The sequence below is a fragment of the Flavobacterium xylosi genome (genome assembly GCF_042787345.1).
GTDB lineage: Bacteria > Bacteroidota > Bacteroidia > Flavobacteriales > Flavobacteriaceae > Flavobacterium > Flavobacterium xylosi.
Genome location: NZ_JBHZPZ010000003.1, coordinates 173,015 through 279,952, shown reverse-complemented (window position 1 = coordinate 279,952; position 106,938 = coordinate 173,015). Strand labels below are relative to the sequence as shown.

The window sequence follows — 106,938 nt, the reverse complement described above, 5'->3', positions numbered from 1 at the left end:
ATGAGAAAATTATAGAAATACAAGAGAAATTAAACAATAGACCAAGAAAAAGATTTAATTTTGAAACACCTAATTATATGTTTAATCAAAAAGTTGCATTTATAACTTGAATCCTGCTACTATAAACAATGAAAAAGAAAGTAAACATCCCGAAACCGCATACAAAGGAAATAAACAAAGACGATAACGAGAATTTTCCTGATTATCAAATTTATCCTTCCAGCGAAGACATTTATAATACAGATAAAGAAGAAAGTGATATCGATCCAGAGAATATTTCTAAAATGAAAGATGTTATTGAAATAGATAAAATTGGTACAGCTAATGAAAAAGATTTTGATGACGATATGACTGGAGAAGATTTGGATATTCCTGGTTCAGAATTAGATAATCTGCAAGAAAGTATAGGCAGTGAAGACGAGGAAAATAATTATTACAGTACAGGTGGCGACAATCATATTGATTTAGAAGAAGATAACGGGTAACAAATTTAAAATGTAATCATGAAGATAGCCGTATTCAGCACAAAACCTCATGATCGTGAATTTTTGGATAAATTCAATACTAATAACAGGCACGAACTGATTTATTTTGAAGCTGCTTTAAATACGGATACTACTAATTTAGCAGTAGGATTTGAGGCTGTTTGTGTATTTGTAAATGATAAAATTGATGCAAAAACGATTGACAAACTTTCTAAAATAGGTATTAAACTCATTGATTTAAGATGTGCCGGTTTTAATAATGTAGATCTTGCAGCCGCAAAAAATAAAAACATAAAAGTAACGAGAGTTCCTGCTTATTCCCCACAAGCAGTTGCAGAGCATGCTGTAGCGTTAATTCTAACCTTAAATAGAAAAACGCATAAAGTATACAATAGAGTTCGAGAAAGCAATTTTTCACTGGAAAATCTTATTGGGTTCAATCTATACCGAAAGACTGTTGGCGTTATAGGAACCGGAAAAATTGGAACTGCGTTTTGCCAAATAATGTTAGGTTTTGGATGCAAAGTTATTGCCTATGATGTTAATGAATCTGAGACGCTCAAAGAGAAAGGTGTTGTATATAAAACCTTGAATGAGTTATTTAAAAACTCCGATATTATCTCCCTCCATTGCCCCTTGAATCCTAAAACAAAATATCTCTTTGACAGCAAAACTTTTTCCAAAATAAAAAATGGAGCCATGCTTATCAACACAAGCCGCGGAGCATTAATCAAAACTTCCGATGCTATTGATGCGTTAAAAAACGGACACTTAGGGTATTTAGGAATTGACGTTTACGAACAAGAAGAACAATTATTCTTTAAAGACCTGTCTGAAAGCATCATACAAGATGATTTGATAGAACGATTAATGGCATTTCATAATGTTTTAATTACACCTCATCAAGGATTTTTCACCAAAGAAGCACTAGATCAAATTGCAATTACCACCTTAAAAAACTTCACAGATTTTGAAGAAGGATTACCATTGGAAAATGAAGTTAAATTATGAGAATTAATTAGGAATTTATACGAAAAGCTAAAAATATTTTATTTGTACAAATTCATTTTTAAATTATAATCACTTAAATAACAATATTTTATGTCGTTTTTAACTAAAATTATTGCGGAAATACTTAATTTTAAGTTACCGCTTCAGTTATGATTTAAAATCAAAAATCTAAACCTTGCAGTATTCTTTAAATTCTACTATTTTATTGGTCGTTGAAATGAATCTTTTTTAGTCAATTTTTATTCTAAAGAGAAAAGTGTGAAAGTTGTAACTCATTTATAAAATTGTGTAAAGCATCAAAGAGTAATAAACCTCAAATTTGCAATATTAAGATTTACTATATAATTAAACAAAAACTTATGAAAAGTACCGCCACCAAAACTGATAAAAAAAGAGGTCCACAAGAAGGTAAAGGAAATTCAGAGTTAGCTGCACCTGAAAGAAATGAAGGTTGTCGCAATATTTTTGTCGATGAACTTAAAGAAATTTATTTTGCAGAAAAAGCATTAATTATATCCATACCTATAATGATTAAAAAGGCTGCAACTAAAGAATTAGTTGATTCACTTAAGACACATTATGAATTTACAAAGGAACACATCAAACGTTTAGAAGCTATTTTTTCTTCAATAGGTGAATCCGAAATAGTTTCAAAATATGAAGCGATGTATGGATTGATTAAACCTTTAAAATAAATAATCTGAAAAATTAATTACTTAAAAATCACAAAGTATGTCCATTCAAACTGTTAATCCATATACTAATAAAGTTATCAAATCATTTGAAGAAATGACAGATAAAGCTGTTAATACATTAATTGAAAAATCTGAAGAAACATTTAAAGAATGGAAAGAGACAAGCTATATAGAACGTGCAAAATTATTGCATAAAGTGGCTAAATTAATGCGGAATAAAAAAGAATCACTTGCCAAAATTATTACTTTGGAAATGGGAAAACTAATTGCTCAAGCTGAAGGTGAAATTTTATTAAGTGCTGATATTTTTGATTATTATGCAACTAATGCTCCTGATTTTTTAGCTGATAAGCATTTGAAACCAGAATTTGGGAGTGCTTTTATACGGTTCAGTCCAATAGGAATAATTTTAGGTGTAGAGCCTTGGAATTTCCCGTTTTATCAAGTGGCCCGTTTTGCAGCTCCAAATATAATGGTAGGAAATACGGTTTTAGTAAAACATGCCTCGTCGGTTCCACAATGTGCCATTGCCATTGAAGAATTGTTTAATGAAGCGGGCGCCCCGGCTGGCCTTTATACAAACCTTTTAATTTCAGGTAAAAGAGCTACCGCTTTAGTAGCTGATCAAAGAATAAAAGGAATATCTCTAACCGGTAGTGAAGAAGCAGGCGCAAGTATAGCAGCAGAAGCAGGGAAAAATTTAAAAAAATCAATTCTGGAATTAGGAGGCAGCGATGCTTTTATCATTTTAGATGATGCTGATATTGATAAAACTGTTGAATGGGCTGTCGTTGGTAGAATTAATAACAATGGAGAGTCGTGCGTGGCTTCCAAAAGATTTATAGCCGTTGAAGCTGTTGCTGATGAATTTATTAAAAAATTCAAAGAAAAATTATCAACCTTAGTTATAGGTGATCCAATGGATTCTAAAACAGAACTAGGTCCATTAAGTAGCGAGGCGGCAGCTGTGCATATAGCAGATCAGGTAAAACGATCCGTGGATGCAGGTGCAAAAGTTTTATTGGGTGGTGCACGATCTGATCGTGAAGGTGCTTTTATGCAACCTACAATTCTAACAGATTTAAATCCTAAAATACCAGCCTATTACGAAGAATTATTTGGCCCGGTAGCTTCTTTTTATCGAGTAAAAGATGAAGAGGAAGCAATAGATTTAGCAAATGATTCCAGTTTTGGGTTAGGTTGTTCGGTATTTACTCACGATATAGAACGAGGACAACGTGTTGCTGACAAAATTGATGCCGGAATGGTGTTCATTAATCATCCAACCGGGACTAAAGCAAATCTACCTTTTGGAGGAACTAAAGGCTCCGGTTATGGCAGAGAATTGTCGGAATTGGGAATTCAAGAATTTGTAAATAAGAAACTCATTCGCGTAAGCGGTCTTTCTGACCCTTTTTAGAATTTAATAGTTTAATAAAAAAGTAATGAAAACAAAGCAAATAGTGTTGGCATCAAGGCCAAAAGGTTCTCCTACTCTTGACAATTTTAGGTTAGAAACGGTCGATGTGAGTGAACTTAAAAATGGTGAAGTTTTATTGGAAGGAATGTATTATTCCGTTGATCCCTATATGCGAGGCCGGATGAATGATGCCAAATCTTACACTCCTCCTTTTGATATCGATCAGCCTATTCAGGGTGGTGTCATTGCAAAAGTATTGGGCAGTAAATCTGATAATTTAAAAACGGGTGATATTGTCTTAGGAACGTTACCCTGGAAAGAAAAATGCATCGCTTCAGAAAAAGATTTGAAAAAAATTGATACTTCTATTGCACCAGCGAGTTATTATTTAGGTGTTTTAGGAATGACAGGACTTACCGCTTATTTTGGTTTAATGAATATTTGCAAACCAAAATCAGGAGAAACAGTGATCGTATCAGGAGCTGCCGGAGCTGTAGGAGTTGTGGTAGGACAAATAGCAAAAATTCAAGGATGCAGGGTTATTGGAATAGCCGGTTCTGATGAGAAAACTCAATTATTGAAAACTGAATTCGGTTTTGATGAAACCATTAATTACAAAACCACTAAAGACATGAAAAAAGCAATTGCAGATTTATGTCCAAACGGAGTAGACATTTATTTCGATAATGTAGGTGGTGAAATCTCTGATGCGGTTATTGCAAATATAAATTTTAATGCCAGAATCGCATTATGCGGACAGATTGCGTTATACAACAGTACTGAAACACCTGTGGGACCTCGTTTACAACCAATGTTACTAACCAGAAGTGTGCTGATGCAAGGCTTTATCGTAAGTAATTTTCAGGACGAGTTTCCCCAAGGAATTAAGCATTTAGCCGAGTGGGTGAAAGATGGAAAAATAAAATTTACTGAAACAATTGAAAATGGCTTTGATCAATTGCCTAAAGCATTGCTGGGATTATTTAAAGGCGAAAACACTGGTAAAATGATTGTTAAAGGCTAATATATTTTAAAAAAAATAACAAAATAAAAACAAAGAATTATGAAACCACAAATAGGAATTACAGAAAGTCACTTACAAAAAAGCAACGCATTTCTTTCCTCTATTTTAGCCAATGAAATGACATTGTATATTAAATTAAGAAAATTTCATTGGAATGTTGCCGGCGAGAATTTTATGGAACTTCACAAATTATTTGAAGGTCAATACAGACAATTGGAAGAATCAATTGATGAAATTGCGGAACGCATCAGCAAACTTGGTGGAAAAACTATTGGTACAATGAAAGAGTTCTCTGAACTGACCATCCTTAAAGAATCTCCAAATCATTATCCTTCTCCAAAAGAAATGAAAAAAGAATTGTTAGATGATCATGAGACCGTGATTGTCCAATTGCGAAAAGATATTGATTTATGTGCTAATGAAAATAAAGATTCTGGAACTGCCGATTTTATGACCGGATTAATGGAGCAACATGAGACAATGGCATGGGTTCTAAGGAGATATCTAAGCTAATTAAAAATCCTATTAAATTTACTACAAAATGGAAATATTAGAAAAAAAATTGGAAACCAGATCTCCAAGCAATTGTAGAGTTGGTAAAGTAAGCTCCTCAAGGCCAATCGAAGAAGATAACTTATCAGCCGAAATTGGCTTAGAAAAAGTAGATTTTGAAAAATTAAATGAAACCGTAGATTCTGAAATTTTCTAAATACAAGGTTATGTATACAAATTTCTTAAAAACAGAAGTATAAGGATTGAAGCTTCTTATAAAATAATAATTAAGTTGAGTTTTTTTGGGTTTAGGTTTGAAAGGCTGTTGATATCAACAGCCTTTTTTTATCTAAAAAAAACATTAGTATCCAAAATGGTGAAAATTACTTTCATCAGTGTCTGTGAAGTATTTAACTAATTATAAAAGTTTTGTAATTCCTTTATTTATCCAAAATCGATATTTACACTTTTTTAATCAGACGTTTTTTAATTGGAAACAAGAAAAAGATTATGTTGATTTTTTTGGATGAGGGCTGTTGGTGACAACAGCCTTTTTTTGTACCAGTAATTCAAATCTTAATTTTTCGTGAAGGCAAAACAGCCTTTCTATTTAAAACTGTAAATAGTATAACTAATTTAAAAATTTATATAACACATCCGGAGTATAAGAAATCGACCTTTATATCCTTAGTATTTATCATTCAAAATTAAATTTTCGCTTAAAAAAAATTAAATTTTTCTCACAACATTTGTCATGATAGCAGTTAAAAAAGAAGGAATTATAATTCAAAAAACACTACTCGATTTTGAAAATGAAGGCGTCCTAAATCCTGCATCGATAAAAGAAGGTAATAATGTACATCTCTTTTATAGAGCGGTAAGCAACGGGAATTTTTCGAGTATTGGCTACAGTAAATTAGACGGGCCACTTACCGTTGAAAATCGAAATAACACTCCTATTATCATTTCTGAATTTGATTATGAATCGCATGGCGTTGAAGATCCGCGTATTGTGAAAATCGATGATTTATATTATCTTAGTTATACCGCTTATGATGGTATAAATGCTTTAGGTGCTTTGGCTTTATCAAAAAATTTAATCGAATGGGAAAAACAAGGAATCATCGTGGCACAAATAACGTATAAAAAGTTTGTTGATCTCACTGAATCTGATGAACCAAAAAGTGAAAAATACTTTCGTTATAATCGGCAGAGAGGCGTTCAAAAAAAAGACGGTGGAAAAGTACTGCTTTGGGATAAAAATTTAATTTTTTTTCCAAGAAGAATTAATGGAATGCTTTATTTTTTGCATCGAATAAAACCTGACATACAAATCGTTGTTGCAGTAAATGAAATTGTGGAACTCACACCTGAATTCTGGGAAAATTATTTTATTGGTTTTGAAGATACAATTGTTTTAGCACCACAATACAACCATGAGTCCAGCTATACAGGCGGAGGCTGCCCTCCTATTGAAACGGAATTTGGTTGGCTATTGATATATCACGGCGTAGAGGATACCATAAAGGGTTTTGTTTATTCCGCCTGCGCATCGTTACTCGACTTACACGATCCACAGAAAGAAATTGCGCGATTGCCCTATCCACTGTTTAAACCTGAACTAAGTTGGGAATTAAATGGAGAAGTAAATAATGTATGCTTCCCATCCGGTACGGCTTTATTTGGTGATACGCTCTATATCTATTATGGTGCCGCAGATGAGCGTGTTGGCTGTGCCTCTCTTAATCAATCAGAATTACTAAAAGAATTAATGCTAAACACCATAGATCATGCTAAATAAAATAATCGTTAAACGTCAAAATTTACAATCTATAAGTATTTCAAAGAAAACTTATGGGAATAAGTTAAATAATTTACTGTATCCAGACACAAAAAAGGAGTTGCCTGAAATTTTATTTGTGACAACCTATCCTCCTCGCGAGTGCGGTATTGCAACTTATTCTCAAGATTTAATTAAAGCATTGCACAATAAATTCAAGAATTCTTTTAAAATAAAAATTTGTCCTTTGGAATCTGATCATGAGCAGCATACTTATAATGATGCGATAAAGTACATCCTTAATACAGACCATCCGAATGCCTTTGTCAGTTTAGCAAATCAAATTAATACTAATATCAAGTTGCAAATGGTTTTGATACAGCATGAATTTGGATTATTTAAAAACAATGAAGCTGATTTAAAACAATTTATAAAAACACTTCAAAAACCTGTTATCATTGTTTTTCATACCGTACTACCAAGGCCTAATCCATCATTGCAAGCAAATGTTCAAGAAATAGCACGAGAAGCACATTCTTTAATTGTAATGACGAATTCAGCTGCGGAGCTATTAGTCAGAGATTATGGTGTAACAAAAGATAAAATTACAATAATTCAGCACGGAACCCATTTAGTTCCTCATTCTGATAAGGAGGAATTAAAAATCAAATACAAATTAGAAGGAAAAAAAATACTTTCGACATTTGGATTATTAAGCTCTGGAAAAAGTATTGAAACTACTTTAGAAGCATTGCCTGAAATAGTAAAAAAGAATAAAGAGGTACTATTTCTAATTATAGGGAAAACGCATCCTTCAGTAGCAAAAGAAGAAGGAGAAAAATACCGTTTAATGTTAGAAGCCAAAATCGAAAACTTACAGCTTCAGGAAAATGTTCGTTTTATAAACTGTTTTTTACCGCTATCGGAATTATTAGAATTTTTACAACTTACTGATATTTACTTATTTACTTCAAACGATCCAAATCAAGCTGTAAGCGGAACCTTTTCGTATGCTATTAGTTGCGGTTGCCCAATTATTTCAACGCCTATTCCCCATGCCTGTGAAATATTAAAAAATAATGCAGGAATTATTATTGATTTTAACAATTCGAAACAATTAGCTAAAGAAACAAATAGGCTATTACTTGATGAGCAGTCGAGAAAAAACATGGGTTCAAACGGTTTGCATAGAATTGCTCCTACCGCTTGGGAGAATTCAGCAATTGCTCATGCCATGTTATTTGAGAAAGTTGGAGAAGAAAAGATCTCCTTACAATATAAAATTCCTATTGTTAATCTGGATCACATTATAAAGCTAACAACTCATTTTGGAATGATTCAATTTTCAATCATCAATCAACCGGATATTGATTCCGGATATACTTTAGATGACAATGCCAGAGCCATGGTAGCAATGTGTCAGCAATATGAATTGACAAAGGATTATAATGATTTAAAATACATCCAAATCTATTTCGATTTTATAAAATATTGTTTGCAACCCCATGGATATTTTCTAAATTATATAAATGAAGAATATAATTTCACAAAACAAAACTACAAAACAAACTTAGAAGATTCAAATGGAAGAGCTATTTGGGCTTTGGGCTATCTAAATTCAATAAGCAGCATTCTTCCCGAAGAGTTAGCTAAAGATGCGGCTCTTACCATGGAAAGTGCACTAGTAAATGTTTTTGAATTTCACTCCACACGAGCAATGGCTTTCATAATCAAAGGAGTATATTACTACAATACAAAAAGCGTGTCACAACAAAACATTTCTATAATTAAAACACTTGCCAACAGGTTGGTACAAATGTACAAACACGAAGCAGATGAGGAATGGAATTGGTTTGAAAGTTATCTTACTTATGGCAACAGTATTTTACCAGAAGCGATGCTTTGTGCTTGGTTAGCCACAGGTGAGCTAATTTATAAGAAAATTGCAAAAACATCCTTTGACTTTCTTCTTTCTAAAATTTTTATAGAAAACAGAATTCAAGTAATTTCTAATAAAGGATGGCTGAAAAAAGAAAATATATTAGCTCCAAGTCCTATAGGTGGTGAGCAACCCATCGATGTGGCGTATACAATTCTTGCATTACATAAATTTGATGCTGTCTTTAAAAACGAAGAATATTTTGAAAAAATGGTAACAGCATTTAATTGGTTTTTGGGAAACAATCATTTACACCAGATTATTTATAATCCTTGTACTGGGGGGTGCTATGACGGATTAGAAGAGGATTATGTAAATCTAAATCAGGGTGCCGAATCAACGGTAAGTTATTTGATGGCAAGATTAGTATTGGAAAAATCTTTAAAAAGAATAGAAAAAAACATTCCGATCGCTATTATAAATCAAAATACATCTATAAAATTTCCTTCATTAAATGTAAAACATATTAATTGATTTTAACCCGTCAGTAGCACTTATTGAAAACGTAAGATCGCTTATGATTTTTGGTGTATTATGGAATAAAATGAAAAATGTATCTGGACCGTTTCTAATGCTAAATTTTCTTGGTTCTGCTGCATTTTCTGAAGAAAATTATTTGTTAAGAATTGTGATTATAAATTTAAAAACCTGTGAATTATATAAATTTAACAGAAAGTTTTATAACATTTTTAGATTCAAATGCCTGAACTTTAGACTATTGCAATTAAACGATTATAAATAGTTTATTTATGATTTAATATTTTAGAAAATCATCATGAAAAGGAGAAAAAGATTAGGTATATGGATGGATCACTCCATTGCCCATTTAATGGAATTTACGAATAAGCATTTTGAAATAAAAACCATTGAATCAAAACTGACAAATGAAGTGAAAGACGAAAATTTGTCTAAAAGTGAAAGTCAAATACGTAATAAAAAGAAGAAAATTCTTTTAGATTATTATATGAAACTGAGTGAAGCGATAAAAGATTATGAACAAGTAATACTTTTTGGTCCTGCTGATGCAAAAATCGAGTTTTTTGACCTTTTAAGTGAAGATATTCGTTTTCTTAAAATAAAATTCGAAATAAAAAACACCGATAAAATGAACGAGAATCAACAGCACGCTTTTGTACAAGAATATTTTTCGCATGCTTAATTTTTTTAAAAAAATTTCTCTTAAAAACAATAAAATATGCAATTAAAAAATTTAGGAATAGGAATGGTCGTAATAGGAATAATTATGATGGCGTACACTGGATTCAACTATGTAACTACTGAAAAAGTGGTAGACTTTGGTCCAATTCAAGTAAATAAAGAGGTAAATCATCCGATAAATTGGTCTCCAATTGTTGGAATAGTATTAGCTGTTGGGGGTATTGTTCTCATTGTATCAAGCAATAAAAAATGATTAATAGCTATTTAATTGTTAGAAATGATGCTTTAACTCTGTGAATAATGAAACATTTAACAAAAATTATGTAAATCATAAGTTTGTAATCATAATGATATTTGCCTGTTGAAATTTTAGATTTCGTAAACATCTTTACAGCGCAAATATATGAATACAGAAAAATCAATTAAAGGCAGCCTTAACGAGCTAAGAAAGCGATACACGATTTGCTTTACTATTTGTTTTCTGGTGATTAATTTTATTTTTCAAAATACACTCTTCCTTCCCCTTTTACTGGATGTGTTATTAACATTAATTACCTTTTATCTAATTAATCTTTTATCTATTCCGATTACCCCTAAAGGAGCTAATTTAATAATTATCAATAAATTAGTACTATTTCAATACAGTTAAATTACAAGTTGTAGTCAGGTTTAAAAGACTTTCCGCATATACAAATGGGAATACTTTCTTTCATACTTTTATAAGATAACGTATTAATAATTTATAATTCACTAACCAATAAATATACTATTTTGATTATTTATTTAAAGAATATTTTTGACGATGTTGGTAAAGTTTCGCTGTTTACGGCTCGCTTTTTCAAAGAAGTTTTTAAGCCACCTTATGAATTCAAAGAGTTCGTTAAGCAGTGTTATATAATTGGATATAAATCACTACCATTAGTGGCAATTACGGGCTTTATAATGGGATTGGTACTTACATTACAATCCAGACCAACATTGGCAAAATTTGGAGCTGAATCCTGGTTGCCGGGAATGGTTGCACTTTCTCTAATAAGAGAGATTGCTCCGGTTATTACAGCCCTAATTTGCGCAGGGAAAGTTTCTTCCGGTATTGGGGCCGAATTAGGCTCCATGAAAGTAACCGAACAAATTGATGCTATGGAAGTAGCAGCTATTAATCCTTTTAAATACCTAGTAGTTACAAGAATTTTAGCCACTACACTTATGATTCCTATTTTAGTAATATTTGCAGATGCTATTGGGATCTTTGGAGGATTTATTGGCGTGAATATGCACAATGACATTAACCTGACCCGTTATATTTCTCAAGTTTTTGAATCGCTGGCGTTTTTAGATATTGTACCAGCAACAATTAAAACATTTTTCTTTGGTTTTTTTATTGGAATGATTGGCTGCTATAAAGGATTTACTGCCGCAAATGGCACTGAAAGTGTTGGTTTAGCAGCAAACTCCGCCGTAGTAACTGCTTCATTGACTATATTCATTATTGATATGTTGGCGGTACAAATAACTGATTTATTCTTTTAAAATGATACAGGAGAAAAAAAATATAGATGCCCCTGCCCTGCCCGATAGCAAAACTTCAATAATAGAAATTGTAGGCTTGCATAAATCGTTCGGGAAAAACGAAGTGCTGAAAGGAGTCAACTTAGTTGTAAATAAAGGAGAAAACTTAGTAATCCTAGGAAAATCAGGATCAGGAAAATCAATAACTATAAAATGTATAGTGGGATTGGTGATTGCGGATAAAGGCGAAATAAAAGTTTTTGATACGGATATAACCAAACTGGATAATACTCAGCTTAATGAAATTAGGGTGAGAATTGGGTTTCTTTTTCAAAATGCAGCTTTATATGACTCGATGAGCGTTAGGGAGAACCTTGGTTTTACTTTAAAACGACATGTACCTGATCTATCTCCAGAAGATTTAGAATCTCAAATCCTAGAAGTGTTAGAAAGTGTTGGCTTGGCTGAGGCTATAGATAAAATGCCTTCGGAATTATCCGGCGGAATGCGTAAAAGGATTGGACTTGCACGCACGCTTATTCTTAAACCTGAAATACTATTGTATGACGAACCTACTACAGGATTAGACACGATAACATCAAGGGAAATAAGCGAACTAATATTGGAAATACAGAAAAAAAATAAAACGTCTTCTATCATTATTACTCATGATATGGCGTGTGCAAAACATACTGCCGACCGATTGATGATTTTGAAAGACGGAATAATTCATGCTGAAGGCAGTTATGAAGAATTAGAGAAAAGTGACGACGAATGGGTGCGTTCTTTTTTTATTTAAAAATTAAAATAACACTAAAAATATAAAATTATGAATAAAGAATCTGGGTTCCAATGGAAATTGGGAATGTTTGTAATAATTGGGTTAGTCCTGTTTGTTAGTACTATATATTTTATTGGAAAGCAGCAAAATCTTTTCGGTTCAACATTTCATTTAAAATCTAATTTCAAAAGCGTAAGTGGTCTTGAAATAGGAAATAATGTGCGTTTTGCCGGAATTAATATTGGTACAGTAAGTGACATTCAGCTAATAACCGACTCCTCTGTGGTGGTGGTCTTTGTAATAAAAGATGAAGTACGAAAATTTATAAAAACTGACGCAACTGCAAGTATTGGTTCTGACGGATTAATGGGCGATAAGGTATTGACGATCTCTCCTGGAATTGCATCGAATAAAATTGTTAATGATAATGATGTAATTGCGTCCAAAATACCAATAGACATGCAAGATATAATGGGTAGCGTTAAAAAAAGCGTCGACAATGCAGGAATTATAACTGCACAGCTTGCTCAATTTACGTACGACATGAACAATGGAAACGGAACTTTATCAAAATTAATGACGGATAAAGAAATGGCCGGCAGTATAAAAAAATCACTGTTGAACCTGGAAAGCAGCTCCAATGAATTCGCTTCATTCACCACTAAAATGAATAAAGGAAATGGCGCTTTATCTAAATTAGTGACGGATCAGAAAATGGGAAAAATGGTAGACTCTACGATGAAAAACATTCAGGAAACTACCAAAGGATTTACCGAAATTACGGAAGCTGCAAAACATAATTTTTTATTGAGAGGTTATTTTAAGAAAAAGGAAAAAGCCGAAGATAAAAAACAGGAAGAATTAGACAATCAAGAAGAAGAAGAACTGAAAAAGGCTATGAAGATGGCTGAAGATAGCGCAGCTGCAGTTAAAAAATAATTTATTAAATAAAAGGTTGCCAAAATGTAACATTAAAATTAATCGGTCATGGAAAAACATATCGTAAAAATAAAATCTATAAAAAACGTCACACATGATGTATTGCAAATTGTAACCAACAAACCAGAATTTTACACCTTTTCATCAGGACAAGCCACAGAGTTATCAATTAATAAAGTTGGGTGGAAAAGTAAAAAAAGACCTTTTACCTTCACTTGTCTACCACAGGATGACTATCTTGAATTCACTATAAAAACATACCCATCGCATAAAGGAGTTACGAACGAACTTTTAAAATTAAAAAAAGATGATGAGTTAATTTTACATGAGGTCTTTGGTTATATTTCATACAAAGGGGAAGGTATATTTATAGCAGGCGGAGCGGGCGTTACCCCTTTTATATCAATTTTCAGACATCTAAAATCGATAAACAAAATTGGGAATAACAAACTTATTTTTTCCAATAAAACCAAAGATGATATAATATTAGAAGATGAATTTAAAGCGTTATTAGGCCATAATTTCATTAACATTCTATCAGAAGAGAAACGTGTTGGATATGAGCATGGTCAAATCAATGAAAATTTCATTAAAACCAATCAAAAAGGAACTGATGAATTATTTTATCTCTGCGGACCTCCGGCAATGATGGAAGCAGTAGAAAAACAATTAACAGCTTTGCATGTCAAAAAAGACCGCATGGTAAAGGAAAAATTTTGAGATAAGGAAAAGGCATAATATACGGTATTTTCTGGGTGTGAATCCTATAACATTATACTAAAGTTATGTAACAAATCCTTTCCCGTTACTATTATCTTTACTAAATACTATAAAGTATTTTATAACTATTAAAAAACAAATGAAAATGAAAAAAATGAAAATTATCCTATCTTTCTTCGTATTGGGAATTATTATGACTTCATGTAATAACAACGATGAAACAGCTTCAAGTTATCCTTATGCTGTGAGATTGACTGATGCTCCGGGACCATATCAAAAAGTGAATATTGACTTAATTGGTGTAGAAGTAACTGGTGATGGTGGAGAAACGCTAACGTTGAATGTAAAGAAGGGAATTTATAACCTACTTGATTTTACTAACGGCGCAAGTACACTTATTGCCACTGATACCTTACAAATTTCTAAGGTAGCGCAAATCAGACTTATACTTGGATCAAACAATACAGTAGTGGTTGACAATGTAAGTTATCCTTTGAGTACTCCAAGTGCTGAACAATCAGGATTGAAACTTCAAGTACACCAAACACTTGAACAAGGCATTTTGTATAGTGTTTTACTTGATTTTGATGCGAACAAATCGATTGTGAATACAGGAAATGGAACTTATAAATTAAAACCTGTCGTTAGAACAATTCAAGCGGCCATAAGTGGTAACATAAAAGGTAAAATTACTCCAGTAGGTAGTTTAGCTGTAGTAACAGCTGTTGATGTTCTTACAAATTTATCATATTCAACAAACGTAAGTTTAACTGGAGAATTTTTAGTTATGGGACTTCCTTCAGGAACCTATAACGTAACTATTACTCCGGTATTACCTTTGTTGCCTGTTACCAAAAGTACTATTGTAGTGACCACGGGTAATACAACTGATTTAGGAACTACTGCTTTTTAAAAAAAGCATTAATAGTTCTGTTTAAAAACACTTAATTTTTTTTATAAATTGAGTGTTTTTTTTTTACAAATATAAATTCATAATTATAAAAAAAGTAGTCGGAAGCGTTTGCTCACTTTTAAAACACACTATCGCTTTATTATTAAATAGTTACATTTAAAAACAAAAAATTAATTATCATGAAAACAGAAAAGGAAATCGAAGAAGCAATTCTAAAAATTACAATGAAAATTAATACGGAATATCCTGAATTATCCAAGTATTTAGAAGAAATGCCTGTAACTATTCCTGATATCAAAAATCCTGAAATAAATATTAAAATCTTACAGGATTATTATAATTCTTTGGATTCAATATTAAAAAAATATAGTCCAAAATAATACAATTATAAAAGATAAAAAGTTAATTTTATTTTAAGAAGCAAGCAAATTATAAAAGTCAATCTATAAATTTGCCGAACTAATAAAATCGATTATTATACGATACTTGGTTTTATAATTTTAAAATTAAACACCTAAACTTATAATTCATGGTTAAAATATACAGTCATTTAGAAAGTGTTTTTGAAAAACTCACTTCTGTAGCAACAAGTATTCTTGGCAATCCGATCACATTTCTAATTGCATTGTGTTTAGTATTATTCTGGTGGACAAATAGTTTTTTCTCTACACAAGATCAGCATCAAATAATTGGGGATATTATTTTTGGAACCACTTTTTTAAGTTTATTCATTATTCAAAAATCATTTAATAAATTTTCAGCCTCATTGCATCTAAAAATTAATGAACTCGTATCATCTCACGATACAGCTAGCAATGCGGTAATGAACGTTGAAGCAAAAACTGAACGAGAAATAACCGAACTTTCTAAAGAATATAGTGAACTTGCTGAAAAAATTAAAGAAGTGAATGAGGAAATTGAAGGAATAGATGAAGAAATTGAAGGTAAATAATTTATTTTTTTCCTACATAAAATTTTTTTTTCATTACTAATGTGTGAATGATATAAATTTTGAGTTAAATTCTATAAGCCATTTTACTGGTGTTTCAGCGAAATTTGTAAAATCATGAATATTTTTTCGTGATATAAATATATCAAAATGAACACGGAAGAATCAAAAGGGAATTGGGATGAACAAAAAAATAAATTAAAACAAAAATTCGCTGCTTTGACTGATAATGATATGTTGTTTAAGGATGGAACAAAAGAAGAAATGATTGCAAAACTTCAAAAGAAACTGGGTAAAACCAGAGAAGAATTAATTAAAATCATTGAAGGACTTTAAAAAATATCATAATGATAGTTTGACTGTTTAATAACTCTTTTATTATATGACAGTTTATCATTATTCAACAATTTAACTACCTAAAATATCTTGGTTCGAATTAACACCTGTTAGAACGAAATCAATTCTTACTTAATAACCTCATAAAAACAAATCTTTAAATTTTAGAAAATGAAAAAAACAATTTACACACTAGCCATAACAACCTTACTGACTGCAACAGTATTAACAGGATGCCAAACTTCTACTAAAAAAGAAGAAATGGCTAAAGATAAAGTGGCGGATGCTCGAGAAGACATGGCGGATGCCGCAGAAGAATTAATGGTGGCAAAAAAAGAAGCAACTGCAGAAGAGTGGAAAAAATTCAAAGCGGAAACTAATGTAAGAATAACTGAAAATGAAAGCCGAATAGCTGAATTGAAAGTTAAAATGAAAAACACAGGAAATTCAATGGATGCTATGTATGCTAAAAAAATTGATGAACTGGAACAAAAAAACAAACAGATCAAAATTAAGGTTGATAGTTATAAAAATGACACCAGTGATGACTGGGAATCATTCAAAAAAGAATACAATCATGATATGGATCAACTTAGTCAAGCTCTGAAAGACATGGCAGTTGACAATAAAAAGTAATTTACAGCATTATTTTTAAAGGCGAGTTTTTTAACTCGCCTTTTTTATGCTTAAGAATTAAAAAAAAATAAATCTTGCTTTTTAAACCTACAAAAAATTGATTAAGTAATGGACAAAATTTAATGTCGTATTTTAATAAAGCTCTAAATTTCTTTGCCACAGATTTCACAGATTAGCACAGATTAATTCGTCACGTAGCTTTAAAAATCTTTTTAATTCTTCTAATCTGTGGCAAAAACTCTTTTTAATACTTGCGACACGATATTTTTCTTGATCCTTAGGTGTGAATAATATAAGTTTTACAAAAAGTTTTGTAACTCTTTTCTCCTTAATCGTAACCACCTTTGTATCATAACAAAAACACATTAAAAATAAATTAAATGAAAAATTCAAAAATTATTTTAGCGTCATTAGTATTGACTTTTATGGGTTACACAAATGCTACCGCACAAAGTAACGTTACAAAATTTGGTTTAAAAGGAGGCGTTAACTTCTCTAATTTATATACAGACAATGCAGATGACGAAAATGTATTAACTGGTTTTAATATTGGTTTATATGCTAAGGTACCTGTAACGAATTCCATTTCTATTCAACCGGAAATTTATTACACAGGAAAAGGTGCTGAAGTTGCTTATAGTACTCCAGTTAATGGAACTGCAAAATTCAAATTGAATTATATTGAAGTACCGGTTATGTTAGTTGCCAATGTTACAAAAAACTTTAATGTACAAGTAGGTCCTTATGCCGGTTATTTAATTAGTGGCAAAACTACAAACGAATCTGGAACTTATAATTTCCAAGACAATATAGACACGGATGATTTCAATAAAATTGATGCTGGGGTTGCAGCTGGTCTTGGGATAGATTTAGAAACGGTTAGTTTTGGTGTAAGATACAATTACGGACTTACAAAAGTTGGAAAAGAAAATTCGACAACAAACCAGACTTATCCTGACGCTAAAAATAGTGTGTTGAGTATTTATGGTGCTTTCTCATTTAACTAGGACAAAATCATAAATAAATTTAAAAAATATATAAAATACTGCAATACAGTCAATTAAATTTTTTAAATTTAAGTAATAATTAAAATTAACAATTAAAAAATAGAAATCATGAGCAATCTTCTTTACACAATCGCAGTAATTTTAATCATTTTTTGGGCAATTGGATTCTTTGCATACAGTGCGGGATCAATTATACATATCCTACTCGTTATTGCAGTTATAGCAATAATATTGAGACTTATTCAAGGAAGGAGCTTATAAAAAAAAGCATACAAACATTAAAAAAATTAATTATGAAAACAGATAAAGTAGTATTAGGTATTTTAGGTGGTGTTGCCGCCGGAGCATTATTAGGAATCTTATTTGCACCTGAAAAAGGAGACAAAACAAGAAAAAGAATTATGGATAAAAGCAATGATTATGCTGATGAGTTGAAAGACAAATTAGATACATTATTAGGAACCATGACAAACAAATATGAGAAAATTTGGAAAGAAGGAGAAAATTTAATATCACAAGGAAAATCAATGTTTGATGAAGCTAAAGCGGATGGGAAATCAAAATTTGACGATGCTAAAGCGGAAGGAAAAACAAAATTTGATGATTTTAAAAATGAAATAAAAAATTCGAATATTTAATTCTATTTGATTACCAAAATTTCATAATGCAAATAAGCTTAAAATTAAAATCATGGACAACCAGGCAACAACAATAGAAATGCTTTTTGAAAAAGCAGAGGATTACACCAGAACAACTGTAGAATTAACAAAACTAAATGTTATTGATAAATCTGCCGATGTTTTATCCTCCCTATTATCAAGATTAACCGTTTTTATTGTTGCTGCCATGATTGCCCTATTGGTCAATATTGGACTTTCTATATGGATAGGCGAATTACTCGGTAAAACCTATTATGGTTATTTTGTAGTTGCCAGCGCTTATTTTATTTTAGCTATTTTGATAAATAACTTTAAAGATCAATGGATTAAAGTACCCGTGAGTAATTTCATAATTACAAAAATGTTGAAAAAAAGTTAATATGAAAAAGAGGAACGAAACTGATACTTTAAAGGAGACCATCGCTTTATTAGAATACAGACAGAGACAAGAATTAAGGATACTCAAAGAACAATTTGAAGTAACTTATGATAGTTTAAAGCCTTTAAACATTATAAAAAGAGTCTTCTCAGAAATGACAACATCGCCTGACTTAAAAGGAAATTTACTCAGTAATGTTATTGGCATGGCAACAGGCTACATTACCAAAAAAGTAATCGTAAGATCAAGTCACAATCCATTCAAAATAATATTAGGTAACGTGTTACAATTTGCCATCACAAACTTAGTTTCTAAGCGCACCGATCCTTTAAAATCGAACGAATTGCCGGAATAGCATATCATGCTAAATAGTTCAATTCTTCTGATTATTTTTTAAAAATCTTACGAATTGTTTATTAAATAGGTTACCGTTAAAAAATTGCAACAACCAAGATTCAAAAATTGTCTCTCTAAGTTTTATTTAATTAAAAATTTTGAATAGAAAGTGATGATTCCCCCAAAAAAAATTGATTTAATTTATTACAATAAAAGCCTTTCTTTTCAAAATAAAGAGAAAGAAAAACAGGCAATACAATTAGATAACTTCAATAATGAACTCGGGCATAAAAACCAAGAAATAGCAAAACTTACAGCTGAATTGGTTAATTCAAAAAAAGAACTTGACTTTCAGAACCTGGAGAAAGAAAAGAGAGCTTCCGAAATAATACTTCTTAATAAAAAACTATCCTTCAAAAATTGTGAAATAGCGATTCAAATCGCGGAGTTAAATATTGCAAGTAGACAGTTTATTTTTCAAAATGAAGAAAAAGAAAAAAGAGCTGCAGAATTTATTGTTGCAAATAAAGAACTCAGTTTTCAAAACATCGAAAAGGAAAAAAGAGCTGGTGAGCTAATAATTGCAAATAAAAAACTTGCTTTTAAAAACAGAGAAAGAGCGATTCAAACAGCAGAGCTGAATATCGCAAACAGACAGCTTGCAATTCAAAATGACGAAAAAGAAAAACGAGCTGAGGAATTAATAATTGCAAATAAAGAACTTGTTTTTCAAAATGACGAGAAGGAAAAACGAGCTGAGGAATTAATAATTGCCAATGTTGAGCTGGCGTATCAAAATCAAGAAAAAGAAAAAAGAGCCGAAGAATACCTCTTTGCAAATAAGGAACTCGAGAAAGCGCAAGGATATCAAAAAGAATACATAATAGGACTTGAAAAAATGATGTTTATGACCTCACATCGAGTTCGACAACCCATTACAAATATTATAGGGCTGTCTCAACTCCTCGATCAAAATACAAATTCTCCAGCAGAACTAATCGAATACTTAGATTATATTAAACAATCTGCTTTAGCTTTAGATGGCTTCACAAAAGAACTTACCTCATTTATTTCCGAATTAGGAAAAAAGGGTAAAATCAATTCATAGAATAACTTCAATTATATTTAAGGTCTGAAATATAATCCCAAATGAGGAATTATAATTTCATTTTTTGTGCAGTATTATTTGTATTACTTCATTTTACTCACTTTATTTTTACTTCCGGATTACAAATTTACAATGATAAATACCGCTGCTTTTTTAATATTATTCTTTCTATTTGAAGATTATTATTGTTTTTACACGCTCCGTATGACAATTAAAAACAATACCCCAATTACGTTCTTTACTATTACAGATCTCTTTTTCCAGAAAAAAACAAACGAATTTTGAACTAAATTTTAAGTTTTTTTTTAGATTTTTTTTAGATTTCTTAATACCCAATTGTCTATAAAAACAATAAATAAATATAAAACACTTATTAACAGTGCTTTAGTGGATTTATGTGGATTTTAAATAAGTGAATTTTACAAGGTGTTTTTTTTATTGTATAATAGATTTAGACTACAACTAATCAATCTTTGTTGTAGAAAATTTCTTAACCTAAAATTAATTATAATGAAAACAAAAAATTTACTTTTAACCCTTGCAATTGTGTTTATTGCATTCTTTTCTGGCTGCGCCGGTGATGATTTCGTAGAAACTGTTGGAGTATGTCCAGTTGTAGAATCAACAATTCCTACTTCTGGAGCTACTGCTGTTCCTTTGAACCAAAAAATTTCAGCTACCTTTAATGAGGAAATGGATCCAGAAACCTTTATTGTTCCAGCTACGACATCATTCACAGTAGAAACGGGCGGTACAAAAATAAACGGTCTTGTTACTTATTCAGGTCTTGTTGCTACATTTTCCCCAAACACTCTACTTCTGGCTAATACAGAATACACGGGAAGAATCAAAACCACAGCTAAAGATTTAGCGGGTAATGCTTTGCAATCAGAATATGTATGGAAATTCACAACTGGTGTAGCGCCTAATGTTGTTAGCACTAACCCTGCACCGCTTGCAACTAATGTTCCATTAAATAAAATAATTACTGCACTATTTAACATGGCTATGGATCCGGCAACCTTAGTTGATCCTGCTACAACATTTACAGTAAAAGATGATTTAAATAATAATATTGCTGGTGTAGTTACCTATTCTGGATTAACTGCTTCATTCAAGCCTAATTCTTTATTACTAGCTGGAAAAACATATACTGCTACTATATCTATAGCAGCTAAAAATGAGGTAGGTGTGCCAATGGCAATTGCCAAGGTATGGAGCTTTTCTACAGGTGTTACAACTTCTATACCAGTTGGTGGTTCAACTTTAGGAGTTTTCGGAGGAAGTGCCGGAATAACTAATCAAGGATTATTTACAAGAATTAACGGTGGAAGTATTAGTACAACCGCTGCTGCAACTAAAGTAACAGGATTTCACGATGTTCCAAATAACATCGATTACACCGTTACACCTCTTAATGAAGGGCTTGCAAATGGAGGAATTATAGTTGGTACAGCTGCAAATCCTGATTATAATACAGCACTAGCACTTTTTAATAGTATTTCTCCAGCTTCAAAACCAGGAGGTGCAGTCCTTGGTACTGCGGATCTTGGTGGACAGATTTTAGCTCCAGGTATTTACACTTCTGCTAGCACAATTAAGATTACAAGTGGGGATTTAACACTTAACGGTAATGCAACTGATGTTTGGATTTTCCAAGCAGGATCATCGTTAACAGTGGGAGGAGTAGCGCCGGTAAGTGTAAAATTGACAGGTGGAGCTTTAGCTAAAAACGTATATTGGTATGTAAAAGAAACGGCAGTAATTAACTACGCAGGTGGTGGAGTTATGGTTGGAACTATCGCAGCTGAATCTGGAATAACATTATCTAATCCTGCAAATAGTACAAATGCTGCTGTAACTACATTAAATGGTAAAGCCATTTCAATAGTTGCTTCAGTTACGATGGTAAATACTGTTATTAACATCCAGTAATTAGATACAAGATAGCTTGGTTTAAAACCAAATAATTATATCCCGTCTTCGGGCGGGATTCATTTAAATAAAATCTAATAATAAAATATACAAAAATGAAATCAAAAAATATTTATAATGAGACATCATGTATTTCATTGTCTCCTAATAAGCTAACTATCAAAAGCGTTGCGCTAATTGCTTTGTCGTTGTTAAGCTTTCAAACAGCAGTTCAAGCACAAGAAACGCTGCCAGTTAAATACACAAAACCATCTTGGTTTTTTGGAGTAGCAGGTGGAGCAAACTTCAATTTCTACCGTGGTTCTACGCAACAAATGAATGCTAGTTTCACTTCTCCAAAAACATTTCATGATGGATTTGGCGCTGGACTATTCATTGCACCACTTTTAGAATATCGTCCCGCTGATTCAAGATGGGGAGTTATGTTACAAGCGGGTTATGATAGCCGCAAAGGTGAATTTGACCAAGTGGTTACTGCATGTGACTGCCCGGCAGATTTATCTACAAAACTTAGCTACATTACCGTAGAACCTAGTTTACGTTTTGCACCGTTTAAAAATGACTTTTATTTATATGGAGGTCCACGTTTGGCTTTTAACATGGATAAATCATTTACTTACCAGTTAGGTGTTAACCCAGCTTTTCCTGACCAAGCGGTAAGTCCAGCAGTGAAAGGTGATTTTGATAATATCAATAAAACGATTATTTCAATGCAAATTGGGGCAGGATACGATATCCCACTTTCATCAGACAGCAACAAGACACAATTTGTATTGTCTCCTTTTGTTTCTTTCCAACCTTATTTTGGTCAAAACCCACGTTCAACTGAAACATGGAATAACACTACTGTAAGAGCTGGTGTAGCATTAAAATTTGGACAAGGACAAAATATCCAAGAGTCTACTGATCTGGTAAAAGATGGTGAAGTTCAATTTTCTGTAAACTCTCCTAGCAATGTTCCGGGAGAAAGAAGAATGACTGAAATTTTCCCACTTAGAAACTATGTATTCTTCAATACTGGATCTACTGAAATACCAAATCGTTATGTTTTATTAAACAAAGATCAGGTTAAAGATTTCAAAGAAGACCAATTGGAAGTATTTGCGCCAAAAACTTTATCGGATCGTTCAAAACGTCAGATGATTGTTTATTATAACGTTCTAAACATTCTTGGAGACCGTATGCAAAAAAATCCTTCAGCAACAATTACTTTGGTGGGTTCATCAGAAAAAGGTCCTGAAGACGGAGTTGCAATGGCAGAATCAATCAAAACTTATTTGGTAAATGTATTTGCTATTAGTTCTTCTAGAATTACAACTAAAGGTCAAAACAAACCAAATATCCCATCTGAACAACCAGGAGGAACATTAGAACTTGAACTTCTTCGTGAAGGAGATCGTAGAGTTTCTATAGAAAGTAGCTCTCCTGATTTATTGATGGAATTTCAAAGCGGACCTGATGCACAAATGAAACCTGTAGTGATTAATGCATTACAAGTAGCACCATTAGAAAGTTATGTTACTATAGAAAACAAAGGAGCTAAAGAATCTTTATCTTCATGGTCCGTACAAATGACGGATGAACAAGGAAAAGTACAATCTTTTGGACCTTATAGTGAAGATGTAGCAAGTATTTCTGGAAAATCAATTTTAGGAGACAAACCAGAAGGAGACTTTAAAGTGAAAATGGTTGGTCAAACTAAAAGTGGTAAAATTATAGAAAAAGAAACCACTATGCATGTTGTACTTTGGACACCTGCAAAAATTGAAGAAGGTATCAGATATAGCATTATTTATGAATTTAATAAATCTAAAGCGATCGCTATCTATGAAAAATACCTGACTGATATTGTAACTCCTAAAATTCCAGTTGGAGCAACTGTTATCATTCATGGTCACACTGATATTATTGGTGAGGAAGCTCATAATATAGATTTATCTTTAGCTCGTGCTAATGATGTTAAAGGTATTCTTGCAAGTGCTTTATCTAAAGCCGGTAGAAATGATGTGAAATTTGAAGTTAACGGATTTGGAGAAGATGAAAATAAATCTCCTTTTGAAAACAAAACTCCAGAGGAACGTTTTTATAACCGAACAGTTATAATTGATATCATTCCTGTAAAGTAATTTAGTTGATTATTTAGTTAATATTTGTATTGATTACCTGAAAGGATAGAAACTTAAAAGTCTATCCTTTTTTTATGCAAAATTTTAAATTAGATCTAATTTCTAATGAAAAATTAAATCTTTTGCATCCATTACTATTTAAAATTCTACAAATTAAACCTTTAAAATTAACTGCATAAAATAAAAAAAGGTGAATTTTAACAAAAATATTACTATTTTTACTACTCATTATTATGTTAATATGGACGAAAACGAGAAAACCTTAATCAAATTTTATACTGCTTTTGCAAATGCCGATGCCGCAACAATGTGCGAATGCTATCATGCTGACATACAGTTTCGTGACCCTGCCTTTGGTTTATTGAAAGGAAATGATGTTTGCAATATGTGGAAAATGTTGATTAAAAAAACTAAAGGAGAACTAAAAATTGAATTTTCCGAAGTAAAAGCGACTGAATATATTGGTTCATTAATATGGATTGCTACTTATAACTTTAGCAAAACTAATAGAAAAGTGGTTAATGCTATTAATGCCCAATTCCAGTTTAAAGATGGATTAATTATTAAACATACTGATGATTTTGATATTTGGAAATGGTCCAAGCAGGCTTTCGGAATTAAAGGTTATTTACTTGGATGGACTGGCTTTTTTCATAAAAAAGTTAATGAACAAGCATTGTTTGCGTTGAAAAAATATAAAGAGAATAAAGATGCTAATTGAAGTTTTAAAAACACTTTTTAACAGAGACTTGAATAGACTTACACAGGAAATTGAGTTATATGAAAATGAAAATGACATTTGGCACATCGAAAAAGGCATTGCTAATTCAGCTGGAAATCTTTGTTTACATTTGATAGGAAATCTTAATGCCTATATTGGAGCTGAACTTGGAAATACAAACTATGTGAGAAACAGAGCGCTTGAATTTTCAACGAAAGATGTTCCCAAATCTGAATTATTAAATAAAATTGAAGAAACCAAATCTGTTGTCGACATCACACTTAGTTCTTTAACAGATAAAATGTTACAAAACGAATATCCGCTTTTGGTTTTTGAAACAAAAATGACAACTGAATTCTTTTTGATTCATTTAACAACGCACCTAGCCTATCATTTAGGTCAAATCAATTACCACAGAAGGCTATTAGCCTTATAATAAATATTTTAGACATATAAGTATCGTTAAAAACACCTAATCGGTTTAAAAATTGTACTTTTATTACTCCTATTGCTTACAGGAACCTTTATTAAATTTAGGGCAGAAATAGAAGTTATAATACGATAAAAGTATGGTGCCATTTCCAAATATACCCAACCCAATTACTTCCAAAAGAACGTTTTCGGTTCTTGAAATTCTTCAGTTAATCGTATTTACTTCATTAATACTTTACTTCGGAAAAACGCTTTTTATTCCTTTAAGTTTTTCATTGCTCATTAGTTTTATTCTGTATCCAATATGCAAATGGATGGAGAAAAAAGGAACAAATAAAGGAACGGCAATTATTATTTCCCTTTTTTTTGTCACACTATTGGCAGGAGCAGTTATTTATTTGCTCATAACACAATTGATGGAATTTTTACATGAATGGCATTTGCTACAAACAAAACTTATGGATGCAGCCACTCAAATGAGTGTTTTTATCACAGAACGCTTCAACATAAGCAATGAAAAACAATTAGAATTTATTAGAAAAACCATCGATAACTCCGGCTCTGAGGCTTTTTCATTGTTACGAAATACAGCCTATTCGATATCTGAATCCTTTTTTATCCTTTTAATAATACCTGTTTTTTCAGCGCTTATACTGTACAATCGCCAACTTTTATCAAATGCATTATATGATATTTTTCCAGCTGAAAGAAAAAATACCATACATGAAATCCTTGTCGAAACGATTCATGCTTATTATGATTTCATTAAGGGAATGTTGGTGGTATATCTTATTGTTGGTATTTTAAACAGTATTGGACTGTTGATCATTGGGGTGCCACATCCTTTTCTTTTCGGTTTTATCGCTTCTATACTGACATTTATACCTTACGTAGGCATAATGATATCCTCGCTCCTGCCAATTGCAGTTTCGTGGATAACCTACAATTCCATTTGGTATCCTTTAGGAGTTGTACTTGTATTTTCTATTGTACAAATACTGGAAGCTTATGTTATATTTCCTTTTGCCGTTGGAAGCCGTTTAAAAATAAACACACTTGTCATTATTGTAATGGTAATTGTAGGCGGCATTTTGTGGGGTGCTGCGGGAATGATTCTATTCATACCTTTCATCAGCATCGTAAAACTGATTGCAGATCGAACACATAGTTTAAAATCACTATCCATATTATTGGGCGATGGGGAACAAAAAGAAGCTAAGAAATAATCACATCAACAACTCAAAATCAAACTTCCAATCCAACTCTTTTTTATAACATAATTGTCCTTGTGAAACTTGTAACGGGCAATCAAAATTATTAGTATAAAGTGCTCCTGTCCCCAAACCTTGAGGCATCGAATTGTGTTGCAAAAAAGTCCATTGTGCGATTGCATTCAGACCAATATTACTCTCCAAAGCAGAGGTAATCCACCACCCGATTTTGTGCTTTTCAGCCAATGAAATCCATTCCTGTGTTCCTCGAAAACCACCTACAAAGCTAGGCTTCAAAATGATGTATTGTGGCTTGATTTTCTCTAATAATTGTTCTTTTTTTTCCAAAGTAAACACACCAATCAGCTCTTCGTCTATTGCAATTGGAAAAGGAGTGATTTTACACAGTTCTGCCATCCTGTCAGTATGATTTTTTTGTATTGGTTGCTCTATACTATGTAATTTAAATTCAGTAAGTTGTAATAATTTATCTAAAGCTTTATTTTTATCAAAAGCACCGTTCGCATCGACCCGTATTTCGACCTGTTCCGGAGTGAAATGCTCCCGAATAAAACGCAATAACTGCAATTCTTTGTTGAAATCAATAGCTCCAATTTTAAGTTTAATGCATCGGAAACCCTGAGCCAGTTTTTCCTCTATTTGCTCCTTCATAAACGACTCCTTGCCCATCCAAACTAAGCCGTTTATCAGTATCGATTTTATACCATTTGTAAAGTCCGAAGGAAAGAGTAAAAAAGGGGTTTCACTCACTAAAGACCGGAACGCCATTTCGACTCCAAACTGTATCGAAGGAAACTCCAGTAAAGCCTCCCAAAGCAAGTCTTTTCCTAAGTGAATATTGTCGCAGGTCCATTGCAATTTTTCTTCATAATCCGGCCGATCATCAACACTCAATCCACGAAGAATTCCGCACTCGCCTATCCCTTTTTTACCATCTTGCTCCAAGACAATAAACCAAGTTTCTTTTTCGGTCATAACGCCACGGGAAGTTCCTGACGGTCGTTTGAAATTTAGAATGTATTTGTGGTAAGTTGCTTTCAAGAAATTATGAATTATGAGTTATTTTTAATTTACACAATGGAATACATTTGAGATTATAAGGCTAATTGTCATGCCGACGAAGGAGGAATCTCATTAAATAGAGTAATCAATGAGATTCCTCCTTCGTCGGAATGACAAAACAGTGTATTTTACTTAATCTAATTATGTTCGTTTAACTTTACTATATAGATTGACAATACAAATCTATTTATCAATCAACTTCAAAACTCTTTCAAAGTCATTGGAAATTATTCCTGCCTTTTTAAAAGCAGCGAAATCTTGCCTTACTCTTTCATTCCAACCCAAACTATCGGTAACATTTTGAGATTGATATTCCTTATAAATGGCTTTGGCTGAAGAATAATTATTATTCAATAAATAGGCATGCGCCAAATTCAGTTTTATCAATAATTCCGAATCATCAAGCTTCTCGCCTTCTCTTAGGAATTTAATCGCTTTACCGTATTGTTTGGTTAGAAGATAATTATTCCCTATCGCATTGTAATCTAAGGCTGTTGCTTTTCCGTCATTGATTATGGTGGCCAATTTCGCGATTGCTTCCCCTTTTTTTCCTTGTTTTAGCAATAAAGCAGCTTGTTTACGTAAATCTTCATAAACTCCTTTAGAAAGACTTGTTTCGCCAAAACAACTGGTCCCAAAATCTTTAAAAGCTTTAGATCGCTCCATTGGCAACAGTTTTTGAAATTCATTGAATTTATATTTTGCCTGTATTTTATCCAGAATGCAAACACAAAAATCATCTGAATTGGTCATTTTTTGAGCCAAATTTGATGTTTTACATTGATCAATGATTTGTTTCTTGTTTCCTGTAGTCCATCCGCGACTAAGTTTGCTATCGACCCACGGCACGACTTCAAGGATAATTTTTTGATTCATAATCCAGTTCTTACTTTCAAAACCAAACCATAAATTTCCTGGATTCAATTTCATACAACCCGATTTCTCTGCAGAAAGTCGCTTGGCATCTTTGCTTACTGGAGTATCTTGAACCAAACAAGCGTCATCCGTTTTTCCGTCTGTTTTGTATTTTGTAGCTAAGCCTGCACTAGAAAAAACTGCATATTTACACTTATCATCCCCCGAAATTTTAGACAAGATAAAAACGGCTCCGGCAGAACCTTGACTAATTCCTGTTGGATCTGGAATAGCTTTTAAAACCGATACTAAACTGCCCGCCATTTGCTGGTTTTTATCCAAAAGTGTAATTCTGTAGACTACTTCGGTAGTTCCAATGGGGAAATCTTGGGTTTTAATAATAATTCTATCTCTCGCAGAAACGGTAATTTCTTCGGTTGTAGCACGTGCTTTATCCCAATAGCCGTCTTTTTGAGAAAAAACGGTACTTGTTGAAATTAGAAACAGTATAAAAAAAATGAAATATTTATTTTGCATGATTGATCTAAAATTTAAACAAAAGACTCACAATCCCGAAGCATCGGGATTCGCAAAGTTCAGAAGGTATCGAGTCAACGAAAGCCCTAGCCCTGATAGAAGCGGCATCCTTTACTTGCGTTCTTTAGCAAGTAAAGATACAAGCGGATAGCAGGAGATTGCTTCGAAAAATTCGCAATGACATTACAAGTCTATAGAACTCCCTATTTCCAGTAACATCAAATCTTTTCCTTTATCGAAAAATTTGCGAATGGCGGCTTCATGATCGATTTCAATATAACCGAAAGTGTCATGATGATAGCCTAAAATTTTATCGCAGTCCACAAAATCAGAAGCAATAATAGCATCTTCGACGTCCATCGTGAAGTTATCACCTATTGGCAAAATTGCTAAGTCAAGCTTGGTACGCATGGGAATGAGTTTCATATCCATAGAAAGCGCGGTATCTCCAGCGATATAGATGTTTTTATGTTCGCCTTCGATTACAAAACCGCCGGGATTTCCGCCGTAGCTGCCGTCAGGAAATGAACTGGAATGAATCGCATTTACATATTTCAGTTTCCCAAAATCGAAATTCCAGCTTCCACCATGATTCATTGGGTGAGATTGAAACCCTTTTTGACCATAATGACCTGCAATCTCAGCATTAGAAACGATTACTGCATTGGTTCTTTTAGCAATTGCTTCCACGTCCAGAATATGATCTCCGTGTGCATGCGTTACCAAAATATAATCCGCTTTCAGGGTATTAATGTCGATATGGGCAGCTTTAGGATTTGCGGATATATAAGGATCAACTAAAATGTGCTTGCCGCTCACTTCGATTCCCAAAGAGGCATGACCGTAAAATGTTATTTTCATTTGAAAAATTTTATTTGAAAAATTGAAATTTATTTTTGATATTATTTGCTTTATGAATTATTCACTAACAAATCTGAAAAAAAGAAAATCATACACAAGGCTAATAATATAGAAAGTGCAAAAGTGCTTAATGCCAGTTTTTTTAATTCAGGATCTAATGCCTTAGGAAATTGATTCTTATATACATTAATTAAATGTTTAGTTAAAGGGATATAAGCCAATAAAAACAAATATTGATCAAAGTGAAAATGACTTATTAATGCAAAAACAACTACCAAAACCATTGCCGTAATCACCAAAAAATAATGATATTTTTTGGCTTTGGCTGCACCAATTTTTACTACGATTGTGTTTTTATTTGATTTTCTGTCCGAAGCTTCATCTCGCATATTATTCAAATTCAAGACTCCCACACTCAATAATCCAATGGCACTTGCAGGTAAAAGCAAGACAAAATCAAATTGTTTTGAATAAAGAAAATTAACTCCCAAGGTACTTACTAAACCAAAAAATACGAAGACAAATATGTCACCATATCCACGGTATCCATAGGCTGTATTTCCTACTGTATAACGAATTGCCGAAACAATAGATAAAAGTCCCAATGCTAAAAAGAATAAAGAATACCAGATATTCGTATCTGCAAATGCATAATAAATCAATAATATTGCGGAGAGCAATGTCAGCAATGAAGTTATTATTATAGCACGTTTCATGGCTTGAGGAGAAATTACACCGCTTTGTATGGCGCGTTTTGGCCCAACTCGATCTTCATTATCCGTTCCTTTCATGCCATCGCCGTAATCATTGGCAAAATTAGATAGTATTTGCAATCCTAATGTAGTTAATATGGCAAAGCCAAACAATCTCCAGTTAAATACCTCTGTTGGCGTAAGCACGTTATCGGTCGGGTTTGCTAATGCATACATGCTACCTACAATAATCCCGGATACTGATAATGGCAATGTTCTTAATCGTGCGGCTTGAATCCAGTGTTTCATATCTTCTTTTTAAAGTTTAAGAGTTAAAGTCTAAGGGTTGTCGTAACAACAACTAGAAACCTTAAACTTCAAACTATTTTATTTACATCCAATTACTATTGGAAGTTTCTATTTCGTACAACCAAAGGTTGACATATTGTCTTATTGTTGTAAAATTACCCAATTGGAAAGAGATTTCACCACCTGCAGTATGTAAAGTTACCGAACCTATATCCAAATTTTTATGCCAAAAAAGCTGTGATGTTGTAATTGCCTGAATTTTAGTCGGTTCAATTATTTCATTGCTAATATCCCAAGCGCCACTTTGCTTGATTATAAAATGATCATCAATAAAGAGTCTGTTATTTTTGAATTTAAAAAACTGAACTAACCCAACTAAAATAATGTAAATCGGCACTAAATAACTATAATTAAAAACTATAGGCATAACCCAATATCCAAATGCAGCAAATCCAGACAAAGGTAATCCTATTGATACGAAAAGAGAAAAGCCAAGCTTACGAAAATTAGGTTTTAACATCACCCCTTTCTTGGGAATTTTTCGAAACAACAACTTTAATATCGCATCACTTTCTGATGCACTGCAACCCGGAATTTCGATTGCTGATTTGCGCTCTTCTTTTTCGCCGCTTGTGGCTTGCCTGATTTTCAGTTCCAGAATACTCATTTTCTTTTGAAAATAATTACTGGTAACGGTTGTAATTTGGACCTTCTCTGGCTTTATAATAGTGCTTTTTGTATTTAATAATCCAAAAGAAAGCAATAAAGAACCTTTCTGTCTTGTAATTTTATAATCATAATATTTGAAAACAATTCGGACCAAATTGATTGCTAAAACAGTCGCCAATAACAATAAAATAAAGATAAAAAAGGTTTGAATAACAAAATTCTTATCAACATAATTTTCAATGTTTTTATCATTCAAAACATCTCTTCCTGTGATTTTTTTAATGTAATCTGAAACCGTGATGAAAAATACCAACAATAGCGAAATGCTTCTCCCGTAGTTAGAGGTGATTCCTATTTTCAACAAGCTCAAGAAACTTATTTTTATAAAAGGATGTTCTTCTTCAGTTGGTTTTTCAATTGATTTTTGAAAGGGAAATTCCTCGGTTTCGCTGATACTTTTTTTAACTTCATTTTCTAACAAACGAGATTTCAATTCCAATGCCAATTCATGCGAAATCGCTTTAATAGCACCTTCTTTTTTATTGGATCCGGCTGTATCTACATCCAATTCGTAAACGCCAATTAATCTTTGAACAAAAGACTGGTTTATATTTACTTGTTGGATTTTATGGAGTTGAATCGCCGTTTTAGTTTTATTAAATACTCCTTCGGTGATTACAAATTCTTCATTTTCGTTATCTAAAAAGAAAGTGAAATTCAAATATCTCAAATACGAAACTACGCCAATAACAACAACCGTAAGAATCGTTCCGAGCAAAAGGTATGTTTTATTAACTTGATCAAACTTGAAAATCCAAATTACAATAATAGGCCATAACGCTCTTGCATATTGCTGCAGCGTATAAAAAAATAGTACGAAAATCCCAACCACAGACTGACGTTGCGGTTGACTGAAATCAGTACTCATTAAAGTTGTTTTTGTATTTTACCCATCAACAACTGCTTGATGTTTTCGGCTTGTTCTTTTTCGATACCGGGAATTTCGATATCGCTTGAACTTCCTCCAGCCGTGAAAATTTCAATTTTGGCCAAACCAAAATAACGTGAAACAAATCCTTCATGCAAAGCCACATGTTGTATTCTATTATAAGGGATTACAATTGTATTTGTAGCAATTATTCCATGTCTGAAAAGCACATCGTGGTTCCTGAAAGCAAATCTTTTTTTGCGGAAAGCAATACGGGAAAACAACAAAATCAAAACTATTAATACAAGAGTTAAACTGATCAGTTGGGATTCGAACCCCGACAATTCATCGATAAAAGTCAATGCTAACAGTACACCAAAACATAAAAAAAGAATGGAAATAAAACAATTTATCAAAGTTACTTTCCAATAATTAGGATGCAAAGCCGTAAACTGTACTTCCTCAAATTTTGGAAGCTGACTCGTATCTATAGTTTCGTTTGTAAAATTCTCCATTTAGACTATTTTTTTTGCCACAAAGGCGCTATATTTTTTTGCCACAAAGCCACAAAGGCGCTAAGTTATAATGCTTTCTGTTATCTGAATATTGCGACTGAAAACTGAATACTGAACATTGAGACTGAAAACTGATCATTAAACTATGGCAACCATTTTTTTTCAAAATTTGGTTTTCTTTTCTCCAAAAATGCATTTCTACCTTCTTTCGCTTCTTCCGTCATATAAGCAAGACGTGTAGCTTCGCCGGCAAAAACCTGCTGCCCAACCATACCATCATCGGTAAGGTTCATAGCGAATTTCAGCATTTTGATAGCCATTGGTGATTTTTGCAAAATTTCCTGTGCCCATTCGAAAGCCGTATCTTCTAATTCGTCATGCGGAATAACGGCATTTACCATTCCCATATCCATAGCTTCCTGAGCAGAATAATTGCGTCCAAGGAAGAAAATCTCTCTTGCTTTTTTCTGTCCCACCATTTTTGCTAAATAGGCAGATCCGTAACCTCCGTCAAAACTGGTAACATCAGCATCAGTTTGCTTGAAAATAGCGTGTTCCTTACTGGCCAAAGTCAGATCGCAAACCACATGCAAACTATGTCCACCACCTACAGCCCAACCAGGAACTACAGCAATGACCACTTTTGGCATAAAACGGATTAATCGTTGTACTTCTAAAATATTCAAACGATGCTGTCCATCTTCACCCACATATCCTTGATGACCGCGCGCGTTTTGGTCGCCTCCACTACAAAAAGAATAAATGCCGTCCTTAGACGATGGCCCTTCGGCAGACAATAGAACTACTCCTATTGAAGTATCTTCTTGCGCATCGTAAAAAGCATTATACAATTCAGCAGTCGTCTTAGGACGAAAAGCATTGCGTACATCCGGTCTGTTGAAAGCGATTCTGGCAACACCATTGCATTTCTTATAAGTGATATCTTCGTATTCTTTGGCAGTAATCCAATCCATGTCAATCCGTTTAAATTATTTACTGTAAAATTAAATTATTTTTCGCATACTATCTATTCTATTTCAAATAAGGTCACGGTAATCATTCTCTGATAAAATAAGCAAAAAATGTTAAAAAACCAAAATAAAAACAGGAAACATTAGCCCTTAATCAAAATAATCATTAATTTTAATGATTGCTAATCAATGTTGTACGTATTATTTTAATCTGATTTAGCATTTTTTTCACTGAATTATTAACCTAAAAAAAGAATGTATTGAACACAATTAAAAATGTTGTCGCTCCTTTTTCTACGGTAATAACTTATAAAAATATTTTTAAAGCCCCGATTAAAGAGTTAATGGTACAACCATTTGCCCCAATACCAGGAAAATAAAATTTACACCTACGGTTAAATTACAGATTACCTTTCTCGCTCATCACCTATGTTGAGCAAAACAAAATTGTTAAGAGAAATAATCTTCTGAAAAATACAAAACCAACGGCTTTTATGTAAAATTGAATAGATGCTACGAAGCAAATGTTTGGACATTTAAAGACAAACCCTCATTTATTAAAGCAAATGGAACTTTATTCAACATGCCAATAGTTTTATACTATTAAATTTTCAAGTGGATAAAAATACTTTAATAATGAATTTTAGATTATTTTACTACTGTTTTAAATTTATGAAACACTAGTAAAAAGAGAAAGACTAACCGTTACGATTAGTCTTTCTTTTTTTTTAATACGCTGAAAATTTTATAACCTTTCTGTCTTTTTATAAAACCATTAAGAAATTAAGTTGCATTAAGGATTTACTTTAGAACTTAATTTTCTTAATCTCTTAATTTGAAAAATAATTAATATTAAAAAGTGTATTAGTACTCCTTTATTCCTTAACCAAGTAAATTCCGTCCTCTTTGATTTCTATTAATTTCTCTCGATACAAAGCGCCAATTGCTTTCTTGAAAGTTTTCTTACTCATCTTCAAAACCGTTTTAATGTCTTCCGGATGCGAATTATCAGTCAAACGCAAGAATCCTCTGCTGGCTCTTAGCTCGTCCAGAATTATCTCTGCATTGGGTTCGATACTTTGATATCCTTGAACTTGCAATGACACATCAATTTTGTTATCGGGACGAATCATTTTGATATACCCTCGCATGCGGTCTCCCGTACGAATCGCATCATCATACACCTCATCTTTGTACATTAAACCTTTGTACTTTTCGTTGATGATAACGTTAATTCCTAATTCAGTGATATGGGAAACGATTAAATCTACCTCTTCCCCTTTTTCAACTGTTAGGTGGTCATTTTTTAAAAACTGATTTAATTTACTTGAAGCAACCAAACGATTGGTTTTTTCGTCCATATAGAGGTACACCAAGTAACGTTTCCCTTTTTCCATAGGACGCGCCTGCTCTTTAAACGGAACCAAAATATCCTTTTCCATTCCCCAATCCATAAAAGCACCAATCTGATTAGTATAATTCACACGCAAAAGTGCAAATTCATTCAATAATATATACGGTTCTAATGTGGTGGCAACGGGTCTTTCTTCGTGGTCCAAATACACAAAAACGATAAGTTCCTCCCCTATTTCAAATTCGTTTGGCACGTATTTGTTAGGCAAAAGAATATCATGTATTCCTTCCGGATCTTTTTCTGGATTCCCCAGAAACAAACCCACTTTGGTATCTCGTAAAATGGTAAGCGTATTGTATTTTCCTATTTCAATCATTTTCTTTCAATTTCTAAAGCGCAAAGGTACGAAGTTTGAAAATAGTAAATTAAGAAACGTTCCACAAAAAAATTAAACCAAAATCCTACTGTTTTTCATTTTTAAGGAGCAGGACTTTCCGTTTTTTCATCACGAGTTGTCCCGCTGTCCGCAGTATCTTTCCAGTCCTAAACTTGTTTCAGGATCCTGAAACAAGTTCAGGACTGGAAAGGATACTTGCTCCCATCAGGGCTAGAAGAGAAATTTTGCATTTATAAATTGAGTAAACCAAAAAAATATTAAATTCGCATCATTAAATAAACAAAATGTGTTGATCAAATTTTGGGAAAATAATACCAAAATCAACGCACTTTCTAAAACAATCAAAATGGCATCAGGTTTTTTCGCACTATTAGATGATATAGCAGCAATTATGGATGATGTTGCGGTAATGAGTAAAATTGCAGCCAAAAAAACGGCTGGGATTTTAGGCGATGATTTAGCCGTAAATGCCGAAAAAGCTTCCGGATTTATTTCATCAAGAGAACTTCCCGTATTATGGGCAATTACTAAAGGTTCTTTCCTAAATAAATTAATCATTTTACCCATAGCTTTTCTGTTGAGTGCTTTTTTACCGGTAGCCGTTATTATAATTTTAGTCCTTGGCGGACTTTATTTGGCCTACGAAGGCGCCGAAAAAATTTACGAATACTTCTTTCCTCATGAACATGCAAAGCACGAAATTTCATTGGAACCGTTGACTGAAGAAAAAATTTTAGCCTATGAAAAAGAAAAAATAAAATCAGCCATCGTAACCGATTTTATTTTATCAGTAGAAATCGTAATTATTGCGCTGGGCACCGTAATAGGGAAACCCATTACATCACAAATTATTGTTGTTTCCATCATTGCAATAATAGCAACGGTGGGTGTTTACGGTATTGTAGCCCTAATTGTCCGCATGGATGAAGTCGGTTTAAAACTGATTAAGCTTAGTACTAAAGAACGAAGTTTTACAAAAACGGTAGGTAATATTCTGGTTCAAGCGCTGCCAAAAGTCATCAAAAGTTTATCCGTAATAGGAACTATTGCCTTGATATTAGTGGCAGGAGGCATATTTGTACACAACATCGATTTTTTACACGGTATTTTACCCCAATTACCCTCCATCGTAACCGAATTTTTAATCGGACTTCTAATCGGTGGAATTGTTTTAGGATTGGTAAACCTGTTCAAAAAGATAATTGGCAAAAAGTAAGCAACAATTCAATACACTTTAGCTGTAACATATTTTAAAATATTTTGAACATCAGTCGAAAGGCTGGTGTTTTTTTGTGCCATTCTTTTTTAGGAGCAGGCGACTTTGTTTTTTCAAGACGAATTGTCCCGCGGTCCGTTATATTTTTTTATAAACGCAACCCTCTCGAGTTGCATTTATAAAAAGGATACTTGCTCCCATCGCGGCTAAAAAATTGCGTATTGTTTTAATAACAACTATTCTAGGGCCTAAAAAAAGAGACTCTTATTCTTACTAATTTAATGTAAATATGTATATCTTAGCTAAAAAAAATAAGATTTCTATAGCACAATAATAAACCGTTATGGGTGTGAATTTGATATTGCATAGTAATAGTATTTAGGAGTTAACCACAATCTTACCAAACGAATATCTAATGAAAAAACATACAGCAAAAATAACGACCAAAAGCATTGAGCAAAGTGGATTACCATCAGATTTCAAAAAGGCAATAGCCGAATATGTTTGGAATGGATTTGATGCTAATGCTACAATGATTGAAATAAACTATGATTCTAATGCTGTAGGTTATATTAATTCGTTTTCTATTTCCGATAATGGTTCTGGAATTAATCTCATCAAAATAGAAGATACTTTTGGTCAGTTTATGGATTCTCAGAAAACTAAAACATTCGACCAAAATGGTTTTGTAAAAGGAAAAGCTGGTAAAGGACGATTTTCATTTACTAACTTTTGTAATAAAGCAATTTGGGAAACCACATTTAAAAGTGAAAATTCAGATTTTTTGAAGTATAATATCACTATTTCAAAAGAAAAATTACAAGATTTCCAAACTTCCGAAAATATAGTTTCAATAAGCAAAAAAACAGGAACAAAAGTTCATTTTGAGTCATTTCATTCATTGACTGGCGATTTATTAGGAAGTGAAGATTTTATAAATTATTTAGCAAGTGAATTTGGATGGTTTCTCTTCTTAAATAAGGAGTGTGATTATAAAATAAAAATTAATGGAGTTGACCTCGACTACTGGGATACGATTGGAGATTTTAGAGAATTTGAGGAAATAATAAATGGGCAAATATTCTATATTAGTTATATAAGATGGAATAAAAACATAGGAGATAAATACTATTACTATTTTTTGAACAAGGAACAAAAAGAGGTTGAAAGAAAACACACTTCTTTTAACAATAAAGCAGTCGATTTTCATCACTCGGTATATATAAAATCTGAGTACTTTGATAATTTTAAATTTACCAAATCTGACCAACCAACTCTTGGTTTAAACGGTAACAACCAAAGCGATATTACTTTTAGACATCTTATCGAATTTCTCAACGATTTTATCTCTCAAGAAGAGAGACTGTTTATTAGAGACAAAAAAGCTGAAAAATTAATTGATGATTATAACACAAATAAAATTTTCCCGCTCTTTAAAAATAATTCTTACGATCAGATTAGAAAGAAGGATTTAGAAAATGTTGTAAAAGAAATTTATTGTATTCAGCCAAAAATTTTCCTAGGTTTAAGGCAAGCACAAAGTAAAACGCTGGTTGGATTTTTAAACTTACTTCTAGATACAGAACAGCGAGAAAATATTTTGGACATTTTAGAAAATATAACCGACTTATCGGATGAAGAAAGAAAAGAACTTTCTAACACTCTCAAAAAAACTAAGATTTCAAGTATTGTCGAACTAGTTAACTTATTAGAAGGACGTTTTAATGTTGTAAACGTTATAAAACAAATGGTTTTTGAGCTAGAAAAATTCACTAATGAAAGAGACCATATTCAAAAAGTCATTGAAAATAATTATTGGCTTTTTGGAGAACAATATCATTTAGTTTCTGCTGACAAAAATTTTGAAACTTCTCTAAATAATTATTTAGATTTTATAGAATCCGGCAAGAAAAATAAAGAGAAGTTAAAATCAAAAGATAAACTTAAAAGACCTGATATATTTATAGCAAGACAAGTTGAAAAAGCTGACCCAAATAGTGACCAATATACAATCGAAGAAAATATTATTGTTGAACTCAAAAGACCAAGCGTTGAAATTGGAAAAGCACAGTTTGACCAAATAGAGGAATATATTAGGTTCATAATAAATGAACCTAAATTCATAAGTGAGTTAAGAACCTGGAAATTAATACTTGTTGGGAAAAATGTTGATGATTGGATTAAAGACAAATACGAATCTAACAAAGGAAAAGGCAAACGGTTTTTAGTTGAGGCTGTTAGGAATTACGAAATTTATGCAATGACCTGGGATGACTTATTTAAAATATTTGACATTAGACACAAACACCTAATTAATAAACTTGAATTCAAAAATTCGGTAATTGAAGATTTGGAGAGTAAAGGTATTTATTTGAACAAAGACAAACCAACGGAATTACTTAGAAAAGTTGTAAACCAATAAAAATCAAAACGCTGATATACCTCTATCGTTACGGAGTTTTTTAAACTGTGCCCCTGCTAGTGCGAGCGTCCCGCTCGTGAACACTAACAAACACAAACCAACAATAAATTTTAACCACCAAACCACTGTCCCTCTCTACGAAGCCTCCCCCCGCTCTCGAAAGCCTCCCGCCTTCGGAGTCGTCAAGAGGAACTCCATACAAGAAATATCCGCAGACTATTTAAAACTAACCAAAAAAACAAAATAATACATGAAAAAAATAATGCTTCTCCTTGCCTACTTTACTGTTTGTAATTCTACTTATTCTCAAGCTGAAAAAGTGGATAGTGCAATAAAAGACCTGATGCAAAAAAATAGAATTGTTGGTTTGCAATTAGCAGTTATCAAAGATAATGTGATTGTTAAAACAGGTTATTACGGCTTAGCATCAGTTGAAGATTCAATTGCAGTTGATAGCCATACTATTTTTAGCATAAATTCTATTACTAAAGCATTTACAGGAGTTGCTATTATGCAATTAGTCGAAAATGGCAAATTAAATCTTGACGAACCTATTTCAAAATATTTGAATAAGCTGCCCAAAACATGGCAAAATATTACCGTAAAACAAATCGTGACTCATCAATCGGGACTACCTGAAATTTGGGATTCACAAGGAAATATGTTATCCGAAAATAGTGAAACTTTATTGCAAAAAATAAAAGAATTGCCTCTTATTTTTAAACCTGGTAAAGAATTCAGAGACAGTCAAGCCAATTACCTGCTACTTGGAATGCTAATTGAAAAAATAAGCGGACAATCATTTGAAAAATTCATTTCAGAAAACCAGTATAAAAAAGCGGAGATGAAGAATTCCATCAAAGCTGGAATAGGCGATTTTTACAACATAATTAAGCACTCCGCAAAGCCCTATTCTTATTTTAGAAATAATATTCTAACCAATGTCTATCAACCAATGCCTTCAAATTTGTTTCCAGCCGGCGGAATATATTCAACGGCAACTGAAATGGCACAGTGGGTAATCGCATTACAAAGTAATCAATTAATTAATGCCGAAAATCTAAATACGCTTTGGACTCCAATACGATTAGATAATGGAGAAATATACCAAGAAAACGGTTTTCTGGATCAAAGTTCGATTGGTTTTTATTCCTCTTCAAGAGTTAAAAACCCTGTAATTGCTTCGTTAGGCGGTAATAGAAATGCCTTATACATTTATCCAAAAGATAATGTTTCAGTAATTATTTTGACAAATTTAGTAGGCTCGCATCCACAAAATTTCATAGAAGAAATAGCGAATTTATACATAACGATAGAAAATTAAAATCTTTGTTCAACAGTCCAGCTCGTGAACTCTAACAAAAAACAACTGTAAATTTGTAATAGACTACGAGCAGGACTCGCGCGCAAGCAAAGAGTAAAAAGACGTTTTTTCTTGTTTAAATCATAGTAATCATAGTGAATGATTAAAATAACCGTTCCAAATAATTAATGTATACCATATGCTAAAACAGCTTATATATTCTGTGAATTGGAATCATCACACCTTGCTTTAACATCACTTTTTTGTCTGTAACACCCCAAACGGTGGTGTCTACCATTTTTTTGGATTCGCTATCTTCGAAGAAAATTTTAATTTTTGAATGCTCTAAATTACCCAAGGCTAGTGCCCTATTGATCTCACTTATTCTGGTTTTTATTTCGTCAACATCGTCAAGAACATCTGTTATCGGAAATTTAAGAAGAGCAATTTCTTCTTTATCAATGGTTTGAAATTCTTCTGTCATAATTGTGAAAATTTAATGAATTATAAATTACTGTATCGTAGCAAAACTTAACAAATTTTATTAGCTATAATACAATATGCAAAAATAAAGCCTCCTGATTTTGTTAATGCCAATTTTATACTAATTTTTCTCTAGCTCAAAGTCTTGATCCAACTTTAAATGTTCTTTATATCCGCTAGACAAATTCTCTTAACTTCAGTGTAATTCCTAAAAATCCAATACAATAAGCCTACAGACAATTTAAAACCTAAAAAACGCATTACCCCTATTTTCTACTCTTTATAAAATTCACTATTTTTGCAGTCTAAAATTTTAGTCATGCCAAACAAGAAATACAAAATAGCGGTCATTCAATTGAATCTTAATGACATTGCCGAAAACAACCTGAAAAAATGTATCAGTTGGGTTCGTGATGCCGCAAACCTTGGTGCCGAAGTGATTTCGTTGCCGGAATTATACAGCAGTCATTATTTTTGTCAGAGCGAAGATGTAGATAATTTTGCTTTGGCAGAACCATTGTACAGCACTTCGTTTATTGCTTTTAGCGCTTTGGCAAAAGAGTTAGGCGTAGTCATTATTGTTCCTTTCTTCGAAAAAAGAATGGCAGGAATTTACCATAACAGTGCATACATAATTGACACAGATGGTACAGAAGCAGGATTGTACCGCAAAATGCATATTCCGGATGATCCACATTTTTATGAAAAATTCTATTTTACGCCTGGTGATTTGGGTTTTAAAACTATTCCGACTCAAAAAGGAAAAATAGGAACCTTAATTTGTTGGGATCAATGGTATCCTGAAGCGGCTCGCTTAACGGCTTTACAAGGTGCTGAAGTGTTGTTTTACCCAACAGCAATTGGTTGGCATCCAGCAGAAAAAGATGAATATGGTGTAAACCAACATGGTGCATGGATGAGTGTTATGAAAGGTCATGCGGTTGCAAATGGCGTTTACGTTGCTGCAGCAAATCGAATCGGTTTGGAGCAATACTTGCCAGATACGGCGGGAATTCAGTTTTGGGGATCTTCGTTTATTGCGGGACCACAAGGCGAAATTTTGGCGCAAGCCTCACACGATAAAGAAGAAATCCTGATTGCCGAAGTAGATTTAGATTTACAGGAAAATGTACGTCAGAACTGGCCATTTTTCAGAGACAGAAGAATAGACGCTTTTGGAGATATTACAAAAAGAGCGATTGATTAAGTCGTCTTTCCATATTTAAGAAATCCCTGCTAAGAAATCATTCTAAGCAGGGATTTTTATTTAAAGTAAACGTCAAAATCTAATTCAAATCGGGTTGAAATATTTTAACGACACCATCGCCTTCAAATCATTCTAAGCAGGAATTTTTATTTAAAGTAAACGTCAAAATCTAATTCAAATCGGGTTGAAATATTTTAACGACACCATCGCCTTCGCTACTTACCACCACTAAACTTCTTTTGGTAGGACTTTTCGAAGCCGGAATAAAAAGTAATCCTTCAGGCGCATCACCCGTTTTAAAAGTCTGTAAAAATTTTGGAGAAGCCGGATTCGTAACATCATACACCATAACCGCATCCACTCGTTCCAAGCCAACAAAAAGAATCGTTTTATCGCCCATTTTAGTCACCACAACTGATTCTGGCTCTACTGACTTATCATCACTTCTGGTATCATCATAAATACCCAATTCTTGTGCTTTCTTGTCTAATTCATTTTTACTGTCGAATACTATTTCTCCTGTGTTTCCATTCCAAATTGAGAAAGAACGGGCGCCAAAAGAAACTAATTCATCAAAATCGCCATCGCCGTCCGTATCACCCATTTTGGTATTAATATTCAACCTTCCCATACTTGCCTCGGCTTTTAAAGCTGCAGCATTAGGAAATACAATTGGATCCAGAACAACCGAAGAACTGCTGATTCTTTTTACATCTACAAAAGCAGAATATTCTCTGGCATCTCCTTCATTTGCGGTAACAAAATAAGGAATTTTATTGATTTCAAAATTAGTTATTGCATCCGGTTGAAACATTCCTTTGGCTTTCCATGTATTAGCTAAAACACCTCCATCTTTATCGTTGATATCGATAGCATTTTCGGCAAGATTGTAGTCTTTATAACCTAACGGAAAAATATTCTTAATTGTTTTAGTTGCCAAATCAATTTTAGCCACTCCGTTATTTTCCTGTAAAGTCACCCAAGCCGTTTTAGAATCAGCAGAAATCGTGATGTATTCCGGTTCAATATCAGAGGCAAAATTATTAGTTGGGCTTGCAATTCTGAATCCTTTAGTTTTCAACGTACTCAATTGATTGCTAAAACTTCCGAAATTTAAAGTCGTAACCGCATAATTAGTAGCAACGGCAATAATAGATACAGAACCGTCCGGATCGATCGAATACGTATCATTTGGCTCTCCTTCATTAGCAGTCATGATAAAATTTCCATCTGGAGAAAATGTAATCATATCCGGTAAAGCACCAACCGTAATTTCTTTGATCAAACTGTAATTAGCCGTATCAAAAACGACCACTTTTCCGGCATCTTGCTTGTTAGGTTTTGCTTCCAATGCCACCGCTAATTTGCCATTATAAGTTGCTACACTATTTGAAGTTCCATTAAACGTTGTCAAATCGATACTTGCCAGAAAAACCGGGCTTGACGGATTAGATAAATCAATAACATCGATCCTGTTTGTATTACTGTTGTTAACCGTAAATAACTTTTTCGAAACATCATCATACGCACTTATTTCAGCAGCTCCAGCGCCGCCAATAGTAATGGAACCAATTTCTTTGAAAGTGGCAGCGTTTTCATTTACAACCAACTCAGGAGATTCCTCCTTATTAGAGTCATTTTCACAACTTGACAATACCATAATTGCCGCTAGTATTGTAACACCATATTTTTTCATAACTGTTCTTGATTTTAGTTTTATCAAAAATAGTTAGCGTTATATCAATGGTAATTAACTTAATATTATATAATCATTACCAAAACTATTCTTATAAATTTATGAAATGTCCGAAAATGAATGGTTGCCAACTATTTTAAAATCCTGCTGAATGTTTATATTTGCAGTCTTTATAATTAGAAACGCTGTATGACTACAAATAATAGAAGGTTTCCTGCCGAATGGGAAAAGCAACAAGGAATTTTACTGTGTTTTCCACACAATGGAAAGGATTGGCCGGGAAAATACGAAGCGGTTCAATGGGCTTTTGTCGAATTTATTAAAAAAGTAGCCACTTTCGAAAAAGTCTTTTTGGTGGTTGCCGATGAAAACCAAAAAGAAAAAGTCAATACGATGCTGGAAACAGCTCATGTTGAACTAACTAACGTTTCGTACATCATTCACAAAACCAATAGAAGTTGGATGCGTGATTCGGGTCCAATAATCGTTAAAAACGGAAACGAAAGAGAAGCTTTAAACTTTAATTTTAATGGTTGGGCCAAATATAAGAACACTCAATTAGACAAATTTGTTCCTGCAAAAGTGGGCGAATTCTTGAATATTCCTGTGACTCAAGTCATGTATAAAGGAAAACCAGTAATTGTAGAAGGTGGGGCAATTGATACTAACGGAAGAGGAACTTTACTAACTTCAGAAGAGTGCTTGATGCATCCGGATATTCAGGTTCGGAACCCAAATTTCACCAAAGCAGATTACGAAGCCGTTTTCAACGAATACCTTGGAATTACTAATGTGATTTGGTTAGGTGACGGAATTGAAGGTGACGATACACACGGTCATATTGATGATTTATGCCGATTTGTAAATGAAGATACCATTGTGACAATTGTAGAAACAGATCCAACGGATAACAACTACAAACCGTTACAAGACAATTTAAAACGCTTGCAAAATGCCAAACTAGAAAACGGAAAATCACCAGTAATTGTGGTTTTACCAATGCCAAAACGTTTGGAATTTGATGGGCTGCGATTGCCTGCCAGTTATGCCAATTTCCTGATTTTGAACAATTGCGTTTTGGTTCCTACTTTTAACGACAGTAATGACCGAAAAGCGTTAAACATACTTGCAGAATGTTTTCCTGATAGAGAAATCATCGGGATAAGCGCTATCGATTTTATTTGGGGCTTTGGAACTTTACATTGTCTAAGTCAACAAATTCCAGAATAATAGTTACACATTTACTTTTAAACACGAAAGCAAAAAAAAACGCCAACTTCTCAGTTGGCGTTTTTTATAAATACTCTATAATACTATTTATCTCTTGTGAACAAGAAACTTTGACCGGGTACTTCTAAAGTAAATTCACTTTTATTTTCATTAAACTGAATGGTAAGTCCGGCTTGAGTAGCCAAGAATTTATCCTTTCCGGTAGGCGTAAAAGTTAAATTTGATTGACCTTCAGATTTCCCTGTTAGAGTACCGTTCTCTTCAGAAAAAACAATTTTTACAGGAATTTGTTTACTTGAAAATGATCCTAAGTAAGCATCTAATATAACATCTTTTTCTAATTCCCCTTTTCCTGAAGTCCAAGTATCATTATCTGTATTTACATCCGGGAATACGTGATTTGGATCTAATGTTATAGATTCAATTTCTTCATTTATAGTAGTTTTGAATGACCAGCTTTTATTGCGTTCCCAAATTTCTACAGGAAGAGTCACTCTAGTCACTTTACCAGATTTAGACTTAATATCTAAAATAGAAGGAAAAGGCATTTTTTCTAAATTTTCAATAGTAATAACAGCTCCTTTAGTTGGATCATTTTTTACATATTTCACTTTAGAAACTGCTTGATCAAAACGCCAGTTATTAATAATCCAACCTCTCCAAAACCAGTTTAAATCTTCTCCGGCTACATTTTCCATCGTACGGAAAAAGTCATCTGGTGTTGGATGTTTGAAAGCCCAACGCTCTATATAAGTTCTAAAAGCATAATCAAAACGTTCTTTTCCTAGAATTTGCTCACGTAACATAGTAAGACCTGAAGCTGGTTTGTAATATGCTAAAATACCTAGGTTAGCTTCTTTTAATCCATCTGGAGCAGAAAAAACAGGTTCCATATCAGGATTTGTTAGCATCATTGAAGAACGATGCAAATCTGCAACCGGTTGCTTGTATTCTCCGTTATTAAAATCAACAGAACTCAAAGAGTTGATAAATGTATTGAATCCTTCATCCATCCAGGCAAATAATCTTTCGTTTGAACCTACAATCATTGGAAACCAAATATGACCAAACTCATGATCCGTAACGCCCCATAAACCTTCTCCTTTTGATTCCCAACTACAAAAAACAATACCAGGATATTCCATTCCACCTTCATTACCTGCCACATTTATAGCCGCAGGATAAGGATATTCATACCATCTTTTAGAATAGTTTTCTATTGAAGTTTTAGTATATTCTGTGGAACGACCCCAAGCGTCCTGACCTTCACTTTCTACTGGATAAGCAGAAATAGCTACTGATTTTTTTCCGCTTGGCAAATTAATCTTGGCTGCATCAATAATAAAAGCAGCAGAAGATGCAAAAGCAACGTCTCTGGAACTTTTCATTTTAAACTTCCAAGTTAAAGTAGCTTTTCCAGCAGGTCTAGAACTAGCATTGGTAACTTCCGCAGCTGTACGAATCATAACCGTTTTGTCACTGGCAGCAGCTTGAGCCCAACGTTTTTGTTGTTCAGCAGTGTATACTTCTGAAGGATTTTGCAAATCCCCAGAACAAACTACAATATGATTTGCAGGTGCTGTGATTGAAACATCAAAATCTCCATATTCTAGATAAAACTCCCCTGCACCTAAATAAGGCAAAGTGTTCCAACCTTTTACATCGTCATACACACACATTCTTGGATACCATTGAGCAATCGTAAAAATTTTACCATTTTTAGTATCTAAAACTCCTGTTCTGTCTGAACCATATTTTGGTGAAATATAAGAAAAATCAATTTTTACTTTAATTGAAGTACCATTACCATTTAATTCTTGTGGCAAAATAATTTGCATACGAGTATCTGCGATAATGAATTTTGCTTCTTTTTCAACAACTTTTCCTCCTACAGTTGCAATAACTTTAACAGATTTAATTTTATGACCTCCGTCAAAATCTTCTCCATCTGCTCCATTGCGACTTCCGCTTACTGGAACAACTGAAATTCCACGAGAATCTTTTTTAAATAAATTTTGGTCAACGTTCATCCATAGAAAAGCCAATTTATCAGGGCTATTATTGGTATACGTTAACGTTTCAGTTCCAATGATTTCGCTGGTTTTGTCATTTAGACTTGCAGTTAATTTATAATCTGCTCTATTTTGCCAATACTTTACTCCGGGTTGCCCACTTGCAGAACGAGTTTCGGTTCCGTTTTTAGTATAAAAACCTGGTGCAAATGCATCATGATAATCGTACTTTGATACGTTTGTTTTGGTGTCCTGTGCCTGAAGCGCAGAAACTCCAAAAAATAAAGCTAAACAGAAGGAAGCTTTAAAGAAATTGTTTTTCATAATATGATTGATTTTATATTGTATTATTTGTTTGATTACCGATAAGTATAAAAGTGAATCCTTTTGTTACACTATTTTATTGAAAAAAGGAGATTCATTAATTCTCTAAAATTGAGAACTGGTTAAAATTCAAATTATAATCAATTAAAAAGTTTAACAAATAAATAAAAAATTACTCATGTCTTAACAAAAAAAAGGAGTTATTGAAAATACATTAATTATTAATTTAAATAGATTTTGACTGATTTATATTTTTGAACAAATTTTAAAATATATTTACATTTTAAAATTTAAACACAAACTGCTTTGATAACAGTAATTAAAAATACCTTTTTAACCGCTACAATAAATAGCTTTGGTGCCGAATTATGTTCTCTAAAAAATAATGAGAACAAAGAATACATCTGGGAAGGAAATCCTGATTTTTGGGGAAAGCACTCTCCTGTTTTGTTTCCAATTGTAGGCACGTTAAAAAATAATTCTTATCAATATAACGAAACAGAATATCATTTATCACGACATGGTTTTGCTAGGGATATGGATTTTAAATTAGTCGATAAAAAAGAAAATTCTGTCACTTTCTCGATACAATCATCCGAAGAAACGCTCAAAGTCTATCCGTTTATATTTGAATTGCAAATAATCTATTCAGTAGATCAAAACAGCTTAAACATTGCTTACAAAGTTATGAATAATGGCAAGTCAAAAATGCCGTTTTCTATTGGAGCACATCCCGCTTTTGCTTTACCCGGAAATTTTGAAAATTATGCTATTCAATTTGAAAAACAAGAATCTTTAGAATATTACCATCTGGAAAATGATTTAATTTCAAATAAAACAAAAACACTGGAAGTTCAAAACGACTGCATTCCATTGACATACGAATTATTTAAAAATGATGCTTTAATTTTTAAAACATTGGAATCAAATTCGGTTACAATTTTAGAAAATTCAAATCCAAAATTGCGGGTTAATTTTAAAAATTTTCCAAGTTTAGGAATTTGGACCAAAATGAATGCACCATTTCTTTGCATAGAACCTTGGCTTGGTTACTCGGATACAAATGAAAATTCAGGAAATCTTTTTGAGAAAGAAGGGATTCAAATCCTAGAAGAAAATAAAACTTTCCAATCAGAATTCAGTATTGAAATTCTGTAAATTATTAAAAATAAAATAACATGTTAACTATAAATTTCACTCCATTTCCAAATTTAGAAACTGAACGATTACTATTGAGACGCGTCAACGAGAATGATGCAAATGAAATTTTCGCCTTGCGTTCTAATCCAGAAACCATGAAATACATTCCAAGACCATTAGTTAAATCAATTGACGATGCCTTAGAACATATTGCAATGATTGACGCAAAAATTGATACCAACGAAGGAATAAACTGGGCTATAACTTACAAATATGATTCAAAACTAATAGGAATCATCGGGCATTATAGAATAAAACCTGAACATTATAGAGCTGAAGTCGGCTATATGCTACTTCCGGAATATAATGGAAAAGGAATCATTTCTGAAGCTATAAAAGAGGTAGTAAATTATGGTTTTAATGAAATGAAACTACATTCGATTGAAGCTATTATTGATCCTGAAAATTTTGGATCTGAAAGAGTTTTACAAAAATGTGGTTTTGTAAAAGAAGCGCATTTGAAGGAAAATGAATTCTATGAAGGACGTTTTTTAGACACCGTTATTTATTCAATTTTGAATAAATAAGTCTCTACTAAATTATTGGAGATTATTTTTTACAAAAAACCATATTATTGTCTGTTTGAAAGAATAATCCATACATTTGCCGCAAAAAAATGCTGCTTTATTGGAAAAGCATTATGCAACCTTCATTATGAAAAAATTATTATTAATTACAATTCTTCTTGTTTCAATCTCGTCTCAAAGTCAGACCTATGTAAAAGTAAATGCGTTGACTACTTTATTGGGTGTTCCAAATGTTGGTATTGAAACCAGCATTGGAAAAAAATCGACTTTTCAATTAGACATTTTAGGCTCCCCTTGGAAATCTGTGGACGGTAAGCCTTTTCAATTTTATATTTTTATTCCTGAATATCGCTATCATTTTAAAGAAAAACACAATGGTTTTTATGTTGGAGCACATATCGGCGCAACTGCATTTAATTTCCAAAAATGGAACTATCTAAATACTGATAAGTATGAAAAGGGATTTGGGTATGTTATGGGCGCCACAATTGGATATCAAGCTAAAATAAATGACAAGTTTGTATTAGATTGTTTTTTAGGAGGAGGTAATCAACAAGGATTTTACCATGGATATTATTTAAGCACGGGAGAACGGTATGAAACTGCTAAAAATTGGAATAAAAGCGGAGAATGGTTACCCTACCGAGGTGGCGTTATGGTCTCCTATCGTATTAATTAAACTGGAGCTATTTTGTCCATTTAGGCAAGGACTGAACATATAAATCTTCAACTTGTTTTCTTGCCCAATCCGTTTTTCTTAAGAAAGTCAATGACGATTTTATACTGGGATTATCTGTAAAACATTTAATTTTTATTAATTCTCCCAAAGTATCAAATCCATAATATTCCACTAATTGTTCCAATATTTTTAGCAGGGTGATTCCGTGAAGAGGATCTTTTGATTTTAAATTTTCCATTTTGCAAATATATAAAATCGTTAAATAATAAATTTAAAATTAGTTCAAATGAAAAAATATTTATTGATCGTTGCTTTTTTTGTTTTGCAAGTCAGTTTTGGACAAAACAGTACAACCACGTATTACTTTATACGTCATGCAGAGAAAGTTGATAGTTCTAAAGATGCCGATTTATCTGAAATTGGTCGTGAAAGAGCCAAACTTTGGAATGAAATATTTTCAGAAATTAATCTAGATGCAATTTACTCTACTAATTTCAAAAGAACTCTTCAAACTGCAGCTCCTTTGGCAACAAACAACAAGATTACTATTATAAATTATGATCCTAAACCCATAGACATTGAATCATTCAAAAAAAATACTTTAGGAAAAAAAGTTTTGGTTGTTGGTCACAGCAATACAATTCCAAATTTTGTCAATCAAATTATAAACAAAAAAATGTATAATGATATGGATGATGTGACTTTTGGTAATCTTTACATTGTGACTATTAATAGCGATTCTATTAATCATCAACTATTAAAATTGCCGTAAGTAATTGTGAAACAAATTATTTTCATAAAATGACAACTGAATAATTATTTGAAATAAAAATCATCGTTCTGAAGTTATTTTAACCCTAATTATTATCCATTATTTCAAATCTTTTCTTTTTTATCATACCTTTGCAATCCTATGCTAAAAACAATAAATATATACAACAAAAGAGCCAAATTCGATTATGAAATAATCGAAACATTCACTGCTGGTATTGTTTTGGCTGGAACTGAGATTAAATCAATCCGTCTAGGAAAAGCGAATATTACAGAGAGTTTCTGTGAATTTAGCAATAATGAACTTTTTGCCATCAATACATACATTGAAGAATATACTTTTGGCAATCAATTCAACCACAAAGCGAGAAGCGAACGTAAGTTACTTTTAAATAAAAGAGAATTGAAAGGATTAATCAAAAGTGTTCAAGCCAAAGGACTAACCATTATTCCTTTGAAATTGTTCACCAATGAAAAAGGAATGGCTAAACTACAAATTGGTCTTTGTAAAGGGAAGAAAACCTATGACAAACGCGAATCCTTAAAAGAACAAGATACCAAAAGAGATCTTGATAGAATCAAAAAAGCATTTTAAATAAAAATTGAAGTTAAAAAACAGTGATGTTTTTTTATATTCAAAAAAATGACTAAATTTGTCAAGACAATTTTAAACTTAATCTAAAAATGAAAACACTACTCAAAAATGCAAGAGAACAAAAAGGACTCAAAACCAGAGAAGTGGCTCAAATTTTAGGAATTGATCAAGCCTTGATTAGTAAATTTGAAAGTGGCAACAGGAAACCCACTAGAGATCAAGTTATAAAGCTAGCGTCATTATTGGAAATAGATTTAGAAACCATAATGGTAGCTTGGCTAAAAGAAAAAATTCTTTATGAAATAGGACAGGATGAATTTGCATTAAAAGCATTACTAGTTGCTGAAGAAGAGATAAGATATCAAAGTAAATCTTCTAAGAAGAAAATATCTACCACACTACAAAAAATTTTAGATGAAATAGATAGTTTAAAGACAAAACTGGATGGTTTTCGTCAATTTGACAGCTATCGCATCGCTCAGGCATTAGAATTAGAATACACTTTTGAAAGTAACCGTATCGAAGGAAACACTATGACGCTTCGGGAAACTAATTTGGTTATCAATGAAGGTCTGACTATTTCAGGGAAAAGTATGCGGGAGCATCTTGAGGTAATTAATCATCAGGAAGCGATTGCTTATATCAAAGATTTGATGCAAAAAAAAACTTCTATAAATCAACGAGAGGTTTTATCAATTCACAATCTAATTTTAAGAGGTATCCATCCGGAAGATGCAGGTCGCTATAGAAAAGTACAAGTGATGATTCAAGGAAGCAGTCATTTGCCATCTCAACCGTTTCTAGTTGCCAAAGAAATGGAGGATTTTTTTATTTGGTACGAAACCAATAAAAACAATCTTCATCCTGTCGTTTTGGCTGCCGAAATACACGAGCGTTTAGTCACTATTCATCCGTTTATTGATGGAAACGGCAGAACTTCTCGTTTAGTGATGAACTTAATTTTATTGCAACATGGCTACATTATAGCCAACATAAAAGGTGATTATGAAAGTAGAATGCAATACTACCAAGCACTGGAAACAGCTCAAACTAAAAACAACAAAGAAGATTTTTTGCTGTTCATCGCTCAAATGGAAAAAGAAAGTTTAGAGCGATATTTAACCATTATTGGTCAATAATAATAATAATAATACATCAGCTCCCTTCCTTTTGGGAAGGGTTGGGGATGGATTTTAATTTTTATCTTCTAATAATGGTACAAATCGAAACTCTCCGAATTCATGTTTCTCAAATTGCGTTTCATTTTTTCTGATTAACAAAGTCATAATTTGAACGTCCTCTCCTAACGGAATAACCAGTCTTCCTCCTATTTTTAACTGTGCCATTAAAGGCTGAGGAATAAACGGAGCTCCTGCCGTAACAATAATACTATCAAAAGGAGCATAACTTGGTAATCCTTTATAACCATCTCCAAAAGAAAGATGTTTGGGACGAATACTCAGCTTTGGAAATAAAATGGATGTTTGCTTGAATAATTCATTTTGTCTTTCGACACTATAAACCTTTGCTCCCATGGTGCACAAAACTGCTGTTTGGTAACCGGAACCAGTTCCTATTTCTAAAATTTTGTGTTCTTTTTTTACTTCCAATAGTTGAGATTGAAAAGCTACAGTATAAGGTTGAGAAATAGTTTGACCAGCCCCAATAGGAAATGCTTTGTCCTGATAAGCATAATCCTCAAAACTGGAATTTAAAAATAGATGTCTTGGTATTTTTTTTATCGCATCCAAAACATTTTTATCAGTAATCCCTTTTTGTTCCAAAATGCTTACTAATTGATTCCGAAGTCCTTGATGTTTGGCTGTATCTTTCAAAATTTGCTGTTTTATTTGAGGCAAAAATAGAAAACAATTTTTAATATTAAATAGTGAATTTTTAATATTAAATTGGTTAAATAATTGTTTGATATCCTTAAAAAATTAATCATTTTATTGCTATTTTTGTACAAATTAAATCATTATGCTGAAAATTGGAGTGTTAGGTGCGGGTCATCTGGGTAAAATACATTTGCGTTTATTACAACAATCTGAAAAATATGAATTAGTTGGTTTTTACGACCCAAACCAAGAAAATGCCGAAAAAGTTTCTAAAGAATTTGGCTATAAACATTTTAGCACCATAGCTACACTTATTCATGCTGTTGATGTGATTGATATTGTTACCCCTACGCTTTCCCATTATAAATGCGCCAAAGTAGCTATCAAATCAGGTAAGCACGTTTTTATAGAAAAGCCAATATCAAATACCGTTGAAGAAGCTGAAGAAATTATTGCTTTAGCAAAAGAATATAACGTCAAAGGACAGGTTGGTCATGTTGAACGATTTAATCCAGCTTTCAAAGCAAGCAAAAACATGATTGATAATCCCATGTTTATTGAAACGCATCGTTTGGCTGAATTTAACCCTCGCGGTACCGATGTTCCTGTGGTTTTAGATTTGATGATACATGACATTGATGCTATTTTAAGTGTTGTAAAATCTAAAGTAAAAAGCATCAATGCCAGCGGAGTTTCGGTGATAAGTGATACCCCAGATATTGCAAATGCCCGAATCGAATTCGAAAATGGGTGTGTTGCTAATTTGACGGCCAGCAGAATTTCGATGAAAAACATGCGGAAATCACGTTTCTTCCAGAAAGATGCTTACATCTCCGTAGATTTCTTGGAAAAGAAATGCGAAGTGGTAAAAATGAAAGACGCTCCAGAAGTTCCGGGTGATTTTGACATCATTTTACAAAACGCTGAAGGAGTAAAAAAACAAATCTACTTTTCAAATCCAGATGTGGAACAAAACAACGCAATTCTTGACGAATTAGAATCATTTGCTGATGCGATCAATAATAACACTACTCCTATTGTAACTTTAAAACAAGCGACAGAGGCTTTAAGAGTAGCGTACCAAATCATCGATTGTTTTAAAAAATAAATGAAATTTCTTTAAAGTTTAAGGTTTAAAGTTGCTCAAAAGAACTTTAAACTTTAGACTTTTAAACTTTAAACTAAAAAAAATGAAAAACATAGCCGTAATCGGAGCCGGAACAATGGGTAACGGAATTGCTCATACATTTGCCCAAAGTGGTTTTACCGTTAAATTAATAGATGTTTCAGAAAAATCTCTAGATAAAGGAATGGCTACTATTGCTGCCAATTTAGACAGAATGCTGGCAAAAGGAACCATAACTGAAGAAGAAAAAGCAAGAACAATTACCAATATAATCACTTATACAGACATTAAAGATGGTGTTGTTGGTGTAGATTTAGTTATTGAAGCAGCTACCGAAAATGTAGAATTAAAACTTAATATTTTCAAGCAATTGAACGAAGCTTGTTCTCACAATACGATTTTGGCAACTAATACTTCATCCATTTCGATTACTCAAATAGGAGCTGTTGTAGCAAATCCGGAACGTGTTATTGGTATGCATTTTATGAATCCGGTGCCAATTATGAAACTAGTTGAAATCATTCGTGGTTATACTACTTCTGATGAAGTGACGAAAACTATCATGGATTTATCTGAAAAATTAGGAAAAACGCCTGTTGAAGTAAACGATTATCCAGGTTTTGTTGCCAATAGAATTTTGATGCCCATGATCAATGAAGCAATCGAAACTTTATATAACAAAGTTGCCGGAGTTTATGAAATTGACACCGTAATGAAATTAGGAATGGGACACCCAATGGGACCTTTACAATTAGCTGATTTTATAGGACTTGATGTATGTTTGGCTATTTTAAATGTTATGTACGATGGTTTCAAAAATCCGAAATATGCTCCTTGCCCACTATTAGTAAATATGGTTCGCGCAGGAAAAATGGGCGTGAAATCTGGTGAAGGTTTCTACGATTATTCCGAAAGCAAAAAAGCAGAAAAGATTTCTAAACAATTTATATAGTCTCAATATTAAAAAGTCGAAAGTCTTAAAGTTGATTTCTTTAGACATTCGACTTTAGGACTTTTGACATAATTATGGCTATAATAGTTCCTTTTAAAGCAGTTCGTCCTACTCGTGATAAAGTATGCCTTGTCACCTGTCGTTCTTATGAAGAATATGTGAATGCCGAGTTAGCAGCACAATTGGATTTTAATCCATTGTCTTTTTTGCATATTCTAAAACCGGCCTATACCAATCAGGAAACTGTTTCTTTTGAAAAAAGATATAGACAAGTACATCAAAAATATCAGCAATTCAAAAATGAAATTATTTTAGTTAAAGATAATAAGCCTGCTATCTATATTCATAAAATTGTTACCAAAACACATTCTTTCACCGGAATTATTGTGGGAACAAGTGTTGAAGATTACCGCAATAATGTCATAAAAAAACACGAAGATATCCTAGCTTTTAGAGTTCAGTTGCTAAAAGATTATATGAAATATGCAGAGTTCAACACAGAGCCTGTTTTAATGACATATCCTGATAATAAGACAATAGAAAATTGGATTTATAATTGCACTCAAAAATTAGCTGATTTCGAATTCTCGACTACCAAAAAAGAGATTCATTATCTTTGGAAAATTGAAGATTCATTAGAGATTAGTTGGTTACAAAATATATTTGATAAAACAGAAAGTCTATATATTGCTGACGGACATCATCGTACAGAAGCTTTAAAATTATTATCCGAAGAAAACAAAGACCCTGAAAATACTGTAAAAGATTATATATTAAGTTATCTAATTTCCGAAAACAACGTCAAGATTTATGAATTTAATCGATTGGTAAAAGATTTGAATGGTTTCTCGAACGAGGATTTTATCAAGGAACTGGCTAAGGATTTTATTATTGAAAATAAACATAAGCAACCTTTTCAACCTTCTGAAAAACATCAGTTCGGAATGTATCTTGACAATGATTTTTATAGCCTAATTTTACGAAAAGAAAATGAAGTTTTTCAAACTGCTTTGGAAAGTTTAGACACACAAATTCTGTACAAGAACGTACTTTTACCTCTTCTTGGAATTGCAGATTTACGAAATGACGAACGCATCGAATATATCTCGGGAAAGCAATCTGTTTTAGAAGTAAAACAAAAAATTGATCAGGCCGAATTTGAAGTTGGATTTATTTTGTTTCCATCTAATATAAAGGAAATTAAAGCTTTGGCCGACAACAATTTGATCATGCCTCCAAAAAGTACTTATATCGAACCAAAGTTTAGAAGTGGTTTGATCATTTACGAACTTTGATTTCATACTAATAAATTAAAAGATTAAAAAATGTCGATAGCTAAAAACTTACTTTCAATAAAAGTCACATTACCAGAACACGTAACCTTAGTGGCTGTTTCTAAAACCAAACCTGTTGCTGAGTTAATGGAAGCTTATGAGGCAGGACAACGCATTTTTGGAGAAAACAAAATCCAGGAAATGGCCGAGAAATGGGAACAAATGCCAAAAGACGTTGATTGGCATATGATTGGTCATGTTCAGACGAATAAAGTCAAATTTATGGCACAATTTGTGACCTTGATCCATGGAGTAGATAGTTTGAAATTACTGCAGGAAATCAACAAGCAAGCACAAAAAAATAGCAGAATTATTGATTGTTTATTGCAAATACATATTGCTAAAGAAGAAACTAAATTTGGTCTTGACGAGCAGGAATTGGCTTCGTTGCTATCTTCTGATGAATTTCAGGAGATGAAAAATATAAGAATTGTGGGACTGATGGGAATGGCAACATTTACAGATAATAAAGAACAAATCAAAAAAGAATTCACACACTTAAAATCAATTTTTGATCAATTCACAATTCACAATTCACAATTTACTATTCTTTCTATGGGAATGTCGGGAGATTATCAACTCGCAATTGAATGCGGAAGCACCATGGTTCGAATAGGAAGTAGTATCTTTGGAGGAAGATAAAGATTAAAATAGAAGTTTGAAGCTGGAACATTATAAGATTGCTTCGTTCCTCGCAATGACTGAACACTAAAAACTGAACACTGAATACTTATTTTGTACGCAATACTTGACATAGAAACCACAGGAGGACAATTTAACGAAGAGGGAATAACTGAAATCGCCATTTATAAATTTGACGGACATGAAGTTGTAGACCAATTTATTAGTTTAGTCAATCCAGAAATCCCAATTCAGCCGTTTGTTGTAAAACTGACCGGAATCAATAATGAAATGTTACACTCTGCTCCTAAATTTTTTGAAGTAGCCAAACGCATTATCGAAATGACGAATGATTGCGTAATTGTAGCACACAATGCTTCTTTTGATTATAGAATTCTTCGAACTGAATTCAGACGATTAGGCTATGATTTTGAGGCAAGAACACTTTGTACCGTTGAATTGTCAAAAAAATTATTACCGGAGCAACCTTCGCATAGTTTGGGCAAACTGGTTCGTGCCCTTGGAATCCCAATGGCAGATAGACACAGAGCTAGCGGTGATGCTTTGGCAACAGTGAAATTATTTAAAATCCTTTTGGAGAAAGATTTAGAAAAAGAAATTGTAAAAGATTTCATTAAGCTAGAAATCGAAAAAGGAATCGCTCCCAAATTATTAGACATTATTTCAAATTTACCCGCAAAAACCGGAACTTACTACATTCATAACGAAAAAGGCAATCTGATTTATATTGGCAAAAGCCTAAACATAAAAAAACGTGTCAACCAGCATTTCACGGGCACTACAACTAAATGCAAAAAAATTCAAGCAGAAGTTTTCACGGTAACTTACGATGAAACAGGAAGCGAATTGATTGCTCTTTTGAAAGAGAGCGAAGAAATAAAAATCAATAAGCCTATTCATAACCGAGCGCAGAGGAAGAGTATTTTCCAACTGGCTTTGTATGTGGAAAAAGATGAAAAAGGATATTTGAATCTGAAATTGCAAAAAGCAGATGGTCGTAAAAAAGAAATCACCTCATTTACTTCGTTGCAAGAAGGAAAAAATGCATTGTTTAGAATTACTTCGGCTTATCATTTGTGCCAAAAATTAACGGGTTTATATGCCACCAAAACAAACTGTTTTCAATACAGTATAAAAGAGTGTGACGGAGCCTGTATTGGACAAATTACACCAGAAGAATATAATGCAAGAGTTCAAGGCTTTATTGACAAAAACACCTTTGAAAATCAAAATATGATATTGGTTGACAAAGGAAGAACAATCAACGAACGTTGTGCAGTATTGATAGAAAACGGAATTTATAAAGGATATGCTTTCTATGATTTGAACTATCAAATTCACAATATAGAGATCCTTAAAAATATTATTATACCAATGCAAAACAACAGGGATACTAAGAATATTATTCAAGGGCATGTTCGAAAAAGTAAAACATTGAAAATAATCAAGTTTTAAGTTTTATTATAAGTCCATTTCAACCATTCGTTATAACAAAACATGAAATACTTAATAACTATAGTCGGCCCTACCGCCATTGGAAAAACTTCTCTGAGCATTGTTTTAGCAGATTATTTCAAATGCGAAATCATTTCATGTGACAGCAGACAATTTTTCAAGGAAATGACTATTGGAACCGCCGTTCCCAGCAAATCAGAATTAACTGCAGCAAAACACCATTTCATCCAAAACAAATCTATTTTTGAAAATTACACAGTAGGCGATTTCGAGAAAGAAGCCAATGCTAAACTCGATGAATTGTATTTGACAAATGATTATGTGATTCTGGTTGGTGGATCTGGGTTGTACATTGATGCCGTACTAAAAGGTTTTGATGAGTTTCCTGAAATTGATGCTTCGGTGCGTTTAGCGGTAAATTCAAATTATGAGAAATTAGGAATCGGGTATTTACAACAAAAATTAGAAACATTAGATCCTGATTATTACGAAAGATTAACAAAGGGAAATCCACAAACTTTGCAAAACCCACAACGAATGATGCGTTTTGTAGAAGTATGTATGGGCTCCGGAAAACCGTATTCATCCTTTTTAAATCAGAAACAAAACAGTCGAAACTTCACTCCTATCCTTATTGGTTTAGAAGCCGATAGAAATGTAATTTATGATAGAATCAACCAGCGTGTTGACATTATGATGAACGAAGGTTTATTGGCCGAAGCCAAAACTTTATATCCTAACAAAGAGTTGAATGGACTACAAACCGTGGGCTACAGAGAATTATTCAGCTATTTTGATCGTGAAATTTCATTGGAATTCGCAATCGGAGAAATAAAGAAAAACACTAGACGATTTTCTAAACGACAACTGACTTGGTTCAAAAGAAATGAAAATACCAAATGGTTTGATTTTGAAACTCCCTATGAAGTTATTGCAGATTACATCAATTCAAAAAGTAAAAAAACTAAATCTAAGAATGCAAATTCGTAATTTGTAATTCATAATTCATAATTATTCATATGCCAATAGCATCCAATTTTACGTCCATTTTAAGCAAAGACTGGGAAATCAATTTTACACAATGCGCTCCAAATGGTTATTTAAAATATACAGACTTGTGCAATATTCTTCAGCTGACAGCTGCAGCACATTCAGAGATTGGCGGGATTAGTTTTTTGGATATGCAGGAATTCAACCAGGCTTGGGTTTTAAGCAGGATGCGTGTTGAAATCGATGCTTTGCCTAAATGGGGTGATATTGTGACGGTAAAAACTTGGATTAATTCTTTAGAAAATTCTCGTTCCGTACGTGCGCTGGAAATGTATGTTAATGGAAAGAAGATTGTAGGTTCTGAAACTTTTTGGGCCGTTTTCAATACCAAAATTCGTCGACCTGAAGGTTTGGCCTTACCATTTAAACATTTTGAATTGTATCCTGATACAAGAGCCACAAAGCATAGCTATTCAAAAATCAATTTGAATCATGAAAAAGAGATTGTTTTTGAGAAAACAGTATTCTTATCCGATTTAGATATCGTAGATCATGTAAATAATGTAAAATATCTGGAATGGTGCTTGGATTTGGTTGATGAAAAGCTAATTCTAAACCAAAAAATAGAAAGTTTCGAAATGAATTTTTTGAAGGAGTTATCTATGAAAGACAACGTAATCATTCATGAGAGTTTGAATGAAACAGAAACTACTTATAGTATCACAAAAGAGGATAAAACCAGTTTTGCTTTACAATTGATTTGGAAATAAACTGAAATTTTTATTTCCACAAAGCCCTAGCCCAGATAAAAGTGGAAATCCTTTTATGTTGGTTTTCAGCATAAAAGATTAAAACAATTAGCTGGAAATAGCTCCAAAAAAAAGGCTCCGATTTCTCGAAGCCATTTTTATTATGCTACTTTGTTTTTTACAACCAGTCTAAATCCTTCACCGTGAATATTAAGGATTTCTACATCTTCATCCAGCTTAAGATACTTTCTTAGTTTAGCGATGTAAACATCCATACTTCTCGATGTAAAATAGTTATCATCTCTCCAAATCTTTGTTAAAGCCAATTCTCTTGGCATCAAATCATTTTCGTGAAGAATCAACATTTTCAATAACTCGTTCTCTTTTGGAGACAATTTAATTGGCTCTTCGTTGTTAAACGTTAAAAAACGAAGCTTTGAATTAAAGTGAAATTTCCCAATGTTAAATTCAAACTGTGCTTGTTCTGCTTTAGTATCTGAAGATTTTCTTTGAATAATCGCTTTAATTTTCATCAAAAGTACTTCAGAATCAAAAGGTTTATTCAAATAATCGTCAGCGCCAGCTTTATATCCTTTCAAAACATCCTCTTTCATAGATTTTGCAGTTAAGAAAATAATTGGCACTTCATTGTTTTTCTCTCTGATTTCTTTTGCTAAAGTATAACCATCTTTATATGGCATCATAACATCCAAAATACATAAATCAAAAGTATCTTTTTTGAATTTTTCAAATCCTTCCATTCCATTTTTCGCTAAAATGACATCAAAATCATTCAGCATCAAATAATCTTTTAGAACTGCCCCAAAATTCAGGTCGTCTTCAACTAAAAGTATTTTTTTATTTACATTTTCCATATTTTAATTTATTAATGGTAATTTTATTATAAAGGTACTTCCTTTTCCCTTTTCACTTTCTACATAAACCTGACCATTATGGTCTTCAACAATTCTTTTTACATAAGATAAACCTAAACCATGCCCTTTTACATTATGCAAATCTCCCGTATGTTCTCTATAAAATTTTTCGAAAATCCTTTTTTGAGCGGTTTTACCCATTCCCAGTCCATTATCCTTGACCTTAATGATAACCATATCTTTTACGTTTTCAGTAAAAACATCAATTTTAGGAACATCAGGGGAGTATTTAATTGCATTTTCCAAAATATTCACCAATACATTTGTAAAATGGACATCATTTAACAAAACAGTTTTTCTTGTGGCATCATAATGCGTTGTAATTGTCCCTTCTCTGTCTTCCAAAATTAAATTAACATGCTCAATTGCTTCATTAATAATTTCTTCCAAATTACAAGACTCCTTAGCTATATCTAACTCTTTTTTCTCTAATTTAGAAATTCGTAAAACGTTTTCTACTTGAGCGTGCATGCGCTTATTCTCATCCCTAATCATTTGAAGGTACCGAAATACCTTTTCTTTATCATCAATTATTTTTGGATTTTTGATCGCATCCAGAGCTAAATTGATTGTTGCAATAGGCGTTTTAAATTCGTGAGTCATATTGTTAATGAAATCTGTTTTGATTTCAGATATATGACGTTGACGAATCAACTGATTCAATGCACTTGAATAAGCAATAAGTATAATAAGCGTAAATATTATGGATAGTATTGTTATACTAACGAGATCCGATAATAGATATTTCTTTTTATGCGGAAATGTCACTAGTAATTGATACTTGCTATTCCCTTCATTATCCGTAAAAATAGGAACGGAATAAGTGGCATTCTTATCATATTTAAAATCTTTCGATTTTACCTTTGTTGACAAATTATTACTGTATATCCCAAATTCAAATTTTGTATTTACACCATATTCCTCTAATTCTTTTTTAATCAATTTCTGTAAAACTTCTGTAGAAACACGTTCGTCAAGAGGCATCGCAGACAAAACATCTTTCGCAGAAATTTCAAAGATTGCATTATCTAAAATATCGAGATTTCCTGATTTTTCAATTCTAACATCAGGAATTAAACTTTGGTTAATACTTGAATTATCAATATTGTTGTTATTATACACTTCTGTTACTCGTTTAGAACTAAAGCTTTTGAATTTTTCACTATCAAATTTTTTATCAAAGAACGGCGATGAAATATTGTAATCTTCAGATATGATACTGTTCGAATAAATAATGGTTTTATTCGTTTTAGTATTTTTTTGAACGTAATAAAACTCTAATAAATCATCTTTTTTGGGAAGTTTCCCCGTACTGTCTTTAATATGATTTATTTTATCATAAAAGTTATAGGTTTCTTGTTGTTGCAATTTATCAGCGACCTTGCCTATAACTTGTGTAGCATGAAATTTGAATTGCTCATCATTATTTTTGAATGATGTATTGAACCAATATACTTGAACCAATATTATCCCAATCAAGGACAAACTCATCAATAATACCAGTAATCTAAAAAAAAGTTTATTCATCGAAACAAAATTAGTATTTTAACAATATATTAAATAATACATTAACCAAACATTAACATCTAAGTAACATTTTGCCTAATCTTTAAAATTTTAAGAATTTTAACAATTTCTGACTTAGTTTCTTCAATATTTGTGTTTTTAATGATAAAATCGCTTTTTGAAATGCGTTTTTCGTCATTCCATTGCATATTAATTCTTTTTAAAACCTGTTCACGTGTAGTCTTATCTCTTTCGATAACCCTTTGAATCCTTGTTTCTAAAGGGGCAACGACCGATATAATTAAATCACAATTTTTATAACCCCCACTTTCAAACAAAATGGCCGCTTCGTAAATTACAAAAGGAGCATCTTTATGATTTAAAAGCCATTCCTTAAAATGTTTCTTTACGGCAGGATGAACAATAGCATTCAGTTGTTCCAGTTTTTCAGAATCGCTAAAAACTATTTCGGCAAGTTTTTCTCTGTTTAATATATCATTTTCAAAAACTGCACTACCAAATACCCCTCGAATAGCATTGATAACTTCAATGGATTGCATCAGCTTTCTTGCTTCATCATCAGCAATATAAACTGGAACTCCTAAAGATACAAATTCATTGGCAATCGTGGTTTTCCCACTGCCAATACCACCTGTTAAACCAATAATTTTTGTCATATTATACTTTGAAAAATAACTCCGGAAAAGCTTCTTGTGGTTTTTGCTTCAGAACGATTATCTTAACAAATGATTGTAAAAATCCTGTTCCGTAACCGTAAAATTGTTTCCAAACGGCAATCAATGATAAATAGCCAATTTTCAGGCTCTTGTTCTGGTAAGTAGACACCAAAAATAATACCAAAAAATAGCCAAAATAAAATTTAAGCAGTAAATCTTGATTAAAAACCAATAATACAATTGCTAGAATAAATCCTATTAAAAAAAAGGTAGGAAAGAAAAAAGTGATTTTATTATATTTTGGGTACCAGCTATTTAAAATAGGTCTTGCTTTTCCAAACTTGTTTACCTGAACAGAAAACTTATCCCAGTCTATTCTTCGCTTATGGTAGACAAATGCTTTCGGAAAAAGTTTGGTTTCAAAACCTAGATTCCATAAACGTATTGATAAATCCGGATCTTCTCCAGGGTGAATATTTCCGAAACCTTTTGATGCTTCAAAAGCTTTTCGAGATAATCCCATATTAAAACTTCGAGGCTGAAACTTATCAATTTTTTCTGAACCACCGCGAATTCCACCTGTAGTAAGGAATGAAGTCATTGCGAAATTTATCGCTTTTTGAATATCTGAAAAGCTATCCAATGCTTTATCCGGTCCTCCAAAACAATCGACATAGTTTTGTTTTAAAGCGTTATCGACTTCAATTAAATACTGTTTTGGAATAATACAATCCGAATCAAAAATGATAAAGTAGTCTCCTCTTGCCTTTTTCATTCCATAATTTCTGGAATCTCCAGGTCCTGAATTTTCTTTATAAGAGTAGGAAATATCTAATTTATCCCCATATTTTTGAGCAACATCCTGACATCTATTTGTTGAGCCATCTTCAACAATCACAATTTCAAAAATTTCATTATAATCCGTTTGTGATAAACTTTCTAAAAGCTCATTAACTTCGTCCGGACGATTGTAAACTGGAATGATTAAGGAAAATAACATACTCTTTAATGTGGTATTTAGGTATAAATTTTATTGATTTGAAAACTTTAACAAATGTAATCTATATCCATAAAAAAAACATCAAATAGCAGTTGATGGTTTTTATAAAAATACAATTTTATTTATTCAAACATTTCCATTACTTCCTGGCTTACTCCCATATTTGAGAATCCGCCGTCGTGTAATAAATTTTGTAAAGTTACTTTTCTGGTTAAATCAGAAAACATAGATACAGTATAATTAGCGCAATCTAAAGCAGTTGCATTCCCCAAAGGCGACATTTTTTCCGCAAAAGCTATAAATCCACCAAAACCTTTAACCCCTTGACCTGCTTTTGTAGCCGTTGGTGATTGCGAAATAGTATTCACTCTTACTTTTTTATCTCTTCCAAAGAAATATCCAAAACTGCGGGCAATAGATTCTAAATACGCTTTATTATCGGCCATATCATTATAATCAGGAAAAACACGTTGTGCTGCCATATAAGACAAAGCGACAATACTTCCCCACTCGTTCATGGCATCTTTTTTATACAAAATCTGCATTACTTTATGAAAAGAAACGGCCGAAACATTCCATCCTTTCTCCGTGTAATCGTAATTTTGATTGGTGTAATGATTCCCTTTTCGAACATTTACAGACATTCCAATAGAGTGTAAAACAAAATCGATTTTTCCTCCAAGAATTTCAATTGCCTGATCTACTAAATTTTCAAGATCAGCCACAGATGTAGCATCTGCAGGTATAATTCGAGAACCTGTTTTTTGCGCAAGCAGATCAATAGTTCCCATTCTCATGGCGGCCGGTGCATTAGAAAGAACAAAAACGCCTCCTTCTTCATGTACTCTTTCTGCTGTTTTCCATGCTATAGAATTTTCATCTAATGCGCCAAAAATAATTCCTCTTTTTCCTTTTAATAAGTTATACATAATGCAATTAATTTTAAATGTGTTTTAAAAAAATAATGCACCTTAATTTCGAAATGAATAAAACCATTGTGAAATTAAGATGCATTATGGAAACTAAATATTTAATTTAGTGTAGGATTAAGCGATACTTTCGATTTTTACTACCTCGTTTGTATCCGCTTTATAATCTACTCCTTCAACATCAAAGCCAAATAGATTGTAAAAATCTTTTCTGTATCCTTCTAAATCTCCTATTTCAGATAAATTTTCAGTAACAGCTTCAACCCACAATTTAGCCACTTTTTCCTGAACGTCAGGATGCATTTCTAAATCGTCAATACGGATTCTACCTTTTTCATCTACAGGAACTTCATTTCCAGTATATAATCTTTCTTGATATAAACGTTGAATTTGTTCGATACAACCTTCATGAATTCCTTCTTCTTTCATTATTTTATACAATAAAGAAATATACAATGGAATAACAGGAATCGCAGAACTTGCTTGGGTTACCAATGCTTTATTTACAGAAACGAAAGCTTTCCCTTCAATATCAGCTAAACTGTCTGTAATAGAAAAAGCAGTCGCTTCAAGATGATCTTTAGCACGACCAATAGTACCTTTTCTATAAACTGCTTCCGTCAATGATGGTCCAATATAAGAATAAGCAACAGTTGTAGCACCTGGAGCCAATAAATTTTCCGCATTTAAAGCATCAATCCACATAGCCCAATCTTCACCGCCCATTACAGCAATCGTATTTTCAATATCATCACCGCTACAAGGTTCAATTGAAATTTCAGAAACTTTACCAGAATGGAAATCAACTGTTTTATTGGTAAAAGTACTTCCGATAGGCTTCAAAACTGAACGGTGCAAAATACCTGTAACCGGATTCATACGAACCGGAGAAGCTAAACTGTAAATTACCAAATCAACTTGACCTAAATCAGCTTTTATTAAATCTAATGTTTGTCTTTTAATTTCATTTGAAAAGGCATCGCCATTGACACTTTTTGCGTATAAACCTGCTTTATGTGCTTCATTTTCAAAAGCTGCAGAATTATACCAGCCCGGTGAAGCTGTTTTACCTTCAGAAGGCGCTTTTTCAAAAAACACACCGATAGTTGCTGCATCAGAACCAAAAGCGCTTGTAATTCTGGAAGCCAAACCAAAACCGGTTGAAGCACCAATCACCAATACTTTTTTAGCTCCTGCAATAGGACCTTTTGATTTAATATATTCAATTTGATTCTTAACATTTTGTTCGCATCCTTTTGGGTGAGATGTCGTACAAATAAATCCTCTCATTCTAGGTTCTATAATCATATTTTGTAATTCTTAAATTTATTATCCTTGAAATTATTTTTTGGTAAAACCGCACACAATTCCTTTTTCTTAAAAGGAAACAAATATAAAGCTAAAAATTAATTCAGCAAGGCTTTTGCGTGATTTAAGGCCGACTCTGAAACGATAGTTCCCGATAACATTTGAGCTATTTCGACAATTCTTTCTTCATTGCTCAATAACTTTAATTCAGATTGTGTGTCCTCACCAATAGTCGATTTGAATACTTTGAAATGTGCATTTCCTTTAGCTGCGATTTGTGGTAAATGGGTAATGGCAAAAATTTGCATTTCCTGACTCATCTCTTTCATGATTTCTCCCATCCTAATTGCAATTTCTCCTGAAACACCTGTATCAATTTCATCAAAAATCAATGTTGGTAATTTTGAGTATTGTGCCAATATCGCCTTTACAGCCAGCATAATTCTGGACATTTCTCCTCCAGAAGCCACTTTCTTCAACAAGCCGAAATCTGTTCCTTTATTCGCAGAAAATAAAAACTGAAGTTCGTCTTTTCCGTTTGGCAAATACGAAGAAGATTCATTTAGCTCCATTTTAAAACGCACATTAGGCATTCCCAAAGTTTCTAAAATAGTAATCAACTTTTGAGATAAAACGGGAATTGACTCCAATCTATTATTATGAATTGCATCCGAAAAATCATCTAATGCAATTGTTTTCTTCTGAATTGAATTTGTCAATGCCGCAATTTCTTCTTCTATATTTCCTAATTCTAAAACTGAATTTTCTAATTTAGTTTGGATTTCCAATAATTCATCTACTGTAGAAACCTGATGCTTCTTTTGCAGATTAAAAATCACTTGCAATTTTTGACTAATTAAATCCAATTGTTCCGGATCATTAATAAGTTTCTCTGAGCATCTGTTAAGCTCGTCCGAGATATCATCAAATTCAATTGTTATACTCGTAATTCTTTCTAATAAGGAATGATATTCTGAAGAGAAAGAAGCAATTTTCTGCAGTGAAACTTTGATTTCATTCAAATTGTGCAAAACTCCTATCTGTTCTTCATTGGCAATAGCCAAAGATTTATCTATAGATTCTTTTATAATCTCAACATTATTCAACTTCTCAAAATCAGCTTCAAGAACTTCCTGCTGGCCAGATTTTAATTGTGCAGCAACTAATTCATCTAATAAAAAAGTATTGTATTCTTGTTCTTTTAGAGATTCAGTTTGTTTTTTAACCAGCGAATTAAGTTTAGATTTATCTGATTTATAACTTTTCAAAAGACTTTGATAATCTAGAATAGTCAATTGATTATTGGCAATTGCGTCTATAATTTCGAACTGAACATTTTCATCCGAAAGTTCTTGGGTTTGTTGTTGCGAATGAATATCAATCAAAAACAGACTCAATTCCTGAAGTTCCTGAAGATTTACAGGACTGTCATTTATAAAAGCTCTTGATTTTCCCGAAGGCAGAATTTCACGTCTAATTATAGTGTCATTTTCATAATCCAGATCATTTGCCTCAAAAAAAGGACTTAAATTATATTTTGAAATTTCAAAATGAGCCTCAATAATACATTTTTCTTCTTTATTTTTCAAAGAGGTCAAGTCGGCTCTTTTCCCTAAAACCAGCCCTAAAGCTCCTAAAATTATTGATTTACCAGCGCCAGTTTCGCCTGTGATTGTTGAGAAACCTTTTGAAAAATCAATAGTTAATTTTTCTATAAGCGCATAATTTTTTATCGAAAGAGAGGTGATCATTTAAATTTGTTTTGTGATGAAGGACAAGGGGTATTTAGTAAATTGAAAAATCAATTAATACTTAATTAATGCCCATTTACTAGAGTTTAAAGGAGATACTTTATTCAAATTTTCGACTAAATCGGTAATTGATATACTGGGACCACCTGAGAAAATGGAAACTATCTCATCTGATTTAGCATCAAAAAATACGCGTGTTAGAAATGCATTTGGTCTTGATTTATTCAATTTTGACAAATTAAATAAAGAGACTTTTACTTTCTCTTTTGAAGCTTTCAAATCCTGACTCATCAAATCTAATCCCGTATGATAATCGAATAAGGTTTGTCTAATGTCAACAAATGTTGGAGATAATAAATCGTTTATCAAAAAGTAGCGGTTTTGATTCCCATCACTTTGAGTCCAACCTTTGTATCCACCTTGTTGTGCAACATTCGAAATATTTTGCGCGGTTTCAAAATAAGGATTACCTGATTGCAATACAAAAGTATCCGCATCCATTGCTAATATAATATTGCTATAAAAAGCTAAAACAGACACTAAATTTGAATCAAACGTGGTTGGACTAAAAATTAGATTTTCAAATTCTGTATATCTAAAATTAAAGTCTTTATCATTATAATTTAATACCGGAGAGGAATAAGAGGAATTAAAAATAGGTCTTGATGATTGAACTTGAATGGTCGCAGTAAATTGGTCTGAGCTATTCGAAGAAACTGTAATATACATCGAGCAATTAATTTTCTCATTTTGCTTAACCGTTTGTCCCGTCCAATCCGTTTTATTTACAAACTCACTGATTGAAGTTTGCAAGGTTTTAAAAACTTGCTGATTTGTAACACTCAATTTTTGTGAATCAACCGTTACCGTACAGTTTAATTGTTGTGCTTGCGTAAGCCCAAAAGTAAAAAGCAGAAAAAAAATAATTATTTTATTCATCTGTAGATTTGTATTATTTCTTAACGGTTAACAATAATTCAAACACCTATATTACGTTTGTATTAATCCGCTACCCTATTTCATAAAATGTGCTTTCACCTTTTCTAGAATATCATCAGCAACAGCTTCTTTCGATTTCAATTCCATTGGCTCAATATTGAAATATTTATCAATAAAGGTAACTTTATTTGTTGCTTTACCAAAACCAGCACCCTGATCCTGAAGCGAATTTAAAACAATCAAATCTAAGTTTTTTTTCTGAATTTTCAAGGTAGCATTTTCAATTTCATTTTCTGTTTCTAAAGCAAAACCTATCAGAAACTGATTTTTCTTTTGTTCACCCAAAGAAGCTAATATATCCTTCGTTTTTTCGAGTTCTATTGTAAAATTATCAGCGGCTTTTTTTATTTTTTGTTGTGCAACGTTTTTAGGTTTGTAATCTGCAACTGCAGCTGCTGCAATCACAACATCCACATCGGCATAAAAATAATGACAAGCCTCATACATTTCTTCTGCAGAAACTACAGGAATTACTTTTATCAATGGATTCGTAACTTTACAATGATTTGGACCAGCAACGAGTATTACTGAAGCACCTAAATTTGCAGCACTTGAGGCAATATCAAAACCCATTTTACCCGAAGAATGATTTCCTATAAAACGCACCGGATCTATTGCTTCGTATGTGGGACCGGCAGTAATTAATATTTTTTTACCTTTTAATGGTAACCTGCTTTCTAAATCTGCTTCTATAAATGCGACAATATGTTCCGGTTCCGCCATTCTTCCTTCACCAGAGAGTCCGCTGGCCAATTCTCCGCTTTCGGCAGGAATTATTGTATCACCATATTCAGTAAGGGAGAAAAAATTAGCAATAGTAGAAGGATGTTTGTACATATCTAAATCCATTGCAGGAGCATAATAAACAGGGCATTTTGCCGACAAATACGCCGCAATCAAAAGATTATCACAAGTACCATTTGCCATTTTAGACAAGGTATTTGCTGTAGCCGGAGCAATAACCATTAAATTAGCCCAAAGTGCTAATTCAACATGATTATTCCATTTTTCGTTTTCGTCGTCTTGATTGTAGAAACTTGAAAAAACCGGATTTTTGGATAACGTGGATAACGTTAATGGAGTTATAAAATCCTTAGAAGCAGGTGTCATTATCACCTGGACATGTGCACCTGCTTTTATGAAAAGTCGTACTAATGAAGCTGTTTTATAGGCTGCAATTCCACCAGAAATACCTAGTAAAATTTTCTTACCGTTTAAAACTGACACTGTACTATTATTTATTTGAATCTCTGTGGTAAATTTTACCATCTAACCATTCTTGAACTGCTAAAGCGTGTGGCTTAGGTAGTTTTTCGTAAAATTTAGAAACCTCAATTTGTTCTTTATTTTCAAAAACTTCTTCAAGACTGTCATTATATGTAGCAAATTCTTCCAATTTCTCAGTCAATTCTTTTTTAATTTCAGAATTGATTTGGTTTGCTCTTTTAGCCATAATGGTTATCGCTTCATACACATTACCGGTAGGTTCTTCAATAACATTTTTGTTGTAAGTTATTGTATTTACCGGAGCATTCGTCTTTTTTAAATCCATGACTTTATTTATTTAGTAAAATTTTGTAAATCTTTTTCAATTCGAACTAACATTTCGTCAGCTTTCTTTTTGTATTTTGAATCCGCCTTAAATTTCATAAGATTTGAATGTGCCGTTTTTGCAACATTTAATCTTTCTTCCATTTTTGCAGGAACACTGTTAATGGCTAATTGGTAAGCAGAATCATATTTGTAAAACAGTGCGTCTTCCTTGAATATTGTTCCAGGATAATCTCCCAAAAAAAGATCAAATGCAACTATTGCTGATTTATAATCTGAAATAGTATTATATCCTTTTGCATTTTCATACACCTTTTTTTCTATTTTTTCGGTTAGCACTTTTACCGTTGCGTTTGCCTCAGACAAATATTCAGAATTAGGGTAACTGTCTATAAATGCTTGTGATTTCTCAATTGCTTTAAAAGTATCTTTTTGATCCAAGCTGTATACCGGCGAAAGCATTGAATAGCTTTTTGCACCTAAGTAAGCCGCTTCTTGTATTTTTTCACTTTTTGGATAACCTGAAACAAAACTTTCAAATTGATATCCCGCTAAATAATATTGTTTTGTTTTGTAATACGATTGAGCAAACATATAAAACAACTTTTCGGCTTGAGGTTTTCCTCTGTAAGCTGGAGCAATTTGTTCAAAAATACGAATCGCTTTGGTATATTTACCTGAATCATACAATTTAGTTGCCATATCAAATTTCACAGCAACATCTTCGGTTTTTAATGCTTTTTGATATTCATTGCAAGAACTAAAAAGAACAACAAGAAGCAATAGAGATATTATTTTTTTACTCAACATTTAATATTGTTTTTTGGATTTCGTGAATCTTTGATTTCATTTTTTTACTTTTTTCCTGATTTTAGCAGTTTATTTTAACATAAAAAATCATACCGAAGTTTCGGTGGCAAATTTAGTTATTAATTTAGCTACTTCAAAATATTTTTTTGTTTAAAAAAAGGCAAGGCTTATTAGCTAACTTTATTGATTTTTTTTACAAACTGATCAATCCTTACTGCCAATGATTCCTCTACTTTTATCAATGGTAAACGAACTATATTTTCAGCTATTCCCAGTGATAGAAACACTTGTTTGATTCCTGCAGGATTTCCCTGTTCAAAAATCATATCAATACAATCATCTAAAATGTATTGTGTTTTGAACGCTTCATCCACTTTTCTATTCAAACCTAATCGTATCATTTCAGAAAATTCTTTCGGAAAACCTTGTCCAATTACGGATATAACGCCAGATCCACCTGCCAAAACCATTGGCAAAGCAATCATGTCATCTCCAGAAATTACAAGAAAGTCTTTTGGTTTATTTTTCAATAATTGCATCGCTTGAACCATATCTCCCGCCGCTTCTTTGATGGCAACAACATTTTTGAAATCATTTGCCAAACGCAAAACAGTAGATGGCAACATATTACTTGCCGTTCTTCCTGGAACATTATATAAGATCACTGGAATTGGAGACGCTTCGGCAACCGCCTTGAAGTGTTGATAAATTCCTTCCTGTGTTGGTTTATTGTAATAAGGCGAAACGGAAAGAACTGCAACAAATGAAGATAAATCTCTCGTTTGAAGTTCTTCAACTACCTTCATAGTGTTATTTCCTCCAACTCCTAAAACCAAAGGCAAACTACCATTATTAGCTTCAATTACTGTTTTAATAACTAATTCTTTTTCCTCTTGAGACAATGTGGCATTTTCAGCAGTTGTGCCAAGTACTACAAGATATTCAATTCCTCCATCGATTGAAAAATTTACAATTCTTTTTAATGCTTCCGTGTCAATTGAAAAATCTTCCTTAAATGGGGTTACAAGGGCAACACCAGTTCCTATTAATGATTGCATATTATTGGGTTATATTTTGTTTAAATAATTTTAAATATCTGAATAATTCAGCTGTGAAAACTTTATAATTTTTGACGTTCGTATCAATCATCAAATGATTTAATCGTTTGTCAATTGACGAAAAACCTACCTTAAATGCTGCTTTCGAATTATGGGTAACAAGCATTAATATTGCTTTTTCGACATCGTAAAAGCTTATGAGTAAATCAAACTTTTCATTTATAAAATCATTCACATTTGGATTTGTAATTTCTCCCTTCCAATTAAGGTGCTTATCACTAAAACCAAGTTGAGAATTTGCTTCATTCAACTTGAATCGATCTTTGTATACTATAATCTTAATATTTTTCTCTGGAATTCCGTTTGCTGTTAACTCCTTAATCAGGGCTTCCTTTTCCGAAAAATGACTGGCATCAATAAGCAAACCAACAGTTTGTATTCCAACTGAAAGTATATTACCTTTTAAATTATGCAAGCTGTTTTTTATTTTTTTTTTTGCGTAGAAATCCTTTATGTAATTTAAAAACATACTACTTTTACTTTATTACAAAATTAATTAATTAAGTCGCATTTAAAATGGTAAAACTAAAAAAGTATAACGATGTTTTAAAACTTTTTGTTATATTCTTAACATTTTTTTTCATTGTTTCCTGTAGCAAACAAAATTATCATGTTTCTAAAATAGAAGGCAAACAAATTCCCATCACCGAAAAGGGAACTCAGGTTTCAGATCCAAGCAAACAAGTGAAGCAAATTGAAAACTTCATTAAACCTTATCGAGAGCATATTAATAAAGATTTAGACAGTATTCTTGCTTACTGTCCGGTAACTTTAGACAAAAGTACCGGTAAATGGCAAACAACTATTGGGAATTTAATAGCCGATGTTACCCTCAAGCGAGGCAATCTAGTTTTTAATGCCCGGGGAAAAAAGAATATCGATATCTGTTTACTCAATCACGGTGGTATCCGTTCTATTCTTCCAAAAGGGAATGTAACCAGCAGAACGGCTTTTGAAATCATGCCTTTTGAGAACACGATGGTTGTTATTGCTTTGAAAGGAGAGCAGATTCTTGAATTAGTTGACTATTTCATCGCCGAAAAAAAACCACATCCCTTATCCGGAATTACTTTTACAATTGGCAAAAATAACGCGGCCAAAAACATATTAGTTCAAGGAAAACCAATTGAAAAAGACAAAATTTATTATGTGGGCACCAATGATTATTTATCAAATGGTGGTGATAATATGAATTTCTTTAAAAAAGGAGTTCAGAAATTTGATTTGGATTACAAACTGCGAAATATTCTTATTGATTATTTCAAAGAAGTGGATACAATTCCCGTGATCAATGATACCAGAATTACTGTTGAATAAGAATTCAGTATTCAGTCGCAGTATTCAGTTTTGAATCACGAGAAAATAGTTCCATAAATTTACGGCTCTAGCCCAGAGTGAAGTGAAAATCCTTTCTAATCCTGAACTTGTTTCAGGATTCTGAAACAAGTTCAGGACTAAAAAGATTGCAACGGAAAGCGGGACACGAGCGAAGCGAATTGACGAAGTAAATAGCTCCAAAAAAAATAAAAATGAAAAGAAGAGATTTTATAGAAAAAACAGCTGCCGGCACAGCATTATTAAGTCTAGGTTTGTCATTGAGCAGTTTTGATTCTAAGGAAACGAAACACCTGACGATTCTGCATACCAATGATGTACACAGTTACATTGACCCGTTTCCAGCAAATCATCCCAGAAACCCAAATATGGGTGGCGTTGTTCGAAGAGCTGCATTGATTGAAACAATCAGAAAGGAAAATCTAAATGTCTTATTACTGGATGCCGGCGATATTTTTCAGGGAACTCCATATTTTAACTATTATGGCGGTGAATTAGAATTCAAGCTAATGAGCATGATGAAGTATGATGCTTCGACTATAGGAAATCATGATTTTGACAATGGAGTTGAAGGATTGTATGCTCAAATGCCTCATGCTACATTTGAATTTATATCGGCAAACTATGATTTCAAAAATACGATGATGGATGGCTTTGTAAAGCCTTATAAAATTTTCAACAAAAACGGAATTAAAGTGGGCGTTTTTGGACTCGGGATAGAACTGGCAGGCTTGGTAGACAAAAGAATGTATAAAGAAACGGTATTTAATAATCCTGTTGAGGCCGCGCAAGATATGGTTCGCATATTAAAGAAAGAAAATAAATGTGATTTAGTAATTTGCTTGTCACACCTAGGATACAATTATAAAGACGAACCCAATAAGATTTGTGATTTGAAATTAGCTGCAATCACCCAAGATATTGACTTGATAATTGGTGGACACACTCATACTTTTCTTGACAAACCTACTATTGTGAAGAATCTTGCTGACAAAGAAGTTTTAGTCAATCAAGTGGGTTGTTATGGAATTAATTTAGGTCGAATTGATTTTTATCTGGACAATAACAAGCAGAATGCATTTAAAGGAAGATCAATTATTGTTTAATTTTTTTTAAAAACTTGTCATTTGCAATAAAGTAATTTACCATAAAAAAATACGAAAATACCTGAGTGCTTATTTCAATTAGACTAAAAGCGGAAAGTGACAAGTAAAATCCATTTAAAACATAAAAAATATCCGAAAGCAAAAAGCACAATGACATCACAAGTAAATTTAGAAAAGCGAAATTGCTTTTTGTAAAATATTTTGTAACCGATATGCAAATCAAAATACTTAGTACGATACTGTAAATTATAATAATTGAAAAATCTGTTTTCATTTTTTCAAAGGGTAAGCTTAAAATAGTAATCGATAAAACTATCATCACGATTATTATACTTATCAAGGATAATATATCTATTTTATCAAATTCTATCTTTTTGAAACCTCGAACAAGATGAATAATCAGCAGTAAATAAGCAATCAAAAAACTAAGTACAGAACCAATTTCTGAATCCTCATAGTCCATCAAAACAAAGACGTCCCCAATAAAAGAAAATAGAAAAATCGCTCCTTTTATTAAATCTATTTTATAATTACTGGTAGTTAAATAATAGATAAAAATTGAGGATACTACCAGCGATTTTGTGTACAGCAAATATGATTCCGGCCCTACTAAAGTAAATACAATGGTAAGAACACTGGCTAAAAAATAAAGTATAAGAGATGGTGTATTAGCTTTCATTAAGAATTTTTATAAAATCATCTTCGGAAATTATTGACACATTCAGTTTATTTGCTTTGTCTAATTTAGCGGGTCCCATATTATCCCCGGCAACAACATAATTCGTCTTTGCCGAAATAGAACTTCCCACTTTCCCACCGTTATCTTCAATTGCTTTTTTCAATTCGTCTCTTGAAAATTTCTCGAAAACGCCTGAAACCACAAAGGTCTTTCCGGAGAGTTTATTGGTTGCATTTGGATTTATTTTTTCAATAATTTCAAATTCTATTCCGTAACTTTTTAATCTTTCAATGATAATTCTATTTTCTTGATTTTCAAAAAAATCAATCACACTTTGTGCTATTCGGTCTCCAATTTCATCCACTAAAACCAAATCCATCAAGGTAGCCTGACTTAATGCGTCAATATTTTTATAATGTTTGGCTAATTTCTTGGCCACTGTTTCACCCACAAAACGGATTCCAATAGCATATAATGCCCGTTCAAAAGGAATGCTTACTGAGTTTTTTACGCCATTAACTAAATTCTCTGCTGATTTTTGAGCCATTCTTTCCAAAGGCAAGATTTGCTCCACTGTCAATTCATACAAATCAGCATAATTATGAACCAATCCGTTATTGAAAAGCAGTGCTACTGTTTCTCCGCCAAGGCCTTCAATGTCCATGGCTTTTCGTGAAATATAATGTTGAATTCTTCCAATAATCTGCGGTGGACAACCATAAAAATTGGGACAATAATGATTTGCTTCCCCTTCTCCTCTTACCAATTCCGTTTGGCATTCCGGGCAATGGGTAATGTATTTTGTAGGCTCCGAATTATCAGGGCGCTTTGTAAAATCAACAGCAATAATTTTAGGAATAATCTCCCCTCCTTTTTCTACAAAAACAGTATCACCAACACGAATATCTAATTTTTCAATTTGATCAGCATTATGCAAGGAAGCACGTTTTACGATTGTTCCCGCTAATTGCACTGGTTCCAAATTTGCTACTGGAGTAATTGCGCCCGTTCTACCAACTTGGTATGAAATTGAAATCAATTTTGTTGAAACTTGTTCCGATTTAAATTTGTAGGCAATCGCCCAACGTGGTGATTTGGCAGTAAAACCCAATTCATCCTGAAAATGAAAAGAATTTACTTTCACCACTACTCCATCCGTTTCATAAGGAAGATTATGTCTGTGGATATCCCAATAATCTATAAATTCAAAAACTTCCTCTAAATTATGAGCTAACTTGGATTCTTTCGGTACTTTGAATCCCCATTGTCTGGCTGTTTCCAATCCATCAAACTGAGAATTAAAAGGTAATTTATTTCCAATTATAAAATACAATAAACAATCCAAAGGCCTTTTTGCAACTTCGGCGCTATCTTGTAACTTCAAACTTCCCGAAGCCGTATTTCTGGGATTTGAATATGGTAATTCACCAATTTCTATTAAGTCCTGGTTCATTTTTTCGAAACCCGCAAATGGCAGAATGATTTCGCCGCGGACATCAAATGTAGAAGGAAAATCACCTTTTATCTTTAAAGGAATTGATTTTATAGTTTTGATATTATTGGTAACGTCATCTCCTTGAAAACCATCACCACGAGTTACAGCTCTTTTTAGTTTTCCGTTTTCGTAAGTAATGCTTATGGATGCACCATCGTATTTTAATTCGCAGGTATATTCTAAAGGAACATCTCCTAATACTTTTTGGATGCGTTTTTCCCAATCTGCTAATTCATCTTTGGAATAAGAATTGTCTAAAGAATACATTCTATGTTCATGACTAACGGTCTGGAAATTTTTAGTAATTGCTCCTCCAATTCTTTGTGTAGGGGAATTTTCATCAAAATATTCCGGATGTTTATCTTCTAAATCTTGTAGTTGTTTTAATTTCAAATCAAATTCAAAATCAGAAATTGTTGGTTTATCTAACACATAATAATTATAATTGTGCTGATTTAATTCCTCCCTTAATGTTTGAATCGTATTTTGAATGTCCATAGAAAATAAAAATTGGCTATTTTAGCTTTAGAAATAATCTACTAAAATAACCAAATTAAAAGAAACTACAATACAATTACGACTCTATAATCGAATTTATTTGTTTGTATAAAAGTCCATCACTCAAAAAAGCACCTTGTTGAATTAAGGCGAAAATTGAAGTGTTGCGCTCCTCTGTAAATTCTTTTTTTCCGGTTTTCATTTCAATGGTATCGGTAAACATATTATCGCTAAGCCATTGCAATCCTTCTCTAGTCAAAAAATCAGTTTCTGGAACCAATGATTTTAGAACGATTGACTGTACGTGAATATCAAAGCACTCAAAAAGGAAGATATGATTCTTCGAAAAATGTTCTAAATAAGTCGCTTTTGAAAGAACTCCTTCCCAAATCAAATCAGAAAAAACATCTAATTCCTGCTCTGCCACTTCCGGTTTTTCTGCTTTAATTTTATCCCATTCGTCTTTATCAATTGCTTGAGTAGCCAAGAATGTGCTGAATTCCTGATTCAATTCTTCAAATTGTTCTTTTGTTAATCTAGAGTATTTCATTTATGTTGAATTTATTTCAGCATCTTAAATTATTTAAGATGCTCTTTATTTATAAATTAAAGAATCCGAAACAAGTTCAGATTAAACAAAAAAAAATCCCGACTTCCATCGGGATTTAATTATATGATTTTAGAAATTATGCTTTTTCAGCAATAATTTCATAAGGTAATTCAACTATTACATCTCTGTGTAATCTAACGTTAGCAGTATATTTTCCTGTACGTTTAACGATTCCACTAGTAATAAATTTTCTGTCAATTACTTGACCACCTTTTGCTAAAGCTTCAGCGATATCAATATTCGTGATTGAACCGAATAATTTTTCTCCACCTGCTTTTGCGAAAATTTTAATCTCAATAGCTTTCAAAGCTTCAGCCAATGCTTTTGCATCGTTTACTACTTTTTCTTCTTTATGAGCTCTTTGTTTTAGGTTTTCAGCTAACACTTTCTTTGCAGAAGAAGTAGCTAAGTGCGCGTGACCTTGTGGGATTAAAAAGTTACGACCGTAACCATTTTTTACCGATACAATATCATCTTTAAATCCTAAATTTTGAACGTCTTGTCTTAATATAAGTTCCATGTTGTTGTCCTTTGTTATAGAAGTTAGGTTTCATGTTTCAGAAAACCAACAACTGAGTTAAATTATTATTTTAGTAAATCAGCCACATATGGCATCAATGCTATGTGACGAGCTCTTTTTACAGCTACAGACACTTTTCTTTGGTACTTTAATGAAGTTCCAGTTAAACGACGAGGAAGAATTTTTCCTTGTTCGTTTACGAATTTCAATAAGAAATCAGCATCTTTATAATCAATATATTTGATACCTGATTTTTTGAAACGACAATATTTTTTTTGTTTGTTTGTTTCTATGTTCAAAGGAGTAAGATATCTGATATCTCCGTCTTTTTTTCCTGAAGCCGATTGTTGTAATGTTGCCATGATAATTAAGCTTTTGTAGATTTTAATTTAGTTCTTCTTCTTTCAGCCCAAGAAATAGCGTGTTTGTCTAAACTTACAGTTAAGAAACGCATTACTCTTTCGTCACGTCTAAATTCAGTTTCAAAAGCAATAAGAACTTCTCCTGCTACTTTGAATTCAAACAAATGGTAGAAACCACTTTTTTTATTTTGAATTTCGTATGCCATCTTTTTAAGACCCCAGTCTTCTTTCGATACCATTTCAGCTCCACGACTAGTAAGAAAATCTTCAAATTTGCTTACTGTTTCCTTTACCTGAACTTCAGATAAAACGGGATTTAAAATGAAAACAGTTTCATAATGATTCATAAATATGTATTTATTTGTTAAATTGGCTGCAAAAGTAACGAATTAATTGATATAAACAAGCGCTATTTTGCTTTATTCGTTAAACGGCAAAAAAAAAAGATTGCTATTAGTTTTATTAATAATTTAATGTTAAATTTACTAATCCAAATCTAAAAATAAAAAATTATGAAACTTAATTGCGTAGTAGTTGATGATAGTTCCATTCAAAGAATGATTATCGCAAAATTAGTAAATAATCACACAAACTTACATCTAATTGGGGATTTCTCGAATGCAATTGAAGCCAGGAGTTGCATGTCTGTACATAATGTAGATTTAATATTTCTAGATATTGAAATGCCGGTTATCAGTGGTTTTGATTTTTTAGATGGTTTAAAAATAAAACCACAAATAATTTTCATTACCTCCAAGGCTGAGTACGCAATGAAAGCATTTGATTATGATGCTACTGACTATTTGCAAAAACCAATTGCCATAGATCGATTCAATGCATCGGTTCGGAGAGCAATGGATTTATATTCGCTTAAAAAAGAAAACAAAGAAGAAGAAGGAGATCATATTTTCATTAAGAGCAATTTGAAAAAATTAAAGATTTTCACTTCTAAAATCAAATGGATTGAAGCTTTTGGTGATTACGTGAGAGTTGTCACCGAAGAAGACAGTAATTTAGTGCTTTCTACGATGAAATCTTTTGAAAACGATTTATCTAAAGAAAAATTCATTAGAGTACATAAATCATACATTATCAATATTGACAAAGTGGAGCGTTTCAACAGCAAATTTGCCGAGATTGGAATTACAAAAATACCTTTAAGCAGAAACAAAAAAGAAGATTTAGTAAAAGCCTTATCATTTGCATAAAAAACTACTTTTAATAAAAATCGACATTTAGCGCAACTTTTATAGCTCTATACTGTGCAACAGCCTCAAAACTATTCAGAATCTTTTGAATAGTTTTTTTTGTGATTGTTATTGAAGTTTCTTGTGGAATTTTGATAATTATCGTTCGTATAAATTCATTCCTAATTCTACTGATTGCTGGTTCTTCAGGACCTAATACCGGCATATTCAAGTTTTGAGCCAACACCTGGTACAACCACATAGAACCTTCTTTCAATTTTTCGAAATCGCGCTGTTTTAGTGTTAGTTTAATGATTCTGAAATAAGGCGGGTATTTATAGATTTGTCTGTCATACAACTGCTCCTTATACATTCCTAAATAATCATTATTGGTCACTTGCTGAATAGTATTGTGATTTGGATTATAGGTTTGTATAATTACTTTTCCTTGCTTTTCAGAACGTCCGGCACGACCAGCTACTTGTGTCATCATTTGGAAACTTCTCTCAAAAGCCCTGAAATCAGGATGATACAACATATTGTCCGCGTTCATGATTCCTACTAAACTCACATTATCAAAATCCAATCCTTTGGCTAGCATTTGTGTTCCTACAAGAATATCTATTTCTCTATTCTTGAAACTATCGATAATTTTCTCGAAACCAAATTTCCCTCTTGTGGTATCCTGATCCATTCTTCCCGTTTTTGCATTTGAAAAAATGGAGATTAATTCCTGCTCAATTTGTTCTGTTCCAAATCCTTTTGTAGCTAAATCAACACTGGAGCAGGAATGGCAATGAGTGGGTTTTGCCATCGTATAACCACAATAATGGCAACGCAATTGATTGTTATGTTTATGGTATGTTAAACTCACGTCACATTGTTGACATTGCGGCACATGACCACAAGTCATACATTCTATTATAGGAGAATAACCTCTTCTATTTTGAAATAAAATTACCTGCTCGCCTAAGGTTAAAGCATTGGTAATTTCCGCAATTAAAACATCGCTAAAATGTCCCGTCATTTTCTTGCGAAAATATTTATCCTTTAAATCCACCAATTCAATATTTGGCATCATCACATTTCCAAATCGTTCCGAAATCTCGACTAATCCGAATTTTCCAGAATTAGCATTGAAATAAGTCTCTAAACTTGGTGTTGCAGAACCCAATAAAACCTTTGATTTATGCGAATGAGCCAAAACAATGGCCGCATCTCGTGCATGATACCTTGGCGCTGGATCTACTTGTTTGAACGTTTGTTCGTGTTCCTCATCTACAATTATGAGTCCCAGATTATCAAAGGGCAAAAACAAGGCTGACCTCGCTCCTATCACTACTTGGGCTTTTTCGGAATTTTGTAAAACTTGATTCCAAACTTCGACGCGCTCGTTATTGTTATATTTCGAATGAAAAACAGCCACTTTATTTCCAAAATACGTTCTTAACCTTCCCACTAATTGAGTCGTCAAAGCAATTTCAGGAAGTAAATACAGTACTTGTTTTCCGGAATCGATATACTCTTCGATGAGTTTGATGTAAATCTCGGTTTTACCGCTGGAAGTTACACCGTGTAAAAGACAAACTTCTTTTTGGGTAAAATTTTCTTTAATCCCATCAAACGCCGTTTGTTGCGCGGTGCTTAATTGAAGTAATTCATCCGTTATTTTACCTTTAAAATTTACTCGGTCTTCCTGAAGAAAATAATCTTCAAATATTTCTTTTTCTATTAGTGCTTTTACAATGGCAGAAGAAGAATTAGTTGCCTCGACCAGTTTTTTCACCGTTAAGGGCTTCTTTTCAGTAGCACTCAATTGAAAATAACCCAGCACGATTTCCTTCTGTTTGTTGGCATTTTTCAGTGTTTCAAGCAATTCACTTAATCCGGCATTCGAATCGTATTTAGAATGCAAGCGCACGTACCGAACTAATTTGGGTTTATAGGTTTCCAGCATTTCTTCCTGAAGCACCAGTATATTTTTATCTATCAATTTTTGAATAACAGGAAAGATATTTTTCTTGTTTAAAATTGATATAATGTCCTGAACTTTGAGCGAGCTTTGCTGCTGCAAGGCTTGATAAACCAGATACTCATCATCAGATAGCAGACTTTCGTCTACAAATAAATCTTGCTTTTGAGAAATTACGGTTTCGCTTTCCAGCAAAAGAGCGCTTGGCATTGCACCGCGATAAACATCTCCAATGGCACACATATAATACGAAGCAATCCATTGCCAGTGTGAAATTTGGATTTCGGTTACAATGGGTTTTTCGTCAAGAATTTGGTGAATTTCTTTAGCTTCGTATAATTCCGGTTTATTTTGGTGAATTTCAATAACTAAAGCCGTGTAGATTTTACTTTTACCAAAAGGTACCGCCACCCGCATTCCTTTTTTTATATAATGAAATTCGGCTTCAGAAATACTGTAAGTAAAGGTTTTGGCAAGGGAAAGCGGTAAAATTACTTCTACGAAATACATTTGTAATCAATTATGAGTTATGAATTTGAGTGATGTCTTGAATCTTTACTTGGACTCATAACTCCCAATTTATAATTATTTTACTCTATTCCAGGTTTGCGTTCTTCCAAATAATGCTACACCAATATATCCTCGAACATTCAGTTTGTCATTTCCGTCTAAAGCCAAAAAGCATTTGTATAATTTCCCCGAGGTTGGATCCAGAATTTTCCCTGAATTATATTCTTTACCATCTTTTTTAAGGCCTTTAATAATTACAAGTCCTATAACTGGCTTGTTTTTTTCATCACCGGAACAATTGGTACACAAACTTTTTTTCTTTTCGGCATCTATTATGTCGATTATTTTTCCATAAATTTTACCCGAACGTTCATAGATTTCCACTATTGATTTTGCTTTACCTGTTTCGTCATCGATGGTTTTCCATTTTCCGATAACGGTTTGGTTTTGAGCATAAAAAATGGTTGTAAAAAATAATGCGGCAATAATTAAAATGTTGTTTTTCATAATGTGTGTTTTTTAGCCCTGATGGAAGCGGAAATCCTTTCTAGCCCTGAACTTGTTTCAGGATCCTGAAACAAGTTCAGGACTAGAAAGATTGAAGCGGACAGCAGGAAATAGCTCCTAAAAACTATTCTTCTTTTTTAATTTTTAATTTGTTTACTGTAGCGTTTAATTCGAATCCCAGAAGTAATATCATACAGTTGATCCAAATGTAAAACATTAGGATTAATAAAGTACCTATTGACCCATACAATTCATTATATTTTGAAAATCGTATTACCCAAATTCCAAAAATATAGGAATCAAGAAGAATTAAAATCGTAGTAAAAACAGAACCAATCGATATAAAAGCCCTGTTTTTGTCATGTTTTGTACCAAACTTAAAAAGTATGGAGGTGGTGGCCAATATCATCAGAATTACGAATGCATATCTCCCCAAAATAATCAATTGATTGACATCGCTAAAAACCGTTTTTTGAATAAATACTTCGAAAACAACTATCGTTGAAATGGTTACTATCAACAGTAATGACAATAATAACGACATGCCTAAAGCGACTATGTATTGATGTATAAACCCCCTTTTGATCAGGACGTGGCGCGAGGATTCAAAGCCTCCAAGAATCCCATTCAATCCATTTGCCATCAAGAAAATAGACAATATAAAACCGGATGATAATAACCCGGAATGACTGTTGTGCAGAATATCATTTATGATTTTAGAAATAGCATCGTAGGTATTTGGCGGAACTCCTTGTCTTACAAACTGAAGAAAATCATTTTGAAAACCTTCTATGGGAATGAAAGGAATTAGATTTAAAATGAACAGGGCAAAGGGAAATAATGCCATGAAAAAGCTAAATGCAATGGCACTCGCATGATAGGTCAAGGCGCTTTCCACAATTCCTAATCCATACAATTCCAATAAATCATATAACGACAATCCCAGCAACCAGGGAAGTTTTATCATTTTTAACCCGCGGGCAAGATTCCGTAGTATGGGAATTCTTTCTAGTCGTTCTTCTATTTCCTTACTCATATTGCTTTCAGGCTCAAATCCATGTTATAAACAGAATGCGTTAAGGCCCCAGACGAAATATAATCTACACCACATTCCGCATAATGACGGATCGTTTCTTCATTTATATTTCCTGAGGATTCCGTTAAACATTTGTTCCCTATTAAAACTACTGCTTTTTTAGTATCTTCATAATTAAAATTGTCTATCAAGATTCTATAAACGCCTTCGCTCTCCAAGATTTCTTTGATTTCCTCCAGGTTTCTGGCTTCGACAATGATTTTTAAATCTAAATTATTTTCTTTAAGATAGGCCTTGGTTTTGGCTATTGCCAAAGTGATTCCGCCCGCAAAATCGTTGTGATTGTCCTTGAGCATAATCATGTCATACAAAGCAAAACGGTGGTTTTCGCCTCCGCCAATTTTCACTGCCCATTTTTCACAAGCTCGGAATCCAGGTGTCGTTTTGCGTGTATCGAGGATTTTAGTATTGGTTCCTTCCAAAAACTTTACATATTCCTTGGTTTTGGTAGCGATTGCTGACATTCTTTGCATCGAATTCAAAACTACTCGTTCCGATTTCAAAATGGATTGTGACCTTCCCGAAACATGAAAAACAATATCCCCTTTTTTTACTGGTGTTCCATCCTCGATAAAAATTTCTATTTGCAAATTAGGATCTACATACTCAAAAACCATTTTGGCAAAAGTCACACCGGCAATTATACCTTCATCTTTTACAAGCAACTTGGCTTTACCGGTTGCAATTGCAGGAATACAGGCCAAAGAGCTGTAATCTCCGGGGCCAACATCTTCCCGGATGGCATTTTTTATTAGTATTTGTAACTCGTTTTCGAATTGTGCCTCGCTAATCATTTTATAGGAAATTTATTGGAATGCTAAAGTAAGATATATTTTGTGGATTTGAAAATATGTATGCTTGGTTCTTAAGAAAAGAAACAAATTATTCATTTTTGACAAACACTTATAAAGTGTGAAAGATGAAGCTGTAATGAAATGTTGCATAAGAAATTCTGAATGTTGACATTCAACTACAAAGAGATTAAAGCGAATTAAATCAGATGTATTATTTTGTAGTAAATTATTAAAACCTTATATTTGAGTTTAGTAACAACAAAAAAAACTGTTTATGAAATCTTTTTTAAGTCTCCTTTTTGTATCCACACTACTATTGACTTCTTGCAAAAAAGATGTCGAGCCGCAAAATAGAACAACTCCAACAAACATGGTCCCATTTACTGAGGTCGGTAAACAAATGCGCAATGAAGCTACGCCTCAGGCAGCGCAAAACTCAAATATCATCAATCAAAATCAAACCGTCGCAACTCCGGTTCCTGTTGCCAAAGGAATGAATCCAGCGCATGGTCAACCCGGTCATCGTTGTGATATCGCTGTTGGCGCACCATTAAATTCTCCCGTAGCCACTGCTAAAAATACGCTGCCAACACAACAAGTAACTTCTCAACAAAGTCAATCGGTTGCAACTAATCCAGCAACTACCGTTACAACTCCAGTAGTTACAACACCCACTCCAGAGGGAATGAATCCGCCACATGGTCAAACAAATCACAGATGTGATATTGCAGTTGGTGCACCGTTACCAAAATCGTAATTTAAATAGCAAGGATATATTATGGTATTAATAATGAAGAGTTAGCCGATTTTTATACGTTTTGGATTCACAACAACTGATAGAAAAAATAAAATAAGGGTTTTTGTATCACACATAATAAAAAAATAACCGCAATGAAACCCATTTTGATTTTCGAATTTAATTTAAACAGCGATATCAGTAGTTGGAAAATTGTGAATGATGCTGTAATGGGTGGTAAATCAGAAAGTAAATTCTACCTGAATCAGGATGGAAATGGGACTTTTGATGGTAACGTATCGTTAGATAATAACGGCGGATTTTGTTCTGTAAAATATAATTTTGAACCAATTATCCTAAACAAAAACAAATGTATTTGTATCCGTTGTAAAGGAGATGGCAAAAAATACCAATTTAGAGTAAAGACCAATCGTGGTGATTCTCATTCTTATGTGTATTCATTCCAAACCTCTACCTTATGGCAAACCATTGAGATTCCAATTTCAGAATTGCATCCCAGTTTTAGGGGTCGCAAATTAGATATGCCGAATTATGATGGCTCAAATTTAGCAGAAATTGCCTTCTTGATTGGGAACAAAAAAGAAGAACATTTTCAATTACTTATTGATAGAATTGAGATAATATAATTTAAAATTTTGCTTTTTTACTGCTTCTAAATAAAAGTTAAAGCAGCATTCAGTATCAATTACAAAGAACTAAAAATCTATTTTTAAATGTTCCATTCAAAGATACTATTCATAAAACCTCATAATTTTCTATCTTCGCGCCTCTGAAATTCCTCAAAATGAACATCAAATTGATTGCTATTGGTAAAACCGATAACAAAGCCTTACAATCCTTGATAGATGATTATACCAAGCGTTTGTCTTTTTACATTAAGTTTGATCTGGATATTATTCCTGATATCAAGAACGTAAAAAACTTATCTGAAAGTCAACAGAAAGAAAAAGAAGGCGAACTGATTTTGGCAAAAATAACGCCAACAGACCAACTTATTTTATTGGACGAAAATGGAAAAAACTTTTCCAGCGTAGGTTTTTCAGCCGAATTGCAAAAGAAAATGAACTCAGGCGTTAAAACCTTGGTTTTTGTAATTGGTGGTCCTTATGGTTTTTCGGAAACTGTTTATGCTAAAGCACAAGGAAAAATCTCGCTTTCCTTAATGACTTTCCCCCATCAAATGGTGCGATTGTTTTTTATTGAACAATTGTATCGTGGATATACGATTTTGAAAAATGAGCCCTATCATCATCAGTAAAATAGTTTACAGTATTCAGATTGCAGTTTTCAGTTGATTTAATTAAAAAATAAATTCTTCAGAAACTACTACTTCTTTTGATTCTATCTTTTCAATAAAAATTTTATTTTGAATGTAATTTCCAAAACTCAAGTTTTTGTCAAAGCAAAAGACGTATCGGTTGGGTTTATTATTTGAGAAATTATTTAAATACTCTAGAAATTCTTCTTCTTTTACAGCTATATTGTTAACTGAAATTTTGTTGTTTTTAGTAAAAAGCACAACTATTCCTGAGTTCGGTTTTTCTAGTTTATAGTACACATCAGTAAAAGGAATAAAGGCTAAGTTTTCACCAATGGTATCTGCGTAGGAATAATAATTTTTAGCTAATTCGTTTTTATGCGCTTTTTCTTCTCGCTTTTTATTTTGTAGTTTTATGACTTCTGGAATGACTAATCGTAAAGGCAAACGCTTGTCAATATTGAAAATCCAATTGGTCGAAATGATTTCATTTTTCCGGTTTACTTCTGCCAAAGTATCTTTTCCTTTTGTTCTAAAAAAAATATAAATTGGCGAATGATCCTCGACAGTTTTGACAACAGTTGTATCCGATTTTGGCAACAGAATATCTTCTTTGTTTCCGCAAGAAACAAGTATAAAAAGTACAAGTAGACTAAAATATTTCATAACTACGAATTGATTTTATTAAATAAAGTAACGCATTCCATTGCTTCTTTTACATCGTGAACACGAAGTATCTTCGCCCCTTTTGTTAAGGCTAAAGTATTCAAAATAGTTGTTCCGTTTAAGGCTTCTTCAATACTGGTATCCAAAGTTTTATAAATCATTGATTTTCTGGAAATTCCAACTAAAAGTGGCAACTCAAGCATGTTAAATAATTCCATTTTTTGAAATACTTCATAATTTTGGTCTAGTTTTTTGGCAAAGCCAAAACCCGGATCGATAATTAAATCATTGATTCCGAAACTTCTGACTTTTACAATTCGCTCCGAAAAATAGAACAGCATTTCTTTGACAATATCATCATAAACCGTCAATGTTTGCATGGTTTGAGGCGTTCCTCTCATATGCATCATAATGTAAGGCACATTATATTTTGCAATTACCTCCAACATTTTATCATCTAAATGTCCTGCCGAAATATCGTTGATAATCGCAGCACCATTTTCTATACTTGTTTTTGCCACTTCGCTTCTAAAAGTATCTATCGATAGAATCGTTTCTGGAAAATGCTTTAGGATCAAATTAATAGCGGGAACAATTCTTGAAATTTCTTCCTCTTCAGATACGAACTCGGCATTTGGTTTACTGGAATAGGCGCCAATATCAATAAAAGTGGCTCCTTCCGCTAGCATTTTTTCGACTTGTGATAGTATTTCTTTCTCATTTTTATACTTTCCACCATCAAAAAAAGAGTTGGGGGTTACATTCAAAATCCCCATCACTTTGGGAGAGGATAAGTCGATGAGTTGTCCTTTACAATTAATAGTCATTATTTCATAGTTTTCATTCGCAGTTTCCAGTTTTCAGTCTCTGTCGCAGTTTTCAGCAGCTCCTTTATTAACTTTTTACATTAAACATTATTTATTGTTCATTCTTCATTCAAAAAAAATATGCTATTTTTGAGGAAATTTTATACAAATATACATCAATAATGAAGAATACTTCAAATGAATACGATAACGTAATTGCGATTTGTCGTACACTGTTTATCAATAAAATGAAAGATTACGGATGTGCTTGGCGTATTTTGAGATTGCCTTCATTGACAGATCAAATTTATATAAAAGCGCAAAGAATCAGAAGTTTACAAGAAAATGAGGTTCGTAAAATTGACGAAGACGAAACAGGCGAATTCATCGGAATTATCAATTATTCCATTATGGCTTTAATACAATTGGAATTAGGCGTTGTTGATCAGCCTGATTTAGATGTTGATAAAGCTACCGAATTGTACGATGCCAAAGTAAAATCAACCAAAAATTTAATGGAAGATAAAAATCATGATTATGGTGAAGCGTGGCGCGATATGCGTGTCAGTTCACTTACTGATCTGATTTTGCAAAAACTTCTTCGTGTCAAACAGATTGAAGATAATAAAGGAAAAACGTTAGTCTCTGAAGGAATTGATGCTAATTATCAGGACATGATTAATTATGCAGTTTTTGCACTAATTTTAATGGAATTTGGAAATAAAAATTAAAATAAAACTATGAAAAATATAATTACTCAATTTTCCCGGATTTTCGTTGGACTATTATTCATTATTTCGGGATTAATTAAACTCAATGACCCAATTGGTTTTTCTTATAAACTGGCGGAGTATTTTGGTGAACCGGTTTTCAACATGCCTTTCTTCGTGCCATTTGCATTAGCATTAGCTTTGTTTTTAGTTACTCTTGAAGTTGTTTTGGGCGTCATGTTGCTCATTGGTTACAAATCAAAATTTACGATTAACAGTTTGTTATTATTGATAGTATTTTTCACATTCTTAACTTTTTACTCTGCCTATTTTGATGTTGTGAAAGATTGTGGTTGTTTTGGTGATGCTTTGCATTTAAAGCCTTGGCAATCCTTTATTAAAGATGTCGTTTTGTTGTTTTTTATACTGATTCTATTTTTCAATAAAAAATTGGTTAAACCTTTATTTGGAAATACTGTTCAAAACATTTTGGCCTTTGCAAGCGTCGCTTTATGTGCCTTCATGGGGTATTGGGTTATAAACCATTTGCCATTGAAAGATTTTCGTCCGTATAAAGTAGGAACCAATATCCAAAAAGGAATGCGAATTCCAGATGGCGCTCCAAAAAGTGTAGTCGAAATGGTTTTCATCTATAAAGTAAATGGTGTTGACACCGAATTTACGGAGAAGGATTTAATGAATATTCCGGCTGGAGCCACTTTCGTAGATAGAAAAGACAAAGTAATTACAGAAGGTTATATCACTCCAATCCATGATTTCACTATGGAAAAAGACGGATCTGATTACAAAGATGAATATTTACAAGAACCAAAATTGGTTATTATTGTTTCTTATGATTTAGTTCAGGCGGACAAAGCCGGCTTAATGAAACTCGAAAAATTAAGCTTGGAAGCTAAAGCAAAAGGGTATAAAGTAATAGGAATGACGACTTCCACTCCAGAGGATATTGAAAAAACTAAAAAACAATTCGGATTCACTTTTGATTTTTATTTCTGTGATGCAATTACTTTGAAAACCATCGAAAGAGCGAATCCAAGCATTGTGGTTCTAGAACATGGAACGATTATGCAAAAAGTACATCATAATGACATTTCAGATTTGAAATTATATTAATTTTTAAAGTCTAAGGTTAAGAGTTACAATCACTTTAAACCTTAGACTATTTCTTCTCTTGACTCAAAAAATAGATTTAGAAAAGGAGTGATTTTTGAATTTTCAATAAAAAAACCGTTTGCAAATTGTATTTTTAATTTATTGGTGTCAAATTTTTATTAACTATAACGATATTATATTTGGATTTTTGAATTCTGCTTTCAAAAAATGTAATTCTATATATGGCTTTCCATTTCTTTGTTTAACTTTACTAAAATTAAAAAAAATGAAAAAAATAGTTGCTTTATTCATCGCTTTCATTGCATTTTCTTGTACAAATGCACAACAAAAAACAACATTTTCAAAAGAAGCTTTATCAGAAACATTATTATCAACCAATGATAGTCAAGTTGCATTTAAGGATATCTTAAAAAAACACAAAGGCAAAACTCTGGTAATAGAAATTTGGGCTTCCTGGTGTGGTGACTGTGTAAAAGCAATGCCGAAAATTAAAGAATTACAATCTAATAATCCTGATGTTGCTTATGTGTTTATCTCCATGGATAAAACTGCCGACAAATGGAAAATTGGAATTGAAAAACACGAATTAAAAGGGGAACATTTCATGGCGAACGATCAGATGAAAGGTGTATTTGGGAAAGCGATTGACTTAGATTGGATTCCGAGATATATCATCATAGACAAAAAAGGGAAAATTGTTTTATATCGTGCGATAGAAACTGATTTTGACAAAATAAATGAAACTTTAAAAAAATTAAAATCCTAGTAATTACGATTGCGTAATGCGATTATTTTAATGGTAATAAACAGCTAAAAACTAAAACTAAATAAAAACACGAACTAAAATGAGAAAGAAGATTGTAGCAGGAAACTGGAAAATGCATAAAAATGCAGAACAAACTGAAGATCTATTGAATGAGCTAATCGCTAAAATACCAACAGAAACAACAGTACAAGTAATTGTAGCCCCAACTTTTATTAATTTGGCTTCTGCTGTTGATCATTTAGAATTTACTAATATTGATGTTGCTGCCCAAAATATGCATCAAGCAGAAAGCGGTGCTTTTACAGGTGAAATTTCAGCAGATATGTTACAAAATGTAGGCGTAAACACCGTAATTCTTGGACATTCAGAACGCAGAGCTATTTTTAATGAAACTGATGCTTTAATTGCCAGTAAAGTAAATACCGCTTTGGAACATGATATGACTATTATTTTTTGTTTTGGCGAAGAATTGAAAGACCGTCAAGCTAAAAATCATTTTAATGTTGTGGAAAAACAATTAAGAGATGGATTATTCAGTATCGAAAAGTCAGATTGGGGAAATATCGTTTTGGCATATGAACCAGTATGGGCAATAGGAACAGGTGAAACTGCTTCTCCGGAACAAGCGCAAGAAATGCACGAATTCATCAGAGAAACCGTTCGCAAAGCTTTTGGAAGTGATATTGCAGAAGATGTATCTATTCTTTATGGAGGAAGTGTAAAACCTGAAAATGCAAAAGAAATTTTCTCTAAACCAGATGTTGACGGAGGTCTAATTGGAGGAGCTGCACTAAAAGCAGATGATTTTGTAGCAATAATAAACGCTATTTAAAAAAATAAATAAATTTAAAAAAGAGGTTTGAAATTATTCAAACCTCTTTTTTTTTTGGTTTTCATTATTCAATGGAAATAGATAATACTACCTTTGCAAAAAAAATAAACATGTCAAACATTTATATAGGCTACCATTTTACTATCGAGCCAAAAGAACTGGGTTCGGAAATATTAATTGCAGAACTGGGAGAAAAAGCATTTGAAAGTTTTACAGAAACCGAAACTGGTATATCTGCTTTTGTTCAAAAGGATTTATGGGATGAAAATATTCTTGACAATATATTTATTTTGAAATCGGAGGAATTTAAAATCGATTATACTTTTGAAGAAATTGAACAAGTGAATTGGAATGAGGAATGGGAAAAAAATTTTGAAGCAATAGATGTGGAAGGAAACTGTCATATCCGTGCGCCATTTCATCCAAAAACGGATGCCGAATTTGATATTGTTATTGAACCCAAAATGAGTTTTGGAACTGGTCACCACGAGACTACTCACATGATGGTGCAACATTTATTAGAAATAGATGTTACAGGAATGAAGACCCTTGATATGGGCTGCGGAACAGCAATTTTGGCTATTCTTGCCGAAATGAAAGGAGCTCAACCAATTGATGCTATCGATATTGACAACTGGTGTTATTTGAATTCAATAGAAAATGCCGAACGCAATAAATGCAAGCATATTACAGTTTATGAAGGTGACGCAGCATTATTGAAAGACAAAAAATACGATCTGATTATAGCCAATATTAATAGAAACATATTGTTAAACGATATGGAAAGTTATGTGGATTGTTTGAATCCAAAAGGAATATTGCTTTTAAGCGGTTTCTATGTTCAAGACATTCCATTTATTGATGCTTCCTGCACGGAGAAAGGCTTAACTTATGTTAAAAAATTCGAAAGAAACAACTGGGTATCATTAAAATACGTAATTTAGTAGTTACTATAATGGAAACTAACAGAAGAAATCATTGGGATACTGTTTACCAAACGAAACAACCCAACGAAATAAGCTGGACACAAGAAAATCCTAAGACCTCCCTTGATTTTATCCGAGAAACTAATTTGGATAAATCGGCAAAAATTATTGATATAGGAGGTGGCGACAGTAAACTCATTGATTATTTATTGGAAGAAGGTTACGAAAACTTAACGGTTTTAGACATTTCATCAAAAGCATTAGAACGAGCAAAAATTCGTTTGGGAGATAAAGCTGACAGGGTTACCTGGATAGTTTCAGATATCACTGAATTTGTTCCTGAAACCACTTATGATATTTGGCATGACCGAGCCACATTTCATTTTTTGACCACAGAGGAACAGATAAATAAATACCTTACGATTACTCAAAAAAGGATTGCAGGATTTTTAATTATAGCCACCTTTTCTGATAAAGGTCCGACTAAGTGCAGTGGTCTTGAGATAAAACAATATACAGAAAATGCTCTTAAAAATCAATTTGATAAAAATTTCGAAAAGCTGAAATGTAGTAATGAAGATCATAAAACGCCCTTTGAAACGATACAAAACTTTATATTTTGTATGTTTAGGAAAAAATAAATCAACTATATTTTTATTTAAAACCCAATTATGTAAAAATGAGTACTAAAGAAAAAGTAAGAGAAAAAGTTAGCAAAAAAGAAGTACCATCTATCAATAACGAAATTGTAGTTTATAATGATGATGTAAATACTTTTGATCACGTAATAGATACCCTAATGCGTGTTTGCCAACATACCGCAGAACAAGCGGAACAATGCTCCCTAATAGTGCATTATAATGGAAAATGTACCGTGAAAACTGGCCCATACGATAAATTAAAACCGCAATGTTCACAATTACTAGAAGCGGGATTGAGTGCAGAAATAGTTTAATTACTGTTTTAAAGCTTTATAAAATTCAAAATTCCAAGTTTAAATTCGATAAATATCGAAAATTAGACTTGGAATTTTCGATATTGAACTCTAATCCTGAGTAAATTTTCTTTTTACTACGAAAAAAAAAATAAAAAAATTCCTCGTTTTTATCAAAAACCACTTTATTTCAAAAGTATAACTACTATCTTATTTATTTAACAAAATATCAACTACTCAACATCTACCATATAAAAATAAATTATCTACAATTCTTAAAAAATTTACAGTTTTATTATATATTTGAAAAAATAATAAGAGTAAATGGAAGAATACGGCAAAATTTTAGTTTTTGTAATGCCAATTTTTTTAATATTAATCCTGTTAGAAAAATTATATGGCCATTATAAAGGAGAAAATACGTCTCCGAATATGGATTCTATTTCGAGCGTAAGTTCAGGAATGGTTAATTCCGTAAAAGATGTATTGGGTCTGAGTATTACGCTAATATCGTACGATTGGATTGCTTCAAAAATTGCCATTTTCCATTTGGACGCTACCATTATGGCTTACATCGTAGGTTTTATAGCCATTGATTTTTATGGATATTGGAGCCATCGTTTGTCTCATCAAATTAATTTTTTATGGAACAAACATGCTATTCATCACAGTAGTGAAGAGTTTAACTTAGCTTGTGCTTTACGACAACCCGTATCGAGTTTCGTGAATTTATTTACCTTTTTATTGATTCCAGCGGCTCTTTTGGGAGTTCCGTCTAAAGTCATTGCAATTTCGCTTCCTATCCATTTGTTTCTTCAATTTTGGTATCATACGAAACACATAAAAAAAATTGGCTTTCTTGAAAATATACTTGTTTCGCCTTCACATCACAGGGTGCATCATGCTATAAATCCAGAGTATATGGATAAAAACCATTCTCAAATATTTATAATTTGGGACATGTTGTTCGGAACTTTTCAAGAAGAATTAGACACGGTTCCTCCTGTTTTTGGAATAACAAGACCAGCGAAAACCTGGAATCCAATTCGGATTAACTTTCAACATTTGTGTCTTTTAATTACCGATGCATGGCGTGCCGAAAGCTGGAATGATAAATTTACCATTTGGTTTAAACCAACAGGTTGGCGTCCAGAGAATTTTGAAGAAAAATATCCTGTACACAAAATCACAAATGTCTATGATTTTGAAAAATACGCTACAAATCATTCTAAAAAATTAATGATTTGGTCCATGACTCAAGCTATAATAACCTTATTATTTATTACCTATCTGTATAATTCAATTGCCATAATTGGCTTGCCAAATGTATTTGTATATGGCGCTTTCATCTTTGTTACCGTTTACAGTTATACGGAATTGATGGATACCCGCAAGATTTCCATATTTTGGGAAAGCATCCGATTTATTTTTGGCATTGGGATTATTTCATTTTTTGGTGATTGGTTTGGGATGAATCAATTATTCCCTTACGCAAATTATATCATAATTGGATATCTTACGTTATCCTTAATAGTCTCCATCTACTTTGTAAGTGTAAATTTCGAAAAAGAAAAAGTAGCTGTAGCATAATCTTAAAAATAATTCATGAGAAGTACCTTATCATTCAAAGCCTATATTGCAGTTAGTTTCGTTTATCTTTTATTAATTATTTTGGGAAGAGAAGACATTTCGTGGTTTTTAAAACCTTTTTTGCTTCCTTTTCTTTTTCTTGCCGTTTATTCTTGCGGAGATTTTCCATCAAAAAAATTCCTCTTAATAGCTTTAGTATTTTCTTGGATTGGCGATGTAGTTTTACTATTTGCTGACAAAGGAGAATTGTATTTTATTATTGGATTAGTTTCCTTTTTGCTCTCCCACATTGCTTATATCATATTATTCAGCAAACAATTACGAATATCTTCAAATAGAAACAAGGCTATTTTTTGGGTAGGAATCACTGCAATTATAGTGTACTTAATGGTAATGCTTGCTGTTTTATTACCAAGTTTGGGTGATTTGAAAATTCCTGTTATTGTCTATGCAATCGTATTATCTACGATGCTTTTATTTGCTTTCAAAGGGTACTTAAAATGGCATAGTCCTGCCAATATCTATATCTTATTAGGAGCACTTATTTTTATGAGTTCAGATAGCATCTTGGCCTTTAATAAGTTTTATGAACCTATTAAATTTAGTTCTTTATTGATTATGTCAACTTACATCACAGCACAATATTTAATTGTTGTTGGTATTTTAAAATTAAACAAAAAAAAATAGCATTCTCTTTTTTGAAAATGCTATTTTTAAATATCAATTTAGGATGATCAATGAGGTAGTTTATCCCTCAATAATCCATATATAAAAGTACCCAATAAAGCACCAAAAAAGACTATCAGCACACTCCAGAAACCAGCACCAAGGAGAATGAATATAGGTCCGGGACAAGAACCTACGAGTGCCCAACCCAATCCAAAAAATATTCCGCCAATCCAATAACGGGCAGAACCTTTTTCTTTATCTTGAATTTCAATCGGTTGACCTTTTATGTCTTTTATGTTATTCCTTTTTATAATTTGGATACCAATCACTCCTGTTGCAATTGCCACAAATATAATTCCATACATGTGAAACGATTGAAATTGAAACATTTCATAAATGCGATACCACGAAACAGCCTCTGACTTTGTAAGCACTATTCCAAAAACAAATCCTACAAATAAATATTTTAATACGTTCATATTTTAAAAAATTAATGGTAATAAAAAATGTGCCATAATCAACCCTCCTATAAAAAATCCGATAACGGCTTTCAAGGATGGAAGTTGTAAATTACTCAAGCCGGATATGGCATGACCTGAAGTGCAACCACCTGCATAACGAGTTCCGAATCCAATTAGGATTCCTCCAATTAACAGTACAAGAATACTTTTTGGTGATTGCCAAATTTGCGTTCCAAAAAGTGCATCCGGCATTAGTTTTCCGTTTGGAGCATCGATTCCAAATTGTGCTAACTGTGCAATTGTTTTTGGATTTATGTCAACATTTGAAGGATCGCCCATAAAATGAACCGCTACAAAACCACCCAACATTGCACCTAAAACAACCACTAAATTCCAACGCTGTGATTTCCAGTCAAAATTAAAAAAAGAAACATATTTCCCCGCTCCTGCCATAGAACACAGTGATCGCAAATTAGATGACATTCCGAAGGCTTTTCCGAAATAGATTAGACAAAGCATAATCATGCCTATCAAAAACCCGGAAACATACCAAGGCCAAGTTTGAAAAATAATATCCATATTGATTCTTTTTTTTGCAAAAATAAGTATTATGCTTTTTAAAAATATCACAATTTAGGTACAATTCTTGTTTGAAGTAGCAAAACCGTTTGAAGTTCTGTTTATATTTGTAGTTAAAATTAGTGTTTACTATTTTTAACAGGATTAAAAAAACAAAATATACCTTGCTTCAAAAAGTAAGTAAATAAATAAAATATGAAAAAAACGCTGCTTTTTATTACTTTAATAATTATTACTGCATCTTGTGTGAGCAGTAAATCTACATTGAAAAATGTAGATGATAACGCCCCTGTTCTCACATTATCCCAAAATAACACTTTCATAATTACGGAATACAGCAAGGACAAAAAATACGGTTACGACCAAGATTACCCCATCAATATTTTTTATAGAACTACTAAAGAAGATTCGATTAATCAACAACGATTTTTAAATGCTTTAGCAGGGCCAAAAGGCGAAATAATCCGTTATACAAAATTAGAAAGCTGTTGTCCTTTCCCTACAAAAAGAACCGACTTGGGTGCTGGTTTTCTAGACGTATATGAATTAAAATGGGATGGTCAAAAAAAAACCGTAAAACTCTATTTGAATATCTATGAAAAAGGAATTTTAATGGTTCCTGTCGGTCTTAGTCTAAAGAAAAATTAAATTATAAATAAGTGCCCTAGCCCTGATAAAAGTGAAAATCCTTTTATTTTTTCTTTAAAAAATAAAAGATTGCAACGGATAGCAGGAAATAGCTTCAAAAAAATACAAAATCATATTTTCTAATTACCTTTGCAATTTCAAAATAACTACTATGAACATACATCATATTCCACAAATCAAACATATTGAAAGTGGTAACTTTTTTCTACTTGCCGGACCATGTGCCATTGAAGGTGAAGAAATGGCAATGCGTATTGCCGAAAAATTAGTTGGTATCACTGATAAATTAGAAATTCCTTTTGTTTTTAAAGGTTCTTTTAAGAAAGCGAATCGCTCGAGAATTGATAGTTTTTCTGGAATTGGAGATGAAAAAGCATTGAAAATACTGGAAAAAGTATCAAAGACTTTTGGTGTTCCAACGGTAACGGATATTCACACGAATGAAGACGCAGAAATGGCTGCTCAATATGTTGATGTGCTTCAGATTCCTGCATTTCTTGTTCGCCAGACTGATTTAGTTGTGGCTGCTGCCAATACTGGAAAAGTGGTAAACCTGAAAAAAGGACAATTTATGAGTCCTGAAAGCATGAAACATGCCGTACAAAAAGTTTTGGATTGTAACAATCAAAACGTGATGGTGACGGATCGCGGAACAATGTTTGGCTACCAAGACATGATTGTTGACTTTAGAGGAATTCCTACAATGCAACAATATGCAACTACGGTTCTTGACGTAACACATTCGCTGCAACAACCCAACCAAACTGCTGGAGTAACAGGCGGAAGACCTGATATGATTGAAACTATTGCCAAAGCGGGAATTGCTGTAGGCGTTGATGGGATTTTTATAGAAACACATTTTGATCCCGCTAATGCAAAAAGTGATGGGGCAAATATGCTGCATCTAGACTATTTTGAAAATTTAATGACAAAGTTAGTAGCTATCAGAAAAACTGTAAATCAGTTTTAGATCTAACTTTTTTAAAGATATACAAAGAGCCATGCTATGCGTGGCTTTTTCATTTAAAAATCATTTTGAAATGTAAAAAAACATTCGATTTCTGATATATAAATTGTTAAATTAAAATTTTAAAAATAATTTAATGAAAAAAGAAAATTTAACGCTAAATTCGAAATATAATCTCTTAAAATATAATGTAAATAAAAGAATGACTATAAAAAAAGTAAATCCTGATTCAGAAGGGGCATATCACTTCGATAATTTTTTTAATATCTCAGCTGATTTTATTTGTATTGCTGGATTTGACGGGTATTTCAAGAGAATAAATCCCGCCGTTTCAAAAGCTTTAGGTTATTCAGAGGAGGAATTATATGCTTCGCCTATTGCTAGTTTTGTTTATGAGCCAGACCTTAAAATCACCCTTGAAACAAGAGAACAGGTTTATAAAAACAAGCCTCTTTTAAATTTTGAAAATCGGTACTTAACTAAAAGAGGAGCAATTGTTTGGTTATCATGGACATCAATGCCTGTTGAAGATGATAAACTAATTTATGCGATTGCCAAGAACATCACTCATAAAAAAAAAGTGGAAGAAGAACGAAATTTACTTCTTGCCCATCTTACACAAATCAATAAGGAACTTACCGTTTTATCACATAAAACATCTCATGATTTAAAGTCTCCTATTAATAATATGCTTTCGGTTTTTAGTCTTATTGATGTTTCTAAAATCAATGATCCGGAAACATTAGAATTAATAAATCTTCTTAAATTAACAAGTGAAAATTTAAAACAAACTTTAAACGATTCTATTGATGAATTAGTTGAAAATGAGAGCATAAATACCCAAATCGAAGAAATAAATTTAAACGAATCACTTAACGAAGTACTCGGCTCCATAAATTCCTTAGTACATGATTCAAAAGCAATTATCAATGTTGATTTTTCAGTTTTTGAGAATATTCGTTTTAACAAAGCGTATATGAAAAGTATATTTTTAAATTTATTAACCAATTCAATTAAATACGCAAAGCCACATCATGTACCTGTTATTACTATACAATCTAAAATAGTAAATGGAGTTAATCAATTAATTTTTTATGATGAGGGCCTCGGTTTTGATATGGATAAAGTGAAAGATAAGATTTTTGGATTATATGAAAAATTCCACAGTAACATTGACAGTAACGGTATAGGATTATATTTAGTTTACAACCACATCACTAGTTTAGGTGGCCGAATTGCAGTTGAAAGCAAAATAAATGAAGGTGCTAAATTCACAATTTCTTTTAAATATTGAGAATTTAGCACCTTCTTAGTACCCTTGTTATTTATTTTTTGTTTTAGATTTTAGACTTTACAATCTCAATCCCATTTTGATCCATCAAGTACATCAATGAAGCCATAGTTGCAGCTCCCAATTCTAATTCTCTTTTGTTGATTGCGTCAAATTTATCATTTAAAGCGTGGTGGTAATCAAAATAGCGCTGCGAATCTGGTTTTAAACCTGCTTTTACAATCGATTTAGACGTTAACGGCTCAATATCTGAACCACTATGTCCTTTTACAAAACTATGTATTAAATAAGGTTCAAATAGATTTTTCCAACTTACTATTTTATTAAAATTAGCATCATCCGCCTCAAAAGAAAATCCTCTTGGACTGAATGCCCCTGAATCACTTTCTAAAGCAAAAATGTGGTTTTCTTTATTGGTTTGAGACAATTCTTCATATTTCTTTCCACCTCTGCCTCCGTTTTCTTCATTCATAAAAAGTACTACACGGATGGTGTTTTTTGGTTTGTAACCCAAATTTTTAAAGATATTTATCACTTCCATACTTTGCACAACTCCTGCTCCATCATCATGGGAACCATCGGCTAAATCCCAAGAATCAAGATGTCCGCCTACAACCATAATATTTTCAGGATGTTCGCTTCCTTTAATTTCTCCAATGACGTTATATGACAACTCATCGTCCATTTGCTGGCATGACATTTTCAAATAGAATTTCAAATTAGGATTGCCTTTTAAAGATTTGCTCAATAATTCAGCTCCATTTGTGCTAATCGCTGCAGTTGGGATATATTGTGATTTTGCAATATCACCATAACTTTGTGCTCCAGTATGTGGAAAATCATCCAATCGTAAATTCATAGAACGAACGATTGTACCCACAGCACCAAATTTAGAAGCCTCTTTTGCTCCGGCATATCGTTGATCAACACAACCGCCATAAGAAGTAAATGTTTCAATATTTTCCGGTTCCATCGGTCTGTTAAAAAACACAATCTTACCTTTTACTTTATTGCCTAAAGTTTCTAATTCTTTAATGCTTTGCACTTCAATTACTTCAGCAGTAAGTCCGTTTTTTGGTGTAGCTATAGATCCTCCCAAAGCACAAACAGGAACATTTATTTTAGTTTTTTTATCTTGAATATAAGCGGTTTCTTTTTCCCCACGAACCCATTTCGGAACCATCACTTCCTGAAGATATACGCTGTCAAGTCCTAATGTTTCTAATTGTGCTTTGGTGTATTGAACCGCTTTTTCAGCGTTAGCCGAACCTGATAATCTAGCCCCGATTTTATTGGATAAATAATCCAACCAAGAATAACATTTTGAATTGGTTAGTGATGATTTGTAAATAGCCTTGATGGTTTGCTCATCATTTGTTTGAGCAAAAAGAGTAATTCCATTAAAAAATAATACTGCTAAAAATGTTGTTTTTCTCATGCGTTTATAGATTGTGATTCAAAAATTATATTAACTTTTAGTTATTTATTTGCCTTGCAAGTTCGACATTCCTACATAATTATTTAATAAAAAATCAAAAAAAAATCCTGCACGATTTTAGACTTGCAGGATTTGACTTTTTAATTAATTGGTTCGAAACTTATTGCTGTTCCTCCGCCTGGTGCTAAATTCAAATTAATTTTCGATTTGTTTGTGACAATCATCGTTTTAATTTTATAAGCGATAGGATTCTTTTTCCAATCGGCATCTTTTGCATCTTCATAGATAATAGCTTTATACTTTTTGTCTTTAGTAAGGAAATGTAGTTTTATTTCTGTCTTTCTGGCATTTTCATCCGTGATAGCTCCCAGAAACCAAGATTCTTTACCTTTTGCTTTTCTTACAATCGTTAAATAATCTCCAGGTTCCGCTTGAAGATATTTACTTTCATCCCAATCTACTGCTACGTCTTTTATAAACTGAAAAGCATCCGGATACTTTTCATAATTTTCAAGTAAATCAGCCGCCATTTGCAATGGAGAATACATAGTCACATACAACGCCAATTGTTTTGCTAATGTTGTATGAACTTGCTCGCTTTTGCCTTTGTCATAATGACTCATTTTTATTTCAAAAATTCCAGGAGTATAATCCATTGGTCCTCCTAAAAGTCTGGTAAAAGGCAATATTGTTTCGTGCATTGGTGGATTTCCCACACTCCATGCATTAAACTCATTACCACGAGCCGCTTCGGCAGCAATATAATTTGGATATGTTCTTCCGTAGCCTGTTGGTCTTGAAGATTCATGGGAATTAATCATCAATTTATAATCAGCGGCACGTCTGGCAACAAAATTGAAATGATTGACCATCGTTTGTCCGTCATGAAATTCACCACGCGGAATAATTTTACCTACATAACCTGATTTTACCGCAGTATAATCGTATTTCACCATATTCTCGAAAGCACGGTCTAAATGACGCTCATAATTAGCAACAGAGCCTGATGTTTCATGATGCATAATCATTTTCACGTTTTTTGATTTAGCGTAAGCCGAAATAGCCGCAATATCAAAATCTGGGTAAGGTGTTACAAAATCAAAAACTTCTTCTTTCCAGTTTCCATTCCAGTCTTCCCAACCCACATTCCAACCTTCTACCAATACACCATCAAAACCATTTTTGGACGCAAAATCAATATATCTTTTGGTGTTTTCCGTCGTTGCTCCATGCTTTCCAGAAGCTTTTGGCGCATCTGCAAAATTAGTTGCATTCTGCGAACCTGCATAATCCCAAGTCGATTTCCCAACATGCATTTCCCACCAAATTCCAACATATTTCATTGGTTTTATCCAAGAAGTGTCATCAATTTTAGAAGGCTCATTTAAGTTCAAAATCATTTTAGACCCAACTATATCTCTGGCATCATCGCTTATCATAATAGTTCTCCAAGGAGACACACAAGGCGTTTGCAAATAAGCTTTGTCACCGATGGCATTAGGAACCAATTGAGCTGTTAATTTATAATTATTGACATCTACATTCAAATGCATTACCGGATAGTTAACTACTGCAGCCTCAAAAACATTAAGATACAAACCCGATGGTGATTTCATCATCAAAGGAGACTGCACCACATATTTTCCTGGAATTGATTTTACTCCAATACCATTATTCATGTTTATTTTAGAGTTATCAATTTCTGAAAGCTTTGTTTCATTATACTCATATTCATTACTGTCAAAATCCCCAGGAATCCAGAATACTTTATTGTTTTCTTTTAAATTAAATTGAGTAACTTCATCAGAAATGATAAAATAATTCAAATCAGCTTGTTTTGGAAAATCATATCTGAAAGCAATACCTTCGTCAAAAGCTCTAAAAATGATATTCATTTTTACATGGGTCTCTTTTTGAGTAAGAGACACTGTAAGCTCATTGTAGTGGTTAACAATATTAGATTGCTCCCCTAAAACTGGTTTCCATGATTCATTGAAAGGCGCATTTTTTGAACCTACAATTTCAAATTTAGCATCTAAAGCCGGTTTTTCTTTTAATTTTATTCCCAAAGCACTTTCCAAAACTACCGCTTTGTCTTTGTAATTTACCGAATAAGTTGGTTGGCCATCTCCTACCAATTTCAAATTAACTACAATTTTACCAGAAGGAGATTGAACGCTTTGGGCACTCAGCATACTTATAGCAAAGACAAGAAAAAGTGATAATAATTGTTTCATTTTTAATAGTTTTTTTAGATTGATAAAAGTAAATAAAATAGCGGCTTTTTTATAATGTTACATTTAACAAATACGATTCATTTGTTAAAAAAAACCCTTCGATATTAAATATCGAAGGGCGAATCTCAAAATAAACAAACCAAATTTATTCAATCAACTCCAAACTAACTTTCTTCTCTGCATTAGAATCAGTGCCAACAAAAATTTGAAATGCACCAGGCTCAGCAATAAATTGTAAATCAGAATTATAAAACTTCAACTCTTCAACAGAAATTTCAAAGGTTACCGTTTGTATTTCTCCTTTTTTAAGCATTATTTTCTGAAAACCTTTTAATTCTTTTAGTGGTCTTGTAACTGAACCCACCATATCACGTATATACAATTGAACCACTTCTTTACCATCATAATTACCGGTATTGGTCACATCAACGGTAACGTTTACATTCTCAGTGAAGTTCATTTTATCGGATGAAATTTTCAAATTTGAATAATCGAATGTGGTGTAACTCAATCCAAAACCAAAAGGAAATAAAGGTTCATTTCTTTCGTCGATATAATTAGATCTGAATTTTTCGAACTTTCCTTCTTTGTTTGCTAACGGTCTTCCTGTATTTTTTTGATTGTAATAAATAGGTACTTGACCAACACTTCTCGGAAAAGTAGCCGTTAATTTTCCGGACGGATTTTCGTTCCCAAACAAAACATCGGCGATAGCACTTCCAGCTTCACTTCCTGCAAACCAAGTATTCAATATAGCTGGCACGGTTTCATTTTCCTGAACTAAAACTAATGGACGTCCTGTAAATAAAACGAGTACGACCGGTTTTCCTGTTTTAAGTAATTCAGATAATAAATCTTTTTGAGCCTGTGGAATAGATAAGTTAGTTCTGCTGCTACTTTCTCCACTCATTTCAGCAGATTCTCCAAGAGCTGCAACAATTATATCCGATTGATTAGCAATTTTCAAAGCTTCCGCCAATAATTCTTCTTTGGTTCTGCTGTCGCGGTGTAAGGTTTTACCAAACATGGTTGCTTTCTCTTCGAAAGCCGCATCATAATCTAAATTACTTCCTTTGGCGTAAAGCACTTTTGTATTATTCCCAACCACCTCTTTGATTCCTGCTACTAATGAAACCGATGTTTGCATATTAGTAGCAACACTCCAAGTACCCGCCATATTTTCTTTGGCATCAGCCAATGGTCCAATCACAGCAATAGTTCCTGATTTTTTCAAAGGAAGCAACTGGTTTTGATTTTTAAGTAAAACCAAAGATTGAACAGCAATTTTCCTGGCTTCAGCTCTATTACTGCTTGTGAAAATTTCTGTTTTTGCTCTTTTTACATCACAATATTTGTAAGGATCTTCAAACAATCCCAGATCATATTTGGCATTCAAAATCAGTCGAACGGCATTATCAATTTGTTCCATACTAACTTTTCCTTCATCCAGTGATTTTTTTAAAGTCTTAAGGAAACCTTCGCCTACCATGTCCATTTCAATTCCGGCATTTAGAGCCAACGCAGAAACGGTTTGCAAATCGCCCATTCCGTGTTCAATCATTTCAGGAATTCCGGTAAAATCAGTAACTACAAACCCTTTAAAACCCCATTGTTTTCTCAACACATCAGTCATCAACCATTTGTTTCCAGTGGCAGGAATTCCGTCAATTTCATTGAAAGATGCCATCACTGAACCAACACCTGCATCAACAGCCGCTTTGTATGGAGGAAAATAATCATTATACATTTTTATTCTGCTCATATCAACGGTATTGTAATCACGTCCCGCTTCCGGCGCACCGTACAACGCAAAATGTTTCACACACGATAAAATCGTATTATTTTTTGACAAATCATCTCCTTGGTATCCATGCACCATTGCTTTTGCAATTTGGCTTCCCAAATATGGATCTTCTCCTGAACCTTCAGAAACTCTACCCCAACGCGGATCACGAGAAATATCAACCATAGGGGAAAAAGTCCAGTTGATTCCATCTGCACTGGCTTCCTGAGCTGCAATTTGAGCACTTCTTTCAATCAGTTTCATGTCCCAAGTACAAGACAATCCAAGCGGAATAGGAAAAGTCGTTTCATAACCATGAATGACATCCATTCCAAAAAGTAATGGGATTTTCAATCGGCTTTTATCGACTGCAATCTTTTGTACTTCTTTAATTTTTTGAACCGATTTAATATTGAATAAACCACCAACTTTACCTTCTTCAATATTTTTAGCCACATTTGAACTATTGGCAGCTCCAGTTGTGATATCGCCTGAAGTAGGCAAATTCAATTGGCCTATTTTCTCATCCAGAGTCATTTTCGACATTAATTCGGCTACAAATTCGGTTTTGGGTTTTATTTTAACTGTCTTTTTTGCCTTTTTTTGGC

110 protein-coding genes and 1 pseudogene (1 of these 111 running past the window's edge) are annotated in these 106,938 nt (G+C 32.7%); 68 read left to right on the top strand and 43 right to left on the bottom strand.

The annotated features are described in order from the left end of the window. The 32 genes and pseudogenes from ACFX5E_RS16240 to ACFX5E_RS03915 form a co-directional block, all read left to right on the top strand. Positions 1-110 (top strand): annotated as a pseudogene (locus tag ACFX5E_RS16240) (IS30 family transposase); the annotation flags it as partial. 18 nt (positions 111-128) lie between these two features. Further along, positions 129-485, top strand: a complete 357-nt coding sequence (locus ACFX5E_RS04065; RefSeq protein ID WP_379853894.1) for a hypothetical protein — start codon at positions 129-131, stop codon at positions 483-485. Between the two features lie 18 nt (positions 486-503). Continuing rightward, the gene (locus tag ACFX5E_RS04060) at positions 504-1,496 is read left to right on the top strand and encodes a 2-hydroxyacid dehydrogenase (RefSeq protein ID WP_379853893.1); all 993 of its coding nucleotides are present in this window, start codon (positions 504-506) and stop codon (positions 1,494-1,496) included. Positions 1,497-1,855: 359 nt separating this feature from the next. Beyond that, a complete protein-coding gene (locus ACFX5E_RS04055) occupies positions 1,856-2,191 on the top strand; it encodes a DUF892 family protein (protein ID WP_379853892.1) in 336 nt (111 codons plus the stop codon). Between the two features lie 37 nt (positions 2,192-2,228). Beyond that, positions 2,229-3,611 (top strand): NAD-dependent succinate-semialdehyde dehydrogenase, encoded by a 1,383-nt coding sequence (locus ACFX5E_RS04050; RefSeq protein ID WP_379853891.1) that lies wholly within the window; start codon positions 2,229-2,231, stop codon positions 3,609-3,611. A gap of 25 nt (positions 3,612-3,636) precedes the next feature. Beyond that, on the top strand, positions 3,637-4,635 hold the full coding sequence (locus tag ACFX5E_RS04045; RefSeq protein ID WP_379853890.1) for an NADP-dependent oxidoreductase: 999 nt from the start codon (positions 3,637-3,639) through the stop codon (positions 4,633-4,635). Between the two features lie 39 nt (positions 4,636-4,674). Beyond that, the gene (locus ACFX5E_RS04040) at positions 4,675-5,148 is read left to right on the top strand and encodes a Dps family protein (RefSeq protein ID WP_379853888.1); all 474 of its coding nucleotides are present in this window, start codon (positions 4,675-4,677) and stop codon (positions 5,146-5,148) included. A gap of 28 nt (positions 5,149-5,176) precedes the next feature. Beyond that, positions 5,177-5,344, top strand: coding sequence for a hypothetical protein (locus tag ACFX5E_RS04035; protein ID WP_379853886.1), 168 nt, complete (start codon positions 5,177-5,179; stop codon positions 5,342-5,344). Between the two features lie 537 nt (positions 5,345-5,881). After that, positions 5,882-6,928 carry a glycoside hydrolase family 130 protein gene (locus ACFX5E_RS04030; protein ID WP_379853885.1) on the top strand — a complete coding sequence of 349 codons (1,047 nt, stop codon included), beginning with the start codon at positions 5,882-5,884 and terminating at the stop codon, positions 6,926-6,928. Further along, positions 6,918-9,320, top strand: coding sequence for a glycosyltransferase (locus tag ACFX5E_RS04025; RefSeq protein WP_379853884.1), 2,403 nt, complete (start codon positions 6,918-6,920; stop codon positions 9,318-9,320). Before ACFX5E_RS04030 ends, ACFX5E_RS04025 begins: the two co-directional genes overlap by 11 nt. Positions 9,321-9,621: 301 nt before the next feature. Next, the gene (locus tag ACFX5E_RS04020; protein WP_379853883.1) at positions 9,622-10,005 is read left to right on the top strand and encodes a hypothetical protein; all 384 of its coding nucleotides are present in this window, start codon (positions 9,622-9,624) and stop codon (positions 10,003-10,005) included. A gap of 36 nt (positions 10,006-10,041) precedes the next feature. After that, positions 10,042-10,257, top strand: coding sequence for a hypothetical protein (locus tag ACFX5E_RS04015; protein WP_379853882.1), 216 nt, complete (start codon positions 10,042-10,044; stop codon positions 10,255-10,257). A 518-nt stretch (positions 10,258-10,775) separates the two neighbouring features. Next, positions 10,776-11,534, top strand: coding sequence for an MlaE family ABC transporter permease (locus ACFX5E_RS04010; RefSeq protein ID WP_379853881.1), 759 nt, complete (start codon positions 10,776-10,778; stop codon positions 11,532-11,534). 1 nt (position 11,535) lies between these two features. Next, positions 11,536-12,312 (top strand): ABC transporter ATP-binding protein, encoded by a 777-nt coding sequence (locus ACFX5E_RS04005; RefSeq protein ID WP_379853880.1) that lies wholly within the window; start codon positions 11,536-11,538, stop codon positions 12,310-12,312. A gap of 30 nt (positions 12,313-12,342) precedes the next feature. After that, positions 12,343-13,233 carry an MlaD family protein gene (locus ACFX5E_RS04000; RefSeq protein WP_379853879.1) on the top strand — a complete coding sequence of 297 codons (891 nt, stop codon included), beginning with the start codon at positions 12,343-12,345 and terminating at the stop codon, positions 13,231-13,233. Positions 13,234-13,281: 48 nt separating this feature from the next. After that, entirely contained in the window at positions 13,282-13,953 is a 672-nt protein-coding gene (locus ACFX5E_RS03995) for a ferredoxin reductase domain-containing protein (protein WP_379853878.1), read from the top strand. Positions 13,954-14,098: 145 nt separating this feature from the next. Next, positions 14,099-14,866: a DUF4382 domain-containing protein gene (locus tag ACFX5E_RS03990; RefSeq protein WP_379853877.1), complete on the top strand. Its 768-nt coding sequence runs from the start codon at positions 14,099-14,101 to the stop codon at positions 14,864-14,866. A gap of 179 nt (positions 14,867-15,045) precedes the next feature. After that, entirely contained in the window at positions 15,046-15,246 is a 201-nt protein-coding gene (locus ACFX5E_RS03985) for a hypothetical protein (protein WP_379853876.1), read from the top strand. 149 nt (positions 15,247-15,395) lie between these two features. After that, positions 15,396-15,818 carry a low affinity iron permease family protein gene (locus ACFX5E_RS03980; RefSeq protein WP_379853875.1) on the top strand — a complete coding sequence of 141 codons (423 nt, stop codon included), beginning with the start codon at positions 15,396-15,398 and terminating at the stop codon, positions 15,816-15,818. A 147-nt stretch (positions 15,819-15,965) separates the two neighbouring features. Beyond that, complete coding sequence (locus ACFX5E_RS03975; RefSeq protein ID WP_379853874.1) at positions 15,966-16,151, top strand: CsbD family protein; 186 nt, start codon at positions 15,966-15,968, stop codon at positions 16,149-16,151. 171 nt (positions 16,152-16,322) lie between these two features. Next, on the top strand, positions 16,323-16,787 hold the full coding sequence (locus tag ACFX5E_RS03970) for a sll1863 family stress response protein (RefSeq protein WP_379853873.1): 465 nt from the start codon (positions 16,323-16,325) through the stop codon (positions 16,785-16,787). A 380-nt stretch (positions 16,788-17,167) separates the two neighbouring features. Then, a complete protein-coding gene (locus tag ACFX5E_RS03965; RefSeq protein WP_379853872.1) occupies positions 17,168-17,794 on the top strand; it encodes a porin family protein in 627 nt (208 codons plus the stop codon). A 108-nt stretch (positions 17,795-17,902) separates the two neighbouring features. Then, positions 17,903-18,055, top strand: a complete 153-nt coding sequence (locus ACFX5E_RS03960) for a lmo0937 family membrane protein (RefSeq protein ID WP_379853871.1) — start codon at positions 17,903-17,905, stop codon at positions 18,053-18,055. 32 nt (positions 18,056-18,087) lie between these two features. Beyond that, positions 18,088-18,432, top strand: coding sequence for a YtxH domain-containing protein (locus ACFX5E_RS03955; protein WP_379853870.1), 345 nt, complete (start codon positions 18,088-18,090; stop codon positions 18,430-18,432). Positions 18,433-18,484: 52 nt separating this feature from the next. After that, on the top strand, positions 18,485-18,832 hold the full coding sequence (locus tag ACFX5E_RS03950) for a hypothetical protein (protein ID WP_379853869.1): 348 nt from the start codon (positions 18,485-18,487) through the stop codon (positions 18,830-18,832). Position 18,833: 1 nt separating this feature from the next. Then, on the top strand, positions 18,834-19,187 hold the full coding sequence (locus ACFX5E_RS03945; RefSeq protein WP_379853868.1) for a hypothetical protein: 354 nt from the start codon (positions 18,834-18,836) through the stop codon (positions 19,185-19,187). A gap of 153 nt (positions 19,188-19,340) precedes the next feature. Beyond that, a complete protein-coding gene (locus tag ACFX5E_RS03940) occupies positions 19,341-20,276 on the top strand; it encodes a diguanylate cyclase (protein ID WP_379853867.1) in 936 nt (311 codons plus the stop codon). Positions 20,277-20,786: 510 nt separating this feature from the next. Then, complete coding sequence (locus ACFX5E_RS03935; protein WP_379853866.1) at positions 20,787-22,211, top strand: Ig-like domain-containing protein; 1,425 nt, start codon at positions 20,787-20,789, stop codon at positions 22,209-22,211. 95 nt (positions 22,212-22,306) lie between these two features. Further along, positions 22,307-24,337, top strand: a complete 2,031-nt coding sequence (locus ACFX5E_RS03930) for an OmpA family protein (protein WP_379853865.1) — start codon at positions 22,307-22,309, stop codon at positions 24,335-24,337. Between the two features lie 190 nt (positions 24,338-24,527). Beyond that, a complete protein-coding gene (locus tag ACFX5E_RS03925; protein ID WP_379853864.1) occupies positions 24,528-25,058 on the top strand; it encodes a nuclear transport factor 2 family protein in 531 nt (176 codons plus the stop codon). Then, positions 25,048-25,494: a DUF1572 family protein gene (locus ACFX5E_RS03920; protein WP_379853863.1), complete on the top strand. Its 447-nt coding sequence runs from the start codon at positions 25,048-25,050 to the stop codon at positions 25,492-25,494. The genes ACFX5E_RS03925 and ACFX5E_RS03920 overlap by 11 nt, the downstream gene beginning before the upstream one ends. A gap of 133 nt (positions 25,495-25,627) precedes the next feature. Beyond that, on the top strand, positions 25,628-26,716 hold the full coding sequence (locus ACFX5E_RS03915) for an AI-2E family transporter (protein ID WP_379853862.1): 1,089 nt from the start codon (positions 25,628-25,630) through the stop codon (positions 26,714-26,716). Here ACFX5E_RS03915 and ACFX5E_RS03910 read toward each other — a convergent pair whose 3' ends face one another. The 8 genes from ACFX5E_RS03910 to ACFX5E_RS03875 form a co-directional block, all read right to left on the bottom strand. Next, positions 26,717-27,763: an o-succinylbenzoate synthase gene (locus tag ACFX5E_RS03910; RefSeq protein WP_379853861.1), complete on the bottom strand. Its 1,047-nt coding sequence runs from the start codon at positions 27,761-27,763 to the stop codon at positions 26,717-26,719. Between the two features lie 204 nt (positions 27,764-27,967). After that, entirely contained in the window at positions 27,968-29,176 is a 1,209-nt protein-coding gene (locus ACFX5E_RS03905) for a tetratricopeptide repeat protein (RefSeq protein WP_379853860.1), read from the bottom strand. 183 nt (positions 29,177-29,359) lie between these two features. Beyond that, complete coding sequence (locus ACFX5E_RS03900) at positions 29,360-30,037, bottom strand: metal-dependent hydrolase (protein WP_379853859.1); 678 nt, start codon at positions 30,035-30,037, stop codon at positions 29,360-29,362. A 50-nt stretch (positions 30,038-30,087) separates the two neighbouring features. After that, on the bottom strand, positions 30,088-31,038 hold the full coding sequence (menA, locus tag ACFX5E_RS03895; protein WP_379853858.1) for a 1,4-dihydroxy-2-naphthoate octaprenyltransferase: 951 nt from the start codon (positions 31,036-31,038) through the stop codon (positions 30,088-30,090). Positions 31,039-31,120: 82 nt separating this feature from the next. After that, positions 31,121-32,635 (bottom strand): PH domain-containing protein, encoded by a 1,515-nt coding sequence (locus ACFX5E_RS03890; protein WP_379853857.1) that lies wholly within the window; start codon positions 32,633-32,635, stop codon positions 31,121-31,123. Further along, on the bottom strand, positions 32,635-33,150 hold the full coding sequence (locus ACFX5E_RS03885) for a PH domain-containing protein (RefSeq protein ID WP_379853856.1): 516 nt from the start codon (positions 33,148-33,150) through the stop codon (positions 32,635-32,637). Before ACFX5E_RS03885 ends, ACFX5E_RS03890 begins: the two co-directional genes overlap by 1 nt. Before the next feature lie 143 nt (positions 33,151-33,293). Continuing rightward, a complete protein-coding gene (locus tag ACFX5E_RS03880) occupies positions 33,294-34,124 on the bottom strand; it encodes a 1,4-dihydroxy-2-naphthoyl-CoA synthase (RefSeq protein WP_379853855.1) in 831 nt (276 codons plus the stop codon). 872 nt (positions 34,125-34,996) lie between these two features. Continuing rightward, positions 34,997-35,851 (bottom strand): CvfB family protein, encoded by an 855-nt coding sequence (locus ACFX5E_RS03875; RefSeq protein ID WP_379853854.1) that lies wholly within the window; start codon positions 35,849-35,851, stop codon positions 34,997-34,999. 367 nt (positions 35,852-36,218) lie between these two features. On the opposite strand from ACFX5E_RS03875, the gene ACFX5E_RS03870 reads away from it, so the two are divergent. From ACFX5E_RS03870 to ACFX5E_RS03860, 3 genes are all read left to right on the top strand, one after another. Further along, positions 36,219-37,088 (top strand): DUF808 domain-containing protein, encoded by an 870-nt coding sequence (locus tag ACFX5E_RS03870; protein WP_379853896.1) that lies wholly within the window; start codon positions 36,219-36,221, stop codon positions 37,086-37,088. Positions 37,089-37,503: 415 nt separating this feature from the next. Then, positions 37,504-39,510: an ATP-binding protein gene (locus tag ACFX5E_RS03865; RefSeq protein WP_379853853.1), complete on the top strand. Its 2,007-nt coding sequence runs from the start codon at positions 37,504-37,506 to the stop codon at positions 39,508-39,510. 250 nt (positions 39,511-39,760) lie between these two features. Further along, positions 39,761-40,834 carry a serine hydrolase domain-containing protein gene (locus ACFX5E_RS03860; protein WP_379853852.1) on the top strand — a complete coding sequence of 358 codons (1,074 nt, stop codon included), beginning with the start codon at positions 39,761-39,763 and terminating at the stop codon, positions 40,832-40,834. Between the two features lie 181 nt (positions 40,835-41,015). Here the strand turns inward: ACFX5E_RS03860 and ACFX5E_RS03855 are convergent, their stop codons facing one another. Further along, positions 41,016-41,297 (bottom strand): hypothetical protein, encoded by a 282-nt coding sequence (locus ACFX5E_RS03855; RefSeq protein WP_379853851.1) that lies wholly within the window; start codon positions 41,295-41,297, stop codon positions 41,016-41,018. 318 nt (positions 41,298-41,615) lie between these two features. On the opposite strand from ACFX5E_RS03855, the gene ACFX5E_RS03850 reads away from it, so the two are divergent. Beyond that, entirely contained in the window at positions 41,616-42,503 is an 888-nt protein-coding gene (locus ACFX5E_RS03850) for a carbon-nitrogen hydrolase (RefSeq protein WP_379853850.1), read from the top strand. 169 nt (positions 42,504-42,672) lie between these two features. Here ACFX5E_RS03850 and ACFX5E_RS03845 read toward each other — a convergent pair whose 3' ends face one another. Beyond that, entirely contained in the window at positions 42,673-44,199 is a 1,527-nt protein-coding gene (locus ACFX5E_RS03845; RefSeq protein ID WP_379853849.1) for a choice-of-anchor I family protein, read from the bottom strand. Positions 44,200-44,388: 189 nt separating this feature from the next. Here ACFX5E_RS03845 and ACFX5E_RS03840 point away from each other — a divergent pair, with 189 nt between their 5' ends. Beyond that, complete coding sequence (locus ACFX5E_RS03840) at positions 44,389-45,429, top strand: agmatine deiminase family protein (protein WP_379853848.1); 1,041 nt, start codon at positions 44,389-44,391, stop codon at positions 45,427-45,429. An 83-nt stretch (positions 45,430-45,512) separates the two neighbouring features. Here ACFX5E_RS03840 and ACFX5E_RS03835 read toward each other — a convergent pair whose 3' ends face one another. Next, positions 45,513-47,765 carry a M1 family metallopeptidase gene (locus tag ACFX5E_RS03835; protein ID WP_379853847.1) on the bottom strand — a complete coding sequence of 751 codons (2,253 nt, stop codon included), beginning with the start codon at positions 47,763-47,765 and terminating at the stop codon, positions 45,513-45,515. A 306-nt stretch (positions 47,766-48,071) separates the two neighbouring features. On the opposite strand from ACFX5E_RS03835, the gene ACFX5E_RS03830 reads away from it, so the two are divergent. The 3 genes from ACFX5E_RS03830 (at position 48,072) to ACFX5E_RS03820 (ending at position 50,171) form a co-directional block, all read left to right on the top strand. Next, on the top strand, positions 48,072-48,923 hold the full coding sequence (locus ACFX5E_RS03830) for an aldose 1-epimerase family protein (protein WP_379853846.1): 852 nt from the start codon (positions 48,072-48,074) through the stop codon (positions 48,921-48,923). Between the two features lie 20 nt (positions 48,924-48,943). Then, positions 48,944-49,492 carry a GNAT family N-acetyltransferase gene (locus ACFX5E_RS03825; protein WP_379853845.1) on the top strand — a complete coding sequence of 183 codons (549 nt, stop codon included), beginning with the start codon at positions 48,944-48,946 and terminating at the stop codon, positions 49,490-49,492. A 127-nt stretch (positions 49,493-49,619) separates the two neighbouring features. Continuing rightward, positions 49,620-50,171 (top strand): DUF3575 domain-containing protein, encoded by a 552-nt coding sequence (locus tag ACFX5E_RS03820; protein WP_379853844.1) that lies wholly within the window; start codon positions 49,620-49,622, stop codon positions 50,169-50,171. A 7-nt stretch (positions 50,172-50,178) separates the two neighbouring features. Here ACFX5E_RS03820 and ACFX5E_RS03815 read toward each other — a convergent pair whose 3' ends face one another. After that, complete coding sequence (locus ACFX5E_RS03815; RefSeq protein WP_379853843.1) at positions 50,179-50,409, bottom strand: VF530 family protein; 231 nt, start codon at positions 50,407-50,409, stop codon at positions 50,179-50,181. 48 nt (positions 50,410-50,457) lie between these two features. On the opposite strand from ACFX5E_RS03815, the gene ACFX5E_RS03810 reads away from it, so the two are divergent. From ACFX5E_RS03810 to ACFX5E_RS03800, 3 genes are all read left to right on the top strand, one after another. After that, entirely contained in the window at positions 50,458-50,943 is a 486-nt protein-coding gene (locus tag ACFX5E_RS03810) for a SixA phosphatase family protein (RefSeq protein ID WP_379853842.1), read from the top strand. Positions 50,944-51,084: 141 nt separating this feature from the next. After that, a complete protein-coding gene (gene smpB / locus ACFX5E_RS03805) occupies positions 51,085-51,537 on the top strand; it encodes an SsrA-binding protein SmpB (RefSeq protein ID WP_379853841.1) in 453 nt (150 codons plus the stop codon). An 89-nt stretch (positions 51,538-51,626) separates the two neighbouring features. Further along, on the top strand, positions 51,627-52,676 hold the full coding sequence (locus ACFX5E_RS03800) for a Fic family protein (RefSeq protein ID WP_379853840.1): 1,050 nt from the start codon (positions 51,627-51,629) through the stop codon (positions 52,674-52,676). 54 nt (positions 52,677-52,730) lie between these two features. Here ACFX5E_RS03800 and ACFX5E_RS03795 read toward each other — a convergent pair whose 3' ends face one another. After that, on the bottom strand, positions 52,731-53,372 hold the full coding sequence (locus ACFX5E_RS03795; RefSeq protein ID WP_379853839.1) for a protein-L-isoaspartate(D-aspartate) O-methyltransferase: 642 nt from the start codon (positions 53,370-53,372) through the stop codon (positions 52,731-52,733). Positions 53,373-53,517: 145 nt separating this feature from the next. Here ACFX5E_RS03795 and ACFX5E_RS03790 point away from each other — a divergent pair, with 145 nt between their 5' ends. The 7 genes from ACFX5E_RS03790 (at position 53,518) to ACFX5E_RS03760 (ending at position 60,644) form a co-directional block, all read left to right on the top strand. Further along, the gene (locus ACFX5E_RS03790) at positions 53,518-54,483 is read left to right on the top strand and encodes a Gfo/Idh/MocA family protein (RefSeq protein ID WP_379853838.1); all 966 of its coding nucleotides are present in this window, start codon (positions 53,518-53,520) and stop codon (positions 54,481-54,483) included. 82 nt (positions 54,484-54,565) lie between these two features. After that, complete coding sequence (locus ACFX5E_RS03785; RefSeq protein WP_379853837.1) at positions 54,566-55,453, top strand: 3-hydroxyacyl-CoA dehydrogenase family protein; 888 nt, start codon at positions 54,566-54,568, stop codon at positions 55,451-55,453. A 74-nt stretch (positions 55,454-55,527) separates the two neighbouring features. After that, complete coding sequence (locus ACFX5E_RS03780; protein WP_379853836.1) at positions 55,528-56,748, top strand: DUF1015 domain-containing protein; 1,221 nt, start codon at positions 55,528-55,530, stop codon at positions 56,746-56,748. A 30-nt stretch (positions 56,749-56,778) separates the two neighbouring features. Then, positions 56,779-57,429, top strand: coding sequence for a YggS family pyridoxal phosphate-dependent enzyme (locus ACFX5E_RS03775; protein WP_379853835.1), 651 nt, complete (start codon positions 56,779-56,781; stop codon positions 57,427-57,429). A 93-nt stretch (positions 57,430-57,522) separates the two neighbouring features. Continuing rightward, complete coding sequence (locus tag ACFX5E_RS03770) at positions 57,523-58,884, top strand: exonuclease domain-containing protein (RefSeq protein ID WP_379853834.1); 1,362 nt, start codon at positions 57,523-57,525, stop codon at positions 58,882-58,884. Between the two features lie 42 nt (positions 58,885-58,926). Next, entirely contained in the window at positions 58,927-59,874 is a 948-nt protein-coding gene (gene miaA, locus ACFX5E_RS03765; protein ID WP_379853833.1) for a tRNA (adenosine(37)-N6)-dimethylallyltransferase MiaA, read from the top strand. Positions 59,875-59,903: 29 nt separating this feature from the next. Next, complete coding sequence (locus ACFX5E_RS03760; protein ID WP_379853832.1) at positions 59,904-60,644, top strand: acyl-[acyl-carrier-protein] thioesterase; 741 nt, start codon at positions 59,904-59,906, stop codon at positions 60,642-60,644. A 140-nt stretch (positions 60,645-60,784) separates the two neighbouring features. On the opposite strand, the gene ACFX5E_RS03755 is transcribed toward ACFX5E_RS03760, so the two are convergent. From ACFX5E_RS03755 to ACFX5E_RS03695, 13 genes are all read right to left on the bottom strand, one after another. Next, entirely contained in the window at positions 60,785-61,498 is a 714-nt protein-coding gene (locus tag ACFX5E_RS03755; protein WP_379853831.1) for a response regulator transcription factor, read from the bottom strand. A gap of 3 nt (positions 61,499-61,501) precedes the next feature. After that, positions 61,502-63,085, bottom strand: a complete 1,584-nt coding sequence (locus ACFX5E_RS03750) for a sensor histidine kinase (RefSeq protein WP_379853830.1) — start codon at positions 63,083-63,085, stop codon at positions 61,502-61,504. 59 nt (positions 63,086-63,144) lie between these two features. Further along, the gene (gene coaE, locus ACFX5E_RS03745; protein WP_379853829.1) at positions 63,145-63,741 is read right to left on the bottom strand and encodes a dephospho-CoA kinase; all 597 of its coding nucleotides are present in this window, start codon (positions 63,739-63,741) and stop codon (positions 63,145-63,147) included. A gap of 1 nt (position 63,742) precedes the next feature. Beyond that, positions 63,743-64,741: a glycosyltransferase family 2 protein gene (locus ACFX5E_RS03740; protein ID WP_379853828.1), complete on the bottom strand. Its 999-nt coding sequence runs from the start codon at positions 64,739-64,741 to the stop codon at positions 63,743-63,745. A 122-nt stretch (positions 64,742-64,863) separates the two neighbouring features. Next, positions 64,864-65,670: an enoyl-ACP reductase FabI gene (locus ACFX5E_RS03735; RefSeq protein ID WP_379853827.1), complete on the bottom strand. Its 807-nt coding sequence runs from the start codon at positions 65,668-65,670 to the stop codon at positions 64,864-64,866. A gap of 117 nt (positions 65,671-65,787) precedes the next feature. Further along, positions 65,788-66,978, bottom strand: a complete 1,191-nt coding sequence (gene fabV / locus ACFX5E_RS03730; RefSeq protein WP_379853826.1) for an enoyl-ACP reductase FabV — start codon at positions 66,976-66,978, stop codon at positions 65,788-65,790. Positions 66,979-67,076: 98 nt separating this feature from the next. Next, the gene (recN, locus tag ACFX5E_RS03725) at positions 67,077-68,729 is read right to left on the bottom strand and encodes a DNA repair protein RecN (RefSeq protein ID WP_379853825.1); all 1,653 of its coding nucleotides are present in this window, start codon (positions 68,727-68,729) and stop codon (positions 67,077-67,079) included. 54 nt (positions 68,730-68,783) lie between these two features. Further along, entirely contained in the window at positions 68,784-69,668 is an 885-nt protein-coding gene (gene porD, locus ACFX5E_RS03720; protein WP_379853824.1) for a type IX secretion system protein PorD, read from the bottom strand. A 75-nt stretch (positions 69,669-69,743) separates the two neighbouring features. Next, positions 69,744-70,955, bottom strand: coding sequence for a bifunctional phosphopantothenoylcysteine decarboxylase/phosphopantothenate--cysteine ligase CoaBC (gene coaBC / locus ACFX5E_RS03715; RefSeq protein WP_379853823.1), 1,212 nt, complete (start codon positions 70,953-70,955; stop codon positions 69,744-69,746). 7 nt (positions 70,956-70,962) lie between these two features. Further along, a complete protein-coding gene (locus ACFX5E_RS03710; RefSeq protein WP_035671643.1) occupies positions 70,963-71,280 on the bottom strand; it encodes a DNA-directed RNA polymerase subunit omega in 318 nt (105 codons plus the stop codon). A gap of 8 nt (positions 71,281-71,288) precedes the next feature. Further along, positions 71,289-72,089 (bottom strand): outer membrane protein assembly factor BamD, encoded by an 801-nt coding sequence (locus ACFX5E_RS03705; RefSeq protein WP_379853822.1) that lies wholly within the window; start codon positions 72,087-72,089, stop codon positions 71,289-71,291. Between the two features lie 170 nt (positions 72,090-72,259). Next, complete coding sequence (gene dapA / locus ACFX5E_RS03700) at positions 72,260-73,147, bottom strand: 4-hydroxy-tetrahydrodipicolinate synthase (RefSeq protein ID WP_379853821.1); 888 nt, start codon at positions 73,145-73,147, stop codon at positions 72,260-72,262. Position 73,148: 1 nt separating this feature from the next. After that, positions 73,149-73,676 carry a DUF6913 domain-containing protein gene (locus tag ACFX5E_RS03695; RefSeq protein ID WP_379853820.1) on the bottom strand — a complete coding sequence of 176 codons (528 nt, stop codon included), beginning with the start codon at positions 73,674-73,676 and terminating at the stop codon, positions 73,149-73,151. 47 nt (positions 73,677-73,723) lie between these two features. Here ACFX5E_RS03695 and ACFX5E_RS03690 point away from each other — a divergent pair, with 47 nt between their 5' ends. Both ACFX5E_RS03690 and ACFX5E_RS03685 read left to right on the top strand, forming a co-directional pair. Then, positions 73,724-74,524, top strand: coding sequence for a 5'-nucleotidase C-terminal domain-containing protein (locus tag ACFX5E_RS03690; RefSeq protein WP_379853819.1), 801 nt, complete (start codon positions 73,724-73,726; stop codon positions 74,522-74,524). Between the two features lie 212 nt (positions 74,525-74,736). Beyond that, on the top strand, positions 74,737-75,648 hold the full coding sequence (locus ACFX5E_RS03685) for a bifunctional metallophosphatase/5'-nucleotidase (RefSeq protein WP_379853818.1): 912 nt from the start codon (positions 74,737-74,739) through the stop codon (positions 75,646-75,648). Here the strand turns inward: ACFX5E_RS03685 and ACFX5E_RS03680 are convergent. From ACFX5E_RS03680 to rpsF, 6 genes are all read right to left on the bottom strand, one after another. Continuing rightward, on the bottom strand, positions 75,638-76,327 hold the full coding sequence (locus tag ACFX5E_RS03680; RefSeq protein ID WP_379853817.1) for a lysoplasmalogenase family protein: 690 nt from the start codon (positions 76,325-76,327) through the stop codon (positions 75,638-75,640). The two genes, ACFX5E_RS03685 and ACFX5E_RS03680, sit on opposite strands and share 11 nt — an antisense overlap. Next, positions 76,317-78,320 (bottom strand): NAD-dependent DNA ligase LigA, encoded by a 2,004-nt coding sequence (gene ligA / locus ACFX5E_RS03675; RefSeq protein ID WP_379853816.1) that lies wholly within the window; start codon positions 78,318-78,320, stop codon positions 76,317-76,319. The genes ACFX5E_RS03680 and ligA overlap by 11 nt, the downstream gene beginning before the upstream one ends. 76 nt (positions 78,321-78,396) lie before the next feature. Beyond that, positions 78,397-78,870: a DUF6495 family protein gene (locus ACFX5E_RS03670; RefSeq protein ID WP_379853815.1), complete on the bottom strand. Its 474-nt coding sequence runs from the start codon at positions 78,868-78,870 to the stop codon at positions 78,397-78,399. Positions 78,871-79,006: 136 nt separating this feature from the next. After that, positions 79,007-79,450 carry a 50S ribosomal protein L9 gene (rplI, locus tag ACFX5E_RS03665; protein WP_379853814.1) on the bottom strand — a complete coding sequence of 148 codons (444 nt, stop codon included), beginning with the start codon at positions 79,448-79,450 and terminating at the stop codon, positions 79,007-79,009. Between the two features lie 65 nt (positions 79,451-79,515). Then, positions 79,516-79,812: a 30S ribosomal protein S18 gene (gene rpsR, locus ACFX5E_RS03660; protein WP_073206367.1), complete on the bottom strand. Its 297-nt coding sequence runs from the start codon at positions 79,810-79,812 to the stop codon at positions 79,516-79,518. Between the two features lie 5 nt (positions 79,813-79,817). Beyond that, positions 79,818-80,159 (bottom strand): 30S ribosomal protein S6, encoded by a 342-nt coding sequence (gene rpsF / locus ACFX5E_RS03655; protein WP_035671622.1) that lies wholly within the window; start codon positions 80,157-80,159, stop codon positions 79,818-79,820. A gap of 165 nt (positions 80,160-80,324) precedes the next feature. Between rpsF and ACFX5E_RS03650 the strand changes: the two genes are divergently transcribed. Beyond that, entirely contained in the window at positions 80,325-81,020 is a 696-nt protein-coding gene (locus tag ACFX5E_RS03650; RefSeq protein ID WP_379853813.1) for a LytR/AlgR family response regulator transcription factor, read from the top strand. Positions 81,021-81,030: 10 nt separating this feature from the next. On the opposite strand, the gene priA is transcribed toward ACFX5E_RS03650, so the two are convergent. The 4 genes from priA to nadC form a co-directional block, all read right to left on the bottom strand. Further along, positions 81,031-83,481: a replication restart helicase PriA gene (gene priA, locus ACFX5E_RS03645; protein ID WP_379853812.1), complete on the bottom strand. Its 2,451-nt coding sequence runs from the start codon at positions 83,479-83,481 to the stop codon at positions 81,031-81,033. A gap of 75 nt (positions 83,482-83,556) precedes the next feature. Continuing rightward, positions 83,557-83,988 carry a DUF2147 domain-containing protein gene (locus ACFX5E_RS03640; RefSeq protein ID WP_379853811.1) on the bottom strand — a complete coding sequence of 144 codons (432 nt, stop codon included), beginning with the start codon at positions 83,986-83,988 and terminating at the stop codon, positions 83,557-83,559. 124 nt (positions 83,989-84,112) lie between these two features. After that, complete coding sequence (locus tag ACFX5E_RS03635) at positions 84,113-85,024, bottom strand: YihY/virulence factor BrkB family protein (protein WP_379853810.1); 912 nt, start codon at positions 85,022-85,024, stop codon at positions 84,113-84,115. Beyond that, positions 85,021-85,878 (bottom strand): carboxylating nicotinate-nucleotide diphosphorylase, encoded by an 858-nt coding sequence (gene nadC, locus ACFX5E_RS03630; RefSeq protein ID WP_379853809.1) that lies wholly within the window; start codon positions 85,876-85,878, stop codon positions 85,021-85,023. The genes ACFX5E_RS03635 and nadC overlap by 4 nt, the downstream gene beginning before the upstream one ends. A 274-nt stretch (positions 85,879-86,152) precedes the next feature. Between nadC and ACFX5E_RS03625 the strand changes: the two genes are divergently transcribed. From ACFX5E_RS03625 to rlmH, 3 genes are all read left to right on the top strand, one after another. Continuing rightward, on the top strand, positions 86,153-86,635 hold the full coding sequence (locus tag ACFX5E_RS03625) for a hypothetical protein (RefSeq protein WP_379853808.1): 483 nt from the start codon (positions 86,153-86,155) through the stop codon (positions 86,633-86,635). Between the two features lie 134 nt (positions 86,636-86,769). Next, a complete protein-coding gene (locus ACFX5E_RS03620; RefSeq protein ID WP_379853807.1) occupies positions 86,770-87,261 on the top strand; it encodes a CIA30 family protein in 492 nt (163 codons plus the stop codon). Between the two features lie 158 nt (positions 87,262-87,419). Beyond that, the gene (rlmH, locus tag ACFX5E_RS03615; RefSeq protein ID WP_379853806.1) at positions 87,420-87,893 is read left to right on the top strand and encodes a 23S rRNA (pseudouridine(1915)-N(3))-methyltransferase RlmH; all 474 of its coding nucleotides are present in this window, start codon (positions 87,420-87,422) and stop codon (positions 87,891-87,893) included. A 42-nt stretch (positions 87,894-87,935) separates the two neighbouring features. On the opposite strand, the gene ACFX5E_RS03610 is transcribed toward rlmH, so the two are convergent. Both ACFX5E_RS03610 and folP read right to left on the bottom strand, forming a co-directional pair. Beyond that, positions 87,936-88,559 (bottom strand): hypothetical protein, encoded by a 624-nt coding sequence (locus tag ACFX5E_RS03610; protein WP_379853805.1) that lies wholly within the window; start codon positions 88,557-88,559, stop codon positions 87,936-87,938. Positions 88,560-88,561: 2 nt separating this feature from the next. Continuing rightward, positions 88,562-89,386, bottom strand: coding sequence for a dihydropteroate synthase (gene folP, locus ACFX5E_RS03605; RefSeq protein WP_379853804.1), 825 nt, complete (start codon positions 89,384-89,386; stop codon positions 88,562-88,564). Positions 89,387-89,547: 161 nt separating this feature from the next. On the opposite strand from folP, the gene ACFX5E_RS03600 reads away from it, so the two are divergent. From ACFX5E_RS03600 to ACFX5E_RS03560, 9 genes are all read left to right on the top strand, one after another. Continuing rightward, positions 89,548-90,096: a DUF1599 domain-containing protein gene (locus tag ACFX5E_RS03600; protein ID WP_379853803.1), complete on the top strand. Its 549-nt coding sequence runs from the start codon at positions 89,548-89,550 to the stop codon at positions 90,094-90,096. A 9-nt stretch (positions 90,097-90,105) separates the two neighbouring features. Continuing rightward, positions 90,106-91,209 (top strand): BT_3928 family protein, encoded by a 1,104-nt coding sequence (locus ACFX5E_RS03595; RefSeq protein WP_379853802.1) that lies wholly within the window; start codon positions 90,106-90,108, stop codon positions 91,207-91,209. A 265-nt stretch (positions 91,210-91,474) separates the two neighbouring features. After that, on the top strand, positions 91,475-91,975 hold the full coding sequence (locus tag ACFX5E_RS03590) for a TlpA family protein disulfide reductase (RefSeq protein WP_379853801.1): 501 nt from the start codon (positions 91,475-91,477) through the stop codon (positions 91,973-91,975). Positions 91,976-92,054: 79 nt separating this feature from the next. Continuing rightward, positions 92,055-92,807, top strand: a complete 753-nt coding sequence (gene tpiA, locus ACFX5E_RS03585) for a triose-phosphate isomerase (RefSeq protein ID WP_379853800.1) — start codon at positions 92,055-92,057, stop codon at positions 92,805-92,807. A gap of 110 nt (positions 92,808-92,917) precedes the next feature. Further along, entirely contained in the window at positions 92,918-93,751 is an 834-nt protein-coding gene (prmA, locus tag ACFX5E_RS03580; RefSeq protein ID WP_379853799.1) for a 50S ribosomal protein L11 methyltransferase, read from the top strand. 11 nt (positions 93,752-93,762) lie between these two features. Then, positions 93,763-94,374: a class I SAM-dependent methyltransferase gene (locus ACFX5E_RS03575; RefSeq protein ID WP_379853798.1), complete on the top strand. Its 612-nt coding sequence runs from the start codon at positions 93,763-93,765 to the stop codon at positions 94,372-94,374. Positions 94,375-94,412: 38 nt separating this feature from the next. Continuing rightward, positions 94,413-94,688 (top strand): ATP-dependent Clp protease adaptor ClpS, encoded by a 276-nt coding sequence (locus ACFX5E_RS03570; protein WP_379853797.1) that lies wholly within the window; start codon positions 94,413-94,415, stop codon positions 94,686-94,688. Positions 94,689-94,991: 303 nt separating this feature from the next. Further along, positions 94,992-96,257, top strand: a complete 1,266-nt coding sequence (locus tag ACFX5E_RS03565; RefSeq protein WP_379853796.1) for a sterol desaturase family protein — start codon at positions 94,992-94,994, stop codon at positions 96,255-96,257. 15 nt (positions 96,258-96,272) lie between these two features. Further along, positions 96,273-96,944 (top strand): lysoplasmalogenase, encoded by a 672-nt coding sequence (locus ACFX5E_RS03560; RefSeq protein ID WP_379853795.1) that lies wholly within the window; start codon positions 96,273-96,275, stop codon positions 96,942-96,944. A 47-nt stretch (positions 96,945-96,991) separates the two neighbouring features. Here ACFX5E_RS03560 and ACFX5E_RS03555 read toward each other — a convergent pair whose 3' ends face one another. Further along, complete coding sequence (locus ACFX5E_RS03555; protein WP_379853794.1) at positions 96,992-97,405, bottom strand: DUF6691 family protein; 414 nt, start codon at positions 97,403-97,405, stop codon at positions 96,992-96,994. A gap of 3 nt (positions 97,406-97,408) precedes the next feature. After that, on the bottom strand, positions 97,409-97,966 hold the full coding sequence (locus ACFX5E_RS03550) for a YeeE/YedE family protein (protein ID WP_379853793.1): 558 nt from the start codon (positions 97,964-97,966) through the stop codon (positions 97,409-97,411). Between the two features lie 195 nt (positions 97,967-98,161). On the opposite strand from ACFX5E_RS03550, the gene ACFX5E_RS03545 reads away from it, so the two are divergent. The 3 genes from ACFX5E_RS03545 (at position 98,162) to ACFX5E_RS03535 (ending at position 100,875) form a co-directional block, all read left to right on the top strand. After that, positions 98,162-98,614 carry a 2-dehydro-3-deoxyphosphooctonate aldolase gene (locus ACFX5E_RS03545; protein ID WP_379853792.1) on the top strand — a complete coding sequence of 151 codons (453 nt, stop codon included), beginning with the start codon at positions 98,162-98,164 and terminating at the stop codon, positions 98,612-98,614. 151 nt (positions 98,615-98,765) lie between these two features. Next, positions 98,766-99,584 (top strand): 3-deoxy-8-phosphooctulonate synthase, encoded by an 819-nt coding sequence (gene kdsA, locus ACFX5E_RS03540; RefSeq protein WP_379853791.1) that lies wholly within the window; start codon positions 98,766-98,768, stop codon positions 99,582-99,584. A gap of 133 nt (positions 99,585-99,717) precedes the next feature. Next, on the top strand, positions 99,718-100,875 hold the full coding sequence (locus ACFX5E_RS03535; protein ID WP_379853790.1) for a PAS domain-containing sensor histidine kinase: 1,158 nt from the start codon (positions 99,718-99,720) through the stop codon (positions 100,873-100,875). A 43-nt stretch (positions 100,876-100,918) separates the two neighbouring features. On the opposite strand, the gene ACFX5E_RS03530 is transcribed toward ACFX5E_RS03535, so the two are convergent. The 3 genes from ACFX5E_RS03530 to bglX all read right to left on the bottom strand — a co-directional run. Next, a complete protein-coding gene (locus ACFX5E_RS03530; RefSeq protein ID WP_379853789.1) occupies positions 100,919-102,310 on the bottom strand; it encodes a M20/M25/M40 family metallo-hydrolase in 1,392 nt (463 codons plus the stop codon). Between the two features lie 140 nt (positions 102,311-102,450). Next, positions 102,451-104,547, bottom strand: coding sequence for a glycoside hydrolase family 97 protein (locus ACFX5E_RS03525; protein WP_379853788.1), 2,097 nt, complete (start codon positions 104,545-104,547; stop codon positions 102,451-102,453). Between the two features lie 145 nt (positions 104,548-104,692). After that, on the bottom strand, positions 104,693-106,938 hold the 3' portion of the coding sequence (gene bglX / locus ACFX5E_RS03520; protein ID WP_379853787.1) for a beta-glucosidase BglX. The gene runs 52 nt beyond the window's last position; the window shows 2,246 of its 2,298 coding nt (coding positions 53-2,298); the start codon falls outside the window, past its right edge; it ends in the stop codon at positions 104,693-104,695.

Excerpts from the sequence above, each read along its gene's own strand:
- menA (WP_379853858.1), bottom strand. The coding sequence starts at position 31,038 with ATGAAACACTGGATTCAAGCCGCACGATTAAGAACATTGCCATTATCA.
- ACFX5E_RS03685 (WP_379853818.1), top strand. The coding sequence starts at position 74,737 with ATGAAAAGAAGAGATTTTATAGAAAAAACAGCTGCCGGCACAGCATTA.
- ACFX5E_RS03955 (WP_379853870.1), top strand. The coding sequence starts at position 18,088 with ATGAAAACAGATAAAGTAGTATTAGGTATTTTAGGTGGTGTTGCCGCC.
- fabV (WP_379853826.1), bottom strand. The coding sequence starts at position 66,978 with ATGATTATAGAACCTAGAATGAGAGGATTTATTTGTACGACATCTCAC.
- ACFX5E_RS03845 (WP_379853849.1), bottom strand. The coding sequence starts at position 44,199 with ATGAAAAAATATGGTGTTACAATACTAGCGGCAATTATGGTATTGTCA.
- rlmH (WP_379853806.1), top strand. The coding sequence starts at position 87,420 with ATGAACATCAAATTGATTGCTATTGGTAAAACCGATAACAAAGCCTTA.
- ACFX5E_RS03785 (WP_379853837.1), top strand. The coding sequence starts at position 54,566 with ATGAAAAACATAGCCGTAATCGGAGCCGGAACAATGGGTAACGGAATT.
- porD (WP_379853824.1), bottom strand. The coding sequence starts at position 69,668 with ATGAATAAAATAATTATTTTTTTTCTGCTTTTTACTTTTGGGCTTACG.
- ACFX5E_RS03570 (WP_379853797.1), top strand. The coding sequence starts at position 94,413 with ATGAGTACTAAAGAAAAAGTAAGAGAAAAAGTTAGCAAAAAAGAAGTA.
- ACFX5E_RS03940 (WP_379853867.1), top strand. The coding sequence starts at position 19,341 with ATGATTCCCCCAAAAAAAATTGATTTAATTTATTACAATAAAAGCCTT.
- ACFX5E_RS04045 (WP_379853890.1), top strand. The coding sequence starts at position 3,637 with ATGAAAACAAAGCAAATAGTGTTGGCATCAAGGCCAAAAGGTTCTCCT.
- ACFX5E_RS03825 (WP_379853845.1), top strand. The coding sequence starts at position 48,944 with ATGTTAACTATAAATTTCACTCCATTTCCAAATTTAGAAACTGAACGA.
- ACFX5E_RS03610 (WP_379853805.1), bottom strand. The coding sequence starts at position 88,559 with ATGAAATATTTTAGTCTACTTGTACTTTTTATACTTGTTTCTTGCGGA.
- ACFX5E_RS03535 (WP_379853790.1), top strand. The coding sequence starts at position 99,718 with ATGAAAAAAGAAAATTTAACGCTAAATTCGAAATATAATCTCTTAAAA.
- ACFX5E_RS03850 (WP_379853850.1), top strand. The coding sequence starts at position 41,616 with ATGCCAAACAAGAAATACAAAATAGCGGTCATTCAATTGAATCTTAAT.
- ACFX5E_RS04000 (WP_379853879.1), top strand. The coding sequence starts at position 12,343 with ATGAATAAAGAATCTGGGTTCCAATGGAAATTGGGAATGTTTGTAATA.
- ACFX5E_RS03525 (WP_379853788.1), bottom strand. The coding sequence starts at position 104,547 with ATGAAACAATTATTATCACTTTTTCTTGTCTTTGCTATAAGTATGCTG.
- ACFX5E_RS04005 (WP_379853880.1), top strand. The coding sequence starts at position 11,536 with ATGATACAGGAGAAAAAAAATATAGATGCCCCTGCCCTGCCCGATAGC.
- ACFX5E_RS03575 (WP_379853798.1), top strand. The coding sequence starts at position 93,763 with ATGGAAACTAACAGAAGAAATCATTGGGATACTGTTTACCAAACGAAA.
- ACFX5E_RS03980 (WP_379853875.1), top strand. The coding sequence starts at position 15,396 with ATGGTTAAAATATACAGTCATTTAGAAAGTGTTTTTGAAAAACTCACT.
- ACFX5E_RS03985 (WP_379853876.1), top strand. The coding sequence starts at position 15,046 with ATGAAAACAGAAAAGGAAATCGAAGAAGCAATTCTAAAAATTACAATG.
- ACFX5E_RS03970 (WP_379853873.1), top strand. The coding sequence starts at position 16,323 with ATGAAAAAAACAATTTACACACTAGCCATAACAACCTTACTGACTGCA.
- ACFX5E_RS03550 (WP_379853793.1), bottom strand. The coding sequence starts at position 97,966 with ATGGATATTATTTTTCAAACTTGGCCTTGGTATGTTTCCGGGTTTTTG.
- ACFX5E_RS03875 (WP_379853854.1), bottom strand. The coding sequence starts at position 35,851 with ATGATTGAAATAGGAAAATACAATACGCTTACCATTTTACGAGATACC.
- ligA (WP_379853816.1), bottom strand. The coding sequence starts at position 78,320 with ATGGACATTCAAAATACGATTCAAACATTAAGGGAGGAATTAAATCAG.
- ACFX5E_RS03760 (WP_379853832.1), top strand. The coding sequence starts at position 59,904 with ATGCCAATAGCATCCAATTTTACGTCCATTTTAAGCAAAGACTGGGAA.
- ACFX5E_RS03890 (WP_379853857.1), bottom strand. The coding sequence starts at position 32,635 with ATGAGTACTGATTTCAGTCAACCGCAACGTCAGTCTGTGGTTGGGATT.
- ACFX5E_RS03900 (WP_379853859.1), bottom strand. The coding sequence starts at position 30,037 with ATGAAAATAACATTTTACGGTCATGCCTCTTTGGGAATCGAAGTGAGC.
- kdsA (WP_379853791.1), top strand. The coding sequence starts at position 98,766 with ATGAACATACATCATATTCCACAAATCAAACATATTGAAAGTGGTAAC.
- smpB (WP_379853841.1), top strand. The coding sequence starts at position 51,085 with ATGCTAAAAACAATAAATATATACAACAAAAGAGCCAAATTCGATTAT.
- ACFX5E_RS04015 (WP_379853882.1), top strand. The coding sequence starts at position 10,042 with ATGCAATTAAAAAATTTAGGAATAGGAATGGTCGTAATAGGAATAATT.
- ACFX5E_RS03530 (WP_379853789.1), bottom strand. The coding sequence starts at position 102,310 with ATGAGAAAAACAACATTTTTAGCAGTATTATTTTTTAATGGAATTACT.
- ACFX5E_RS03920 (WP_379853863.1), top strand. The coding sequence starts at position 25,048 with ATGCTAATTGAAGTTTTAAAAACACTTTTTAACAGAGACTTGAATAGA.
- ACFX5E_RS03950 (WP_379853869.1), top strand. The coding sequence starts at position 18,485 with ATGGACAACCAGGCAACAACAATAGAAATGCTTTTTGAAAAAGCAGAG.
- ACFX5E_RS03600 (WP_379853803.1), top strand. The coding sequence starts at position 89,548 with ATGAAGAATACTTCAAATGAATACGATAACGTAATTGCGATTTGTCGT.
- ACFX5E_RS03640 (WP_379853811.1), bottom strand. The coding sequence starts at position 83,988 with ATGAAAAACAACATTTTAATTATTGCCGCATTATTTTTTACAACCATT.
- ACFX5E_RS03990 (WP_379853877.1), top strand. The coding sequence starts at position 14,099 with ATGAAAAAAATGAAAATTATCCTATCTTTCTTCGTATTGGGAATTATT.
- prmA (WP_379853799.1), top strand. The coding sequence starts at position 92,918 with ATGTCAAACATTTATATAGGCTACCATTTTACTATCGAGCCAAAAGAA.
- ACFX5E_RS03995 (WP_379853878.1), top strand. The coding sequence starts at position 13,282 with ATGGAAAAACATATCGTAAAAATAAAATCTATAAAAAACGTCACACAT.
- ACFX5E_RS03560 (WP_379853795.1), top strand. The coding sequence starts at position 96,273 with ATGAGAAGTACCTTATCATTCAAAGCCTATATTGCAGTTAGTTTCGTT.
- ACFX5E_RS03635 (WP_379853810.1), bottom strand. The coding sequence starts at position 85,024 with ATGAGTAAGGAAATAGAAGAACGACTAGAAAGAATTCCCATACTACGG.
- ACFX5E_RS03705 (WP_379853822.1), bottom strand. The coding sequence starts at position 72,089 with ATGTTGAGTAAAAAAATAATATCTCTATTGCTTCTTGTTGTTCTTTTT.
- ACFX5E_RS03945 (WP_379853868.1), top strand. The coding sequence starts at position 18,834 with ATGAAAAAGAGGAACGAAACTGATACTTTAAAGGAGACCATCGCTTTA.
- ACFX5E_RS03695 (WP_379853820.1), bottom strand. The coding sequence starts at position 73,676 with ATGTTTTTAAATTACATAAAGGATTTCTACGCAAAAAAAAAAATAAAA.
- ACFX5E_RS03820 (WP_379853844.1), top strand. The coding sequence starts at position 49,620 with ATGAAAAAATTATTATTAATTACAATTCTTCTTGTTTCAATCTCGTCT.
- ACFX5E_RS03865 (WP_379853853.1), top strand. The coding sequence starts at position 37,504 with ATGAAAAAACATACAGCAAAAATAACGACCAAAAGCATTGAGCAAAGT.
- ACFX5E_RS04035 (WP_379853886.1), top strand. The coding sequence starts at position 5,177 with ATGGAAATATTAGAAAAAAAATTGGAAACCAGATCTCCAAGCAATTGT.
- ACFX5E_RS03670 (WP_379853815.1), bottom strand. The coding sequence starts at position 78,870 with ATGAAATACTCTAGATTAACAAAAGAACAATTTGAAGAATTGAATCAG.
- ACFX5E_RS03545 (WP_379853792.1), top strand. The coding sequence starts at position 98,162 with ATGAAAAAAACGCTGCTTTTTATTACTTTAATAATTATTACTGCATCT.
- ACFX5E_RS03755 (WP_379853831.1), bottom strand. The coding sequence starts at position 61,498 with ATGGAAAATGTAAATAAAAAAATACTTTTAGTTGAAGACGACCTGAAT.
- ACFX5E_RS04055 (WP_379853892.1), top strand. The coding sequence starts at position 1,856 with ATGAAAAGTACCGCCACCAAAACTGATAAAAAAAGAGGTCCACAAGAA.
- ACFX5E_RS03815 (WP_379853843.1), bottom strand. The coding sequence starts at position 50,409 with ATGGAAAATTTAAAATCAAAAGATCCTCTTCACGGAATCACCCTGCTA.
- priA (WP_379853812.1), bottom strand. The coding sequence starts at position 83,481 with ATGTATTTCGTAGAAGTAATTTTACCGCTTTCCCTTGCCAAAACCTTT.
- ACFX5E_RS03885 (WP_379853856.1), bottom strand. The coding sequence starts at position 33,150 with ATGGAGAATTTTACAAACGAAACTATAGATACGAGTCAGCTTCCAAAA.
- ACFX5E_RS03595 (WP_379853802.1), top strand. The coding sequence starts at position 90,106 with ATGAAAAATATAATTACTCAATTTTCCCGGATTTTCGTTGGACTATTA.
- tpiA (WP_379853800.1), top strand. The coding sequence starts at position 92,055 with ATGAGAAAGAAGATTGTAGCAGGAAACTGGAAAATGCATAAAAATGCA.
- ACFX5E_RS03790 (WP_379853838.1), top strand. The coding sequence starts at position 53,518 with ATGCTGAAAATTGGAGTGTTAGGTGCGGGTCATCTGGGTAAAATACAT.
- ACFX5E_RS03835 (WP_379853847.1), bottom strand. The coding sequence starts at position 47,765 with ATGAAAAACAATTTCTTTAAAGCTTCCTTCTGTTTAGCTTTATTTTTT.
- dapA (WP_379853821.1), bottom strand. The coding sequence starts at position 73,147 with ATGCAATCATTAATAGGAACTGGTGTTGCCCTTGTAACCCCATTTAAG.
- ACFX5E_RS03860 (WP_379853852.1), top strand. The coding sequence starts at position 39,761 with ATGAAAAAAATAATGCTTCTCCTTGCCTACTTTACTGTTTGTAATTCT.
- ACFX5E_RS03680 (WP_379853817.1), bottom strand. The coding sequence starts at position 76,327 with ATGAAAGCTAATACACCATCTCTTATACTTTATTTTTTAGCCAGTGTT.
- ACFX5E_RS03855 (WP_379853851.1), bottom strand. The coding sequence starts at position 41,297 with ATGACAGAAGAATTTCAAACCATTGATAAAGAAGAAATTGCTCTTCTT.
- rpsR (WP_073206367.1), bottom strand. The coding sequence starts at position 79,812 with ATGGCAACATTACAACAATCGGCTTCAGGAAAAAAAGACGGAGATATC.
- ACFX5E_RS03750 (WP_379853830.1), bottom strand. The coding sequence starts at position 63,085 with ATGAATAAACTTTTTTTTAGATTACTGGTATTATTGATGAGTTTGTCC.
- ACFX5E_RS03840 (WP_379853848.1), top strand. The coding sequence starts at position 44,389 with ATGACTACAAATAATAGAAGGTTTCCTGCCGAATGGGAAAAGCAACAA.
- rplI (WP_379853814.1), bottom strand. The coding sequence starts at position 79,450 with ATGGAACTTATATTAAGACAAGACGTTCAAAATTTAGGATTTAAAGAT.
- ACFX5E_RS03935 (WP_379853866.1), top strand. The coding sequence starts at position 20,787 with ATGAAAACAAAAAATTTACTTTTAACCCTTGCAATTGTGTTTATTGCA.
- ACFX5E_RS03870 (WP_379853896.1), top strand. The coding sequence starts at position 36,219 with ATGGCATCAGGTTTTTTCGCACTATTAGATGATATAGCAGCAATTATG.
- coaE (WP_379853829.1), bottom strand. The coding sequence starts at position 63,741 with ATGACAAAAATTATTGGTTTAACAGGTGGTATTGGCAGTGGGAAAACC.
- ACFX5E_RS03930 (WP_379853865.1), top strand. The coding sequence starts at position 22,307 with ATGAAATCAAAAAATATTTATAATGAGACATCATGTATTTCATTGTCT.
- ACFX5E_RS04050 (WP_379853891.1), top strand. The coding sequence starts at position 2,229 with ATGTCCATTCAAACTGTTAATCCATATACTAATAAAGTTATCAAATCA.
- ACFX5E_RS04060 (WP_379853893.1), top strand. The coding sequence starts at position 504 with ATGAAGATAGCCGTATTCAGCACAAAACCTCATGATCGTGAATTTTTG.
- ACFX5E_RS04065 (WP_379853894.1), top strand. The coding sequence starts at position 129 with ATGAAAAAGAAAGTAAACATCCCGAAACCGCATACAAAGGAAATAAAC.
- ACFX5E_RS04020 (WP_379853883.1), top strand. The coding sequence starts at position 9,622 with ATGAAAAGGAGAAAAAGATTAGGTATATGGATGGATCACTCCATTGCC.
- folP (WP_379853804.1), bottom strand. The coding sequence starts at position 89,386 with ATGACTATTAATTGTAAAGGACAACTCATCGACTTATCCTCTCCCAAA.
- ACFX5E_RS03800 (WP_379853840.1), top strand. The coding sequence starts at position 51,627 with ATGAAAACACTACTCAAAAATGCAAGAGAACAAAAAGGACTCAAAACC.
- ACFX5E_RS04025 (WP_379853884.1), top strand. The coding sequence starts at position 6,918 with ATGCTAAATAAAATAATCGTTAAACGTCAAAATTTACAATCTATAAGT.
- ACFX5E_RS03625 (WP_379853808.1), top strand. The coding sequence starts at position 86,153 with ATGAAATCTTTTTTAAGTCTCCTTTTTGTATCCACACTACTATTGACT.
- ACFX5E_RS04040 (WP_379853888.1), top strand. The coding sequence starts at position 4,675 with ATGAAACCACAAATAGGAATTACAGAAAGTCACTTACAAAAAAGCAAC.
- miaA (WP_379853833.1), top strand. The coding sequence starts at position 58,927 with ATGAAATACTTAATAACTATAGTCGGCCCTACCGCCATTGGAAAAACT.
- ACFX5E_RS03775 (WP_379853835.1), top strand. The coding sequence starts at position 56,779 with ATGTCGATAGCTAAAAACTTACTTTCAATAAAAGTCACATTACCAGAA.
- ACFX5E_RS03565 (WP_379853796.1), top strand. The coding sequence starts at position 94,992 with ATGGAAGAATACGGCAAAATTTTAGTTTTTGTAATGCCAATTTTTTTA.
- ACFX5E_RS03620 (WP_379853807.1), top strand. The coding sequence starts at position 86,770 with ATGAAACCCATTTTGATTTTCGAATTTAATTTAAACAGCGATATCAGT.
- ACFX5E_RS04030 (WP_379853885.1), top strand. The coding sequence starts at position 5,882 with ATGATAGCAGTTAAAAAAGAAGGAATTATAATTCAAAAAACACTACTC.
- ACFX5E_RS03965 (WP_379853872.1), top strand. The coding sequence starts at position 17,168 with ATGAAAAATTCAAAAATTATTTTAGCGTCATTAGTATTGACTTTTATG.
- ACFX5E_RS03960 (WP_379853871.1), top strand. The coding sequence starts at position 17,903 with ATGAGCAATCTTCTTTACACAATCGCAGTAATTTTAATCATTTTTTGG.
- ACFX5E_RS03905 (WP_379853860.1), bottom strand. The coding sequence starts at position 29,176 with ATGCAAAATAAATATTTCATTTTTTTTATACTGTTTCTAATTTCAACA.
- ACFX5E_RS03650 (WP_379853813.1), top strand. The coding sequence starts at position 80,325 with ATGAAACTTAATTGCGTAGTAGTTGATGATAGTTCCATTCAAAGAATG.
- ACFX5E_RS03710 (WP_035671643.1), bottom strand. The coding sequence starts at position 71,280 with ATGGATTTAAAAAAGACGAATGCTCCGGTAAATACAATAACTTACAAC.
- ACFX5E_RS03735 (WP_379853827.1), bottom strand. The coding sequence starts at position 65,670 with ATGTATAACTTATTAAAAGGAAAAAGAGGAATTATTTTTGGCGCATTA.
- ACFX5E_RS03915 (WP_379853862.1), top strand. The coding sequence starts at position 25,628 with ATGGTGCCATTTCCAAATATACCCAACCCAATTACTTCCAAAAGAACG.
- rpsF (WP_035671622.1), bottom strand. The coding sequence starts at position 80,159 with ATGAATCATTATGAAACTGTTTTCATTTTAAATCCCGTTTTATCTGAA.
- ACFX5E_RS03590 (WP_379853801.1), top strand. The coding sequence starts at position 91,475 with ATGAAAAAAATAGTTGCTTTATTCATCGCTTTCATTGCATTTTCTTGT.
- nadC (WP_379853809.1), bottom strand. The coding sequence starts at position 85,878 with ATGATTAGCGAGGCACAATTCGAAAACGAGTTACAAATACTAATAAAA.
- ACFX5E_RS03975 (WP_379853874.1), top strand. The coding sequence starts at position 15,966 with ATGAACACGGAAGAATCAAAAGGGAATTGGGATGAACAAAAAAATAAA.
- ACFX5E_RS03810 (WP_379853842.1), top strand. The coding sequence starts at position 50,458 with ATGAAAAAATATTTATTGATCGTTGCTTTTTTTGTTTTGCAAGTCAGT.
- recN (WP_379853825.1), bottom strand. The coding sequence starts at position 68,729 with ATGATCACCTCTCTTTCGATAAAAAATTATGCGCTTATAGAAAAATTA.
- ACFX5E_RS03555 (WP_379853794.1), bottom strand. The coding sequence starts at position 97,405 with ATGAACGTATTAAAATATTTATTTGTAGGATTTGTTTTTGGAATAGTG.
- ACFX5E_RS03880 (WP_379853855.1), bottom strand. The coding sequence starts at position 34,124 with ATGGATTGGATTACTGCCAAAGAATACGAAGATATCACTTATAAGAAA.
- ACFX5E_RS03740 (WP_379853828.1), bottom strand. The coding sequence starts at position 64,741 with ATGTTATTTTCCTTAATCATTCCAGTTTACAATCGTCCGGACGAAGTT.
- ACFX5E_RS03780 (WP_379853836.1), top strand. The coding sequence starts at position 55,528 with ATGGCTATAATAGTTCCTTTTAAAGCAGTTCGTCCTACTCGTGATAAA.
- ACFX5E_RS03690 (WP_379853819.1), top strand. The coding sequence starts at position 73,724 with ATGGTAAAACTAAAAAAGTATAACGATGTTTTAAAACTTTTTGTTATA.